This is a genomic window from Halobacillus hunanensis (assembly GCF_900166655.1).
GTDB classification, from domain to species: Bacteria; Bacillota; Bacilli; order Bacillales; family Halobacillaceae; genus Halobacillus_A; species Halobacillus_A hunanensis.
The window spans coordinates 171075-286417 of sequence record NZ_FVZB01000005.1; the positions used below are offsets into that span (position 1 = coordinate 171075).

Consider the following 115343-nt stretch of genomic DNA (forward strand, 5'->3'; position numbering starts at 1 on the left):
AACCCCTTTTAATAGATGGTGGTAAATTTATATTTCTATATGTGCCTGGTAAATTCCTGTCTTATTGTAAAAATATTCATTAAAAAGAGGCTGCCGATTGCTCGGTCAGCCTCGCTCTAATGGTATTAACCCATACCAGGATCACCAGGGTCTACATATGATGGTCCCTCCGTCGCGGTAAGTTCACTAGAACCCATTCCTGGGTCACCTGGATCTACTGCTAACTCGATCGATCCCATACCAGGATCACCGGGATCATATACGAAAGCACTGTAACCTGTACCGAAAGCACCCAATAAAACCAACGTTAAAAATGAAACAGAAAGTATCTTTTTCATAAAGTTATTCCTCCTGATTGGTGTGATGGATTCGCTCCAAATAGTAAAGAGGCAATTGGGCAAAAAAATGATCGCCGTATTCCTGAATGAACCTATTATGGGCTCGCTTTAGCATTATTCGATCTTCCCTTGCCAGGCCTAAATAGCTTTCTTGGAACGGTGTTAATACAGATAGCTTTGAAAGAATGGACTCTGCCGTGTTTCGATCATTATTAGCAATAGCTAAATGAGCTGTCTCAACTGGGTCAGGCGTTGTAATGTTTAGTGTTCTTTTGTGAAAAGCTGAGATAAAAGGGATCGTATAATTTTGAATCGATGTAATAACCTTATTTAGTTGATTTTCGCGGGCAATGCTAAGTCCTGCATAAGCATAGCCGATTGATAAATCGTAATCTTCGTAGAGATGGCATAGCGCCAAGTTGTGGTTCATTCCACTTTGTTTCCGTGGTGAAAGGTCTGTGTTAAGAACTTTATAAATATACTTTTTAGCTAAAAGAATGTTATTAGTCTTCCAATAATGCTGAAAAAGTAGTTCATCAAATCTCAATTTCATATAGTAGTAGAATAAAGGTTCATTAACGTGCAAGAGGGCGTCATAGCACTCATCTACATATTTATCTAATCCTGTGTACTGTTTACTATCATAGTAAGCATAGACTAAGGTGAATAAATGAAGACATCTCAAGGATGGGTGACTGAAGGAAAGTGTCTGCAACCATTCTAAATCTTCATTAGTCAAGGGCTTTGAGTAACGAGTTAATAGAATTTGATATAACAAAGGGACTTCAGAATTATCCTGAGTAGTAGAGAGAGCTTCATCCAATTCCTGGAAAAAGTCGTTCATATAGAGAAATTCATAACTTGCCAGCTTGTCTTCTGTCTTAACATGCGCGCTTGAAAGACAATAGTTCTTCGTAGCTTCAGCAGCTTCTTTACTCGAAGTGTGTCTAAGCTGATCATGATAGACTTGGTAAATTGTCGACACTTCGTTCATATGGGCTTGGCTTAATCTACTAGGTTCAATAACCTTATGACTTACCATGATAATCCCTCAACCTTTCTCTACTATAGGTTTAGTATAAAACTATTATTTACCATTACAAGTGATTTGACAATACAACAGAAAACTTCCTAATAAACGACAATATTCCCTGGGAAATAAGGATTGACTCTAACGTAACGTTAAAGATAACTGTAAATTGGAATAGATTTTTGTTGGAGAAAAAATCAGAATGAAGTCGAATGGCTGCTGCGTTCATATAGACTATAGTTTATAGCAAAAATATAATTCCCGCTATAAAGGGGTTTTTTGTTTAGTCATAAATGAATATTTGCGTGTTTTTAAGAACATGTCGAATGTTTATTCGACAAAAAATAAGCACCCATTTCCTCTAAATGGGCACCTGTGTATCTAAATTAATTTATAAGGTGGAAAACAGGGGATCAATGCTAACAGACTAACCCGTTACGCCTTTTAATGTACCCAAGTTTTATGATGTTAGAACCGCTCTCGTACATGTGTAATTCATCTGTGTTTCTGTCCTTAGTCCAACGTACGTCTAAAAGGGAAAGATTGTTCTTTCCTCCATCGATAAAGCGTCACCTCCTATCAACAGTTTTAATATATACTAATAATAACGCTTTCATAAACTGCGGTAAATGATTTAATTTCAGGCTGGACGGGAATAGAAATATAGATTAGAAGGAGGTCGAGTTAAGAATGGATGAATTAAAAGCAATCATATTAAACGCTTCACTTAAGAAGAGTGATGAACCATCTAATACAGCAGCGTTAATTGAGAAAGTCACTGACATTTTCCAAGAAGAAAAAGTGGGATATGAAATGGTGCGTCTTGCTGACTACAATTTAAGGTATGGTATTAGTGATGATTTAGGAGATGGAGATGAATGGCCGGCAATTTTTCAAAAGATTAAAGAGGCCGATATAGTTATAGTAGGAACTCCTATATGGCTGGGGGAGAAGAGTAGTTTAGCTGCATTAGCTATCGAACGAATTTATGGAGGGGCAGGACAGACAAATGATAAAGGGCAATCGATCTACTATAACAAGGTAGGAGGTGTGGTGATCACCGGCAATGAAGATGGAGCTAAAACAGCAGCCAGATCAATTCTTTATGCTCTTTCCCATGTAGGGTTTGTTATCCCGCCTAATGTTGACACGTATTGGCTTGGGGAGGCTGGACCAGGTCCGTCTTATATGGAAGCAGAAGGCGGCGTAAACGAATTCACAGATAAACATGCCACGATGGAAGCCTATAACTTAATCCACCTGGCAAGAATACTGAAGAACAACCCTATACCTGCAAAAGGCAATACAGCAGATAGCTAATGGAATAGGAAGAAGGAATGGTTAAACATAGTCTGCTGCTCACTTACTATCTGATTTATGGTGGGAGGGATGAACATGGAGGATTGGATCACATCCATACAAAAGGAGTTACCTGCCAATCAAGTGATGACAGAATTAGCGGATCGTTACAGCTATAGCTTTGATGCGTCATTTGGGGAGTATTTACCAGAAGTCGTCGTTCAAGCGAAAAATAAATCGCAAGTCGTGTCGGTGTTGAAAATTGCTAATACTTATAAAATACCTGTGTATCCTCGAGGGCAGGGTACGTGCCTGAGTGGAGGGCCGTTACCGGTACATGGAGGAATCGTTCTCGATTTATCCCAGTGGCCGGAATCTATTGATGTGTATGCTGATGATTTGACTGTTGTGGTCTCTCCAAGCACGCTGACTGCAAATATTAATAAAGCAGCGGAAAAGCATGGTCTAATGTACGCACCTGATCCCAGTAGCGCCCATGTGGCAACAATTGGAGGGAATCTGGCTGAAAACTCCGGCGGGCCGCGCGGTTTAAAATATGGAGTAACCAAAGACTTCGTACTTGGTCTCGAGGTTGTAACACCCGAGGGAGAAGTCATTCGTACAGGTGGTCAAACGATCAAAAACGTTACGGGTTTTGATTTAACTAAACTGTTGGTCGGATCTGAAGGGACACTTGGGGTAATTACAGAAGCTACGCTGAAACTTATTCCAAAACCACCTGCTGTTCAAACACTGATGGCGGTCTTCGATGACATGCGTTTGGCAGGTAAGGCAATTTCGAAAACATTAACTTCAGGGGTCCTGCCGTCTAAGATGGAATTCATGGACCAGGCCTGTATTCGTGCTGTTGAGAACTTTCAGCCTGCCGGTCTGCCTGTTAATGCCAGGGCAATTGTCATCATTGAGTTGGATGGACACCCTGAGGCTCTGAAAATCGAAAGAAGATTAGTAGAAGAAATTATGAAGGACCTTGGAGCCACAGACACAGTAATCCCAAAGTCGGATGAGGAAGCAGCAAAGATCTGGCACGCGAGAAAACAAGTTTCTCCAGCGATTGCGAGGATCAAACCAACGAAGGTGTCTGAAGATGCAACAGTGCCGCGAAGCAAGATCCCCGATATGATGGATCGATTGCGGGAGATAAAGGAGAAGTACGAGGTAGAAGTAGTCGTCTTTGGGCATGCAGGGGATGGCAACCTTCATCCAAATGTTTTGTGCGATAAGCGTGATCAAGAGGAAATGGCCAGAGTAGAGCGGGCGGTTGAAGAACTTTTTCAAGCAGCGATTGAACTTGGTGGAACGTTATCCGGGGAACACGGTATTGGAACAATGAAAGCTCCTTTTATGGAGAGCGAGGTTGGACGAGTTGGCCTTAGCATGATGAAGAGGATTAAAGATAGCTGGGATCCAAATGGCATTATGAATCCAGGGAAAATCTTTGCCGAAAAGGGGCAGAAGTTGGTTCTTACGAAATGAATAATGACCTTAAGCGTCTTCATAAAGGCAAAGGAAAAATCGCCGGCTGTACAATAAGCTGGCGATTTTTATTAGACGGTTTCTTCCAATGTTGCCTTATTTGTAGAAAAATATTGTTCAATCACTTCGAGTTCTGAATAGGGTACTTTTTCATCACCGATTATTTGATAGCCGCCAAAACCAATCCCTGTCAGCAGAACGAGATCACCAGGCTCTGCTAAATCAAAGGCATGATGGATGGCTTGTTCTCGGTATAGCCGTGAATGGATATCATTGTTATAAGGCTCAGTGAACCCTTTTAATACGTCATTTACAACTTCTTCCCGATCCGCAAAACCTGGCTGGTCGACACTAACAATAATTTCGTCAGCCAATCCCTCGACTTCCTTGGCCATGAGCGGCCGTTTTCCGGGGGCTCGCAACCCTACTCCTGTAATCATTACAACCAGCTTTTTGTAAGGAATCTCCTTTACAGCTCGCAGTACGTGAGAGAGAGCGTCAGGAGTGTGTGCATAATCGAGGACAATTTGGTAAGAAGCATCATGATCATCTACTATCTGAAAACGACCTTCTGGGCTTTTAACTTTAGGAATGACTGAGAGAATGTCCTTCAAGGTGAAACCTAACTGGTGGCATGAGGCTATAGCCGCTAACAGATTGGACACATTGTATTTCCCGAAAATGGGGGCTTCAATCTTGTACATATCCTCTAGCGCTTGCAAAGTAAATGATGTCCCCTTATCAGAAAAATTTATATCTGTTGCTTTGAAGTCAGCCATTTCAGTAACACTGTAAGTTACAAAGGATCCCTCAAATGAATTGATAACCTCTTGGGCCATCCCCTTATCATCCACATTTATAACCGCTTTTTCAGCTTGTTTGAAGAGTTTCATTTTTGCTAGTCTGTATTTCTCCATGGTTTTGTGAAACTCCAGATGTTCAGGTGTCAAATTCGTGTGGACAGCCACATTGAATTCGATACCTTCAAGCCTTTTTTGATCCAAGGCGATCGAAGTTGATTCCAGAACGGCTGCTTGAATACCAGTTTGATGAAAGTGATGAAGGACATGATGGATGTCCGGCGCTTCAGGAGTGGTGGGGACAGTTTGCTTGAAATCTGTTTTTTTCTGATCGGTCCAAATCCCAGCTGTGCCAATAGAACCCGTACGAAAAGATAAGGCATTCAGCATGGAATAAATATAGGATGTGACAGTCGTTTTACCATTTGTCCCAGTGACCCCTACTGTAGACAAGTGGTCTGCAGGTGAATTGAAAAAAGCTGTGGATAACCTGGCTAAGGCTTTCTTACTGTCATGGACCTTAATGAAACTGACATCGTTATCATAATATGAGTATCTGTTTAAGTGCGAAGAATCTGTCCCTACAATTGCTCTTGCCCCATTGTTTAAGGCTTCCTCTATATACAGGTGTCCGTCGTGATGGTCACCCCTTATACAGACAAATACAGACCCGTTTGTCGCCTCTCTTGAATCATATACTATTGAGCTGACTGCCTGAAGCGAAGGACCATTTATCGTGCACGTTTCCAGGCATTCAGGAAAATATATAGATGGAATGGTCATTGGGTTATCCCCTTTCTATGGTAAGGAAATTTTTACATGAAAAATAGCCGTAGGGGTATATTCCCGGACATTCAAATTGTGAAACATGCTACCCAACGTAAGTCATAATTTAAAGGAAAGCAGAAAAAATCCCTTATGCATTAGGGGCATAAGGGGATTAATAGGAGTATTAGTTATGATTTAACCAGTTGGGCTTCTGTAAACAAAATAAATTGCTCGATGACTCCATCAATAAATTCAATTGTATCCTGGTCAGTAAGTTGACCTTGGTCATTTATCTTATTTTGCACGGAACCTATAAGGATTTCGTTTCCGGGCAAGACATTTGCTCCCATGCCCGGGGCGTTCAGGATTTGACGGAGCTGCATTTGTGCCCTTACTGTACCAAGTGCGCCCATAGAAGCACCAGCAATAAATGTAGGTTTCCCGGCCATTTCACGACTTCCGCGAGATAACCAGTCCAGGGCATTTTTTAATACGCCTGGTATCGAGTGATTAAATTCCGGTGTCACGACTAGATATGCATCAACATCACTTAATTCACTTTTAAAGCGTTGTACAGAGGCGGGGGCCTCATGCTCAATATCCTGATCATAATGAGCTATATCACGAATCGGAACAACGTTTATGTTTAAACGATCTTTATATCTTTCTTGAATGAAGTTTGTCAGTTTCATGTTATACGAATCTTTTCGAATGCTCCCGACAAGTGCTGCAACTTTAATCATTGTAAAAAAATCCTCCTCAATAGTAACTAGTAGTAATTATAAAAAGTATGGGGAGAAAATTCTAGATATATGCTCACAGACAGGGTCTGTCCAAGCCCTGAGTCGAAAGCCCCTTTTTATAAGGCTTGGAGGCGTCAAATTCGAATTTGTAGAATATGGTCGAAAAATGGGTAAAAAAGGTTATAAAAAAGTGTTGCGTAACCCCCTCTATAAGGAGTAAAATTTCTTTAATTCCTAAGTTTTACTCATAAATACTTCGGGAATTGATGTATATCCTACCAGAAAGGAGGTCACCACGATGACTATGCTATATTCCAAGGCTCGTGAGCTATTTGATGAAGATTACAAAAATAGCCCTGAAGCTAAGGAATCTAATGTGGCCGCTCCAAAAGTGAAGCGGACCATGAGCGGGAAACTTCTAATCCCATTCCGTAAAAATAAACGGAAGTAGTGACTAAGAAGTGGTGACGTTTAGCTATGAGAGAACAAATTAACAAATTAAAAGTGAATGAGCCATTGGCCGTTCCTTGGATCAGCGTCGTAGAGACAGTACTGTCTTTAGGCGCTGATTTTTAATTTTTATATAGATACGAAATATTGAAGGCAGAGAGTTGGACCGATTTTTGCTACACTTATACATAAAGGCACGAGATAAAGGGGGAGAAGTTATGAGTTCAGATCGATATTCACGACAAAAGTTGTTCGCACCTATTGGACAAGCCGGCCAGCAATTGATTAGTAAAAAACATGTAGTCATTATCGGAGCTGGGGCTTTAGGGACCAGTAGTGCAGAACAATTGGTTCGGGCCGGAATTGGCAGTGTAACTATAGTTGATCGTGATTACGTTGAAATGAGTAATCTTCAAAGGCAGCAGCTTTATTCAGAGCAGGATGCGGAATTAAGGACCCCGAAGGCGATTGCTGCAAAGGAACGCCTGCAGCAAATTAACTCAGATGTATCGATAACGTCCCAGATTGCGGACGTGCAGCGTGAGGAGTTGGAGGAGCTTTTTCAAGAAGCAGATCTTGTTCTTGACGCAACTGATAATTTTGATACAAGGATGATGATCAATGATGTATCGCAGCTATACCAAGTACCGTGGATTTATGGGGGGTGTGTTGGGAGTTATGGGCTCAGCTATACAATTATACCTGGTCAAACTCCTTGTTTACACTGCTTATTAGAGACTGTCCCGCTTGGTGGGGCAACTTGTGACACTGTCGGGGTCATAAGTCCTGCTGTCCAAATGGTTACAGCCCATCAGGTCACTGAAGCTTTGAAAATTCTCGTTGAAGATTTCGATTCTCTTCATCAGAAGTTAGTCTCCTTTGATCTATGGAACAATCAATATACATCAATCAAAATGAATAATGTCAAAAAGGCGGATTGCCCAAGTTGCGGCGAGGATCCCAGCTTTCCTTTTTTATCACATGAGAACCAGACGAAGACAGTTGTGCTTTGTGGGAGAAATACTGTACAAATTCGTCCGGCTGTCAAACAAGACCTTAACTTGGAGTCTTTACGTGCACGACTGCATGAAGGAGATACAACATTAAACCCCTTTTTATTGTCTTACCAAACAGGGGATCAGCAAATGGTCTTTTTTAAAGATGGTCGTGTACTAATTCACGGGACAAAAGATACTACAGAAGCACGTCGGCTTTACCATAAAATTTTAGGATGAACGCTTAGTAGAAATAATCTGTGTTAATTTGAAGCTGCTGGGGGAACTATAAAGACAAAGGCATAATAATAGGAGGAGTATGATGGGTAAATTGATCAAGCGTTTAATTAAATACGGTCCAATGATCTATCCAATTATAAAGAAAATAATGAACAAACGCAGGTCAAAAAGATATTAACATAATCGTGCCTTTTTAAAGGCATGATTTTTTATTCATATGCTAGAATAATAGATATAGTAAATTATGGTTGAGGGTAATAAAGGGGCTGTAAAAATGAATCGATGGGATGCAACACCGTTAATCCGCTTCTTTGGCGGGCGCAATTTGTTGTACATACTTGGGGTTATCCTTTTTATAGGAGTAAATATATTAGTCTATACAAAAGTTTCTTTTATTTTCCACCCGCTCGTTGTATTTTTAGAAACCATTGCTTTACCTGTTATTCTAACCGTAGTGGCTTACTATTTATTAAGGCCGCTCATCGGACTATTGGAGCGATTTCATATTAAAAGGATATGGGGGATCCTCATTACCCTTGTCCTGGTTGCGGGAATGATTACTTTTCTAGTTATCCTTATCATTCCTTTTCTGGAGAAACAGTTTATGAGTCTTGCCGAAGAACTTCCCCAATACTTGATGGAGATGGCGAACTCTATTGATGAATGGTTAAGAAATTCAATGTTCGCTGGTTACTATAATAACTTATTTACGGATGTTGGCAGTTTGGTTGACCGTTTGCCAGAGGATCTTTCCACTTTTGCAGGGTCGACGATCGAAGGGATTACGAACTTTATCTCTACATTAACCACGGTCATTATTGCGATCATCACTTTACCATTTATTTTATTCTATCTTCTTAAGGACGGGGAGAGGCTGCCAAGGATGATTCTCAGAGTGCTTCCTCCTAAAGTCAGACCTGAGATTTCCAGCGTTTTTAAAGGAATTGACCATCAGCTTAGTGCTTACATCCAGGGGCAGATCATTGTAAGTTTCTGTATTGGTATTATGATGTATATTGGATTTATCATTATCGGGCTGGATTATGCGCTGCTATTAGCGGCAATTGCCAGTGTTACCAGTGTTGTTCCGTATCTAGGGCCAACGATTGCGATATTGCCTGCGTTGATCATTGCTATTGTAACATCGCCCTTTATGGTGTTAAAGCTGGCGTTTGTCTGGACCGCTGTCCAGCTTCTGGAGGGAAAATTTATTTCTCCGCAGATTATGGGGAAAAGTTTACACATTCACCCTGTTACAATAATTTTTGTCCTGCTGACAGCTGGCCATTTGTTTGGGGTGTTAGGAATTATTGTGGCGATACCGGGATACGCTATTTTCAAAGTGCTTGCTGTCCATTTATTCTACTGGTTCCAGCTCAGGTATAATAAATATGTGAGAGAAGAAAAAGACCAATATGAGATACACAAATAAAGCCCGGGACTCCCGGGCTTTATTTGTGTAAAGTTAAATTGTAAAAAAGTACCACCTCAGGTCATCCAAATAATGGATAGTATCATTCAGGAAGTCGTTTATAGTGATTGATCCATAAATTCGGTGCGGCTTGGGTGACTCCTGTCTGAATGAAACCTTCGTTCTCATAAAGTGTTTGAGCAGGGGAGTTGCCTTTCCCGGTAGTAACTATGAAAGTCGAGTTTGGAAACCTTTTGAATAACGATGACAATAACGATTTTGCAACTCCTTGCCTGAAATAGGCTGGGTCAACCACAAGGCGATGGATATCCACCAGGTTACCCCTCTTTTTCTTAAAAGAGATGAAGCCGATAAGCCTATCTTTTTGGAAACAGCCGAGAAATACTTCATCACAAGTCAGAACATCGATAACAGAATCATAAAGTCTCGGAATTTGGTCCGTTTGCAGAAGTTCTGCTTCCACTCGATAAGAAGGAATTTGAACAGTTAGGATTTGCCGAGCTATTTGTAGATGTTTATGATCTAATTTCGTGATCATTGTGTACCTCCAAAGAGTCATGTCATACGATAGCGTACGAAACAATAGATAATAGAATCGAAGTAATGACAACAGCAATTATAGGCTTGACCGCTTTATCTCGTAAATCATGCAGACTGATATTAACACCAAGGCCCACCATAGCCATTGTTAAGATAAACGAGGTCACGACAGAGACTGCATTGGTAAATGAATCAGGTACAGGAATAAAAGTACCTAACACGTAACTTCCTAGCAAGCTCATCACAATAAAACCGACTAAAAACCAGGGGAAGGCTGCTTGATTGTTGGATTCTTTGTTTCCCTTTCGCCCCATGATCCAAATGATGATCAGACTTACAGGTATAAGTAGAAATACACGTCCAAGTTTAGCAAGTAAAGCCATAGCCAGCCCATTTTCTCCAGCAGGTGCTCCGGCCAATACTACGTTTGCCACTTCATGAAGGCTGAGCCCGGCCCACATGCCGTAAGCTTCTGCTCCAAGTGGAAGGAAGGGTCTCAATATCGTATATATTAATGCGAAAACGGTGCCAACAAATGAAATGATTCCTACGCTAATAGCTGTATCCTCTTCTTTTGCCTTCAGAATCGGGGAAACGGCAGCGATCGCAGACGCCCCGCAAATACCAGTTCCGATCCCAATCAGCAAGGAAATGGAGCGGTCAGCTTTGAAGAGGCGGGCAAGCATCATCATCACCCCAATTGCGAATAGAATGACGAACAGATCTCGTAAAAATAAAGCTGCTCCTTCATTTAAAATGACGTTGATATTAAGTTTGAGACCGAATAAAACGATTGCGATCCGCAGCAACTTTTTAGTGGAAAACTGAATCCCTGTATGAATTTTGTCAGGGTACCCCAAAAAGTGCCGATACAACACAGCAATGAGAATAGATGTGGCCAAAGGGCCAATCTGATTCAAACCTGGCAATAAAGCGAGGCCGTAACCGAACAATGCTAGTAAAAAAGTGAAGCCAATCCCTGATAACCAGGGACCCATTTTATTTCCTTGATTAGCGAACATAATTTAACCTTCTTTAATAATTGAGTATAAACATACTATACGATTCGGACTAGTTATTAGTAAAATAAAACTTTATAATAATAAGTATTAATAATTTTAATCATTAGGGTGAACTACATGGATTTTGAAGCGCTAAAAACGTATATCACGGTCGTCGAATTACAGAGTTTCACAAAAGCATCGAAAACGTTAAATCTTTCTCAACCCACAGTAAGTTTTCATATTAAAAATTTGGAGAGTTTTTATCAATCGACGTTAATTGACCGTTCTCCGAAAAGATTCCAACTAACACAAACAGGGGAATTAGTCTATCAGCGAGCGCGCCAAGTATTAGGAGTAATTGATAAATCACGGACGGAAGTTAATGATTACCATAATCAATTGCGAGGCTCTTTGCATATAGGCGCGAGTTATACGGTAGGGGAATATATTCTGCCTGGGCTGCTGAAGGTTTTTGACGAGAGATATCCAGAAGTTGACTTGGAGATTGAAATTGAAAATACAGAACGGATTAATCGGGGTGTTCAGCTGCATGATTTGGATATTGGCCTTGTAGAAGGGCAAGTCAGTGAAAGGGAGCTGGGCTCCGTTCCGTTTTTAGAAGACGAAATCGTTGTGGTCGTTCCTCTCGAACATTCCATACGCAAACAGGAAGAAGTGGGGTTTCATCAGCTTCAAGACCATACTTGGATTGGGCGTGAAGCAGGATCGGGAACACGGGCAGTGATGGATTCTATCCTTGAATCTTATAATATCCGTCCTCGCAAAATGATTACGATTGGCAGTAATCATGGAGTCATCCAAGGAGTGAAACAAGGGCTCGGTTTATCTTTAATTTCAAAAACTGTTGTAGACCATTCCCATGCTCATCATCATATTTATGAACTGCCCTTTATCAAACCGCCTACACGTTTCTTTTCATATGTGTTTCCGGCTTCAGAACAGGAACTGTCCAAAAATGCGGAAGTATTTATTGAATTGATGGAGGAATTCTTTAATCTGCAAGGAAATCTATAATACCTGCATAATTTAGCTTGTTGAAGGGTATGTTAAAATTGGAGAAAAAGTTGAAACATTTGAATGAGTCTTAACGTACACGATAGATGGGAACGATTAGGGGTGGCTCCGAGCCAAATTTTGCAATTTATACTGAGGTGAAAACATGAAGAGCCTGGACCAGTTCGTCGATTATTTGAAGACTCTGGGAGTTGAGGTAGAGAAAGTTTATAAAACACCGAAGGAAGAAACGAGATAATCGCAAAGCTTGCTTACAACGTACTTAATTAGAACATATGTAAAAATGAGGTGTGCCTTAATGACATACCTCATTTCTATGCACTTTTTTCTGATGTAATTTTTATGAATAGAGGATTGCGAGACTGATAGATGGACCAAAGCATTCCTAACCCAACTGGGACAAGCAGCGTCATAAATACGATATTTGCGTTAAACTTGGACGCAAGGATACCGAACAATGGACCAGTGATGACAACAGATGTTTGGTTACATAACATACGAAAGCTTGACATTCTTCCATGATATTCTTTTTCCGTAGCTATTTGTTGAACAGACTGCAACAGCGCTCTTACAAAAGAGGTGCCGACTCCTACGAAGAGAACAGCAATAAAGGCTATCCATATGTTTCTTGTAATGGCTAACAGGAGTAAACCTAAGGCTACGCTTGCAAGTGCATAAAACGCCAAATGGTTTTTCAACTTTCTCCACCACCAGGCACCTAATAACCCGGCTGTAATCCCTCCAATTGAAAAAGTAACATCGAGGAATCCGTAAATAAGCGCTGAACGATTTAAATACGCACTCGTGTACACAGACAGAAAACCAAGTGTTGTATGAAAGGTGAGCTGACCAAGCATCATCATCACAAATAGACTATGAAGTATGGAATGACTCTTTAAGTAGGAAAATCCATCTTTTAACTCGGTGAAAAACCGCTGTTTTTTTATATGGTTCCGCTCAGGTGATGGTGTATAGGTCATTAGGAGAATGGAGAAGAAGGCCCCCAGGTAAAAGACGAGCACCATGGCCAAAGATAAAGGAATTTCAACCCAACTGGAAAAGAGTCCTCCTAAAGCAGCTCCTGCTAAACTTCCAGAAATGGTAGCTGTTCCTGATAATGAAAAAATCCTCGGTAACTCTCGTTGGTCAAAAACTTCAGCAACTAATGCTTGAAGTGATGGACGGAACAAGGAACCCGTAGTCTGAAGAACCATATGGGTGACGATAATCCACCATGGGGTGACCCAATCGTAAACAAATGAGACAAGAAGCACGCTTAGAATGAACAGGTTCATTCCTCCTGCAAGGTTCGCAAGCATCTTACGATTATGTCGATCCACAATCACCCCGAAGATTAAATTTGAAAATAACCCCGGAACGAAGCCTAAGCTGACAAATACCCCAGTAAATATGGCATTCTCAGTCCATTGAAAAAGAAACCAGGTAACAAGAACGAAGTACATTGCCCTTCCGCATTCATATAAAAAGTAGCCTGATAAAAGCTTGTTTCTATTTACGCGATTCATCCGAACACCCCACATTTTTAACCTAACTTCATCCTACCCCAGCTTATGAAATAAGTATAATATTGGATTATAATTAAAATTGATAAGAATAAGTTATAGGGGGATCTTATGAGAATAGATGACTATCAATTGCTTTTATATTTAAGAGAACATAAAACGATAAGAGCAACAGCGAAGAAAATACTTTTATCACAGCCCGCTATTACGCAACGACTAAAATATATAGAAGAATACTTCGGAGTGAAGATTTTCCTGCGTACACCAAAGCAGTTAGTTGTAACGGCTGCAGGTGAACAAATTATCAAACATGCTGAACAATTGCTTATCCAGGAAACTCAATTACATCATCAGCTGATCAAGTCAGTAGATGAGGTGGCGGGGACCCTGTCACTTGGTGTTTCTTCTTTAGTAAGTCAGCATTATCTTCCAATGATTCTAGACGCTTATACGAAAGTTTATCCTAAGGTAACCATTGATTTAATTACAGGGGTAAGTGAAGAAATACGGCAGTCAGCTGCTGATTTTCATGTATCCATTGTTCGTGGAGAACCGCTCTTGGATTACAAATCTTATCACTTATTCAGTGACCAGCTTTATCTTTTTGACACGAAAGAAATCGGAAAGGAGCAACGCCCATTTATTGAATTTAAAACGGATGCTGACTATCAAAAGCTGATAGAAGACTGGATGCTGGAACAAAAGAGTTTGAATATACGGCGCTCGATGAAGGTGGATCAGTTTGAAACAGCAAAGGAGTTAATGAAAATAGGGTTGGGGATGACGGTTCTTCCTAAGAGTATGGTGACAGAGGAGTTAATGAATTTACCTCATCTATCATTAGAGGTAAATGGAAAACCGTTAGTCAGGGAAACGTGGTTGTGTGTAAAAGAGGGGATTTGTGCTCTTCCTCAAGTAGATGCATTTGTGGATATGCTGGAGAATAAGTCGTGGATATAGAAGATAGGATCGTGCAAGTATAGAAAATTGCTGGATGATCTTCGGATCTTACTATAAAGCCAACTTGGAAACTCCAATCAGCATGGATTGGAGTTTGAATGAGCGTGATCTCTCAAGTCTATTTCAGCTTTACGTTAGTCATTATGAATTTGCTCTTAGGCAGTGTAGGCATCCTAACCATGCTATAGTTCAGGTTTTGCTTGGGCACTTCATAGTTAAGTTGACGTAAAAAGTTTAAGCTGGCCATCATGGCTTCAATCGTGGCCCATTCTCCAGGACACCGGTGATTCTTGTAATAGTCGCCGCCGCCTTGCGGAATCAAATCAAATAGGCCGCCATTCCAGTTTTTAAATCGTTTGGGAGAGAAAGCGTAGGGTTCCTTCCATAAGCGCGAATCGTGATTGGTTCCATAAATATCGAGCAACACTAACTGGCCTTCGTTAAAATGGCATTGATTCCAGATGAAACTGCGTCGTACACGAGCTCCTAAAAATGGCCCAAAAGGATAGTACCGTCGGACCTCCTGTATAAACATTCTTGTCCGGTCTTCACTACAATCCCTCAACTCATCGTACAGTTCAGGGTGTTTATGCAATGCTAAGGCACCGAATGTAATATAAGTGGCAATGGCTACAATGGGACGCAGCACATTAATTAACTCGATAGCTGCCATGCTTATGTTCAATGGTTTGCCTTCCAGGTCTTTATGAAAGGCCATAGCATATGCGGCGCTTTCTTCATCTGCCTTTAATTTACCAGAACGGATTTTTTTAATAACTTGCCGAATCCATTTCTCTGCCCTGGCCCTTGCCTTTCTTCCCCGCCAATGTCTTGGCCCAACGGCTCCAAAAGCATCCACCATATTGGAAAAATCAGCCTTTTGGGGGATTTCTGCTTCTTTAATTGGCACACCGGCCCATTCGCAAGCGGCCTGGCATAGCACTTCCTGTGCTTCATCGAACAGTACTATTTTATCTTTTTTCTTCCATTTGGCAGCTCGCTGCTCCCAATATTGTTTGGTTAGTTCACTGAGCTGTTGCAGTCTCGAATCTGTCATGAGTGACATAAAAAGCTGCTTGCGGTGTTCGTGAGGTGATCCATCCATTGTTTGAATTCCGATTTCACCAAATAATGTTTTTTGGATTCTTTTTGGGGCGGCACCATCCCGTTGAAATCGCTCTTTATCATAGAACATCTTTGCTGCTTCTTGACCTGCCATACAAATTACATTTTGCCCGAGCAGCCTCGTTTGAAAGAGGTCTGTTCCGTAGCGAGCAGTCCTCTTTGGGATGAATTGGTAACCTTCAGACAATAAAGTAATACTATGATCTAATCCTTTTTCGCGAGTGATATTATTGGATTTTTTCATGAGCAGCATTCCTTTCAACCGTATTTTGATCATTGTATTAATCTTCCCAAGAGTGGAAGCATTAAACTCCTTCAGTGTTTTTGAAAGTTTGTAAAAAACAAAAAAACCGCTTCACCGTAAAATACGAGGAAGCGGTTTTTGGCGTCTTTGCTTCTATAGGGTAGAACGGAATCGTTCCAGGAAGGATTGTAGACGGTCACTTTCTGGGTCCTCTAAGATTTGCTGAGGCGGTCCTTGTTCGGCAATTTTTCCTCCTTCAAGAAAAACTATTCGGTCCGCTACATCTCGTGCAAAATCCATTTCATGAGTAACAAGGATCATAGCCATTTCGCCCTCCTTGGCAATGTCCTTAATGACTTCAAGCACTTCTCCAACAGTCTCCGGATCGAGCGCAGAGGTAACTTCGTCAAAGAGCATGACTTTCGGACGCATAACCACAGCGCGGGCGATGGCTACACGCTGCTGTTGCCCTCCTGACAATTGGGCTGGGTAAGAGTCAAGTTTATCTCCAAGCCCAACTTTAGTGAGCATTTCTTTAGCCCGTTGTTCGGCTTCTTCCTTAGAAACACCCAAGACGTTAATAGGGGCCGACGTGCAATTCTTCAAAATGGTCATATGGGGAAACAAATTAAAGTGTTGAAAAACCATCCCAATGTTTCCCCTTACCTGGCGCAAGTGTTTCTCATCAGCTGGAACGAGTTCCCCGTTTACTTCTTTATGCCAAAGTGGAGTGCCGTCGACATTGATGATGCCGGATGTTGGTTTCTCAAGTGTCATTAACATGCGGATGATCGTCGTTTTCCCGGAGCCACTTGGTCCGATCAGGGCAAGCTTTTCTCCGGGGGTCACTGTCAGGTTAATTCCATTTAGTACTTCAACATCGTCAAACGATTTGTGTACATCTTTATATTCTACGAGTGGTTGGCTCATGAGGCTGTCACTCCTTTTTTATTAGGTTTTTTATTGTCAGATTTGTAGCGTTTATTTAATTTTTTCTCAAGCCATTGGACAAATAGAGCTGATGGATAACTCATCGCCAGGAAGAAGAAAGCAACGAGTGTGTAGGGTTCTAAATATTCGAAGTTATTGACTCCGTACACCTCAGCAGCAGTCAGCATTCCGGCTACACCCACAACGATGGTTAAAGGTATCTCTTTAAACATTATGATCAAGTAGTTACCAAGCATCGGGATGACAGGCGGGATCGCCTGGGGTAAAATGATTTTTGTCCATTTTTGTGCTGTTGTATAATTCAGTGCTGTTGCCGCTTCTAATTGTCCTTTCGGCACGCCTTCGATCCCAGAACGGTAAATCTCGGAAATATATGTGCTGAAATGGACACCTAAACCAAGAATGGCCACAGTAAACGGCTCAAGTGTTACCCCGATATAAGGGATTAACGGCCATGCGAAGAACAAAAAATAAAGCTGGACAAGCGGCGGAGTAGAACGAATAAATTCAATTATGAAACTAATAAGCCAATAGACCGGTTTGAATTTAATTCTTCTAAGAGCTGTCCATATTCCGCCTACGATAAGCGATACAGTAAAACAGATAATGGTCAGGCTGAGAGTGGTCCACATGGCTTCGAAAATGTAAGGGAAGACGTCAATAACTGTACTCCAATTCCATTTCATTCAGTAGCCACTCCCTTCGAAGCCCAGCGTTCAAGCCATCGTGTTAAGCCGATAAGCGGGAGGGCAATAATGAAATACAGGACAAGGAGCATTGTAAACACAGCTACCCCTTCAGAGATATTGGCATCACGATACAGTAAGCCTACATAAGTAATATCGGCCAGCGATATGATAGAAACGAGTGAGGTCGCTTTTAACATTTGAATGAGGTAATTTCCAAACTCCGGAAGCATCATACGAATGGCCTGGGGCAGGATTACGAATCTCATTCGCTGAAAACGAGACATATTTAATGCAGTCGCTGCTTCTGACTGGCCTGAGGAAACAGCTAAAATCGATCCGCGGACGACTTCAGACATATAGGCGCCATAGTTCATGCCTATCGTGATAACTCCTATGAGATATGCGGACAGTTCGACACCTAATAAACCCGGGAGAACATAGAAAAACCAGAATAACTGGACAACTAATGACGTCCCTCTAAACACCTCAATATAAACTTTGGTGAAGTTTCGAATTAAAAAGTTCTTAGAAAGGCGTCCGAACCCAGCTAAAAACGCAATAAGATAGCCGAAAATAGCTGATCCTATTAGAACAGTAATCGTTATATTTAAGCCTTCTAATAGTACGGGAATTATCTCAATATAATTGCTGATTTGAGTTCACCCTTTCTTTTTTCTGAAAAAAAGGCACCCGGGTATCGGGTGCCTTTCACATTCGTTATTTACCCTTTACAAAGTTGTTTTACCGTTATGTCTTCTGTGATGAGATTATTATCGCCGAAGAATTCTACGGAGTTTACAATCTCCGCCAGCTCACCGCTTTCTCTCATTTTTTCAAGCTCTGCGTTGTAGGCTTCACGGAGTTCATCAGCATCTTGAGCGAAGCCGGCCGCACCGTAACTTGGAACTCCTTCTACATCTGGCTGTTCGAAATTATCAACATATTCAAGTGATTCGCCGCCTGTTGATTTCATAGCTTTCTTTACGGTAAGTTCAGTAGCAGTAGTTGCCTGAGCACGTCCAGTTTTAACAGCATCAAGAGTAGCTGCAATATCAGGGTATGTTTCAATTTGATCTTCACTTACTCCTGCGCTTTTCAGAAAGTCAACCTCAGTTGCTCCTGACATAACCGCAACTTTCACATCCGGGTTTTCTGCAATATCTTTGTAACTGGTTAAAGAAAGAGGATTTCCTTTTTCGACAACCATTCCTTCGCCATATTTGATTCCTGGCATACCGAAGTCAATTTGTTCACAACGATTTGGTTTAATGGCCATCGCAGCGGTAATAACGTCAAATTTGCCGGTTTTAACACCTGGAATAAGCTGTTTCCATTCTGCGATTTCACCTCGTACTTCTTCAATTCCCATGTTCTTAAATGCTGCTTTTGCAATTTTAACAGCTACACCTTTTAGCTCATCACCTTCTTTATAGGCATAAGGTGCTTCGTTCGCAAATCCAACTGTCACATAACCTTGTTCTTTAATTTTAGCGAGAGCAGAATCTCCACCATCGCCGCCACTGGATTCTTCAGATCCACAGGCTGCTAAAAGCATGATGGAAAGCGCAATCATAAGAATCGAGAGTACCCTCTTTTTCATAATTGACCTCCTTAGATTGATTTATATTGTAAGTATTAAGAAATGTGGTGCATCAGTCTTAGGGCGGGATATCTAGGCAAGTAATATTTATACTATCAACCCTATAAAAAAACAGCAAACTCTAAATTTTCCGATTATGGTGAATATACGCTTTTTAGATAGGGTATATTACGGACAACTTCCATATCCTTTAAATACATAGGGAATTTGTAATAAGTTTGTAAAATAAGCGCTTTTGTACATGCTATGAAAGTATTATGAGAAATAGACGTAGAATCGAATGATTGTTCTAAACCCGACTCATTTAGTATGATTTAAGAGTGGAAAGTAATGGGGAGTGAGTAGTGATGAATACAATATTAGATTCTTTCATTAAAAATGAAAGACAACAGCGTTTAATTGAAAGAGCCGCGAATATAGCAAAAGAAGCTCGGTTACATGTGGCGGATTCAGACCGGGAGGCTGTTTTTCCCAATGAAACTCTGAAAGTCATCAAACAAGAGGGATACCCGTCTTTTACCTTGCCAGCCAAATATGGAGGCGAAGATCTTTCTCTATATGAATTTCTACTATTACAGGAAACGATAGCCGTCGGTGATGGCTCCACAGCCCTGTCCATGGGTTGGCACCTTGGAATTGTGATGGAACTAAGTGAAGATAAACCTTGGAAACATAAAACATTTGAGCGGTTAGCCTCCGAAATCGCAAGTGAACAAAAGGTTGTGAACCGTTTAGCGACTGAAGCGGGGACCGGGAGTCCAACCAGAGGTGGTATTCCGGAAACAAAGGCTGTAAAAAGAGAGGGGCTATATGTGCTCACCGGCCGTAAAACATTTGCATCAATGGCCGACCACCTGGATTATTATATTGTCTCCGCCTACGTTGAAGATCTAGATAAAGTAGGATGGTTCTTAATTGATAGGCATCAGCCTGGCCTAACTATTGATAAAACCTGGGATACACTAGGAATGCGTGGTACGGAGAGTGACGATTTAATTCTTGATGAAGTGGAAGTGAATGAACAGGATTTAGTTGAGATCAAGGGGCAAAGTAAACCTTCTCCAAAGGGGTGGCTGCTTCATATTCCTGCATGTTATTTAGGGATCGCTGTAGCAGCTAGAGACGCGGCTATTGAGTTTGCCACATCCTTTCAGCCGAACAGCCTTGATACGACAATTTCAGAGGTAGGGCATATCAGAGATAAAATTGGCGAGATGGAATGGAAGCTCATGCAGGCACACAGCTTTATGTATGCAACGGCTAGGAAATGGGATGAAGAGCCGGAGAAGCGTATGAAGATGGGTGCCGAACTTGCAGCTGTAAAGCTTGCGGTGACGAATACAGCGAATGAAGTTGTTGATCTGGCTATGCGGATCGCTGGCGGGCGAGGATTATCGAAACAACAGCCATTTGAAAAGTTGTATCGAGACGTTCGTGCAGGTCTTCATAATCCACCGATGGATGATGCAGTGGTGAGGATGTTAGCAGGTAGAGCTCTTGACTCATAGAAAGAAAGCATGTTCCTTTGTCGAGGAACATGCTTTTTAATTAGGAAGAGAAAAATAGGGTATCCATAATAGTATAATTAAACAATCAGGGGAGGTTTAGCATGAAATTTCTTGTTATTAACGGGCACGAATATTATCCCCATTCTAAAGGTGAACTCAATCAAACCCTTTTTCAATACCTGATCGAAAAAATAAGGAAAACATGTGAAGTTCAAACAACGACCATACAAGAAGGCTATGAGGTGAGAGAAGAACAAGAAAAGGTGAAGTGGGCAGATATTGTAATATATCAAACTCCGGTCTATTGTTACAGTGTTCCTGCCTTGTTGAAAAAATATTTTGATACCGTTCATGAGTATGGAGTGTTTTTCAAAGGGAATCAAAGTGATTATGGGACGGGGGGATTGCTTCATAGTAAGCGGTACATGTTTTCAACAACATGGAATGCCCCGCGTTCTGCATTTAACAATCCAGACAAATTTTTTGAGGGAAGAGGTGTGGAGGAAGTTCTCTTTCATCTGCATCTCATTCATAAATATACTGGGATGAAGCCAATTGATACATTTGCTTGTTTTAACGTAAAGAAACAGCCTGATTTGGAACAGTTTAAGAGTGAGTTGGATTCTCATCTTAATCGTTTTATTCCCGAACTTACTTTCTAATATGAGTCATTAGTCCATTCTCTTAATCAAACAGCTTGTTTCAATAAAACAGAATCGATATGTGATGAAAAATTGCGAAAGGCTAAATTATTTTCAACTCAATTGTACAGAATAAATGTGTGTTTTTCTTATTAAGAATTGAGGAGGAAGATAATATGCAGTTAGCATCACATGAACTTCATGATTTAACTGAGCTAACAATGGGCTGCTATAACACAATTGGCTGTATGGCAAGTTTCATTCAGCAGGCGCAAGATCCTGAACCCTCCTGTACCAATGCAATAATGTGGATGAAGTCCGTCTTCTACATACGAAGGCGGACTTTTTAATATGGGAAATTTTATGATGGATAGGTGCACCTTTTTTACAAAAAATAATAGGAGTAAATGATTAATTGAAAAGGAGAAATAAGATGTTCTCACATGTAAAAGAACTTCAATATAACGCTAAACCCACTCAGCCTGACCCGGTTTATGCGAAAAAGCTTCAAGAAATATTAGGCGGTCAGTATGGGGAAATGTCAGTAATGATGCAATACCTTTTCCAGGGGTGGAACTGTAGAGCTGAAAACAAGTATAAGGACATGATCTTAGATATTGGTACAGAGGAAATTGCTCACGTAGAGATGATTGCTACAATGATTGCTCAATTACTCGATGGAGCACCAGCACATGATCAGGAGCAAGGTGCCAAAGATCCTGCAGTAGAAGCTGTACTAGGTGGGATGAATCCTCAGCATGCCATTGTAAACGGCCTTGGAGCCCAGCCGAATGATGCAGCCGGATACCCATGGAACGCACGCTATACAATTGCCAGCGGCAACTTGCTGGCAGACTTCAGAGCAAATTTAAATGCGGAATCACAGGGTCGTCTTCAAGTTGTTCGTCTATATGAAATGACAACTGATCCCGGGGTAAGGGATATGCTTTCTTTCTTAATCGCCAGAGATAAAATGCACCAAAATCAATGGATGGCTGCTATTGAAGAATTAGAACAAACCCAGGGTGCTGTGGTCCCTAGCACATTTAGTCCTGATCACGAGAAATTAGATGTAGCTTATTCGTTTATGAACTTTTCTGAAGGAGAGGAAAGCAGTGAGGGGCGTTGGGCCAGTGGTCCTGCATTGGACGGTAATGGTACATTTGAATATGTTCAGAGCCCGGGGGCCAATGGTCAGAATCCGACTCTCATACCAGCCCCAGCTTATATTCATGGTACACCACCTGAAGGAATGAGCGTTATGCAAAATAGCGGAGGAATTCAGCCCCATCTACAGTAAGGAATAGAGGGAATGTATATGAAAATGTACTCAAATTCGAACAGGGAAGGAAAACATGAAGAAATCAGGCAGCAGCAATTCTTGGAATGCCCTGTGATGATTCATTATTTCTTCTGATTTCAGCACCAATGCCTGAATAGTTACACGCGGTAGGCTAACAATAATAATGGTGCAAAGTCACCAAATAACTTTGACTGCGAGAGGACAATGACTACTATGCGCGAAGGTGTAATTCCAACTGCATTAGGTTCAGCTGTAACGACCACTGGTTATGTCTTGAAGCAGAAACACGGTTCAAATAAAATGGTTGCTAACACTATTTTTGGCTTCGGATTAGCTCATGTAGTATTAGGGACCATCGATCTTGTTCAGCATCGCCGATAGGAGAAGGGGAGCACAAATCAAGTGCTCCCTTTTTTATATTCTACAATCAGGTATAATAACGAGAAAAGTGATATACATAAGGGAGATCTATAATGGAGATTAAACAAGTGATGCCTGAAGATGCGGGGAAGTTAGTGGGATTAATTAAAGAAGTTGAAACAGAATCACGTTATATGCTGTATGAAGCAGGTGAAAGAAAGACTACGAAGGAACAAATGCATTCTCGAATAGTGGAGATGGAGAAGGCAGGAAATTCAATTATTTTTGCTGCCCATGAAAATGATCGGTTTATAGGGTATATCATGGCCATAAATAGCTCTGCCAGACGACAGCAGCATTCTGTTCACTTGGTCATTGGAATTTTGAGTACAAATAGAGGCAAAGGTGTAGGAAATGAACTTTTCAAAACAATGGAGCAATGGGCGCTTGGACAAAGGCTTCAACGGCTGGAATTGACAGTTGTGGTCAATAATGAGGCGGGGGTGGGCTTATATACAAAGAGGGGATTTGTAGTAGAAGGGAGGAAACGAAACTCTCTGTTCATTGACGGGAAATTTGTGGATGAGTATTACATGGCTAAACTTTTATAACTCCTCGTAGTAAGAACCTTTTGGAAAAGCATTACATAGTTAGAACTCACTGCTTGAAAGTCCAGTCATTTTTAAACTGTGACTTTCAAGCAAATGACCTAGGATTCAGCTAATAAATCAGCGAAAGCTTTTGCGTATGGCGGAAGATCCGGAGGACGGCGGGCAGAGATTATATGGCCATCTTTGACAACAGCCTCATCGTGCCATATTGCTCCGGCATTGACCATATCATCTTTAATTCCAGGCGTGCTGGTAACTTTGCGTCCTTCTAAAATACCAGCTGAAATCAGTACCCAGCCGGCATGGCATATTTCACCGATCGGTTTATGATGTTCATTCATATGACGTACCATGTTAAGCACACTGTCATAACGGCGCAGTTTATCAGGTGACCAACCGCCTGGAACAAGAATGCCATCGTAATTTGCCGGATCAATCTCGTCAAAAGCATAGTCAGAAGATGCGGGCACCCCATATTTTCCTGAGTACACTTCACCTGCTTTCTCGCCAACAAGATGTACCGTTGCTCCTTCTTCTTGCAAGCGCAGCAGTGGATACCATAGTTCTAAATCTTCGAAGTCTTTACTTACGAGTTGAATAACTTTTTTTCCTTGTAAGCGCATGTGGTGGCCTCCTTATCATGTCATACTATAAGTGTATCAAACAGAATAAGCGGTTTCGACTATTTTGATACAGCCAGCACCCACCAAATCAATAACGGCTGCAGAAATGGCCGAATCCAAAGAAGAACCAGACTTGTATCCTCGCTCCAGGGCGCGGGGATTCCATTTATGGCAGCATAAATATTAGCCGGAAGAACAGCGACGAGGAAAAGAGCTGTTGCGATTCCGGCTGCACGTCTGGATTGCGGAAAGATAAGCAGCAATGCAAGCAGCCATTCCGTATTACCTGTCATATAGACAATCTCAAGCTCGAGCGGTATAAAATCAGGAATCATTTGTGCATAGCCTTTATCATAAATAAAGTGAGTTACCCCTGCGATGAAAAGCCCTAAGGTAAAGAGGTATAAACCGAATTGCTTTAAAATCTTCATACCTTACCTTCCTTTCTAAAATAACCAGAAGTGAAACGTTTTCCCATTGAAGAACGTATAAATAAATGAAAAAAATATTAAAATAAGCAGAAGAGTTGATGTTATCTAATTAAAAATAGGTATAATAAAGTCTAAGTTTAGCATAATCTTATTTGAGTTGTGAATCTAGCAAAAAGGGAGTCGTGGTTATGAAGAAACAAAGTCTGTTGTTCTTAGCATTCATGATGATCGTTAGTTTTATCATCCCAAAAGGAGTGTTCGCTTCTACAGGGAGTGAAGGAATAAATGAAAAGCTGGGATTGCCGATCGTGGTTTATGGTGAAGCCCTGACGCAGTCGCAAAAGAGCAAAGTATCTGAGCTGCTTGAGGTAAATCAACATGAAAAAGTGGACGAGTTTACCGTTACAGGCCAGGATATTGCAAACTATATTGGGGGAAACCCTAATTCAAATATGTATTCCTCTGTTAAAATTATACACCAGGATAATGGCACAGGGCTAAATATTGAAATCGTAACACCAGATCATATCACGGAAGTAACGAAGGAAATGTACGCAAATGCTCTATTGACAGCAGGTGTGGAGAATGCAGATGTATTTGTTGCTTCTTCTGTTAAAGTTAGCGGACATTCTGCCTTAACGGGTATTTACAAAGCTTACGATGCTAAGGGAGTCCAACTTGATAAGGAACGCATGGAAGTGGCCAGCGAAGAACTGGATGTAGCAACTTCTATAAGCAAAGAATCAGGTATTGACCAGGCACAAGTCAGTAAATTATTGACGGAAATTAAAAAATCGATTGCCGAACAAAATCCTGCTACTAAAGAAGAGGTCGAGCAAATTGTGCAGGAACAGCTGCAGAATTTAAATATTGAACTAAGTCCTGAGGACCGCCAGCGACTTGTTGATCTCTTTGAACAAATGCGTAATTTGAATATTAACTTTGATCAAGTGAAGGACCAGCTTGATGAACTAGCAGGCGGCATTCAAGACTTAGTGAATGATGAGGGGTTCTGGAACAGCCTTACATCAGCTGTACGGAGTTTTTTCCAATCATTAGCTGATTTCATTCGCTCAGTTGTAAGTTAATTAGCATTTATTCCAGTTTGCACCACCTCAGGTCATCCAATATTTGGAATGTCCGAGGTGGCTTTTATGTGGGCGATGTAGCAGTCGGCGGCGCGCTTGTATTTTCCTAACTGATAGAAGTGATCGCCAAGCTTTTGATAGAGTGTTTCTAACGGTTCTTTATCTGTTCCTTGTTCAAAGTAAGCAATACAGCTTTCTAGTCCTTGCTCGTAGCGGATTTGATCTCCTGTTTGTCGATAGTAATCAAGAAAGGACTCGAGCAGATAGTAGTGGTCGATATCATTTCTAATCTCATCTTTAGCTGTATTAAAAACCCTTTGAGCTTGCGTCAAATCTCCTTCCTGTAAATAAGACTTACACAAGGAATGATAAGAAATTTGTTTATTTGCAGTCTCTCCTTCTAGTTCCTTCAGTTTAAGGGCGCGTTCTAAGAAGGAACAGGCTTTTTTGTTTTGCCCCAAATTCCTCATCACCACCCCCTTATTATGGAGAATCTGTGCGAGCAGATATCGGTTCTCGTCTTTCTCAGACTGCTCCTGGGCTTGTCCCAAAAAGTTCATAGCCTCTTCAAATTGTTTTTGATTAAGATAGATGATCCCGAGTAAGTTCAAGATCATGCTCACATCTTCTGTTTGATTTAGACTTTCATAGTATGTTTGTACCTCTTTACAATAATCTATCGCCATCTGGTAGTCCTCGAGCGCATTTGATAAAACGGCCCGATTATAAGTAAGAGCTGCCTTGATAGGAAGAGGACTTTTGGCAAGGGAAAAGTCCTGATAGTGACGCAAACTGGTTTGGAAATCAGCTTGTTGATAGGTTCTGATACCCTGACAGTAATGATAGGCATTTCTCACATAAGGAGGTAAATCTTTAAGAGCATATTTGTGAAGATAGGCTTGAATATACCGGTCGTACACCATTTTTGCTTTCTTAGCCATACGTGATTTGCAATAGTAGCTGCATTTTAACAAAAGAAAGTACATTTCCTGATAAACATGGGATAAATATTCATAATAATTCTCATCTATGGCTTCAATAAGGGGGCCAGCCCTATCTAAATCGGTAATAATAAACAGTTGTAACTGGTTGAGAACGTGACGTACTTCATGGTCTTCTGCTTCATATTTAGTGAAAAAGGATTCCGGCAGGCCTAATGCTTTAGAAATGACTTGCAAAGTGTTCACACCTGGCCTCCGATGTCCATTTTCTATTTTACTAAGATGGGCCGTAGATAGATATTCTCCGCCAAGCTGCTGTAAGGTCATATTATGTAACTTACGATAGATGGAAATTCTCCTGCCAATATCCATAGTCCTACACCTCCTTGAAAAAAATCCCTATCTCTATCATACAGGAATCGACAAGTTGAGAATAGGTCTAAAGTTACACAAAAATGGAACAGCTGTAAAATCATAAGTGTTTCTTAATTTTCAGCTGTATTTTTTAATATTCATTTGCTTTTTTGTCCTTTGATAATAGTTCAATAAAAAGATTTGAAAATATATGAAGTATAGTACGATTAGATTATATAAAAACAACGAATGAGTGCAGGGTACACAATGGAGTGGGGCAAAATGATAAATGATAAAGAGATAGTGCTGACAGAAGTCATGAACCATGAATATTCAACGTTACTGCGTACGGCGCAGTCCTATGTGAAAGATGTGATGATAGCTGAGGATATGGTTCAGGAGGCATTCTTGAAAGCATATGAAAAATTCGATTCTTTTCAGCAGGGAAATAGTCTTCGGGCCTGGGTATTTAGAATAATGATCAATCAATGCAAAGATTATCTTCGCAGCTACACCTATCGAAAAGTTTCCCCGTGGGAGGACCAATGGCTGCATGTTGTACAGGCAGACCAGCAGAATCCGCTGGCCATCATGGTTGAAAAGGAAGATAATGAGATGATTCATGAAGCAATCGGATTATTGCAGCCAAATTATCATGAAGCAGTACAACTTTACTATTTTAAAGAATTATCTGTTAAACAAATGTCCTCAGCCCTTCATATGAATGAGAACACGTTAAAGACACGGATGAAACGGGCTCGTGATCACCTAGGGCAGTGTCTGAGTACTCATAAAGAAAAAGTTTATTCTGCCTGAAGGGCTGTGTATAAGAAAAAAGCTGAGTACCTGTAGATTCAGGTACTCAGCTTTTTTATAGGCTGGAACAGAACAAACTTTTTAAGTGAAAAGACGAACGATTTGCTTTGGCAGCGGGTTATATGCACAAATTGTAGTTTCATTTGGTAAAGTCCCAGCCTCGTTCTATTGAACATCCTCTATCATCGGTTTTAACCGAACTTTTTCTGGCATGTCGTGCGCCGACGCTGCTGTTCTAATTAGCGACAATCTTGACGTCTTCAACAATTTGTTCAAAAGGAACTTCACTTGCACCTCGATAATACTTTACAACTTTCCCCTCTTGATTAACTAAGAAAAACTGAGATCCGTGGGCCACTTGATCAGCACCTTCCGGCTTATCAGCAATTGTATGGAAGCTTTCTTTAGCAAATGATTCAATTTTATCTTGCGTGTAACCCGTCACAAATGTCCAATTGTTAAAATCAGCTCCTTGAGCAGAAGCAAATTTTTTCAGCTTTTCCGGTGTGTCTACTTTAGGATCGACACTGAATGATACGATTTCGGCTTCGATCCCTTCTTCTTTAAGCATATCTTGAATTTTAGCCATATTTCGGGTCATAGGCGGACAAACCGTCGTACAGGAGGTGAAGATAAAATCAGCGAGCTACACTTTTCCTTCCATCTCATCAATCGAAAATTGCTCATTATTCTGGGTGGTGGCCTGGAGACTGCCAGTTTCCCAATTTAACGGCTCTTCTAGTTCTTTGGTACCGCAGCTGGCTAGTATAAGGGCAACAGTAACAAGTAATATAGGGATAATTAAACGTTTATGATTCATGAAGGCACCCTTTCTTCCTTGGTTTCTATACATCAGTTTACGACTCTGTAATAGTCAGGTCAATTTTATGAGAGATATATTTAGGCATGTCCTTATCAAACGTCAAAAAATATTCACAAAGTTGTGGATGGAACTCTACATAATTCAGAACGTTTCAGGGGAGAATAAAGATCTAAGAAATGTCAGTGAGGGATGCTTATGCCTTATTTTACAAACCAATTTGGGCAAAGATTGTTTTATGAAGATACAGGGGAGGGAGAAGTGCTTCTGTTCCTCCATCCACCGGGGATGGGAAGAAAAGTGTTCATACAGCAGCATGACCTCGCCAATCATTATCGGTTGATTCTGCCTGATTTGAGCGGCCATGGAGATTCAGATACGACTGATCTTTCCCCCAGCCTTGAAGATTTTGCGGAGGAAATTAAACAATTAATCGATGTTTTACAAATTAATCAGGTCATTCTTGTTGGTTATTCAGCTGGAGGAGCCGTAGCTCAATATTTTGCCCTTCAATATCCAACTAATGTTAAAGCGCTTATCTTGTCAGGTGCTTTTCCTTACGTCGATACGTTCTTTTTGCGCTTTGAATTCAGCATGGGGATGAGGTGGGTGAAAAGAAGTCCTCAGACCCTTGCCATGCTATTAGGAAAATCCCATTTTAGAAGACCAGAATACAAACAAGAACTTCGTGATCACATGAATAAATCAGATCCGAAGGTTTGGTATGAGTTTTATAAGCAGGCCTTTAATCATGACTGCCGCCATAATCTAGAGCAATTAAAGATGCCAATATTATTAATGTACGGGGAGAGGGCAGTCTGGATTAATCACCACGCAAAGTTTTACCGTGCGTGTCCGGATGCTACTTTAGTTGTTGTTGATCGTGCTTTGCACCAGCTTCCAGCCACTCACTGGCCAACCTTTAATCAGTCCATTATCGATTTCATCGAACGTAAAATAGAAAAAGGAACAGCCAAGTGATCTCTGTCACTTGGCTGTCTTCAGTTCAAAAGTGAACTCATGGTTGATGCTCTTACTGATGCCGGCATGTTCTACAGTAAAGGTTAATTCCTCGGCACCCATAATGGAGTAGGCAGAAACCCAGATATGCAGTGATTCCTGATCAGGAGAAAAAACATGGACCTCGTCTGTGCTGCCTTGATCGTTTTCTACTGTAACTGGTTTTTGGGTATGGTCGTTTCCCATAATGAGGCTGTTGTGTGGAGCAAGAGAAATGGCCTGGTCCTTTAGCTTCGGTTTAAATGTTAGAATGAATTTTGATTGGTCAGGAAGTTGATAAATTTTCTTTTTTAAATAGACATCCGTGTTATACAAGGCTGCTACTTTTTGATGAACATCGACTACTTTGCCTCTACTGTTTTTCCCTATGTTTTCTTTGAAATCAGTGACATCTACTTTGAACGAATAACCCTGGTCTGATTGTAGGCCAACTTGTTCAAGCTGGAAAGTTAAGGAGTCGGGGATTTTCTCAAATGGAGAGAATTCAGCCACGTACAGTTCCTGATTCTTCCCGTAAGGTGCTAGATACCTTACCTCTTTTTCTTCCCCGTAGTTTGACTTGATGGACGCTTGAAAATAGTTGGTAATCGGCAAGGACTGGTGGCTCATGTCTAAGATGATTCGACTATCCGTCAACCCCACTTTTGCTTTTTTTAGCTCGACAGTAAGCCCGTCCTTCTGATAGGTTTGATGCAACTTTGCTGTCTTTAAAATGCTATCTCCAGGTTCATAGGTGAAATGGATGGGCGCTGCCTCTGTCTTATAGCGGTCCCCGTTTACTTCTACATGGAGCGCGGTAAGCACTGTTTGATCAAAGGGTACCCCTCTCCTGTTTCGGAAAGAAGTGTTATTTTTCAGCCGAATGGTCGGGATCGTTGCAAAGGTGTACAGTTTTCCGTTATAGGCGATCGAGTCTCCAGGATCAGCGAAAGCTACTTGCAGAGATTGTGTAGGAATGTTCCCGTCTAAAGCCTCCAATTCAATATCGGAAATAGTCACTGGAGATTTTTCTTCGTCCTTTTTATGATCATAATCCTCAACTAAACTAAGGTCGTAACTGTAATAGATAAAAATACGATTTCTTGTGTACCATACATCATTTAAAAACAAACTTCCTTTATGTTCAGGGATTGAATATTCCTGATTCGGCGAGGAGACGATTTCAAGCGTTGCAGCTTTCGTTATCCCCGGTGTGAGTGTTTCATAAAATTGACTAACTTCAGCTTTGCTCTTGGCGGTCTTTATGTCATCGGGAAGATTCTTGTGGGTCATGGAAGATAACGTTTCCTGGGTAAGACTTGGTTTTGTCCCTTCATCCATAGATAACTGGACAGCAACAGCGAAGGTAATGAGGAGAATGGCAATTCCACCCCATTTTAATAGTTGTTTGTTTTTCATAAAAGCAGACCCTTTCTTTACCCCACACGAACTAAGTCAAATTTCTTTTGTCGTGTCTACCGGGGTCGCTTGCGCTATTGTTCTTATAAAATAGTTAGTGTCTATATAGTAACAAAATAGTTTGAAAATTGAATAGGTTGTCTGCCCATAAAAATAAGCTTTGTCTCAAGGTTGGAGACAAAGCTTACTTCGTATCATCATCTGAATAATGTTCAAACATGGCATCTGATTCTTGTTCGTTTTCAATATCCTTTTCTTCATGCTTATGGTCGAAGGCATCTTTAAGTTTTGACCGCTTTCTAAAAGAATTGGCTAGTTCATTTGTGACATGCTCTTTTTCTTCACGTTTTTTATCATCCATTGGTAAAATCTCCTTTCCTTATTCTTCTTATTCCCTTCATCCGGATTGCTGTAAACCTTTGCTTAACGTTTATGAAAAGATTCCGATAGTAAAAGTAGAGTGAGTGATGAAGTGATCCTAAGTAAAGTAGGTGTAGGAAAGTGACTCAGAAAATTGGACACCCATGGAACGTACTTAAACAGCTATCCATCCCGATATGGTTTTATTATAGAGAGGAAGATAGAATTCATCTCAACACCCCTTTAAAGCAAAAGGTTTCAGTACAACAGTCTTCTTTTAGTTTAGACGACTTTGCTTGGATCATACATCCAAATGATGTGGCACATGTAATGGAAGCTCTCCAAAGTCAACAGAGGGAGCCGTTTTATTTAAATTATCGGCTGAAGGTCGAAGGTCAGTACATATGGGTTGAGGACATGGTTGCCCCTTACCATGAATCAGGAGGTACATGTATAGGCTATACAGGTCAATCGTTATCTTTAACAAGTTATAAAGAGGAACTAGAAGGGCTGAAAAGATCGGTCATTGAAATAGGGCAGTCTTTCTCTGCTAACGTGGGACAACCTTTCTTTGATTATCTTGTCAAATATTTAGCAAAGATACTTCAAGTGGAGACTGTACTAATTGGTGAACTGATGAGTGGGAATGTTGAACAGATTACGGCTGTTTCCATGTTCCATAAAAGTACTGTTTCTAAAGGGTTCACTTACTTAGTAAAAAACACTCCGTGTGCAGAAGTGGTTCGAGGGCAGGAGTACTACATTCCTCAAAGAGCCTACGAATTGTATCCTGAGGATGAGCTGCTTGTGGAAAATAATTTTGAAAGCTACTTCGGGGCACCGTTGCTTAATTCTAAACGAGAGGTAATCGGAGTTCTTGCCATAATGGATACAAGCCTTAGGAAAAATGGCCCCATGAGCAAGGCACTCTTCCGGATTTTTGCAGATCGGATGGCAAATGAGTTGTCAAAGAGACGAACGGAACGAGAATTAAAGCACATATCCCAGTTTGATTCTTTAACAGGGTTGGTAAGCAGGAACTATTTCAAAGACTTACTCGCACAACAATTGGATGATTCAAGACAAAAGGATCAGCAGCTTGCTATGATCTTTATTGATTTGGATAATTTCAAAATGATCAATGATACGTGGGGTCATGAACGTGGGGATGAATTATTGAAGCAATTCGCGAGTCATTTGAACCGTATTTTTGCCAGGATGGACTGTATGATCTCAAGGATCAGCAGCGATGAATTTGCTGTCTTGCTGCGGGGAGAAAGTGATGTGGTTCGGGCTCGCGAAAAAGCCGAGGACATTATTCATTCAATGAGACGGCCATTTTTTATAAATAAAAAAGAGTACTATAGCACAGCGAGTGTTGGAGTGGCACTTTATCCTCAGGATGCCGAGGAAGAAGAGGCATTATTGAGGTATTCAGATGCCGCGATGCACAAGGCGAAAAGAAAAGGTAAAAACCGATACGAATTGTATAACCCATATATGAGCGAAGAAATGATCGATGAAATGCAGCGTAAACAAGCATTGCATCATGCTTTGGAACGGCGGGAATTCACTCTGCATTATCAGCCGCAAGTTTGTGGAATCACTTCCAAAATTAATGGATATGAGGCGCTTATTCGTTGGAATCAGCCATTGATGGGGCTGCTGACTCCTGACCATTTTATTAGTCTTGCAGAGGAAAGCGGGGCAATTATTCCGATTGGTGAATGGGTGCTGATAGAAGCTTGTCAGCAAGTGAAGCAGTGGCAGGAAAAGTTTAATCGGCCAGATTTACATGTCTCTGTTAATCTATCAGCCGAACAGTTTGCCGACCGTTATTTAAAGGATAAAATATTTAAGGCGTTAAGACTGGCAAAGCTTAACGCGAGCTGCCTCATTATCGAAATTACGGAGACCATGGTGCTTAGGGATTTTGATCATAGTTCTGTGATTTTAGGAGAATTACGTGATCACGGTATTCAAGTCCACTTAGATGATTTTGGTGTAGGCTTTTCATCACTGAATTACTTGAGCCGTCTTCCCGTTGATGCCATCAAAATTGATCGTTCTTTTGTTCGGCAAATCGGCTCTGATACAAGTGATGTTGCGATCGTTAGTGCCATTATCGCTATGGCTAAGAGTTTAAATTTGCAAATCATTGCTGAAGGTGTAGAAACAGAGGAACACATCGATTATTTAAGTGATAAAGGATGTCATGAATATCAAGGGTATTACTATAGTAAACCTCTCCCTGTAAAAAGCGTGCAGCCATGCTAATGGTTTCACGTTCTTTTTTTGAAATATGATACACTGATTGAAAGAATATATCGATGTTTTAATGGGTTAACACTTGTAGAGAAATGGGTGGGGCTATGAAAGAAAGGCTTAAAATATATAGTAAATGGTTAACTCCGATTGGGGAAAAGGATAGAGATGAAGTCCATCGTGATGGGGATTGGCATGAAAGTTTTCATTGCTGGTTTTACCAGCATGAAGAGAATCGAAGTTTGATGTACTTTCAGAAACGTTCTGATAGTAAGAAAGATTACCCATCTCTGTACGATATTACAGCTGCTGGTCACATCACAGCAGGGGAAAGCAGGATCGGTGGCGGATTACGTGAAATTGAAGAGGAGCTTGGTTTAAAAGTAACGCAGGACCAATTGAATTATACTGGATTTTATAAAGAAGAGCTGTTGTTTAAAGCGATTAAGGACCGGGAGATCTGCCATATCTATTTATGTCCCTACGAGGATCATATCAAACTGACAATCAATGAAGAGGTTACAGATGTCGTGCAGGTTGACCTTGAGGACTTTCTGAGCATGCTTTCTAAAAAACGTCCCGATCTCATAGCCAAATCCATGCTGACCGGGGAGTATCTTCCGCTATTTCGTTCAAACTTTTGTCCGCATCACTTTAATTATTATCAACATGTTGTGCAGGCCATATTGCATACTCGCTAACCCTTGATAATTGACAGAATATTATGTTCATCTTTATACTTTAATGCATTCATCGAAAAAAGGAGCGAGCTTATGAGTCATTCATCTTTTGAGACACGTGTGGTGCACAATAAAGTAGAGCAGGAAACAGCTGTACATAGCAAGTCAACACCGATCTATCAAACCTCTTCGTTTACTTTTAAAGACTTGGACCATTTAGAAAGTTACTATGAGGGAGAGACTGCTTTTTCCTATTCAAGAGAAAACAATCCGAATACAGAGGAGCTAGGACAGTCAATAGCTAACCTTGAAGAAGCGGAGGCAGGTGTTGCAGCATCCTCAGGTACATCCGCGATTTTGGCTGGAATTCTTGCTGTAGTCCAAGCGGGTGATCATATTGTGGCAGCTGAAGATCTTTATGGCGGGACATATAACCTGATTACGAAAGAACTGACTAACTTTGGTATTGAGGTTACAGTGGTATCTTTTGCTGATCAAGAGGAAGTGGAGCAAGCCATTCAGGAAAATACAAAATTGCTTTACACGGAATCAGTATCTAATCCGTTCTTAAGAGTGGAAAATTTAGAGAAATTAGTTGAGCTTGCTAGACAATACGGATTATTCACCATGGTTGATAACACATTTGCAACACCCTATTTACTGCAGCCTTGCAAGCAGGGCGTCGACATTGTCGTTCACAGTGCCACGAAGTATATTGGTGGTCATAGTGATGTCACATCAGGTGTTGTGGTTGGCAGCAGGGAAATTATGGCACAAGCTAAGCGGAAAGTGATCTCACTGGGGGCAAATTTAAGTCCTTATGAAGCCTGGTTAACCCAAAGAGGGGCAAAGACATTGGCCCTGAGAATGAAACAGCAGTCAGCCAATGCAAAGGAAGTAGCTGATTCGTTAAAGCAGGAGGAACTGGTGGAACGTGTCTATTATCCCGACCATGTTTCTGAAAATGGACATGGGGCGATTGTTACGATCGAACTGAGCAAAAAAACAGACATTGAAAGATTCTTTCGTTCTTTAAGTTGGATCAAATTAACCCCAACACTCGGCGGGATAGAAACAACGGTATCTTATCCAATTAAAACCTCGCATCGTTCCCTGACAGATGAGGAGAGGGACAAGATTGGTGTCAATGATTATGTAGTGAGGTTGTCGATCGGGATAGAGGAATCAGCCGATATGGTTTCTCAGTTTAAAGAAGCGATTACCCGTTCTGTAAAATAATATTCAAAAATGATTGACTTTTCTAATTGTTGTACTTTATAATTCATAACCATAGCCAAATTAAATAGTAAGTACTCTTATCAAGAGCGGCTGAGGGAATAGGCCCTGCGAAGCCCGGCAACCTTCAAACATCGGTTTGAAAAGGTGCCAAATCCTACAGATTTTCGAATCTGAGAGATAAGAGGAGGATCCGTTTATTCAAACCCCTCTTCTTATCGGAAGAGGGGTTTTTCGTGTTGAAGTCCCTTCTCCGAGCCACCCCGAAGCCCTCTTGCCAGTAAAAATTCAACCTATTTCCTAAGGAGGATGTAAACATGACAAACTCATTTGAAAGTTACGATTTAAGCACGATTTCACTGCACGGTGGTCAATCCCCGGATCCTACCACTGGATCAAGGGCAGTACCTATTTATCAAACAACGTCTTATGTATTCCATGATACCGATCATGCACAGAGCTTATTTGCTCTCGATGAACCAGGAAATATTTATTCTAGAATTGGAAATCCAACGGTCGATGTTTTTGAAAAACGGATGGCGCTTCTTGAAAATGGCGTAGCTTCTGTAGCCACAGCCTCAGGCATGTCAGCAATCTCCCTGTCTATTTTAAATTTAGCTGGTTCTGGAGATGAAATTGTAGCTGCATCCAATTTATATGGAGGCACCTATAATTTATTCGCCAATACTTTGCCGCGATATGGCATTAAAGTTATTTTTGTTGACCCGGAGGACCCAGAGAACTTTCGCAAGGCATTAACTGACAAGACGAAGGCTGTATTTGCCGAGACCATTGGGAATCCAAGTTTGCATGTGTTGGATTTCGAAAAAGTTTCTGAGATTGCCCATGACCATGGCGTGCCGCTTATCGTTGATAACACATTCGCTACACCTTATTCCTGTAAGCCAATTGAATTTGGAGCCGATATTGTTGTTCATTCAGCTACAAAATGGATTGGAGGGCATGGAACAGCCATAGGTGGAGTGGTAGTTGATGGGGGAAGATTTGATTGGACGAATGGCAAATTCCCTGTATTCACCGAGCCAGATGATAGTTATAACGGTATCCGTTATGCTTCGGATTTTGGCACATTAGCTTTTGTAACGAAGCTGCGCGTTCAGTTATTGAGAGATTTAGGTGCTTGCTTAAGTCCGCAAAATGCTTTCCTATTACTGCAAGGACTTGAAACATTGCCGCTACGTATTGAGCGTCACAACGATAACGCACTGGAGATTGCTGAATATCTAAAAGGTCACCCTGATGTAGAGTGGGTCTCCTATCCAGGGTTAAAAGAGCACCCTGCTCATTCATTAGCTGATGAATATTTGGAAGGCGGTTATGGATCGATTGTCAATTTTGGTATCAAAGGCGGCCGTGAAGCAGGTCGACAAGTCATTAACAATATTGCCTTATGGTCACACGTAGCCAATGTAGGGGATGCGAAGTCGTTGATCATTCACCCTGCCTCAACGACTCACCAGCAGCTATCTGTCGAAGATCTCGCTAAGAGCGGGGTTTCAGAAGAATTGATTCGTTTATCTGTCGGTTTAGAATCAGTGAAGGATCTTGTAAATGACCTGGATCGTGCCATTGCCTCAGCAACTGGTAAAGAAACTGATTCGGCAATTACTGAAAATGATGAAGGTGTAATCAAGTGGGCCCTACAGTCTGCCCAAGTCACCGAAGAACAGGACGGAGAACAAGTGACTCGTCCGAAGCGTCTGGCGGTTGTTGGCCTAAGCGGTAAACCTTCTCGTCCCAGCCATCGTTTAGCCCGCAAAATGCAGCGTCTTGGTTATCAAATTGTACCGGTTAATCCGAGAGAGGATGAGGTTTTGGGAGAGAAAGCATACCCTGACATTAGTTCCATTCCTTTCAAAATAGACGTGGTTCAAATCTTTCGCAGTCCGGAAGCGGCAATTGAAATTGCTAAGGAAGCCGCAACTGTTCAGCCTGGAGTGTTCTGGCTGCAAGAAGGCGTTATTTCACCGGAAGCAGCACGAATTGCTAGTGAAGCAGGATTGCAAGTGGTGCATAATCGTTGTACCTACAAAGAAGCACAGCGCCTGAGAGGGACCATTGATACGTACGCATGTGAAATTTAATGTAACGGGGGCAAACAGATGAAAACAAAATATTTACTCCTCACTCTCACAATTCTACTGACGGTTACCTTAATGGGCTGTTCCAATAATGCTGAAGGGGAGAGCGGCAAACCTGATAAAGTTACACTTGATTATGCTTACTATTCGCCGACCAGCCTTGTTTTAAAAGAGAAAGGCTGGGCCGAAGAGGCCTTTAAAGAACAAGGAATCAAAGTAGAATTCGTATTGAGTCAAGGCAGTAACAAAGCGCTTGAGTTCTTAAATTCAAGCAGTGTGGATTTCAGTTCTTCAGCAGGGGCGGCAGCGCTTATGGCAAAGGCGAATGGTTCACCGGTTGAGTCGGTGTACTTGTATTCCAAACCTGAGTGGACAGCACTTGTTACAAACGCAAACTCCGGTATTTCTTCCGTCAAGGATTTAAAAGGGAAAAAAGTTGCCGCTACATTAGGTACAGATCCTTATATTTTCTTAGTTCGAGCTTTAAAGGAGCATGGGATGTCGCCAGATGATATTGAACTGGTAAATTTACAGCATGCCGATGGGGCGGCGGCCTTAACTGCAGGCAATGTGGATGCATGGGCTGGTCTTGATCCTCACATGGCAAGACTTGAACTTGAATCTGATGCGAAACTGTTTTACCGTGAACCAACTTTTAATACGTATGGTTCATTAAATGTCCGATCTGAATACGCTGAAAAGCATCCTCAAATCGTAAAAACAGTGATTGAAGTATATGAACGAGCGCGGGAATGGACGATTGAGCATCCTGAAGAAGCAGCGCAAATAGTAGCTGAAGAAGCCAATATTGATTTAGCTGTAGCTAAAAAGGAAATGGAGCGGAACGACTTTTCCAACCCTATTCCAGGGAAAGCCTTAAAAGAAACGGTTAAGGGCGCTGGTGAAGTGTTAAAAGATGTAGAAATCATTGATCAAAGTGTAAATATAGAAGAACTGACAAATGAGCTTGTTAATCCGAGCTTTGCTAAGGAAGTTATCGAGTAATGGATAGTAGGGAGGAGTGAAAAGGTGTCAAGTCAATCTGAAACAGCCGTCAGACCTTCAGTGGAGAGACGCGGGAAACCAAATTTAAATCCGTTTACATCCAATTTGTTTATAGGAAGTCTCCTCCCTATTGTTCTTATTATCATTTGGGAAGTTGCTTCAAGAAATGGATGGGTAGCTCCTTACTTGCTTCCTGCCCCCTCAGTGGTTTTGGAGGAAATAGTAGGGATGGCGCAGGAAGGTGAACTATGGGGACACATTTCGATTACTTTATACCGTGTATTTGCAGGGTTTCTATTAGGGATGATAGCAGCTGCAATTTTAGGTGCTGCTACTGGTTATAGTAGGATTGTTGAAAAAATTCTTGATCCAATGCTGCAGGCGCTAAGGGCGATTCCGTCATTAGCATGGGTGCCGTTGTTTGTTTTATGGATCGGTATTGGGGAAGCTTCTAAGATTACGCTTGTAGCTGTGGGAGTATTCTTTCCAATTTACCTAAATTTGACCTCTGGTATTCAAGGAGTCGACCGAAAGCTGATTGAAGTGGGGCGTATGTATCATTTCACAAGCCTGCAGCAAATCCGAAAAATCATTTTTCCTGCCGCGCTGCCTTCTTTCTTAGTAGGGGTGCGAAGCGGGCTCAGTCTTGGGTGGATGTTTGTAGTTGCGGCTGAACTCCTGGGTGCAAGTCAAGGACTGGGGTACTTGATGGTATTTGGGCAAAATACTTCTTCCCCCGAGCTGGTAATCGGAAGTATCGTGCTGTTTGCGATCTTTGGGAAAATAACCGACGAGATCTTGAAGCGGATTCAGACGCGGACTCTGCGCTGGCAAGATAGTATAGAAAATTCGGTTTAGAGGGGAGGAGAAATTATGCTGGCAGTAAATCAGGTTACACGTGTTTTTCAAAATGGTAAGGCAGGCTTCAAGAATGTTTCGATTCGATTAACTAAAGGAGAGGTTGTCGGTGTTCTTGGCACAAGCGGGTGTGGGAAAAGTACCTTGCTAAGAGTGCTTTCTGGGTTAGATGCTCATTATCAAGGGCAGATCGATACTACCGTTAGTGACTCCGAACATGACTTTGGAATGATGTTTCAAGAGCCAAGGCTGATGCCATGGCTCTCGGTTTGGGAAAACATCACCTTTGGGGTAGCCAAAAAACAAAATAGAGACCTGGCTATCGATTTACTCCAAACCGTTGGGCTTGAAGGATTTGAAAACCACTATCCTAAAGACCTGTCTGGCGGAATGGCTCAGCGTGTCGCAATTGCCCGCTCTTTACTCAATCGCCCTGAAATTCTATTACTTGATGAACCATTAAGTGCACTAGATGCATTTACGAAGATGCAACTGCAGGATTTACTGCTCTCCATCTTTGAAAAACATCAAACGACGACCCTGCTTGTTACCCACGACATTGATGAGGCTCTTTATCTATGCGATCGTGTGGTCATTATGAGAGGACAACCGGGCAGAATTCAAACTGAAATAGCGATAGATAAACCGAAGCCACGCAGCCGGGGAGATGCCTATTTAGCACATCTAAAAGAAGAAATTTTGCGAGAATTAGATTTTACTAGAGTATAAAGGAGGATTTGAGACATGTCTGATACAATTCTACCTCCAAGGCGCGGGAGTTATAATATACAAGAAGAATGGATGGAAGGAGAGCCTTTCTCCTGGGAGCGAGTTCATCCAACCTTTACCTGGTATCGTACAGGACACGTGAACATGGCTTATGAATGTGTAGATCGTCATGTTCTTAATGGAAAGGGGGAGAAGACAGCTCTGCGGTACTTTTCAGATACCGAGAATTGCACATGGACTTACAGAGAATTACAGCAAGAAGTGAATCGCTGGAGCCATGTACTTACGGCATATGGTGTGAAGAAAGGCGATTTTGTATTTGTTTTCTTACCGAAGCACCCCAATTGTTATATTGCCATGCTGGCAGCAATAAAGGTCGGAGCTGTTGTAGGGCCGTTATTTGAAGCCTTTATGGAAGAGGCAGTTCGTGATCGGATCAATGATTGTGAAGGTGAATTTCTGATTACCGATTCTAGCTTTCTATCTCGTGTTCATCGTGAGGAAATCCCGAGTTTAAAGAAAATCTTTACAACAGACAAGGAAGCAGGAGAGGCAGATTTATCGATTACAGCTGAGGCTGAAAAAGCTGATGACGTGTTTAATACCGTCTGGGTGGACCTTGATGATGGTTTAAATATTCATTATACATCAGGTTCCACAGGGAAGCCGAAAGGGATTATACATGCTCACCGAAACATGATTCAGCAATACCAGACAGGTCGCTGGGTGCTCGATCTAAAGGACGATGATATTTATTGGTGTACGGCTCATCCAGGCTGGGTCACAGGAACGGTGTACGGTGTGTTTGCTCCTCTGCTAAGCGGGGTAACGACAGTGATTCATGGCGGCCGCTTTTCAGCAGAAGCCTGGTATCAAGTACTCGAGCAAGCTGGAGTGACGGTATGGTATAGCGCACCGACTGCTTTCCGCATGTTGAAGGCAGCTGGTGATAAAACGCTAAGGAAATATGATCTTTCCTCATTAAGACATATTCTGAGTGTGGGGGAACCACTCAACCCGGAAGTCATCCATTGGGGTGTAGAAGCTTTAAACTTAAGAATTCATGACACATGGTGGATGACAGAAACGGGTGCACAGTTAGTGGCTAACCTGCCTACACGTCCCATTAAACCGGGGTCGATGGGCCGTCCGATTCCAGGCATAGAAGTTGCCGTGTTAAATGATGAAGGAGATGAGCTGCCTCCTGGCGAAACCGGGCACTTAGCCATCCGAGCTTCCTGGCCGGCTATTATGAAAGAAGTTTGGAAAAATGAACAAAAATATCAATCTTACTTTCCTTATGGAAAAGAGTGGTACATTGCAGGAGACCTTGCCTATTTAGATGAAGATGGCTATGTGTTTTTCCAGGGTAGAAGCGATGACATGATCAATTCAGCTGGAGAACAGATTGGTCCTTTTGAAGTCGAAAGCAAGCTGCTTGAGCACCCGGCTGTGAGAGAGGCAGGAGTCATTGGCAAGCCTGATCCAGTCCGGGGCGAGATTGTTAAAGCCTTTATTGCTTTGAATGATAGTTATCAGGAAAGTAAAGAGTTGATTGAGGAAGTTCGCTTATTTGTCAGAGGGCGGCTGGCTGCTCACTCTGCTCCCCGTGAAATAGAGGTGATTCAGGAGTTGCCGAAAACACAGATAAGCGGAAAGGTGTTAAGGAGAGAATTGAAAAAAGGAGAGATTAACCAGGCAGGGTAGTTCGCTACCTTGCCTTTTATTTATGTAGAATTCATTTAAATAACACCTATTCCCTTCTGATATGTTATGAAACCTTTATTTACAGGGGTGAACCTTTGGGAAATGGGCTTACCCCCTGCATGATAGGGCTTTCATGAAAATGATTTTAGGTAAAAGTGATCCATTGTACGTTATTTTTCGATAGCTATGTAAGCATACTTCCAATAGAAGAAATATGCCTTGATAATATGCTATGATAGCTTTATCCACCACAAAGGAGTGTGCTATGAGCAATCAAGATTTAGAGCTCTATCACCAGATGACAGGTGGCAATAAGCAAGCACTCGAAGCTATTTACGATAAATACGAACGGCTGCTTTATTCATTTGTCATAAAGTTATCTGGAGATCAGACATTAGCCGAGGAAGTTATGCAAGAGGTTTTTATAAAGCTATGGACGAACAAAGCAACATATGATGAGACCAAGGGGAAATTCTCATCATGGATCGTCACGATCACAAGATACACAGCAATTGATATCATTCGTAAAAATAAAAATCAAGCTATTGCCTTAGAAGAAGAGACAGATCTTCCTGAGCAAGTCGGGGACTCCACAGAAGATTTAGTGGAGTGGAAAGAACAGGGAGAGAAGGTTAGGCGAGCAGTAAAGGAATTATCGGAAGAACAAAAACAAATGGTGGATCTATTTTATTTCAAGGGATTAAGTCAACGGGAAATTTCTGAAACTTGTAACCTCCCGCTAGGTACAATTAAAGGCAGGCTGCGACTGGCATTAAAGCATCTAAAATCACACTTATCAAAAGGGAAAGGGGGCGTTCATGATGCGTAACGAATGCGAGAAAGTGATTGATTATTATAATAATCAGTTGACCGAAAGTGAACAGAATGAATTCGAAAATCATCTGGAATCGTGTGACGAGTGCCGAGAAGAGTTGGCAGAGCTTCGTGCACTTACAGAAGATTTAGCGTTCGCTTCAGAGCCCGTCAACCCTCCAGAAGGTATGAAAGATCGTGTGTTAGGTGCTGTTTTCGCAGAAGAATCTAATGATACGAGCGAGGAAGAATCTGACCACTCAGATGATCATCACGATTCGTCAGTTGTAGCATTTGAGCCGAAGAAAGATAAAGATGTTTCAGAACCTGAACAGTCGTCTCAAAAAAATAAAAAGCCGTGGCTCTTGCGCGGGTTAGCCGCTGCATTGATTTTATCTATAGCAGGTAATTTATATGCAGTGATGAACGAACAAGAGTCAGCAACACAAGAGCCGGTTGAACAGCCAGAACCTGATAAAGAGCCGACCATAAGTACAGACGAAATTACAACGAAGGTTCAGCTGCAAGGTGAGACAGACGCGCAGGCGACAGCCTCACTCATTCAACAGGAAGACGGAAATCTCCTCACATTACAGGCTGAAGCCCTGGAGCAATTAGAAGGAGAAGAAGTGTATCAAGTCTGGTTAATGGAAGGTAAAAAACCGTATCGAGCTGGAACATTTGTGGCCAATGAAGACGGGGAAGGTGCAGTCGCCTATGCGATGGAACAACTTCCTGAAGGTACCAATTGGGATGCGGTAGCGATTTCGAGAGAACCTGATGCTACCAGTCAGACACCACAAGGTAAAGTGATCTTACAAGCAGAATTATAAAAAGAAGAATGACACGTGCAGACAGGTTTTCACAACTGTCTGCAATTTTTTTGAAATTTTTCAGGGAAATAGTGATCCATTTATAATTTTCCTTCGATAGCTAAGTGAATAAACAAAACAAGAAGGAGAGATTGTTAAAATGGATATGAAAAAAGCACTGTTTGCCGTACCGTTAAGTGTTTCACTGTTACTTCCGACGTCGTTGGATGTAGTAAATGCTGAAGAGCACAATATGCCTACCGTTGAAACAGAAGCTGTTGAGCTTCGATCAACGTTAGACAAATTGTTTAGTGAACACGCATACCTAGCTGTTGAAACTATGAGAAAAGGAGCGGAAGGAGCTGCTGATTTTAAAGCTTCAGCAAATGCTTTAGCTGCAAATACGGAAGATCTTTCTGCAGCAATCGCCTCTGTTTACGGTGAAAAGGCAGGAGAGAAATTCCAGCAAATGTGGAGTGAGCACATTGGTTATTTCGTTGATTATGTAAAAGCAACTGGCAGTGGAGATGAAGAAGCGAAGCAAGCTGCTCTTGATGAACTTGAGCAATATCGTCAGGACTTCTCTCAATTCATTTCAACAGCAACTGAGGGTGCTGTAAAAGCAGATGGATTAGCCGAGGGATTACAAATGCACGTTAACCAGCTGATTGGTGCGTTTGATGCTTATGTAGCTGGTAACTATTCGGAAGCATATGCAAAAGAACGTAAAGCCATTGACCATATGTATGGTGTAAGTAAAGGGTTGTCTAAAGCTATTGTCAACCAGTTTCCGGATAAATTTAATCATACAAAAGCTGTAACACCTGCTGCTGATCTTCGTTCTAATTTGAACCACTTACTAGGTGAACATGCAGGACTAGCTATGATGGCTATGCAAAATGGCTTAGATGGCTCTGAAGATTATCAGGCATCTGCGGAAGCATTAGCAGCTAACACTGAAGACCTATCCGCAGCCATTGCTTCAGTTTATGGCGAAGAAGCTGGTCAGAAATTTAAAGAAATGTGGTCAGGGCACATCGCTGATTTCGTAACATACGTGAAAGGAACAGCTGCAGGTGATGAAGCTCAAAAAGAGAAAGCATTACAAGCATTGGAAGACTATCGGGCAGACTTCTCTGAATTTATTTCAACAGCAACGGAAGGTGAAGTTCCAGCTGATGTTCTTTCAAGTGGATTACAGAAACACGTTGGCTATTTAATTGGCACGTTTGATCAATATGCTGCTGAAGATTATAAGCAAGCCTATGACACATTAAGAGACTCTTATGCACACATGTTTATGAGTTCTAAAGCCCTGTCAGGTGGAATTGTAAGCCAGTTCCCAGATAAATTTGCAATGGAGAGTATGCCGTCAGATATGCCAAAAACCGGCATGGGTGGAACAGCTGCAAACAATGATCTATGGATCTTTGCTTCTATCCTTGCGCTAGTTGGGGCCGCTGGAGTTTATCTTCGTAAGCAGTCTAAACAATAATTCGATTGATCTCTTATTAAGCTAGAAAACTGTCTCCTGACCAGGAGGCAGTTTTTTATTATCGCAGGATTCTGGGTAGTATAGCTAAACCGATGTGTTGTCTGCTGATTAATTGGGTATAAATGTAGTAGAGGACACTTGCGGAAGAGGTGAGTTAGATGTATTCGGTGACATTACAAAAAATATTAATTTGCATTGGCTGGGGCATCATTATTGGAGCCATTATAGGATTTAGTGCAGTACTCGGTTTTGATCTTGATGGATCAGTATTTGTGCTATCGATTTTTCTAAGTATTTTTGGAGTATTTCTGGCAGCTATGTATGCAGAGCTTTATCATATACGTGAAGCCGTAAATAAACAGCGGCGAGAACATAAATAACTGAAAGGGAGGCATGTTTCATTAGAGATACTGCCTCTTTTTATTTGGATAGAAAAGAAAAGACGAGCATTACGATATACAACACGCCAATAACTGCCATAAGAAGGTAGCTTTGACGGGTTAGTTTTTTGAAAATGATATAAAAGGTGGCGGCGACTACAGAGAGGATGAAGATCCAGTAAAGCAAAGTCATGGGGCGTACCTTTTTCTGTCTGCGTCATCTGAAAACTGCGTGAAATAAGCTCCCAGCATGAGCAAAGCAATTGTAATAAGCCAGCTTACTGCGCCAAGTAAGTCAAGTGACAAAATAATAAAGTTAAAGATACCAATTGTGAAAAAGCACAAGGAAGTCATGTACATTTTGAACGAGCCATACGTGCCGTTACGTCTTTTGAAACGTTTTGCTCTTCTTATGCAACAGTAAAGGCTTATTGTGAGAGCAATTAGAAATAAAACTTGGAACAGTAACATCACAGACCCTCCTATCTATATTATCATACCTCGTGAAATACATATTTTTCAAATTAATTCTTGCTAATTAAAAAAGCAAAGGAGCACTGAACATTCATACAGTGCTCCTCGTTTCTGTAGTTAGGCTATGTTCGAGCTTGAGATTTCTTTTTTTTCTTGCGAAAAGGGAGCCACCAGTTCCAGTCACCGAGCATCTTCATTAAGCTAGGAACGAGAAGAAGCCTGATGATGGTGGCATCGATAAAGATAGCGATCGCGATACCCACACCAATTTGTTTGACAGGAACTACACCTGTGAAAGCAAACGCGCCAGTGATAACAATCATAATCAGTGCAGCTGACGTGATAATTTTACTAGTAGTCGCAAGTCCTTCAATGGTGGCCTTGGTATTGTCGCCTGTTTTTTGATAAAATTCCTGAATTCGTGAAATCAGAAACACTTCATAGTCCATGCTCAATCCAAAGACGAGGCTGAATACGATAACAGGCAGAATTAAGGAAATGTCTGTTTCATTCATTCCCAAATGCCCCCCTTGAAACAGCCATACGAGTATTCCGAAAGTGGAACTTAATCCAATGACGTTCATCAGAATTGCTTTTAACGGAATCACGACTGATTTAAAAGCAATCGTTAAAATGATAAAAGTAGAAATCAGGATAATCGCAAGTGTAATGCCGATTTTGTCAAAGATTTCAGTGTAGATTTCCTGATTGAATTTAGGCTGACCACCGAACATCGTGGAAACTTCCCAATCAGAATTGCTCCATTCATATAGCAAATCCTGAGCCTCATTTGAGTTCGCTGTAACAGACAGTTGAACTGGAATCATGAGCTGATCCCCTTCAATAAACTGCTCAACGGCCGGATCGAGCTGTTCTCTAGTTTGCGGGCGGTCGAGGGCAGCAGCAAGTTTATCTGCTGATTCAATATCACTTTCTGAGTACAGTGTCTGGACAGAGTTAACGATATCAGGTTCCTGCAGTTTCTCCTGGAGTTGCTCCATTTGTTTTAATCCATCTTTTTCAAGCCAACCACCTTCACGCTGAGCGACTACATAGGCTGTACTTTGGCTTTCTTCCATGAACTCCGCATCAATTTGTTCATAGGCAGCGCGGGAGTCATAGCTTTCAGGCAAGGCGGTGATAGTTGGAATGGTTAGGTTCATATTGGTAACAGGGATTACCCCAATGAGCAAGATTATAAAACTGACCATGGCAATGATCACGGGGTGTTTCATAACAACACGGCCAAACTTGCGCCATCGCGGTGTTGTATCTTTTTCAGAAGGAATAATTCGCCATTTATGAATCCGAGTTCCTAACACATAAAGCAGGGAAGGAAGCAGTGTGATTGAGCTGAGAACAGCGGCCGTGATCACGACTGTTCCACCGATTGCAATATTAGTGAAAATGTCTACTCTAATTACACTCATCGCAGCTAACCCGATAAATACACAAAGAGCTGAGAATAAAATTGAGCGTCCTGCCGTCTCGATGGTAGTGACAAGTGCAGCAGCTTTATCCTGTTTCTGAAGTTCCTCCTTGTAGCGGTTAATGAAAAGCAGGGCAAAGTCAATGCTTAACGCAAGCCCGATCATCGGGGCGATGTTCAAGATAAAGATGGATAGTTCCATTTGTTGTCCCACGATGGCCAGCACCCCAAAACCGATAACAATCGTTATACCGCCAATGATTAGCGGGAGAAGTGAAGCTACGACTGTTCCAAAGGCAATCAGTAAAATGAGCAGAGCAAAAGGTAATCCAATGAGCTCGGCACGTTTCAGGTCCTTTTGGCTTGCTTTATTGATATCTTCTGAAATAACTGGCGCCCCGGTTACCGTAATGCCTTCCTGTGTGCCAATGGTGTTTTTAACATCTTTAATCACCTGAGACATGTTTAAAGACTCATCGTCAAAATGCAGGGCTGCATAAGCCAGGTCGTCTTTTTGCATCGACTCATCTTCAAGGGGTGATTGAACAGAGGATACGTTAGGTAAATCATCTAGTTCGGTTAGTTTATTAGAAATGGTGGAGCGGAAACTTTCATCAGATTCATCTGCTCCTTGTTCAAAGAGAACGAGGAGAGTGGAAGCTGGGAAGTCGAACTCTTCCTGTAGTATGTTTTCAACTTTTTCATACTCGCCGTCGGTTCTGAATCCATCACCTTCAAGCAGCGAAGGCAGTTGAATGGCGAAATAGCCCATACCGATAGCAGCAATAATCCAAAAAGTGATTAATAGTTTGTAAGAACGAACTATGAGGGAAGCGAACTTTCTCATGAAACCATCGAACTCCTTTACTTGAAACTACCCTACAAATGATACTCCTTTTCTTCAAATTAAGAAACCAATAACCTAACTATCTCGTTATGACTCATAATGTGTAGATGAACAAATAAGCGGGAAAACCTACTGACAATTGATGAATAAATCCCACTATATCCCACCTCAGGTCATCCAGAATCTGGATGACCTGAGGTGGATAAAATTGGGTGGGGAAGGAGTGATGGCTATGGATTTGCCTGAGTGGTTAGTGGAGGATGCTGAAAAGCGTATTAAACCTTATGATGTAGAAGGCTTTGTTCTTGGGCAAGGGAATGAGAATGCTGAGGTTGTTATCGTGGGAGAGGCGCCTGGGGAGAATGAAGCAGTGAAGGAAGAACCGTTTATTGGGAGAGCGGGAGATGAACTTGACAAGCAGCTTACTTATATAGGACTTCAAAGGGAAGATATTTATATTACCAGCACGGTTCGCAGCCGTCCTTATAAGTGGGTGAAAACAAATAAAAAAGGTACGAATGGAAAACGAAAGGCCAACCGCAAACCTAATAAGAAAGAAATTCTGGCACACGCTCCGATATTGGACTATCAACTTGAGCAAATATCTCCTTCATTAATTATTGTGTTAGGAGGGGTAGCCTATGAACGGTTGACTGGAAGGAAAGAAAAACTGTCCGAAGTGCTTGGAGAAGTCATCGAAACACCGATCATGAAACTTAAGGATGATGAGTATCAGCCATCCCATCAAAACTTTATTATTTTCCCGCTGTATCACCCGGCAGCTGTATTTTATAATCCTAAAATTAAGGAAGATCTATACGCTTCATTAGATAATTTAAAAGCTTATTTAGATAAGCACAATTTCGTAACAAAAACATGAAATCTTTTATTAAGTGATAATACCCAAAAAATCCAAAATCCCCCACCTCAGGTCATCCATAATTTGGATGACCTGAGGTGGGGGAGTAGGAATTATGTGATTTATTGGGCTGCAGGCAGGGGTTGTTGTTTTTCGAAGACGAAGAATCCTTTTTGGCTAATGGAACTTGTGCCAATGCCTGTGCTTCGTCTGCTGTGAATAGCAATTTTCTCTGAAGAATCCATTCCTTCTATACTGTATATATCTGTTTTAGGGAAAAAAGCCTGTTGAGGTTGTTGTTCTGAAGCATTCCCAGGCTTGACTGTTCCAATGACCTCATGAAGTTCAGACTTTTCAACCCGGTTACCTGTTTGTACATACATTTCATTTTGAAACATGACATAAGTTTGACGGATCATGGTCGGGCTTTGCTTATGATCTGTCCACGTCGTCCCGCTTAAGGTTTGTACAGACTGACCAGGGGATGAAGTGGATGTAACGGATTGCTGGGCTTTTAATTCAGTAACTAAAGAACGTTCCGAAAGTGGAGAGGCTTTATGAACTTCTGATTGGGATGGCTGACTGGTTACCTGGAAACAAAGTAAAGCGATCACAGCAACAGCAGGCATAGGTAAGGTAATTTTCATCCAATTTTTCGTCGGCTTCTTTGATTGATGATTGGTGACTTGTTGAACCATTTTGTCAATATCCCGCTCTTCCATCGGAACTTTACGATATTTCACATTGTGATCCATCTTTTTTAATTTATGGTCTATTAAATCATTCATCTAGAAAACTCCCTCCTGATGTCAGCTGTTCTTGTAAAAGCTGACGAGCCCGCCTAAGCCTGGTTTTAATTGTGTTCGTACTAACTTGTAAAAGCTGGGCTATATCCTTTACTTCAAATTCCTCAAAGTAATATAAAATAACAATTTCTCTGTATTTGTTATCTAATTGCAAGACATGTTCCAGAAGTTCCTCATCTTCACTTTTATGTACGGTGTACTCTTCAGGTGTAGCCTGTGGGGAGGGGATACTCCGGAAAACCTCTGTACTTTTCCTTATCACTCTTTTAATATAGGCACTCTTAAGATGATCCTTACATAAGTTGATTGTTATTTTGTAAAGCCATGTTTTGACGCTGGATTGTTGTTTGAAGGTTGAATATTTCTCGTAGGCCTTAATAAATGCCTCCTGAGTTAAATCTTCAGCTAAGGAGTAGTCCTTCACATAAGAGTAGGCAAGCCATTTAAGGTCGTGACTATACTTGTGAATCCATTCCTCGACTAACTCATCAGCTGTTGGTTCTGGTTGCGTATGATTTGGTTTTTGAGAAGGTTCCTCTGTGCGTTCTTTGCTAATCAACTTGTCCCACCTCATAGAATAGACGACACCCCTCTCGTTAAGGTTTTTAGTAAGTTGAAAAAGACTTCGATTACAATTTCTATCTTACCACAGGTTTTGTGATAGTAATGGTATGGTTTGAAAAATGCCTTCGTGTGGAATGGTTATGGATTTTTAGGGAAGTATTTAAAAATGAAACGTCTTGACTGGAGGAGTAACTATGTACCCTAAGTATTCATATTACAAAGAAACCACGAAAGCTAAGCAGCAGCCATTAACGTTTCCGCCCCAGCATCAGATTACACAGCCAGGGACAGAATCTGCAATGAACCCAAAGCCAATCATTGAGAACCAGGAGTATAAAGGTAGTGAAAAGCTAGCTGGCAAAGTAGCCATTATTACAGGTGGGGACAGTGGAATTGGAGCCTCTGTTGCTATCGCCTATGCAAAGGAAGGGGCAGACCTTGTAATCCCATATTATTCAAGTGATGAAGACGAAGATGCCTTCCGCACGAAGAAACGCATCGAAGAACTTGGTCGCAAATGTTTGTTATTAACAGGAGACCTTAGTGAACCCAACCATTGTGAAAACATTGTTCAGCAAACACTTGAAACCTTTGGAAATCTGCATATTCTCGTCAACAATCACGGTGTTCAATTTCCTCAGCAGAATTTAACAGACATTACTAATGAGCAGTTTGATAAGACGTTTAAAACGAATATTTATTCCTTTTTCTATTTATCAAAAGCTGCCCTGCCTCATTTAAGTGAAGGTGATGCTATCATCAATACGGCATCTGTTGTAGCTTATGAAGGGAACAAACAGCTTATTGATTACACAGCTACTAAAGGAGCGATTGTAAGTTTTACCAGAGCCTTGTCCCAAAACCTTGCGGACAAAGGGATTCGAGTGAATGCTGTGGCTCCTGGCCCTATTTGGACACCACTAATCCCGGCAAGCTTTTCGGCACAGGATGTGGAAATATTTGGAGCTGATACGCCTATGAAAAATGCCGGACAGCCATTTGAACTCGCTCCAACCTATGTGTACTTATCATCAGACGATTCCCGGTATATCACAGGCCAAGTACTCCACGTAAACGGCGGTATAATGGTAAGCTCATAGGGAAAACCTAAATTCCAAAAATGTCCCACCTCAGGTCATCCATTTTTTGGATGACCTGAGGTGGGTACATATTCCAATTATAATTCGTCGAAGCCGTTGTCTTCGGATACTTTGGTGTATTGTCTTGATTTTTGTTCGAAGAAGTCTGATTTTCCTTCGTCGACTTCCTGATAAGCTCTAATCCATTTCAAAGGATTCTGATTGTACGCAGGGAAGGGCTGCTCGGCGCCCATCTGGATGCACCGATTGTTCGCCATAAACCTAATGTAATCTTCAAGGTCGCCAATCGGAATGCCAGGAAACCGCTCACCGATAATATGATGAGCCCACTTTATTTCAAGCTCGGCCGCTTTCGCAAATGTCACCGTCACAAACCGCTCATATTCCGTTCGATTAAGTTCCGGATTTTCAGCCAGCGTTTCTTTGAAAATTCTTGTGAATAAATTAACATGGAGCTGCTCATCACGATTAATATAATTGATCATTGTACTCGTTGAAACCATTTTCTGATTACGTGCCAGATTGTAAAAGAAGGCAAATCCTGCGTAAAAGAACAATCCTTCCAGCACTACATCATACACGAGTGATTTTAAGAAGTTTTCTAGGTTAGCCTCCTCAGCAAAAGCCTCGTAGCCATCTGTAATAAACTGATTTCGCTCCATCAACACTTCATCGTGTTTCCAGTATTCAAAAATCCGTTCCTGTTCACTCTGATCCACAAGGGTGGAGAGGACATAAGAGTAGGATTGGTTATGAACCACTTCCTGAAAAGCAAGCACCTGCATGAGCGCTGATAAACTGGAGTCTGTCAGATAGTCTGTAATCTTACCGGCATAATCAGTTTGAATGGAGTCAAGGAAGGCCAGTAACCCTATGATTTTTTTAAAAGAAGCCTGCTCTTGCTCTGATAACTGCGGCCATTGCTTCAAATCGTTGCTCATATTAATTTCGTTTGGGATCCAGAAATTTGAAAGCATTCGTTTATACAACGGGTAGGCCCACGAATAGCGGGTATCATCCCAGTTTAGTACGTTCGAGCTCTGTCCGTTAACAATTCCTGTTGAAGCGTTTGGTGCCTCATAATCGACTAGTTTTCGTTTGTGTATAGTCGTATTCAATTCCGTCAGCCTCCTTTATGATGAGCAGCTTTCACATTCGTCATATTCCCCCTGGCTGGAGGTAGAACGTGTATAGTAAGTCGTTTTCAGTCCCTGCTTCCAAGCATCTACATGTAAAGCGAGCAATTCCTTTGCTTTAATCGTATTGTGAACATACATATTAAACGAGATCGATTGATCGACATATCGTTGACGAACCGCATTTTGCTTAATACTCGTATGCTGATCAATATCATAAGCCGACTTATAATACCAATAGGTTTCCGTATTTAAATCCGGTGCCGTTACAGGGATTTTATAGTCTTTTTTTTCCTCGGAATAAAACTTTTTAAAAATCGGATCTATGCTGGCAGTGCTTCCCGCAATAATCGAGGTGCTGGAGTTTGGTGCAACGGCCATCAAGTAGCCGTTACGCATGCCGTTTTCCGCAACGTCTTGCTGTAACTTCATCCAGTTCCAGCTTGCATCTTGATCAAACGACCGTTTAATAAAAAATTCACCCGTTTCCCAGTCCGATCCTTGAAAATAAGGGTAGCTCCCTTTTTCACGAGCAAGCTCACTGCTGGCCTGAATGGTGTAGAAGGCAACAGCCTCATACACTTCTTTCGTATAATCGACAGCCTCCTCCGATTCCCAGGCGATTTTTTTACGGGCAAGCAGGTGGGCCCAGCCAAATGTTCCAAGGCCAATGCCGCGATAAGACTGGTTTGTCAGTTGAGCCTGCTTCACAGGAATCGTATTCTGATCGATCACATTATCCAGCATCCGTACCTGAATTGGAATCAGCCGTGGAAGAACTCCAGCTGGAACAGCACGGCCTAGGTTCACACTGGATAAATTACAAACCACAAAATCACCCGGGTTTTGGACAGTGATGATTTTCCCGTCCTCTATATACTGCTCCTCCTGTACAGTAGGGCTCTGATTCTGCAAAATTTCAGTACACAAATTGCTGCAGTACACCATTCCTTGATGACTATTTGGATTCATGCGATTGACCTCATCACGATAAAACATGTAGGGAGTCCCTGTTTCAAGCTGGCCAATCATCATTCGTTTCATAACCTCAATTGCAGGTACAGGTTCTTTTGATAAACGAGGGTGTTCAACGCAAGCCCAATATCGATCACGGAACGATCCGCTGCCACGACTTTCATCGTAATAATCCTCAAGCGAAAACCCCATCACGGAACGAATTTCATGCGGATCAAACAAGTACCAATCCTCACGCTTTTCAACAGCTTCCATAAACACATCAGGAATGGATATCCCCGTAAACAAATCATGCGTTCGCTGTCTTTCATCACCATTGTTCAAACGGCTATCGAGAAACGGAAAAATATCCTTATGCCAAACGTCAAGGTACACCGCCACAGCCCCTTGACGCTGTCCAAGTTGATCCACACTGACCGCTGTATTATTGAGCTGCTTCATCCAGGGAAGCACTCCTGAGGAAACTCCTGTAAAACCACGAATATCACTACCGCGGCTGCGTATTTTACCTAAATAAACACCGATTCCTCCGCCGTGTTTACTCAAATTCGCCACATCTGTGTTAGTGTCGTAGATCGACTGTAAACTATCATCGACTGTATCAATGAAACAAGAGCTCAATTGGCCATAACGTTTGCCGGCATTCGCCAGTGTTGGTGTGGCTACGGTCATATAGAGGTTACTCAACGCCCAATACGATTCCTTCACCCGTTCTATACGCTTTGAATGATTCTCCTCTGCCATCAACGTCATGGCGATAATCATGAAGCGCTCCTGAGGAAGCTCAAACACTTCACCAGCCTTTGACTTCGCCAAATAGCGATCCCCGAGAGTTTTTAATCCAATATAAGTGAACAAACGATCACGTTCAGGGACAATGGCCGTCTCGAGCTCATCAATTTCCTGCTTAGAATAATAGCTAAGTAAATCCGCACTATAAATACCTTCGTCTTTCAACATCTCCATTAAGTGACCTAACCCTGCATACGGCTTACTCTGAGTACGATTGCGAGCCGAGTCTTCATACATCATCTCTAACTGAATTCGTGCAGCCAAATACGTCCATTCCGGCTCCTTCTCATTAATTTCAGCCAAACACTCCAGGACTAATGCTTTGCCCTGCTCCCCACGCTCCATTTGACCAAGGTTCATATACGGAAGCTTGTCCAACAATCGCTGGATATCCAGTGATGAGAAACTTTTCACCTGCTCTGCTAACCATGCTTGCCAGTCCAATGTATACACTGCTGCCATCTAACCACTCCTTTTAACAACTTTTGAAAAAGGTGATGTGAGAAACTCTGATTTAGAAGGAGGAGCTCCCATCACATGTAGTCTCATTGAATAAATAATCATAAAAAAATCCGCTCATTCAATTGAGCGGATGAAACCATGAAACGAAGACGGATGTCCAAAAGTTGAAGGTGGAGACACCTCTTCATTCCATCGCTTCATCTTCTCAATCCCCGAAGAAGTTGAAACTTCCGTGCGTAAGAAGACAGGTCTCCTGACTCACGCTCATTTCTACTCCGGTCCTTCCCGTGCATAGCACACAGTGGATTGTTCCGTTTCGAGAGCGATGACAGTTGCGGGGGCAGTTCCGGATTCGCACCGGATTCCCTATTAAGCCTTGTGGCATCTTCTCTACGCAAATACTATATGTAGTGTTAATTGATTTAATTTTTAGCTTATATTGTGTTTTTATCATAACGAAGATTGTAAAACTCTGCAACAGTTTTTCAAGGATTAGGAATATATCCCTGCTGGAAAGGAATCGAAAAAACGATGTAGAATTAATAGTGTAGAGGCAGGAAGCCAAAAGGAGGCAAACACGATGACTTCATTTAACTGGCATCAAGAAGCTGAAAGGCAGTGGAATGATCGAGTAGAGTTTTGGAATGCAAACAGCAAGAATATGTGGGACGAGGGGAGCAGAAAAACGATTATCCCTTTTTTACAAGAGCATGTTGAAGCAGGGAGTAAAGTAGCAGACCTTGGGTGTGGAGACGGATATGGTTCCTATAAACTTGAGCAAGAAGGTTATAATGTTACAGGACTGGATATCTCACAAGATATGATTGCACGTGCGAAGGCACGTCTTGAACATGAGAGACTGCAGTTCGTACAAGGAGATCTCACTCATCTTCCTTTTGAAAAGGAAAGCTTTGATGCGATTATGGCTGTAAATAGTCTGGAATGGACAGAAGTTCCTTACAAGGGTCTTGAGGAAATGAAGCGGGTGCTTAAAAAAGGCGGTCAACTGTGCATAGGCATTTTAGGGCCGACCGCGAAGCCAAGAATGAATAGTTACCGGCGGGTTTACGGAGAAGAAGTGATTTGTAACACGATGATGCCATGGGAACTCAGGCAAATGGCTGAGGAAACAGGATGGAATCTTATTGATGGACATGGGGTCTACAAACGGGAAGTAGAGGGAGAGGACGTTTCCCATTTCCCAGTAGAACTAAAGCAGGCACTCACGTTCATGTGGGTCTTTTTATTTGAGAAAAAGTAAATAAAATGTGCTCTATATAGCTAGAACAATTACGCGTCTCTATTAACCTTTTATAGAGACGCGTTTCTTCTTATGTTTACTTTTTAGGGAGCTGAATGGTCACAGAAGATAGAATTAAAGATTCTTTTCAAATAAGTGGGTGTATTCATTGACATGTGACACAGTGTCATATATAGTAGTTCTTGTTCTTAAGTGACACAGTGTCATTTTTAATTAGATTGGGGGAAAAATGATGCCCAAACAGACATTTTTCAACTTGAACGAAGAAAAAAGGCAAGCCTTGATAGATGCAGCAAAAAAAGAGTTTTCAAGAGTCTCGATTTACGATGCATCTATTTCAAATATCGTGAAGACGGCGAAAATATCAAGAGGGAGTTTTTATCAGTATTTCGAAGATAAAGAAGATATCTTCTTTTATTTGCTAAACGAGGATGCAAAGAGGAGGCATGAGCATTTTATAACCTTTCTTAAAAAATATGACGGAGATATATTTGAAACGATGATTGCGATCTTTCAAGTTTCTCTGGAATATTCCCAAGATCAAGGTAAAAATGATTTTATTAGAAATGCCTTCTTAAATATGAATTATAAAATAGAAAATACATTCGCTAAACTTCTGACAAAAGATACATTTAACAAGCGTTATGCGGAAATCTTTAAGCTAATAAATACGGAAAAATTAAATGTTTCGAGTGAAGAGGAGTTATATCACTTTCTCGAAATTACCGTAGCGGTTACCTTTCATAACCTTGTACAAAGTTATGCAAAGGAGTTGCCGATAGAGGAAGCTATGGAAAACTACACAGCAGAATTAAGTTTACTAAAGAGGGGCCTTATAAAGTCACCTTAATTTATAAACAATAATAAAGGTTCTTTTACTCTTTTAATCATATGGAAAGAAGGAATAACATGGGTAACAATACCAATCAGGCACAAGGGGAGACTGTAAACAAGGTACCTCTAATGCTTGTCTTAATTTCAGGGGCGTTTGCTGCTATATTAAATCAGACGCTTCTAGCTACGGCCCTGCCGCACATCATGGCAGATTTGCATCTTGAAGCGAACACAGCCCAGTGGTTAACATCTATATTTATGCTGGTAAATGGTATCATGATTCCAATCACAGCTTTTTTAATTGGCCGTTTCACAACGCGAGCTTTGTTTTTATCTGCAATGGGGATGTTCGCGATGGGTACATTAATTTGTGCGATAGCCCCGAACTTTTCACTATTGATGGTAGGAAGAATTGTACAGGCAGCTGGTGCCGGGATTATCATGCCGTTGATGCAAACTATACTCTTTCTCATTTTCCCTATTGAAAAGCGTGGAACAGCGATGGGGATGTTTGGTCTGGTGATTGCATTTGCTCCGGCCATTGGCCCGACTTTGTCAGGCTGGCTTGTAGAGCAGTTTCCATGGAGAAGTCTGTTTTACGTCATTTTACCTATCGTTATCGTTGACTTCATACTAGCTTATATTCTTCTTAAAAATGTTACAGAACGCACATTTCCTAAGCTTGATATTTTGTCTATCATTTTATCTTCGCTAGGATTTGGCGGGTTATTATATGGATTTAGTTCTGCCGGCAGCAGTGGGTGGGACAGTCAGCAAGTAGTTATCTCTATGGTAGTAGGTGCTCTTTCGCTGACATGGTTTATCCTTCGACAAATGAAATTAAAACAACCGATACTTGAATTCAGGGTATTTCAGTATAAAATGTTTACGTTAACTACGGTCCTGGGTATGGTGGTATTCATTGCAATGATCGGGGCTGCCACCGTGCTGCCGTTATTCATGCAAAATATGCTTGGTTTTACAGCCTTTGAGTCAGGGTTGGCACTCTTGCCAGGTGCCTTATTGATGGGTATTATGAACCCGGTCACTGGCCGCCTGTTTGATAAGTTTGGTGCCAAGTGGCTTGCGATTATTGGTTTATCCATTTTAACCATTACAACCTTCATGTTTACAAATATGAGTGCTGAGACAACATTTGCCTATATAGCTACTATTAATGCGGTAAGAATGCTCGGTGTAGCAATGGTTATGATGCCTGTAACGACAGCTGGATTAAACCAGCTGCCACAGCACTTAATCCCTCATGGGACAGCTATGAACAATACGATGCGCCAAGTCTCAGGTGCAGTTGGGACGGCGTTGCTCGTCACAGTGATGGTAAATAATACGCTTCCGGAGCAAGGTGTAAACGGTCTGGTACACGGAGTGAATGTTTCCTTTATCGTTGCTGGCATTACAGCTATTGTTGGATTAGTATTGTCGTTCTTTATTAAACGGTCGCGTCCAGATCAAGATGATCCTGACCAGATCAGGTCTCAGGCCAATAATCGGACCGTTACGGATAGTTAAATAAGTATAAACGAAACGACCACTTCTCCTTGTTGAAGTGGTCGTTTTTATTGTAATCCTCATAATCTACCCCAATATAATAGGACAAGCATTCCCCACATATAATGAAGTATTTATTGCAAGTGGGGAGAGATAATATGCAGATTCATGTCGTTGCGTTTGGAGATGCGTTGTGGCGTATTGCACAGGTTTATGGTTCTAATATTAATCAAATTATACTAGCTAACCAACTGGAGAATCCTAATGTACTTGTGGTAGGTCAGGCTCTGGTTATTCCGAACCCTGAACGTGAATATGTTGTTCAGGCTGGTGATAATTTGTGGTCCATCGCTCAAATGTATGGGGTTACTGTTAATGAACTTGCTGACGTTAATAATATCACGAACCCCTCGCTAATTTATGTGGGTGAACTGATTGAACTTCCTTTTTTCCCGCATATCGTGCAGCCCGGAGAATCATTATGGTCCATTGCACAAAGTTATGGAGTAACGGTTAACCAAATCTCTCAAACAAATAATCTTCAAGACCCCTCGCTAATTTATCCGGGAGCTACTTTAAGAATTCCTGCAGCCAGGGGGCCAGTTACAGAAGTAAATGCATACACTACACGGCTGAATCAGCAAGGGGCGCAGGAAGTGCTGGCTCTAGGAACAAATCTTACTTACCTGTCCCCCTTTATGTACGCAATCCAGGATGATGGAAGTATCACAGAAATGGATGATCAACTTATTTTAGAAGCGGCTCATACAGTCAATGCTGCTCCGCTTCTCGTCTTAACGAACTTCTCAGAAGGGAGCTTTAGTTCGGACTTAGCTGCTGCTATTTTGCGAAATCCCGACCTGCAAGAGACATTAATCACTAATCTCCTGGAGCAAATCAATGCGAAAGGATATGCGGGTATCAATATTGATTTTGAATATGTCTATCCGGAAGACAGAGAAAACTACAACAATTTTCTACGACGGGTTGTCGAACGTTTCCATCCTGAAGGATTGCTTGTTTCCACAGCTCTTGCCCCAAAGGATAGTGCAGACCAACAGGGGCTGCTTTATGAGGCGCACGATTATCGGGCACACGGAGAAATCGTCGACTTTGTTGTCCTTATGACCTATGAATGGGGATGGGCAGGTGGAAGACCATGGGCGATTGCTCCGATAAACGAAGTCCGGGAAGTTCTTGATTTTGCTGTGACGGTCATCCCTCGCGATAAAATCTTGATGGGGATGCCTCTCTATGGTCGTGATTGGGAGATCCCATGGGTAGAGGGGACTACGGCACGAACAATCAGTCCTAAGGAAGCCGTACAGTTGGCCGCAAGATATGGAGTAGAGATTCAGTATAATGAATTGTACCAATCCCCATTTTTCCGCTATGTAGATGAAGCGGGACAACAACATGAGGTTTGGTTTGAAGATGCCCGAAGCGTGCAGGCTAAATATGACACGATAAAGAACTATCGTCTCAGAGGAGCTAGTTTCTGGGTGCTTGGCAATCCATTTCCTCAAAATTGGGCTGTGCTGCAGAATAATTTTCAAATAAAGAAGTTATAAAAGGGAGCAGAAAACTGGACTTCCATGAATGAGCTCTTAATCTAACCATCTTTGTTGAGCCATTCGAATTACCTGCGGTTTAGTTCTTATTTTATAAGATAATGACAGTAATAATGAGAATTAGACCGATGAGACCGGTGAACAATAAAGAGTTTTTACGTGATGTGCTGGCTTCTTGAATCTCGGACCAGTTGGCCGGTTTAATGCCGCTAAGCCAAAAAACTATAATAGCTGACAGCAGGATTGCATTGATATTGATAACGAGGAGTAAAAAAGGCATGATGGCTCCGTTCCAATGGCCAGCACCAAGCATCATACCAAGAACAACAGCGGGAGGTAACACAGCTAATGAAACCATAACTCCTACAAGCTGGCCCTGGGATCTCTTTACAAAGGATAAAGAACCGGCTGCTCCAGCTGATACAGCAACAATAAGGTCTATTAGGTGCACATTTGTCTGGGATATAAATTCACTGCTGTTTAACGGCAAAGGGAAAAGATATCCGAATGAAGCAGCGATTGCGATAGGGATACACAGTCCGAATACTGCTGTCACCATGGATTGACGGACGAGTTTTCCTTCACCAAGCACGGAGGCAAATGAGATCCCTAATATGGGTCTAATCGACGGATCGATAATATTGGCCCCGATCACTAAGGCCGGTCTGTTCTGGAACACACCAACTGCAGCTACGAGAGCAGCAAATACGGTAAACCAGGAAAAGCTAAGGTCAATTTTACTTGAGGAATCGACGATAGAGTATAATTCGTGTTTACTGGCTCTTTCAAATTGCTCCTTATCGTCGTCAGGAGTATTTTTTTCGTTGTATTTACTGGGGATATACGCTTTTATCGAGTAGAGCATGGCATCGAATTCGTTATGCTCATCATAAGCTGCTTTTTCTAAATAGTTTAGAATTTTTTCGGAATCTTCTTTCTCCACGAGGATTTGAATATGGAGTTTTTGGTCTTCTTGTTGAGAAATCCAGTGAGAGACGAATGAAAATTTCTCTAACAATTCATCCTTGTAGTTGAACTGTTCAGGTGCATATATTTCAATTAATTGCAGCTCCATGTCATAATCCCTCAGTATCTTAGTTTGTAAATATTATTGTTACCAGATTTCGGCATTATCATTCTCTTATGGCGGGCCGAAAAGGAAACCATTGAAGAGATCATTCAATCTTACAGGATAGATCCTTCTTTTTTGATCAAAACTAGATCTAGGTGATCAAGGGAGGACTGTCTGTATGGATGAAGCAATTCTGGATGTGGTGATAATAGGAGGAGGACCGGGAGGATTAAGCGCAGCCCTAGTATTAGGGCGTTCTTGTAGAAATGTCGTCATTGTCGATAAAGGAACTCCGCGTAATCGTGTTACTCTCGAAGCACATGGACTGCTGACAAGGGACGGAGTAAAGCCTCAGGAACTTCGTCAGATCGCCCGGCAGCAGTTGAAGAACTATCCCAACGTTACGTGTTTTGATGAAGAAGTGATACAAATAGAAAAACATTCTAAACAATATATCGTTACAACTCACCTGGGGAGAACCTTTATAACAAGAAGGGTAATTGTGGCAACAGGAATGATCGATGAATTACCAGCTATACCTGGTTTTCGAGAAGTATATGGCCTGTCCGTTTTCCCATGTCCATATTGTGATGGCTGGGAGCGGCGTGGGGAACCCCTTGCCGTGTTTGGAAATGAAGAGAATGTCGTACCTTTTACAAAATTACTCTATAACTGGAGCAACGACCTTATTTTGTTTACGAATGGATCAGCCCAGTTTGACCCTAAATTCAAGCAAGAACTGGCAGCGCATGCGATTGCCACAGTAGAGACACCCATTGCAAAGTTACAATCTGCTGATGGTAAATTAGAGAAGGTGATAACGGAAACAGGAGAAGCTTTTTCTAGAACAGGTGGATTCATTTTAAATACCAGAGAGAAGCAAGCTTTCGATCTTCCCAATCAGTTGGGGATCCAGATGAATGAACGGGGAGGCTATGAATCAGACGATCATGGCCTGACAAGCGTAGAAGGACTGTATGTGATTGGTGATGCCAAAAATTCATTTGTTGGACTGGCTGGTGCTGTAGGAGAGGGGTATGAAGCAGGAGTGGTAATTAATCATGAACTGGCCATGGAAGATTGGGTTCAAGAAGAACTCTAACCCGGGCGAGTACCCGGATTAGAGAATAGGCAGAGTGCTTACTTTTCTTTCTCCTCATTGTTTTCCTTCTTACTCAAACGGCTTTTGGCACCACGATATAATTTGCCGGGGGCGTCTGAAGTTTTTCCAATTACATCATTCGCTTTGTCAGCGGTCCCTTTTAAAATCCTCCCTGAGGAATCGACAGTTTTTCCAATAAGTCCTCCTTCACCGGAGATTGACTTAACAATTTTGCCAGATGTATCAACAGTGTGGCCGAATAAGTCTTTAGCTTCTTTGGAAGTCTTTTTAACGAGGTTATCATCCGTTTTATTTCTGTTATTATATTCCTTGCTCACGGTAACTTCCTCTCCTTTCTTAGTTGTTGAATGAGCTACCTTTGATGAATATGAGCAGACTTCTGAAAGTATGAATATTTTTAGAGATTGTGCTTGTCCCCGTCGGAAAATGACAGCTCAACCTGTTGTGGTAAGCAGCTGAATATGGAATTTTCGTATATTGGTATAGACAACTATATATTTAAATGATAAAGTGTGTCTATGAAGCGTTTTCATATTATTTATGCGATAAAGGGGTGGAGATACATGTTGAACTTTTTACAGAGAATTGGTAAATCATTAATGTTCCCAATTGCTACTTTGCCAGCGGCGGCATTACTTGTGCGTCTTGGTATGGAAGATATGCTGGATGTTCCCTTTGTGACAGCAGCGGGAAATGGGATCCTTACAAACCTGTCATTAATATTTGCGATTGGTATTGCTATGGGATTTGCGAAGGACGGAAGTGGAGCGGCTGCCCTTGCTGGTGCCGTCGGCGTTTTAGTCCTCGAAGGTGGAATTGGAGCGATTAACGAAGATATTAATATGGGAGTATTTTCAGGAATTGTTTCCGGGGTTATTGCCGGGCTGCTCTACAATCGCTTCCATGACGTTAAATTTCCAGAATTTCTATCATTTTTTGGAGGGAAAAGGTTCGTTCCGATCATCACTTCACTAGTAATGGTCGCGCTCTCCTTTGTGTTTGGTTATTTGTGGGTTTACCCGCAAAATGTGCTCGATGCTACAGCGAACTGGATCTTAAATGCGGGAGAAATGGGTGTAGGTGTATATGGCGTTCTGAACCGTTTGTTAATTCCGGTTGGCCTTCACCATGTGATGAATACATTAATTTGGTTTGACTTTGGTACCTTTACAACTGAATCAGGGGAAGTTGTACGGGGTGAAATAAACCGTTTCCTAAATGGCGACCCTGAAGCGGGGCATTTCCTGGCAGGCTTTTTCCCAGTTATGATGTTTGGTCTTCCAGCTGCTTGTTTGGCTATGTATGCAGCGGCTAAGAAGCATCGTAAAGCAGCTGTGGGAGGCATGTTATTAAGTATTGCACTAACGTCTTTCCTAACAGGTGTGACAGAACCGATTGAATTCACATTTATGTTCTTGTCTCCGCTGCTTTTTGTTGTGCATGCTCTATTGACTGGTGTTTCCATGGTAGCTGCTTTTATGCTGGATGTTCGCCATGGTTTCGGTTTCTCGGCAGGGCTTATAGACTATCTTCTAAATTACAGTATTGCAGAGAATCCACTTATGTTGATTCTGATCGGACTCGTACTGGGTGTCGTGTACTTCGTTGTTTTCTATTTCTTGATTGTTAAACTCGACTTGAAAACTCCCGGTAGAGAAGATGAGGATGAAGATCTTGTAGAAGAAACACAGGAAGTTGGACAGCCTAATACACCGGCTAATGATTATGATGCAAAAGCTTATCAGTACCTTGAAGCACTCGGAGGATCTGAGAATATTAAAACACTGGATTATTGCACGACTCGTCTTCGTCTGCAAATGGATGACCGGGACAAAGTGAATGAAGCAGCATTAAAACGTTACGGAGCACGTGGTGTCATGAAAGTTGGAAAGCAGAATCTGCAAGTAATCGTAGGAACAACCGTTGAATTTTTGGCAGAGTCCATGAGAAAGCGAATAGAGCAGGGGAACGAGACTCCGCCGGATACTGATCCGAAGGGAGAAGAACAGGGAGGCAGCTCGTCTGGCAGCCGCAAACTATCTGCAGAAAATTTTGTTATGCCTAATGAAGGAACGGTTATGCCACTCGAAGATGTACCTGATGAAGTATTTGCTGCTCGTATGATGGGACCAGGTTTCGCTATCGATCCCGAGAATGATATGTTTACTTCACCTGTGAACGGAAAAGTTGTACAAGTATTTCCTACTAAACATGCAATTGGGCTTGAAACGGAAGATGGAATGGAAATCCTTATTCACATTGGCTTGGATACTGTTCAGCTAAAAGGGGAAGGGTTTGAAACACTCGTTGAAGCTAATCAGACAGTTAAACAAGGTGACCCGCTGATACGTGTGGATCTCGACTTTGTGAAAAGTAAAGCGCCATCTGTTGTCACGCCAATTATTTTTACAAATTTAGAAAATGAAACTGTAACACTTCATAAAAAGGGGAGGCATTCCCAAGGCGAGGAAGGGATTGTTACTGTTCAATAATAGCAGGGAGAAGTTGACCAACTTCTCCTTCCTCTAGTTAGAAAAGGAGTGGAATCATGGCTGAAACCATTGAATTTAGAAACATAAAGATTGTAACAGAAACGAAAACAATGAGCTCCGCACGTATACAGGTGAAAGATGGGAAAATCACTGCTGTATCTGAGGACTTTATAGGTGAGGCTGATACAGTTATTGATGGGCAGGGTAAACAGTGGACACTTATTCCTGGCTTCATCGATGTTCACATTCATGGTGCGGATGGACATGATGTTATGGATGCATCCTATGACGCGCTTGAAGGTATGGCTTCTCGTTTGCCTGAGGAAGGGACGACAAGCTTCCTGGCAACGACAATGACGCAATCGAAAGAGAATATTTCCCGTGCTGTGCAAACAGTCGGAACTTATATAAACCAACAGAAAGCAAACAGTCAAGCCGAAGTACTCGGAATCCACTTAGAAGGTCCATTTATTTCGCAGGAAAAGGCAGGCGCCCAGCCCTTGGAGCATATTTGCATGCCTTCTATTAAGCAATTTGATCAATGGCAAGCGGAGAGTGACCATTACATTCGGCTTGTTACATTGGCTCCTGAGGTGTCAAATGGTATGGAGTTCATAAAGCATGTCAGTCAGAGTGGGGTCGTAGCTTCGATTGGCCATAGTCAGGCTACTTATGATCAAGTTACAGAAGCCGTACGATCCGGTGCACGCCATATTACACATTTATATAATCAAATGAGCGGTCTGCATCACCGTGAACCGGGAATAGTTGGTGGAGCATTTTTGAATAAAGAGCTTATGGTGGAAATGATTGTGGATCACGTCCATTCCCGTCCAGAGATGATCCAGCTCGCTTATCAGCATACCCAGGCTGACCGCACCATCTTAATCACGGATGCAATGAGGGCTAAGTGTCTTCCAGAGGGCACCTATGATCTTGGCGGCCAGAACGTAAATGTCGTGGGAAATGAAGCTCGCTTAGCCGACGGAACATTAGCAGGGAGCATCTTAACGCTAGAACAGGCCGTGTCTAACATGAGCCAAGATAAAATGATAACGATAGAGGATCTTGTCCGCATCACGTCTACAAACGCAGCGACCCAGCTAGGGATTGAAGATCGAAAGGGAAGTATTGCAGAAGGTAAAGATGCCGATTTAGTAATCTTAGATGAAGAATACGGCGTCGTAATGACGGTATGCCGAGGCGTGGTCGCTCACGATCGTAGGGAGGAAACACCATGAATATCATCGTCACAAAGGATTATAAAGAGCTAAGTAAGAAAGCTTGTCAGTATATTGAAGAACAAGTGAAAACAAAACCTGACTCTGTACTTGGTTTAGCTACAGGCAGTACGCCGCTTGGCACATATCAAGAATTAGTGAACGGGTACAGAAGCGGATCTGTTGACTATCAGGACGTTTATTCACTTAATCTGGATGAATATGTCGGATTGGACAAAAACCATCCTCAAAGCTATCATTTCTTTATGAACAGACATCTATTTCATTCGATTAATATTGATCCTGCCCACACTTATATTCCTAATGGGAAAGCAAGCGACCTTGCTTACGAATGTGAGCAGTATGAACAGTTAATCGAAGAAATAGGACCCCCGGATCTTCAATTGCTTGGTATAGGTCAAAATGGACATATAGGCTTTAATGAACCTGCAACTTCTTTTGACAGTGAAACACATATTATTGATTTATCTGATTCAACAAGAGAAGCGAATGCGAGATTTTTCAACTCAATTGAGGAGGTACCTCACCAGGCAATTACAATGGGGATCAAGTCCATCTTAAAAAGTAAAAAGATCGTGCTGCTTGCTTCAGGGGAAGAAAAGGCTGAGGCTATCCAGCATCTTCTTAAAGGAGAACAGAATGAATCTTTTCCTGCCTCTGCCTTGAATAAACACGATCATGTCACTTTAATTGTTGATGAACCAGCTTATAAACAAGCAAAGCTTTGAGAGGAGTCCGAATTCTATGATAGATAAGCAGTCACCCCTCCCGATGTATTATCAAATTGAGGAAGATATAAAACAGCGAATTGCTGACGATGATTATCGGGCGGGTGATATGATCCCGTCTGAACGGGAGCTTTCTGAAACTTATGATGTGAGCCGGATGACAGTGAGACAAGCGATTACAAATATGGTGAATGAAGGAGTGCTGTATAGAGAGAAAGGCCGAGGGACGTTTGTTGCTGATAAAAAAATTGAGCAGCCTCTTCAAGGAATGACCAGTTTTACAGAGGATATGAGTTCAAGAGGGATGGAAGCAAGCAGCAGGCTGTTGCAGTTTGAGAGGATACCTTCCCCATTTGATGTGTCTCGAAAGTTACAGCTCCATGAAGAGGCGGAAGTTTATAAAATCCAGCGAATTCGCTATGCTGATGAGAAGCCAATGGCGATAGAGACGACGTTCATTCCCGTTTCTATGTTTCCTGGTCTTGACGAACGAATTGTGCAAGGATCACTGTATGATTATATTGAAAAATCAAAGCAATTGAAGATTGGCAAAGCAAGTCAAATGATTGAAGCAACCATAGCTGATGAGCAGCAATCATCCTTGTTAGATGTACCGGCAGCATCAGCTATCTTGCATATCGAAAGAAATAGTTCCTTAACGGATGGAACTCCATTTGAAGTTGTGAAGTCATCCTATCGTGCAGATCGCTATAAATTCATTAGTGATATTTACCGAGCTTAAGGAGAGGGTATGAATGAACTATTTGTTAAAGGCAGCTGAACAACTCAGGAATCTTGAGCTTTCAACTACTGGTCAGCTGACCACTGTCAGTCAGGCGATGGCAGAGCAACTTAAACAGGAAGGGATAATCCACTTGTTTGGATGCGGTCATTCCAGCCTGATTGCCCAAGAACCTTATTACAGGGCAGGAGGCCTTGTACCCGTTCGTCCTATTATGATCGAATCCTTGATGTTGCACGAGGGTGCGCTTCAATCCAGTGTGAATGAAAAAACAGTGAATTACGTCAATGATGTCCTGGCCGGTGAGGATATTCGCGAGAGGGATGTATTGATTGTGATCTCAACTTCAGGCCGTAACCCCGCTCCCATTGATGCCGCAATGTTCGGACGGGAACGGGGTGCTTATGTCATCGGTTTGATGTCAAGAGAATACACACAATCACAGCCGTCTCGACACCCTTCAGGGAAAAGACTTGAAGACGTCGTTAATGCCGTAATTGATACACAGGTTCCTGTCGGGGATGCAATTTTAAAAGAAGAAGGAATTGCCCACGCCTTTGCTCCATCTTCTTCTGTCATTGGCACCGCACTTTTACAGGACCTTTTTGCAAAAACGATTGTAAGCCTAAAAGAATTAGGAGAAGATCCTCCAATTTTTCTAAGCGGCAATGTCGATGGTTCCGAACAACATAACCAATCCCTCGTAGAAAAATACAAAGACAGAATACAGTTTTAATTCCCGTTTTTTTAAGACCTGAGGTGGAATTAATTAACAGGAGGAGGGGGAGCATGTATTCAACGGAAGTGATGGAGCGAACCCGTTCCGCTCTATGGGAAGAGGGCTCTTCAACGACAGACAAATACATAGAATCGTTATCGAAAGTCGAAGCGATGGACTTTGGAGCAATAGCCGAAACCGTCAGACAAAAATACAAAGAACTATAAATGACAAAAAATGGATGACCTGAGGTGGATGTTTCTTCCACCTCAGGTCATCCATACTATTCCATGTCAATCGTTTTGGATGCTCCATAGGAATTGTGCGAGCGCTTGGTCTACTTCGATAAATTCGTGTAAACCTGAGTGTGTGGCGGTCTCATTGAAAAATATCCGTTCTTGGTAATTTACTGGCGGGATAATGCGACTGAGCCCTAGGGCACTCTGTTTACTGACCAGACCATCCCACTGTTTGGCAGGTGGAGCTTCCGGGTTAATGACACCCGCAATCGCTAAAACACTAACCTTTGAGTTAATATTTTCTTTATTTTTGATCATATTTGTTAAAGCATGTGACTCTGCTTTTAGATCAACTGTAGCTGCCCCCGTGTTGGCAGCAAAATAACTCTCTTGCTTAATACCTAAAAAAGGACTGCCAACAGCAACCAGTTTATTCACTGAAGGGAAATTCCCTTGTTGATTATTTAATAGGAAGCTTGTGGCAGCAAGTCCGCCCATAGAATGTCCGACTAGGTTAACTTGTTCAACACCATGATCCACTTTTAAGGTATGCATCACTTTTTTTAACCAATGTGTTTGATCCTTTAAACTGGCACGGTCATTTTCAAACAGGATTTGAATAAACGGATTCAACGAGTGAGGAATATTCCCACGCACCCGCAAATCTCCTGAGGATGAGACATGAATAACCATCTGCTTAGATCCCCAATTGTTGCTTTCAAAACGCTGAAGCATTGTATTGAATGTCCCGGGCCCACCTTTAAACCCGTGAACAAATAGGGTTGGAATGGTCGAGTTGGTTTTTTCAGAACGTGTAGGTGAGGAGTTCATAAAGAAGATAGAACTGCCTAGTAGAAAGAACAAGATGGGGACAAGGATATATTTTTTTCTTTCTTTGTATATATGACTGCGCATGATCTTCCTCCTGATTGCATTTCTTGCTCTAGTGTAACATATTTAAGGTGTTTATATTACATTTACATTACAAATGTTACAGATGTGACAAAAGAAAAAGACCAGTCCCGATTAGGGGGACTGATCTTTATTATCTCCTCAATTTTTGTAATAAACGAAGGATTTCTATATAGAGCCATACAAGTGTAATCATCAGTCCAAAGGCGCCGTACCATTCCATATGTTTAGGTGCTCCTTTGCCCACTCCTCGTTCAATGAAATCAAAATCAAGCACGAGGTTTAAGGCAGCCACCGCGACAATCACCAAACTAATCCCAATCCCAATAGGTCCACTTGAATGCAAGTAAGGAACACTTGCCTGAAAAAAGATATTCAAAATGAAATTAACGAGATAGACAATAAAGATCGCTAGCGTAGCCGAAATAACCATTAATCTAAAATTTTTCGTTACTTTAATGACCCCTGTTGCATAGAGAAACAGGAGCGCGCCCATAACAGCAAAGGTCAAAGAAGCTGCTTGAATGACAACCCCCGGGTAGTTTGATTCCGCGAACGAAGAAATTCCTCCAATAAAAAAACCTTCGAGTGCTGCGTAAATAGGTGCTGTAACAGGTGCTGCTTTTGGAATGAAGATCGTAATCAGGGCGAAAGTCAACCCGCCAATTGCACCGATGATCATCATGAGGCTGACGTTTACTCCCTGCGAATATTGATACCATGTGTAAAGTGCTGATCCGAGCAAAAAGAGAAATAAAAAGAAGGTTTTGGCTACGGTTCCACCGAGAGACATTGTCGCACCTGGGCTGCTGGATCTTTGAAAGGTTTTATCTTTTAAAACGGGATTTCCACTTCGCATTTCCGTCACTCCTTTGTTTAAGTATAAATGCAAAATAGGGGTAGAATAAAGTAAGAGCCATCAACAGGGATCTAATCCGTTTCAGTCATGAATGTTTACTTTTCTGCCCCTGAAGGAAAGTAATTTATACACACCTAATAGGAAAGGAGAATACCAATGAATCAGCAAACGCTTAAAGAAAAGATTATTGATATTATGGAAAAGCACCAAGTTGGTACATTAGCAACAGTTAAAGACGGGAAGCCTTATTCAAGGTTTATGACTTTTTCAAATGATGATGAATTTACTTTCTATACCCCTACGAATAAAAAAACTCATAAAGCAGAGGAAATTGAGGAAAATCCCAATGTCTACATTTTAATTGGGTACGAGGGTGAAGGAATTGGCGACGCCTACCTGGAAGTGGAAGGGCAGGCTAAGATCCGTGACGATCAGAAAATTAAAGATCAACTGTGGAATGAGAAAATGAAACAATGGTTTTCTGGAAAAGATGATCCTGAATATATCGTATTGGAAATTTATCCTGAGAGCATTCGATTAATGAATGCAGGAGCTCAGACACCTGAAGAATTAGAATTATAATCAAATAGAGGTTGTGACATAAGTAAAGCAATGAAGTCAAAAATCCGAACTGATTTCAATTGAAATCAGTTCGGATTATTTTATGCTTTACTTAGTTTTGTCCAGCCTCTAATTTAATGATGCAGAGCATGTTTAATCATTTGCTGAAGCACATTAATAACATGTTCATCATCATGAGAATAGTAAATCGTCGTTCCTTCTCTGCGGTATTTAACGAGTCGCAAATTCTTAAGAAATCGGAGCTGATGAGAGACTGTTGATTGCCGAAGCCCGAGGGTTTCAGAGATTTCATTAACCGCATACTCCCTTTCAAAAAGGAGATTTAAAATCCGAATTCTGGTTGGATCAGACAAGGCTTTGAACGTTTGACTGACAATAAATAGCGTTTCTTCATCCAAGTCTTTCAAATAAAAAGAATCATCCATGCTGAACCCCTCCTTCATCTTGCTCATACATAGAACAGTACTCATCTTCATACTCAATTTCAATCGTAATATGGTCAAGGTGAATCGTATTAATGATCGATTTTACTTGTTCCTTTATTGTGCATATCTCTTCCTTGGAAGCGGAAGAAGGCACCACAATATGTGTAGAGAAGGCGTGGTGTTCCCCATCCAGTGACCATAAGTGAGTATGGTGAGTAGATTCAACGTGGTGAAGTGCATTGATTCGGTCAACCACATCTTCCAGGTTAACATCTTCGGGAACTCCTTCAAGAAATAATCGCATCGTTTTGATTAAATTTAAGACAACGTTATATAAAATGTAGAGAGTGATGGCAATGGAAGCAATCGGGTCGAGAATCGGTAAATCAGCGAAGGCCATGACGATGCTGACAACTAGTACAGCGACCCAGCCTAGAACATCTTCAAGCAGGTGGAGTGACATGACTTTTTGGTTCATTGATTCCCCGCCGCGCAGCCGAAAAGCTGCTGCTCCATTAACAATAATTCCTAATATAGCGAACGCGATCATTCCGCCCGCATGTGGTTGCTCGGGATCCATAAGTCTCGGGATTGCCTCTGTTAAAATAAACACGGATCCTACGATTAACACAATACTGTTAATAAGTGCAGCTAGAAGTGAGAAGCGTTTATAACCAAAAGAGAAATTATGGTTTTTTCCCTTTTTCGAAAACTTTTGCAGAAACCAGGCTAACCCCAGGGATAGCGAATCGCCTAAATCGTGTAACGCATCTGAAAGGATGGCCATACTGTTGGTTAAAATTCCTCCGACAATCTCCAGGAGCGTAAATCCCAAGTTTAGAAAGAAAGCTAACTTAATATTTCCGGTCGTATGGTCATGATGATGGTGATGGTGCCCCATGCTAAACCCCCCTTAGTTCAATATATGTTTATATGTTCATATATATAATACTACTGAACAGTTAAAAAGGTGTCAACTTGTTGCTGACTGTATTTAACTATGCTCACTTTTAGTTATTTTCATTAATTAAAGGGTTGTAATGGAGGATCGAGATTTTGGTCCAATGAATTCATTCGATAAAGGTTTGAGTTATATTCTTTATTCAAGTAAAGAGTTTTTGTATAGTGAAAGTATTACGGATGGAGGAGAATGATTATGAAGTGGATTCAAAAAACATTTCACGAACTCACTACTCAAGAACTATATAACATTTTAGAGTTGAGAGTAGAAGTATTTGTCGTTGAACAAAATTGTCCGTACAAAGAGGTGGACGGCCTTGATGAAGAATGTGTACATATTTGGCTTGAAGAGGAGGGAGAAATGATTGCCTATTGTAGAATCGTTCCATCGCAGGCAAGTGGAGAGTATGATTCAATTGGCCGCGTGCTTGTCGTGAAGCAGCAGCGCGGTAAAGGTTATGCAAAAGATCTCATGAATAAAGCAATTGAGACGTTAAAGCAAAGAGGCGATGTTGAGGGGATATCTCTGCATGGGCAAGAGTACTTAAGACATTTTTATGGGTCGTTTGGCTTTCAAGAAGTTACAGAAGTTTATTTGGAAGACAACATCCCGCATGTGGATATGGTGATGAAAGTGTAGACATTTCAAGATGTTTGAGGACAAGTATGAGGTGGAAAATATACTTTGTGACTTACAAAATTGGAGGGAACTCACATGAGTCCGCAAACATTTACTAAACAATATATTAATGGGGAATGGAAGACGGGAGCAAGCGAACAAACCGTTGAGAATATAAATCCCTATACTCACCATACTATCGCAAGTATTCCATCAGCTGATGAGGAAGACTTGGACCATGCATATAAAGCTGCTCAGGCAGCACAGAAGGTCTGGAAAAAGGTTACACCAGGGAAAAAACAAGCTTACTTTGATTCACTACAAAAAGTTGTGGCGGATCGCAAGGATGAAATTATAGATTGGCTTGTGAAGGAATCGGGAAGTACGCTGACTAAAGCCGAGGCAGAGTTCCAGACAGCTAATGGTATTCTTCGAGAAGCTGCTTCATTTCCAACCCGGATGGAAGGGCAAATCCTGCCATCGAACATACCGGAGAAAGAAAACCGTATTTATCGTTCTCCTAAAGGAGTCATTGGCGTTATTGGCCCTTGGAATTTCCCGTTTCATTTAGCGATGAGATCGGTGGCGCCGGCCATTGCAACTGGTAATACAGTAGTGGTTAAACCAGCGTCCAGCACTCCCGCTACAGCAGGGCTGCTTCTTGCTGAACTATTTGAAGAGGCAGGATTTCCGGCTGGAGTATTGAATGTTGTCGTAGGCCGTGGCTCTGAAATTGGAGATGCTTTTGTAACGCATCCTATACCTGAACTTATTTCATTTACGGGTTCTACAGAGGTGGGCAGCCGTATCGGAGAGCTCGCTGGAAAGCATCTAAAAGATACGGCTCTTGAATTAGGTGGTAATAACGCAATGATCGTTCTTGATGACGCTGATATTGACAGAGCTGTCGAAGCTGCATCCTTCGGTAAGTTTTTACACCAAGGACAAATTTGCATTGCGCTCAACCGAATCATTGTTCATGAGTCAGTTCACGATCAATTTGTGTCAGCTCTGCAGCAAAAAGTCCAAAAGCTTCAGTTTGGTGACCCTGCTGAAAAAGAAACGATCGTCGGTCCGCTCATTAATCAAGAAGCCGCTGAACGTATTCAAAAGGATATGAACGACAGCCTTGAGCAGGGAGCTGAAAAACTTGCTGGCGGAGAGGTAACAGGCAACTTGATACAACCGACTTTATTGACGAATGTGACGAATGACATGCCAATTGCGAAAAACGAGATCTTCGGACCGGTAGCCGCTGTTATTCAAGCGGTCAATGAAGAGGAAGCTATCCAGCTGGCTAATGATTCCCCATATGGCTTAAGCGGTTCGGTGTTCACGACTGATGTTCATCGTGGTGTTGAAGTCGCTAAACAAATCGACACGGGTATGATTCATGTGAACGACCAATCTGTCAACGATGAAGGGCACGTTGCCTTCGGTGGTGAAAAACAATCTGGACTAGGTCGTTTTGGCGGTTCCTGGGCAATTGATAAATTTACAACGGTCAAAACGATTGGGGTAATGAACGGGTATCGTGAATTTCCATTTTAATAAAGAAACGGAGTCAGAGTTTTAGCGCTCTGACTCCGTTTTTTGAAATTTTTTAAAGCGTCGGATTGATTCTTCAAGGTCTTCTTTCGAGTTGTTCAAGCCAATTCTAACATATCCTTCTCCATAGGTTCCGAAGCCAACACCTGGAGCTACAAACAATCCAACTTGATCCAGCAGTGCATCGGCAAAGGATTGTGACGAATAGCCTTCAGGCACTTTCAGCCATACGAAAAATGACCCTTTACATGGCATTAGTTCCCAGCCTAACTCCTCAAACCCTCGTGCTAAAATATTTCTTCTTTCCTCATACGTTTTACGTAATTCTTTAACAGAATCCTGAGGCTCAAGTAAAGCTGTAGCTGTAGCTTCCTGAAGGGCACCGAACAGACTCACATGATAGTGATCCTGAATCAGTTCGATCGCTTCGACCACACTAGGATTTCCAACGGCAAAGGCCACGCGCCACCCAGCCATGTTATACGTTTTAGACATCGTATAGATTTCAATCCCCACTTCTTTCGACCCAGGCATTTGCAGAAAACTCAGCGGTTTTTTATGTTCATCAAATCCGATAGCTCCATACGCGAAATCATGAACTACACAAACATCATGTTTATCAGCAAAGTCAATGGTTTCCTGGAAAAATTCCTCTGAAGCGACCGCTCCTGAAGGATTATTTGGATAGTTGAGGAACATTAATTTAGCTTTTTCCAAAATGTCGTGGTCTAATTGTGCATAGTCTGGTAAAAAGTCATTCTCGCGCAGAAGAGGCATCGACTTCATGACAGCATCAGCTATGGAGACACCAGACCAGTAATCTGGATAACCAGGGTCAGGCACGAGTGCGATATCTCCCGGATTAAGCAGGCATTGACTTAGCTCTACAAGCCCGGCTTTACTGCCGGACATAATTGCGACTTCGGAGGAAGGGTCTACATCAACGTCATATTCACGTTTATAGAACTCAGCGACTGCTTCCTTTAGAAAATCAAATCCTTTAAAGGGCGGGTATTTATGATAAACCGGGTTTTCAGAGGCCTTTTGTAAGGATTGAACAATATGGGGAGGGGTAGGCTGATCGGGATTACCCTGTCCCAAGTTCAGAATATCGTGGCCTTGGTTCTGGTATGTATTTAACTTTTTAACGAGTGTCGCAAAAAATTGATCGGGCAGCCTTTTAAGCGTTTCCGATTGGGGGAATGTTTTCATAGTATCGCACCTTTTCATGATATTTTTGAAAAGTCTAATAAGTCATCTTAACGTGTGAACGGTAATTTGTAAAGCAGCTCTGTTTTTGCTTAACAGCAAATTGGGGTATAAATAAGATAGATGATGAGAAGGAGTGAGTCGGAATGAAGTTTGTGATTATTGGTGGAGATGCAGCCGGTATGAGTGCGGCGATGCAAATTGTTCGTAATAGTGAAGGAAATGAAATTGTTACGTTGGAACGTGGTGAAATCTATTCGTACGGTCAGTGCGGCCTGCCATATGTATTTGGAGGGGAGGTGGATTCATTTGATGATTTAATTGCCCGGACGCCGGAGCAGTTTCGCAATAAGTATGGAATTGATGCGAGGCAGCGTCATGAAGTTACCAAAGTGGCCTGTGACCACAAATTCGTTTACGGAATAGATCATAACAGCGGGGAAAAGTTTAAAGAGTCGTATGACCGTTTACTTATCGCTACGGGTGCAGATCCCGTCATGCCGCCATGGGAAGGGAAGGATCTGTCCGGTATTTACTCATTAAAAACGATCCCTGATGCAAAGGATATTATGGCTGGATTAGAAGATAAAGCAGATCAAGTGACGATAATCGGTGGAGGTTATATTGGTCTAGAGATGGCTGAGAATTTGGCTGCCATTGGGAAGAAAATCCGAATCATTGATCGAGGGGATCGTTTAGGCAAAATCTTTGATGAGGATATGAGTTCATTCATTCATAAAGAGGCTGAGAGGCAAGGTGTTGAGTTGTTACTTGGTGAATCTGTAGAAGGGTTCAACGGGACGAAAAAGGTAAAGAGTGTCATCACAGATCATGGAGAATATGAGACTGATCTTGTCCTGGCAGCAGTCGGTGTAGCCCCTAACACATCTTTTTTAAACGGAACAGGCATTTATACAAGTTATCATCAAGCCATTGAAGTCAATGCCTTTATGGAAACTAGCATCATGGATATTTATGCAGCAGGAGACTGTGCTACACAGTTTAATCGTGTCAAGCAGCGGCCGGATTATGTGCCGCTTGGTACCCATGCAAATAAACAAGGTAGAATTGCAGGATTAAATATGGTGGATCATTCTCGAACCTTTCAGGGAATTGTCGGTACTTCCATTCTGAAATTTTTTGATTTGACGCTTGGTCGGACAGGGATTTCCTCCCAGGAGGCAAAGGAAGCACATATCCCTTACGAAACAGTTAAAATTGAATCTACACATGCAGCTGGCTATTATTCAAAAGAAGATTCGATGACACTGAAACTGATTTACGATGAACAATCAAGACAGTTACTCGGAGGCCAGGTTATCGGAGGTCAGGGCGTTGATAAACGAATCGATGTGCTGGCCACAGCGATTTACCATGGTATGAAGATTGATGAACTTGTAGATTTGGATCTCTCTTACTCCCCGCCTTATAACAGTGTGTGGGATCCAATTCAGCAAGCGGCCCGTCGTGCAAAGTGAAACATTTTCCCATTTGGATCGTATACGGGTTGTGTCGTTAAATAAAGGAGGCCTATCAGTGAAAGAACAAGGATGTGTAAAATGTGGCAGTACGGAAGCGGGATCAAAAGATGTGTCGATGACGGGTTCTGGTCTGTCTAAAATGTTTGATGTGCAAAACAATAGATTTACCGTAGTCTTTTGTAAAAGTTGCGGGTACTCTGAATTTTATAATGCACAAGCGTCGAAAAGCAGTAATATTTTTGATTTATTTTTCGGGTAGAGGTAAAGCATCCACAAGGCTGGGTGCTTTTTGGAATTTATATCCTTAAAAGACGGTGGTTTTGATAAAATAAATATAGGCAAAGATACAGAGATTAACAAGCATCTAAACGAAAGGAGGAAGCACATGGAGTATAAGGGTCCATCCGCCTATGATGAGGATGATTTTTTCCAACGTTTCTTATCAAGAAGAAATCGGAAAGATAGTCCAAATAATACGATGGAATATCCAGCTATTATAAAGTTGCTCGGAGAAGTGGATCAGAAAAAGATTCTTGATCTTGGGTGCGGAGATGCCCGATTTGGGGTGGAATTGCTTAATCAGGGGTGCTCATCATACGAAGGAGTGGAAGGATCGCGTAACATGGCAGCGCAAGCAGCGGAGAATCTTAACGGATTGCAAGGACACGTGTCTCATTCTTATTTGGAGGAATGGAACTATCCTCTGAACCATTATGATGTGATCATTTCCAGGATGTCTCTTCATTACATTAAAAAACTTGACCACATTTTTGAGCAGATTAATCACGCGCTTCATGAACATGGTAAGTTTATTTTTAGTGTCCAGCATCCAGTGTTAACGGCTTCGCAGGGGAGTGCTGAGCAATCATCGAGAAAGACAAATTGGATGGTAGATGATTATTTTCACGGGGGAAAACGAGTGGAACCATGGATTGATGAGCAAGTCATTAAGTATCATCGCACGATTGAAGACTATGTTAAGCTTATCAAAACATCCGGTTTTAAAATGGACGATATTAGTGAATGTGCGCCTAAGAGGAAAATGTTTACTAGTGAGGAAGAGTATCAGCGAAGATTACGGATCCCGCTTTTCCTAATATTTGCTTGCCATAAATAAAGTAGAGGCTGGGACAAAAGTATTTTTATCAATTGAAAATCCGAACGTAAGTAAAACTGTAATTGGTGCACATAACCGCTGCGAAAATAAACTTCGCTTTCCGCGGGCGGCTGTTGAGCCTTCTTGTGCTGACGCACTGCGAGGTCTCACCTAGGCCTTTCCTCCCGCGGGAGTCTCCGTATATTTTCTCCGCTTAAACAGCATTTCGTTCGTCTTTTTACTTTAGATATTCAATTATGTCCCAGCCTCTAATCATGGAATAGGATAGATTACACGATATTACTTATAAAGGTCGGGTCTGCGGTCCTGGAATATCGGAATCTGTTCGCGAATAGCCTCTACCCTGGAAAAATCAACTTCAACGATCAATATTTCTTCCTCTTCACCGGCTTCACCAACAACTGTTCCCCACGGATCAATCACTAGTGAGTGGCCGCCAAATTCATTATTAGGATCCGCCCCTACTCGGTTACAAGCAATGACAAAACATTGGTTTTCAATAGCACGGCTGATTAATATATTCCGCCAATGCTCAGTCCTTGGCTTTGGCCATTCAGCCGTAACGAACAACCCACGGGCCCCTTCAAGCATGTGCGTTCGAATCCATTCAGGGAAGCGGATATCATAACAGATCACACCAGCTACAGGTGTGTTTCCTAATTGAAAAACCCCCTGTTGATCCCCTGAATTTAAAAACTTCTCTTCATCCATCAAGCGAAACAAATGGGCTTTTCGATACTTCAGACGACGCTGACCAGACTCATCATAGACAACAAACGTATTGTAAAAATCCTCTCCATCACGTTCGGCAACAGAACCTGCGACCGTAACCTTATGGTGTTGTGCCAACTCCATCATTAATTGGTGGGTAGGACCGTCTATCTCTTCTGCGATTTCATCAAAACGTCCTAAATCGTAACCTGTCGTCCACATTTCAGGGAGAAGAATAACTTCCCCGCCATGATCAACGGCTTCTTTGATGTGTGCCCGTGCATGATTTCGATTCAATTCAGGATTGCCAAAAGCTATATCCATTTGAATAATTGCCAAATTTGTTGTCATTGTCTCACCTCTTTTCATTCAGTGTACCAGAAATTGCTGCCCGTTTGTGGCAGTACAGGAATTTATAAGAGCAGTTTCCAGCCCATAAACATACATAAAGTTAGCCAGATCCAGCTCTGGCACGCAAGACTAGATCGGTGGTAAGGAAGTTCGGTTAAGGTCGGGGAAAAGGAAGTTCGACTAAGGTCGGCACGTCCTGTGCCAACGCCGAACTACCCCACTACGCGCGAGGGTCTGTGCCAATGTCGAACGCCCCCGCTTCCTGAGAGGCCCTTTGTATGAAAAGCTTAAAACCATGCTACAATATTAGCATAATCATAAAAGGAGAGGGCGTAGGGTCTATGTTTGAGCTGCTTCTGCCGATGCTTGAGCGGTTGGGCATTATTGTAACTGTTGCTTTTATTATTACTCGTTTTAAGTTTTTTCGTGAACTGATTGATCAGAAGACACTTGATCGGCCTCAGCAATATATGGCGATTGTGTTTTTTGGGTTGTTTGGAATTATAGGTACTTACACAGGTATTACATATGATGTGCATTCATTTGAATATAGCAGTTGGGCTATTAATCTTGGTGAGTCAGAGGCACTTGCCAATTCCCGTGTGATCGGGATAGTTGCTGCGGGATTGTTTGGCGGCTACCGGATTGGTGTGGGGGCAGGACTGATAGCCGGAATCCATCGGTTTTCCCTCGGCGGATTCACAGGATTTGCGTGTGGAATCTCAGCGGTAATAGCGGGTCTGATAGCCGGTTTTTTTCACAAAAAAGATCAACCTCTAAAGTTAAAGACGGCATTAATAGTTGGGGCGCTTGCAGAGACAGTACAGATGGGTGTCATTCTTACCATCTCAACGCCATTTGCCCGTGCGTGGGAGCTGGTACAGGAGATTGGCCTGCCTATGATCGTAGCCAACGGGGTTGGGTCGGCTTTGTTTTTACTTATTATTCGTAATGTATTAAATGAAGAAGAGAAAGCGGGAGCGATTCAGGCTCAAAGAGCGCTTAAACTGGCGGAATCTACGATTTCATATCTCCGTAGAGGTTTGACGATGGACTCCGCGCAAAAGGCATGCCAGATTATTTATCATGAAGTAGGGGTTCAGGCGATTTCAATGACGGACAATCAAAAAATACTAGCTCATGTTGGACAGGCAGACGACCACCATAAGCCTGGGGAGATAATCCTGACACGAGCGACAAGAGAGGTCATTCAAACAGGTGAGCTCGTTGTCGCTCGTCATGAAGATATTAACTGCAGTGAGCCGACCTGTCCTCTCGGGGCTGCTGTTATCGCTCCACTCAACAGGAAACAGGAGGTCGTCGGGACGTTGAAGTTTTATGTTCAATCTGAAAAAGAAGTGTCGAACGTACTGCTTGAATTGATTCAGGGGTTGAGTGCCTTGCTTGGTCAGCAGCTTGAAATCGCAGAAGCTGAGAAGGCTCAGGAATTGGCGAGGGCAGCTGAAGTGAAGGCACTGCAAGCACAGGTAAACCCTCATTTTCTTTTTAACTCACTGAATGTGATTGTTTCCCTTACACGCTCAGAGCCTGATCGGGCCAGAGCATTATTGATTGCTCTCTCTAAGTTTTTTAGACAAAATCTCGAATCAACGACTAGAACATGGACCTCATTGAAGGAAGAACTTCAGCATGTGAAATCCTATTTAACTATCGAAGAGACACGGTTCGTGGATAAATTACATGTGCACTATGAGGTGGAGGATCGGGCGCTGGGAGTGAAAATAGCCCCTTTAACTCTTCAGCCTTTAGTAGAAAATTGTATCAAACACGGAATTAAGGATCAGGAAGAAGATTGTGAAATTACGATACGGATTAAACACGTGACCAAAGGCGTACATATATCTGTCATAGACAATGGAAGCGGTATTCTTCCAGAGCGATTGAAGGCGCTTGGAGATGAGGAGGTAGAGTCTGAAGAAGGAACTGGTTTAGGGTTATACAATGTAAATAAACGTCTTAAGCATATGCACGGAGATCAATCGGCACTACATATTAGCAGTGAACCGGGCGAGGGAACGGAGATATCCTTTTTCATTGGAAAAAGAGAGGAGGAGTCTGTATGAGAATGACAGTGGTGGTGGTTGATGATGAACGATTTAGCCGGGAAGAGCTCATTTTTTTGTTGGAGAAGTATCCTTCTATAGAAGTGATCGGTGAAGCTGATTCAGGTGAAGCCGCGTTAATGAAAACGATCCAGTTGCAGCCCGATGTTCTGTTTCTCGATGTGGAGATGCCAAAAATGGATGGAATGGAAGTAGCTCAATCTGTCCAAGAATTAAAAAAAGCACCTGTAATAGTTTTTGCAACAGCTTATTCCAATTTTGCCGCTGAAGCGTTTCGTCATGAAGCTGTGGACTACTTGCTTAAACCATTCGATGAAGGTCAGTTATCCGAGACTATCGAACGGTTGAAGAAAAAACTGGCTTGGAGCAGTGGGCCAGCTGCTCAAGCTCAGGTGCCTGCGAAACTAGCTGTAGAAGAAGAAGGTGAAATCAGTTACCTTGACCCTGCAGATATTTTATATGTGTACCGGGAAGGGCGGGTAACGAAGATTGTAGGAAAAAACAAAACACATGATACAAAATGGCCGTTAAAGGATATAGAAGAACGACTGGAACCTTTTTCGTTTTTCAGAATTCATAAGAGCTATCTCGTTAATCTTGATTACGTTGACCGGCTTACACCCTGGTTTAACGGTGCTTATCAACTGGAAATAAAAGGCCATAAAGATAGACTTTCGGTTAGCCGTAACTATATTAAGGGCTTGAGAAAACAATTAGAGTTATGAATTTTGAGTGTATGACAGACATGCTTTTCAACATGTTATGCAACATATGTAACATGTTAAACACAAATGACACTGGTGAAAGCGGTTCCTTGCTATGATAGTGAAAACGATTACACAACATAGTGAGGGAGGAAACTCGACGTGATTACATTTATTGTAAGTATTGCACTTTTAATTATTGGATATTTTACGTATGGAAAATATGTTGAGAAGGTTTTTGGCTTGAATACAGAGCGGGAAACGCCTGCATACACGCACAGTGATGGTGTAGATTATTTGCCGATGTCTGATAAAAAGAACTCGTTAATCCAACTGTTGAACATAGCAGGAGTTGGTCCGATCTTTGGTCCGATTTTGGGAGCCCTATACGGACCTGTGGCTTTTATTTGGATCGTCTTTGGGGCAATATTTGCCGGGGCCGTTCACGATTATTTGACCGGAATGATTTCCATTCGGAACCGAGGGGCTCATTTGCCAGAGCTTGCTGGGAAGTTTCTCGGCAAAGTGATGAAGCATGTTGTGAATGCTTTCTCGATTCTTTTACTCGTGTTGGTAGGTACTGTATTTGTAACAGCACCAGCTGACCTTCTTCATAGTATGACGAGCAGCTGGTTGACGATGCCTGTTATTTTGTTTGTTATTTTTGCTTATTATCTGCTGGCAACCTTGCTGCCAATTGATAAAATTATTGGGAAACTCTATCCGATTTTTGGGGCTCTATTATTGATCAGTGCCATTGGGGTAGGAGTAGCGTTAATTTTTACTGGAGCACCGATTCCTGAACTGAATTTTACGAATATGCATCCAGATAACGCACCGATCTTCCCACTGTTATTCCTAACTATTTCGTGTGGGGCGCTGTCCGGATTCCATGCTACGCAAACACCAATTATTTCCCGTACCACTCAGAAGGAAAAACAAGGACGCAGAATTTTTTACGGAATGATGATTACAGAGGGGATTATTGCCATGATTTGGGCTGCAGCAGCAATGAGTCTGTTTAATGGTCCAACTGGATTGAGTGAAGTACTTGCAAATGGCGGCCCAGCTGCAGTGGTTAGTGAAGTATCTGTTGCAATGCTCGGGGCTATTGGTGGTACACTTGCTATTCTTGGAGTCATCGTACTGCCAATTACCTCTGGTGATACAGCGTTCCGTAGTGCTCGTATGATTATTGCCGATTACATTAAGGTTTCGCAAAAGAAAGTGTTGAGTCGTGTATGGATCGCCGTGCCGATGTTTGTGATTTCTTTTGCGCTGACAAAAATTGATTTTACGCTGCTATGGAGATATTTCTCGTGGGCTAACCAGTCCACAGCTATGATTGCCTTATGGGTTGGAGCAATGTATTTATTCTTGGCACGAAAAAATTACTGGATTGCAGCTATTCCGGCAACTTTCATAACGATGGCGACGTTTACGTATATCCTAAATGCACCAATAGGGTTTGGTTTGTCGCTGAATATCTCCTATGTGGTTGCGGCAGTGATTACCGTTATCATTGTTACAGCTTTCTTTGTAGCTGCAAAACGTAATCTGACGCAAGATATACCACTTGAGGAAGAATTAAAATCGGCTTAAATGATCACTTTCTCCACCACCAGGCTGACATGCCTGGTGGTTTTTATTATAACTGTGAGAATATAATCGGATGCAATGGGGTATGAAGTGAATAGATAAAGAATGGGGAAGGCGGAGATCGAGATGAAAGCTATGTTAATTGTTAATCCTTCTTCAGGCAAAGAAGAGGCGCTGGATTATGTGAATCAAATCGAGGAACTTTTGATCAAGAAAGGGTATGAAGTAAAGACAGCTCAAACCGAGAAAGAACTTGATGCTATGAAATTTTGCCAAAATGCATGCAGAGAGGAATTTGAGATAGTCGTCTCACTTGGAGGGGACGGGACACTTAATGAAACGATTAACGGGATGGTCGACCAGCATCATCGTCCGAAACTAGGTGTTGTCCCGCTAGGTACTGTAAATGATTTTGCCCGCGCGTTAAACATTCCGTTGGATGCTGAGGAAGCCATTCAAGTCTTAAGTTCTGACCGCACAAAAAAGGTAGATATAGGACGTATGAATGAGCACTATTTCGTTAATATTGTGGCAATTGGTGCTATAGCTGAAGCAAGTTATGAAGTTACACCAGAACAAAAAACGAAATTCGGATCCCTGGCTTATATCATGGAGGGACTAAAAACTCTTGCTTCAACCCCTGATTACCCGCTTTATATTGAACACGATGAACAGGTGTGGGAAGGAAATGCCTTTCTGTTCCTTGCTGCCTTAACAAATTCGACCGCTGGATTTGAACAGCTCGCACCGCAAGCTAAAGTCAATGACGGGCTCATGCATTGTTATATTGTAAAGAAACCGAATGTGCTCCAATTAGCCTCGCTGACTACATCGATGTTAAAAGGTGAATTAAGGCATCAGAAAGGGGTAGAGTATTTTACTGCCCGCAGTTTGAACGTTTCCTCCTCGAAGGATCTAGTAACGAATGTTGATGGAGAAGAAGGAGATTTATTGCCTGCAGCCTTTTCTGTTAAACCTCAGCATATAGAAGTTATTGTTGAATAGGGATTTGACAGGGCATTTAAAGATAAGATTGTCAGATCATCTCGATTCTTGTAAAATTAAGTTAATCAAATCTATGAGGTGAATCATGGAGCTTAACCAAATTCGGTATATGATGCAAATCCAGGCAATGTCAACTTTGAGTGGAAGCACCACTCCATCAATCAGTCGTTCAGTTCGTGATATGGCTTTTCAAAGTATCCTACAGTCTATGATGTCTGAGCATCAGCCATATGGTAATAGCAGTGCAGCTCAGCATAACCAAGCAGCCACGTTAACCAATTTCAACGCATTTAGACCCCAGCCTATACATATCCAGTACCAAACGCCTCCTGTTTCTCAGGCTCCGGTTCAAGGTACTGCTTTGGAGGGAGAGAACCAAAATATTGAAGCACTCATTAAAGAGGCTTCTGAGAAGTACAGGGTCGAGGAAAGCTTAATTCGTTCTGTTGTTAAGGCGGAGTCAAATTTTGATCCTGATGTCGTGAGTCATGCGGGAGCGCAGGGATTGATGCAATTAATGCCGGCTACAGCAAGAGGCCTTGGGGTAACAGACCCATTTGACCCAAGGCAGAACCTTATGGGCGGAACGAAGTATTTAAAGCAAATGCTCGATCGTTATAAGGGGGATACTACTCTGGCTCTTGCAGCGTATAATGCGGGTCCCGGAAACGTTGATAAGTATGGCGGTGTTCCACCTTTTGAAGAGACTCAGAATTATGTAGATAAAGTATTAGGATATGCCTGAGTAAAAAACCGCCCCTTCGCTGAAAAAGCGTAAGGGGCGGTTTTGTCTGAAAGATCGATTTTTGAGTAAAGACTGTTTTCTTTAGATTTCTTTACTCGTTTGAATGTATTGGTCGAATACCTTTGTCATTTCTTCTAGTCGGTGATGCACATCTTCGTCAATAAGTTCTCCTTCAGCAGAGAAATGGTTGGTATGGGTATAGACATAATTAGGTGTAACAAGACAACGGAAGTAGTCAAGAATCGGTTTTAGTTGACTTTCGACAACTAAGTGGTGCTGTAGTGTCCCGCCGTTTGCTACTATGGAAACAGGTTTATATCGCATCGCCAGTGGTGAAATGGCATCCAAAAGGTTTTTTAAAGTTCCAGGAATGGATCCCTGGAAAATAGGTGTAGCAATGACGTAAGCATCAGCACCTTCCATTTTGTGTATCAGCTTCTGCATATCATCATTATATTGATCTACTGGCCGGCCATCGATGAACTGCATATCGAAATCTTTAAGATCAATGAGAGTTGTGTCATACTCTTTATCAAGCTTGCTTATATAGGTTTGAATTTCGTCCAGTAAAGACTTCGTTTTAGTTCCAACAATGGTTCCGTTAAGTAAAAGAATCTTCATGACCTGCTTCTCCCCTTTAATCTTCCATGTATGGGCACGATTTCAGTAATGTTTCAACCATTATGTTAAATCATACGCTTTAAATAAGCAATTGTGAATGAGTGTAAGGGTTCCGGGGAGAAGGGTATAGAACCATAAACCATCAATAAGAGGTGCAGGCAAATGAGAAAGATATGGAGAAGGATACGATTTTTATTTAATATAAAAAGGTCGATCCCATTTTTAATAGGATTTTTCAGGTCCCCAGAAATTGCTAATGGGAATAAAGTGATCGCCATTTTGCTTATGCTTGGTTATCTCCTATTTCCATGGGATGTGATTCCTGATTTCTTAGTAGTCTTCGGTTTGGTCGATGACTTAGCCATTCTAACATTTATTTTACAACAAATTGTTAAAATGGCTCCCGATTCCTTGAAAAAAGAATATCGAATAGAAGAATAACAGAGGTTTAAAAGATAAGTTTTTGAGGAATATATAGATTGTGTGAGCATTAATTATCGAGGAGTGATTGATAGTGAGTAACGTAATGTTTACGGCACATGCAACAGCCAAAGGCGGACGTGAAGGTCACGTTAAGTCCGATGATGGTTTAATTGATCTAAATCTTGTACAGCCAGGCAGTGGAGATGCGAAAGGCTCCAATCCTGAGCAGCTATTTGCGGCAGGATATTCAGCTTGCTTCGATGGTGCTCTTAACCTGGTTGCAAGTAAGAAAAAGAAAGATATTGATTCTGAAATCACCGCTGATGTCAGCTTGTTAAAAGATGAATCAGATGGTGGCTTTAAGGTAGGAGTTGTATTGAACGTAAGCCTTAAGGGAGTTTCTCAGGAAGAAGCTGAAGAACTTGTGGAAGAAGCCCACCAGGTTTGCCCTTATTCTAAAGCAACCCGAGGTAATATTGATGTAGAACTTAACGCTAAAGCTGTTTAAATTTGAAAGATCTAAGGCTTCAGGATGATCATCCTGGAGCCTATTTTTATTGTAATAAAAGCTGATTTCTGAGAGGTTTAGAGTAATATAATTTCCTAAAGTGCAGGTATTTGTGGTAGGTTATATGTGAAAGTGAGGGCGATTTTATGAAGATAACTGATCAGGCGCGTAATCTTCTTGACCAGTTGCTTGAAGACGAAGAAGCCAATTGTTTGCGTTTATTCTTCGCTGGATTCGGATGTGGAGAACCAGATATAGGCATGACATTAGCTGAACCTGAAGCGGACGATGAACTTCATCATATTAATTCGATCCCGATTGCCATAGATCAACGGATCATTCACCTAACAAAAGAGCTTACCATTGACGGGAAACAAACTATGGAGGGCCCTAAGTTTCAAATGCTCGGGCTGCCTGAAAAGGATTGTTAAAGAAGCTGCTGTGCGCACACAGTAGCTTTTGTTAATTTGACGTGCTTGTTGAGGGTTCGTCCCTGGTGGAGAGTAATTTGGCCGTAGATCATGAGGACTCGGCCCGAACTGGAGGTAGTTCGACCGTAACTCAGGAAAACTCGACCCTTACAGACTCAGATTCTACCCTAAATCAGAGTTGTTCTACCCTACGAAAATTCTTCCTAAATGAAAGGGAAGTTTGTCTGGATTTAGCGGTTTTCTTGTTTAAATTAGGTCGAGCACATATTTGCGATCATTCGTAACTCCGGTGTGGTGGTCACAAATTTTCAATAGGAGTAATCGAGCCGCTTTTTTAGAGGGTAGCATAGCGAAATGTCGAAAATTCTTATTAGAAATGGAGGTATCAATCAGAAGCTGATAGTCTCTTAATGTTTTAATGTGGGCATTCCTGGAACGCGCCGCACATTTTGAGCAATACCAATATCCACGCTTTCGTTGCATCGGGAAAGAATTACACTGCTCACACTGGACTCCTTTAATGAGGTCATTTAATGAAAGAGAATAACGATCCATAATAGAGGTCTGGTAGGGGAGATTTTCCGTGTTAAGTAATTGGGTCAGAGAATGAACTTGCTCTGGGGAGCAGGAACTTAAACTGAACTGCTCTCCGAGTGCTTCAATTCTTGGCAGCAGGCTTTTGGCTCGTACTATTTTTCTCCTTAAATGATCGTCGTCTGAGCCCTTTACAGAAATGATTGTATGAGGATTTGAAATGACAATAAAGGAGTGTATAGGTATCGGAGGAAAATGAACACGTTCAAGCCAGCGATGAAGTTGGCGTTTCTGATGTTCTACTTGTAGAAAAGGATCAGGGAAAATATCCTTTTGTTCATTATGAGTTCGAAAAAGCTGATTCCATTCTAAATCGAAACACAATTCCCCTTTGAAATTTTTCACTTCAAGTATCAGGATGAATTCTGGACATAGAACTATGGCATCCAATTGGCAGTAATGAATCCCGTCAAATAATCGAATATCTCGGATGACTTGATAATGGTCGGGAAGATATTGAAGGTAGAAATCTAGTGTGGTTTCACCGAAGTAACCTGCTGATTGCTTTAAGAATGTTTCATGGATTTCGGTGTAACGGGGGTGGTCGGAAGGTAGGCGGTTTAACCCTGCTTCAAGCTGAAGGTGTTGTAAAGTTTTTTCTCTTTTATTCATCTAATAAATCACTCTCCTTGTCAATACAACTGCAACAATAACTATTCGCTGCAAATGGCTTATTTCCTCTTTTTTTGCAAAATCTTTAAAGTGATTCGTCCCTGCCAGAGCGCTGCTTGGCCATAAATCATGAGAGTTCGTCCCTAACGGAGCGCTGCTTGGCCATAGATCATAAGAGTTCGTCCCTAACGGAGTACTATTCGGCCGTAAACCATAAAAATTCTTCCCTAACACATTATAAAAGCTATTCCGCTTTCACTAGTTTACGGTAGACCGTTTTTAGGATAATATAAAAAGCGTCTTGATTCTAACTGAATCAGGCTTATTTTTTGAAAGTTAGAGGGTTATAACAACATGATGGCATCAGGGCACCAAGTCGTTGGCTTTACTTGTGGAGTAGCAGCACTAACATATTTACCCGAACTAGATCATACGTCCTACGAGACCGCATTATACTTTTTATGCGTTTTGTTCGGGTCTCTACTTCCCGATATAGATACACCGAGATCAACTCTTGGAAAATGGTTTTGGAGAATCCTTCTCACGTTCCTTCTGGCAACGGTTATTCTGTATTTGTGTGCTCCGTCAATTCTGGAAATGTACAGAGATGAATTAAGTATTTTTGCAATGCTTATTTTACCTATACTCGTTATGGTTCGCAGTCATAGAAAAATGACACATTCCGTTTTATTCATTTTTCTGATAGGTGGATACTGTTATTTGATTGCCTCCTTTCTTGCTGTTCCGTTGAATTATTTTATCGGACTGCTGGTTGGTGTCTGCTCACATATAATTGGAGATTTTATTACGAAAAAAGGAATTCCATTGATGTATCCTTTTTCTAAAAAACATTTTCGGTTTATTGCAACGTTCACAACAGGTTCAACTGCTGAAAAAATTATCGTAATAGCTTTAGTTGTAGTGAACATTTGTTTTCTTGTGGATTTTGTTATTTAGTAGGTAGTACATAAGTGATGACGAAAAGTTTTTTACAGATAAAGGAGCGCACATTATTTCGGGACATAATAAAACAAAGAAGAGGGCCTGAAATGGAGGCCTTCTTCTTTTTTATTAGTTGTTTAATATTCCTTTGTGGGATCGACTCGTGCCGTTTTCAAGAAAGCATACATGAAAATAAAGAGAAAACCTTCCAGTTCTAAGTACTGATGAGATCATAATATGTTAGCTATCCACTTAAGCTATGTTCCAAACTTCCTTTTACTAATTGTTTCATAAGAGTCATGTATCGAGTAGTCTTATTAAGGGTATAGAAATTGAGTGGGTACCTATAGCAGTTCCTTTCTTCAGATTTTTTTATAAAGAATATTCTTAGTCTCTTCAACTAGCGAGAGGGCACATTGAACGTTGGACTGCTTAACTATTCATCTGCATGGCAGAGAAGGTTCAGCGTGAAATGGAGCGGTGCGGGTTATGGGGAATTATGTTGATATGTGATAGGTCTATCTTTTTAGGGAATCATATATTGGATAGGTTAAAAGGAGTGTTTCTAAATGTTTGAACGTTGTTTACAAGTAAAGGAGTTCATGGCTTCCTATGAAGGGAAGTGGATGATTGCAGGAGGATGGGCTATCGATTTACATATTGGAGAAGAAACACGAGATCACGAGGATATTGAGGTAGCTGTATTTCGTGATGAACAAAATAGTTTAGCTTCATTGCTTGCGGATTGGGATATTTACATTGCAAACGAAGGGAAAAAGGAAAAATGGCATTTTGATGCTCCCGTTGAACTTCCAATTCATGAGATTCATGCCTCTCACCAGGATGGCAATCAATTAGAGATTTTACTTAATGAAAGAAGTAAAGGGAGGTGGAGATTTAGAAGAGATCCAGAGCTGTCTTTTCCTTTATCCATGATGAATCTTCAATCAGAGCAAGGAGTGCCCTATTTAAATCCTGAGATCGTCCTTCTGTATAAAGCAGCCAACACGAAGGAAAAGGATCACGATGACTTCAATTACGTTTTCCCCCATTTAAATGAGCACCAAAAAGAATGGCTGAAGCAAGCCTTGATCCAGCATGCACCTAATCACTCCTGGCTTGAGGCACTATTATATTAGATCAGGAGGATAACGATGTATAAGGAAAAAGCCTGGGTCCACATTCGGGATAGTTTTTGGTTTCTGCCTACGATATATAGTATGTTATCCATTATATGTGTAAGTTTAGTCACGATGGTTGATTTATGGATCATCCCTAAGGTGAAAGAAAGCGTGCCTAGTATTCTGCTCATGAATACAAGTACAGCTCAGACTTTGTATGGCTCGCTGATTACATCAATTTTGACTATGACAACGATTAGTTTTTCTACGATCATGGTTGTCCTTACAACCTATTCAACCCAGTTCTCCCCGCGTACCTTGCAGGACTTTATGAAAAGCAGAGTGACCCAGCATGTACTTGGTGTCTTCTCGTTCGGATTTATATTTGTGATCATCAATTTACTTCTCATGGGAGGAGAACAGAGCAAAGCACTGATAAGCCCTTTTCTAACCGTGATCGTATCGATTGTCTGTCTTGGTTTTTTTATAGTATTTATTCACCATTCTTCAAGATTTGTTCAAGTTAATAACCTAATAGGAAAGATTCGGTTAAGTACCTCTAAAGTAATTAAAAAAACTTTCCAGGATAAAGACTTTCAAGAGGCCAGTGAATGGAACGAACAAAATATTGCAGAGGGAAAGGAAGCTGAGAAAAAAGCGATATATGCCAGAGAATCAGGCTATGCACAAGCTGTACAAATCTCGTCTTTAGTTGAATGGGCTAGTAGAAGAGATGCCCTCCTTGAAGCAAATTTTTATATAGGGAGTTATATTCAGAAGGGGATGCCTGTGTATTCATGCTGGAGTAATATAGAAGATCAAGAAGAATTAGATAGCTGTAACGAGTTTTTGCTTATTGGAAATGAGAGAACAGACCTTCAGGATATAGAGTTCTCCATACAAAAACTGGTTGAAATTGCGGTCAAGGCCATATCACCTGCTGTCAATGACCCACATACCGCTGTGGATTGTATCAATCGTATAGGTTCGTTGTTAGCTGAACTAGGTACCGTGTACAAGCCAATTCGTTATTATGGAGACGAAGAACAAGTGTTACGGTTAATAATGGAGCCCCTTTCGTTTGAACAATATCTTTATAAAAGTTTTTATCAACTACGTATTTATGGCAGCAAAGATATTTCCGTCATGAACGGGGTGTTGGAAGCATTATTTAAAGTGGCGTCAGTTAATGGTGAAGCTGTCAAAAGAGATGTCTGGAAGTTTGGATTATACATTATAAGAGCGGTTGATGTAAAAGAACTTGATGAGCTGGATTATGAGCAATTCGCCTATTTTGCAGAAAGGCTAGCGGCCTCCTGTAATATGTCTTCACCCCTCGAAAGGTAAGGGGAAATATAGCTTGTTATAGTATTCAGGGAGAACAAATATCAGGGCTGTCCACAGCTTCTAATCGAGTTGAGCAGGTGTGAGCGAATAACAGGACATGCGCTGTTAAATCACGTATGATGTAGTTAGATTTTTAAATAAAGGGGAAATATCACATGGAGTCTATTCAAACTAAGGAAAATTTTCAAAACGTAATTGAAGGTGAACAGCCTGTTATTGTTAAGTTTCAGGCTGATTGGTGTCCAGATTGCCGTCGAATGGACCTTTTTATTAATGATATTGTAAACGAATTTAATGGCTATAAGTGGTATGATGTGAATAGAGACGAACTACCGGAAATTGCTGAAGAATATGAAGTCATGGGCATTCCTAGTCTTCTGATTTTTCAGGGTGGTAGGAAAACAGCCCATTTACACAGTGCAGATGCAAAGACTCCTGAAGAAGTTGAGGAGTTCTTACAGCGCAGCTTGTAGGGAGAGTCTCCACATGGTAATTCCATGTGGGGTTTCTTTTATATGAGATTAGGATTCCTGGATTCTTGTAGACAGGGCACTGTTCTGCCGTGAGCTTGTTTGTTGAATGAAGGGGGAATTGATTTGACAAGACGATTATTACTGGTGGGGGCGGGCCACGCTCATATAGAGGTGCTTCGTTCTATGAAAGAGCAGCCGATCCATCATGTAGACGTATGTCTGATTTCGCCTTCTGAGTACTTTTATTATTCAGGTATGATCTCGGGTTATATTGAAGGGATCTACTCCCTTGAAGAAGTCCGGGTTGATGTGAGGAGATTAGCTGATGAAGCAGGGGTTCACTTTATTAGAAAAAGAGCTTCGCGTGTCTATCCAAATTTTAAAAAGCTCCTTTGTCAAGGAGAAGCGGTTTATCCGTTTGATATGATCAGTTTTGACATTGGGGCAAAAAGCCAGTCAGATCAATGTGTCTCTCCTCCAGAGCTTAGTCATATGAACGATCCGAATAAACAAATGGTCGAGCAAATAGAAGAACTTAGGCAAACGAGTCAACCGCTTATAGTAGGCGGAGGCGCTGCAGGGTGCGAAGTTGCTCTTGCCTTGCAGGCGTATAAGGCAAGAAACAAAATTCCTGGCCAAGTTCGTTTAGTCAGCTCATCCTCCGTTCTTAATTCGATATCAAAGCGAACTGCAAAGAAATTAAGGTCTATTATGGAATCAAAAGGAATACAGGTGTGGGAGCAGGAAAGAGCTGAGGTCATGTATGATGATTATATTATAACTAGTGCAAACAATAAAATCAGGCATACTGGAGTTCTTTGGCTTGGCGGCCCGCTTGCTGATCCGCTATTTGAAGCTTCGGGAATCAAAGTTGATGAAAGGGGATTCCCGTTCGTCACTGATACCCTGCAATTTACAGACTATGAATTTATATTTGGGGCTGGTGACTGTGTAACGTTAGAGACCTATCCCAATGTAGACAAAAGTGGAGTACACGCAGTCAAACAAGCTCCAATTCTTTATGAGAACTTACGTCGCTTTTCTGATGCAAAGGAATTGACCGTATATGAACCTCAGAAAGTTGCCCTGTATATTTTATCTACGGGCATGAAGAAAGCTTTGCTAATGTACGGTCCTGTTACGGCGCATAATAAGCGGGCATGGAAACTAAAAAATAAAATTGATCGTGAATACATGGATAAGTATAAATAAGACGTTCATTCCAACTTGACGGAGTGAACGCCTTTTTTATTTATCGATCAAGCCATTGCCTAACTTTTTTTCTAAACATAAATGTCAGGAGAATCAGACCGATAAACATGCTGACTGCCCCAATAATAAAACTGCTGTCCCCACTGGCGAAGCTAGTACCAAGCAGGCTGTAGGCAAAAGTCCCCGGAATCATTCCTATGACTGTAGCGGGGAGATACAATCGAAATCGCACCCTCGTCATTCCGGCTAAATAACTTAAGATATCAAATCCTACCAGAGGAATTAATCGGAGAACAAGAACGTAAAGAAATCCGTTTTCCTCCATTCGTTTGTAGATAGGCCTTGCCCATTTGAAGTCTTGAAATTTAACAACAGAATTGCCAAAGAACTTACCGATTACATAACCGGTGACGGCAGCTCCTGTGGCACCGATAATAATAAAGAACATGCCTGGCCAAACTCCGTACGCGAAAGCAGCAGCGAGCGAAAGAATCGATGTAGGGAAAGCAATGATTGGACCGATGGCATACACTCCCATAAATAAAAGCGGCCCCCATAAACCGAACGATAAAATATAATGGCGAATTTCTTCCGGGTTCATATTTAATTCTCGCCTGGCGACCCAGGCTAGAATGACGAAAAGTACAATAAAAAGAAATCCTCTAATAAGCTTGGTTTTACTCATTTTCTATTTCCAGCCTCTTGGAAAAATTGAATCTTTTCTAGTGGAAGATAAATAGAAAATTTTTCTTTCAGGCCTATGGTACCTATTGGCATTGTGATTGTTTCATGCAGCTCTTCTATGTAAAAGTGACCAGTCTTTTGACCCAGGGTGTATGTCCAATGTAAAAGTTTCGCTGTATAGGAACGATGCTCTCCTTCAGGCTTTCTACTCCTTATAGATTGAATAGGGATGTATTGGTGATCATCTATAACGAGATGGCTTTTTAAAAAACGTGCTACAAAGGGATTAACAGGGTGTTTGTGAATTTCATCTGCATCATCAAGCTGTTGGAAAATGCCTTCATGGAATATAGCAATGTGATCGCCCATCAACATCGCTTCCTCAAGATCGTGTGTAACAAAAATCGTCGTAGTCTGTTGCTGAGAAAGAAAATCCTTGACCCAATAACGCAGTTCTTCCCGAAGTTGAACATCAAGGCTGCTGAAGGGTTCGTCCAACAACAATACTTCAGGTTCTGAGGCGATTGCTCGGGCTAATGCGACTCGTTGCTGTTGACCGCCTGATATCTCTGCAGGGAAACGATCTGCATAATCATTCAGGCTTATGGCGCGTAACAAATCGGCTGTCTTTGATTTAGAAGACTGACCAGCCATTTTGGCTCCGTAATCAATATTTTCTTTAACCGTCATATGTGGAAACAAGAGAGGCTGTTGAAACACAAGACCGATGTTTCTTTTGTTTGGCTTATGATGCGTTACGTTCTTACCGTTAAGCATGATCGTACCATGTGTTGGAGATTCTAAGCCTGCCAAAATCCGGAGTAAAGTTGTTTTTCCACTTCCAGACGGCCCGACGATACTCAATGATTTTCCTTGTCCAAGTTGAAATTGAAGATTTTGTAAGATTTTTTTCTCTCCAAATTTTTTATAGAGATTGATGACATCCAATGAGTAATTCATCGTAAATTCCTCCAAGGTTTTCTCGTATAAGGAAGCAAAAGCAATAACAGTTCTACGACCAGGTACATGAAAAAAGGAAGTAGAGCGAACCAGACTGAGAATGCTGCCATTAGTGAAGTATTTGCCGTCTGCAAAAATGGAAAAAATACTAGCGGCAGTGTAATGATTCGTCCTCCGCCTATGATCGCTGTAATTGCATATTGACTCAAGCTGATAACAATGGTTAAAAAAGTGACACTTCGAATAGCAGGCTTCAAGAGTGGCAGCTCTATAGTATGCAGTTGACGAAAGCCTGTTGCTCCTAGAATCTCCGCTTGCTCCAACAAATGATTTCCGAATTGATGATAGGCATTGTGGAAAATTTTTATGCTGTAGGGGAGCGTTGGAACAAGGTGGATTAAGACAACGCCTGTCCATGTATCAGCCAGACCGATGCGAATCATGAATAAGTGAAGCCCCATCGCAATTGCCAGTACAGGAATCAAGATCGGAGCAAGGAACAGGGCTTCTAACAATGATTTTCCTTTAAAAGAAGACGAAGATAATGCTTTGCCGCTAAGAAGTCCGATCACTAGATTAATAACTAGCACACATGCGCCTATTACCAGGGACCAGAAGGTAGCTTCCATTATATTGGGGTCAGAAACTAAGGTGCTATAACTATCCAACTGAAATGTTAAAGATTGTCCTGCTGAGAATTGCCATACCTCGGTGAAACTTTGTAAAACCAGCAGGAAAACAGGCCCGATAAACAGAAGGATAGCCAGTGAATAAAATATGATTTTCATAGGTTTTATCATAGACGCCCCCTCATAGCTCTCATACGGCGCCGGTTCAAATACAAGTAGCTGGTCAGGGCAATCATAAAGATGACAATACTGACACAGACCATTACCACGAATGCAAGGGGACGTTCATCCCAGCTTCCCCCGTAAAACCATTGGTAGCTGAGCACGGAAACCATTTCAGGGTAGGTAGTCCCAATCAAGGCCGGCACTTCATAAGCTGTTAAGGTAAAAGAAAAAATAATTAAGCAGGTTTCAATAAGTGTTGGCTGAATATGTGGCCATTCAACCGTTTTAAATTGATCCCATCTATTTCCGCCTAGCGTTTTTACTACATCGTAGGAAGTAGTCGGTATCGCAGCATAAACAGGCAATAGCATAAGAATAACAAATGGAACCTCTTTCCAAACATACGTAATGATAATGCCGAAACCATAAGGGTCACGGGTGAGGATAGGAAAGTGATTTGTCCCATCAATCCAGCCGATAGCTGAGAGAACCTGTGCGAACAGCCCCGATTCTGCCAGCAGGAGAATAACAAGGTAGCCCCAGACAAAATGGGGGAATAACATAGGAAGCCAAACCGATATTCGGGGTGAAAGTTTAGCTAAATAAGGATGGAACAGCCTTACTAGTATTAGTCCGATCATAATGGCCAGCGCCGTGGCAATAATTGAAGTGCGAATACTAAAAGCCAGGGACGAGAAAAATCGATCAGATTGAAATAACTCCTGATAGAAATTTAACGTAAAGCCCTCATCAGCGAAAATACTATGGCGGACAGCTGTAATGATCCCGAAAAAGGGCAGAATTAAAAAAAGAAGGGCAGGGGTTAGATGTATCCACAATTTACTGCTGTACGACTTCATTAAACCACTGCTCTTCCAGCCACTCTACATAAGCAGCTTCTGACTCAGGAAGGAAGTTTTCTTCTAGTTTCTCCTGGCTTAATACGCTGTCCCCACGGTCAACTGCTTTAAACTTCTTTCTCATTTCTTTAGACAGTTTATCTAAGCTGATCGGCGTGTTTTCTCCCCAGTAGTTTGGTTTGTATTTGGCCAGCTGTGCTTCTGGAGAAAGCATGAAATTGATAGTCGTGAGTGCACCCTCTATGTTTGAACTGTTAAATGGAATAGAAAGGAAATGAGTATTGCCAATTGACCCCGGCTCCATAATAAAAGATTTTGTGGTCTCTGGAAAAACACCTTGAGCGATCAGTGATTCAGCCCGCGCCTCATTGTACCCCATTGTCATCCATACTTGTCCTTGACTGTATAGTTTGTCTAATTCGGTTAACGAATTAGGATAATGCTCCCCGGATCGCCATAAATAGGGTTCGATATTATTTAGGTATTTCCACATTTTTGCAGCCGTATCTGAAATAGCCTCTTCATCCAGTGGACTGTTATAGATATCAGATGGTTCATCAGCCTTCGCATAAAGAACATGTCTTAAGAAGGCGTTACCCGTAAAGTCAGCAGCCGCAGGGTAAGTAAACTTTCCTGGGTGTTTTTTTATCCATCCCTTTAATTCACTAAAAGAAGAGGGGGGATCTTCGATTTTTGCCGAATTATAATGAAAGACAAACTGTACCTTCCCCCAGGGAGCCTCCATCCCTTCAACGGGTGTCCCGAAATCTATTGTAAAAGCAGGGTCATCCGTGTCATAAAACTTTTTAAAATTAGGCAGTTGATCGGTGAAGGACCCGGCCAGTAAACCATTCTCTTTTGCATTTTTAAAGTTTTCGCCGTTGATCCAGATGAGATCAATTGTCCCGTCCTGTTTGTTCGCTTTCTTCTCGGTTTGAAGCTTTTGTAAAATTTGTGCCGTATCCATCGGCACGCGTTCAAGGGTGATATTGTATTTTTCTTTTAAATGTGGAATCGCCCATTTATCAATGTATTGATTAATCCCTTCATCACCGCCCCACATATACAAACGAACAGTAGTACCGGTGGCTGATTTTTCTATATCTGACCAAGATTGTTTTGTGACTTCTTTCAAACTGCTCAATGGTTGTTCTTCATTATTTCCGCATCCAGTTAACAAGAAGAGGAGAACCAACAGCAAATAGATAAAATATTTCATAAGATACCCCCGTGTCTATGTATGAACCTTAATTACTATACCCTTAAGTGATTCTCTCTAATCTATCATACATACATAGAAGCTATTGGGAAATGTTTAAGCCACCCTTTTCACAAACGGGGGTTGAGTAAAATAATTAGGCTGTTTGAAGCTGAACTTTGACAGAGAATGCCAGCCTAATTTAGCACTGACTAGTGGGGCTGCTGCGATCAATAAAGGCGTGCTCGATAGCTCTCCTTCAAAGATGCTTGAACTTTTTCTTGACCATGGCCGTCTAATTTAGCATGAGCTGCCATCATCTTTGCCGGTGAAGGAAGTGCAGTCAAGTCAGGCCACTGTTCTGGATCCCATAGTTTGGAGCGCTTAAAAGCTTTCGCGCAATGGATGAAGCATTCATTGACTTCAACTACAATTCCGACTTTTGGTATGTGTTCCTTCACTTTATGATTTCGAAGAAGTTCCTCATCTTTAATGATGGTTGCTTTCCCGTTGATTCGTAAGGTTTCTTCTAAGCCTGGAATCATAAAAAGAAGACCAATATGTGGATTTTCTAATATGTTTCTCATAGAATCAGCACGTTTATTGCCCATACGCTCTGGGATCAAGAGGTGCTGTTCATCAAGTACCTCCGTAAATCCAGGAGTATCGCCTCGTGGTGAACTATCACATTCCCCTAAAGCATTAGATGTACTCACTATGACAAAAGGGGAAAAGTTTAAGAATTGGCTGCTTAATTCATCGATAAAGTGAATAACCTTATGTTCCGCAATCTTACCAGGTTTTCCTTGTAGAGAGTATAATTCATCTTTCGAATGAACAGGTTTCTGATAGGGTTTCATTGAACATACCTCCAAGTGGGATAATGTATGTGCTACGATATTAAGTAAACGAATAAAAGGGAGTGTCGTTTCATGATTACATCATTAAATCAAGAACAAAAAGAGTATGTGATTGAACGAATCAAAGAGTATTTTGAACTTGAGCGCGGGGAGGAGCTGGGAGATTTAGCTGCTGACCAATTCCTGCATTTTATGATACAAGAAATAGGACCATTTTTATATAATCAAGGGGTGAAAGATTCAAGGCAGATGGTAGATCAGAAAGTGATGAATCTGGATGAGGATATACGTTCACTGGAGCGTCCAGCTGGTAGAAATACTCGTAATTAAAAGAGGGAGGCCCATGATTTAAATATGGGCTTACCTTCTTTTTAGGATACATCACTTACTGGACACTGTTCGATTGTGTGGACTTTTGCGCTGATACGTAGAGAGCAGTACTCCCCCAACAATAAATAGCGAACCTATGAGTTCTGACCCCGTTATCGATTTAGATAACAGGATTAATCCCATAACCATCGCCACAAAGGGTTCTAAATTAGATAAAATCGATGCTTTTGATGCATCAACATAACGAATGTTGGTATTCCAAATTAGTGTAGCCATTCCATGTACTACAATAGCTGTCCCGGCCAGGAACGCCCAATCTGGGAACTCAAAACTTACTCGGATAGGGTGATCCAATGTAAATGCAAACGGAATCGAAACAATGAAAATACGAAATTGCTTCCCCATACTACTACGCAGAAAGTCAGCGAACTATATGCTTTCAACATATTAACACCTTCAATAAATAATAAATCTAATTGCTTCATTCTATACTTGTCCGTCTGGTTAGTCGAACCATTTTGCTTCAAATCATTTCAATATCTTGCTTTCATATTCGGAACACCTTTCTTATCAACTTGTTTGGGGTACAATTCTCTTAGGGGTGATTTTATGGAAACATCACACGTGCCAAACGAGTATTGGAAGGCAATTGTTACTGATAATCTTGCATATGATGACGTGTTTTTATATGGTGTTCAAACAACCGGGATTTTCTGTCGGCCGTCCTGCAAATCTAAACCTCCCAACAGGGAGAATATCCGTATTTTTGAGAACGCCAAGAAAGCTCAAGGAGAAGGATTTCGCCCTTGTAAACGATGCAAACCTGAGGGGCTGCGTCTGCCTGATCAAGAGTGGGTAGAGCAGATCGTAGAATGGATGGGTCATCACTACTTTGAAACGATAACGTTAAAGAAGCTGGCGGAAGTCAGCCATGGCAGTCCCAGTCATTTGCAGCGTACATTTAAACGTGTCAAAGGGATAAGTCCGCTCGTTTATATTCAAGAAACCCGCATAAAACAAGCAATTCAACTGCTTGAATTGACGGATAAATCGATAAGAGATATAGGGATAGCTGTGGGGCTTCCTAACATCGCCTATTTTGTTACGCTGTTTAAGAAAAAGACAGGTGTGCCCCCTGCTAAATACAGGGAAAATCATCAACCCAATGACAGTGTTGTAAAAAGTGAAATGTTATACTGGTCTATCTTTAAATATAATCAATGGGAATTTTACTTGGCAGCCACAGCAAAGGGACTCTGTTTTGTTGGGGAACCGAATTGTTCCATTCAAAAGATGGAGGACTGGGTTAATCACCGTTTCCAGAAAGCGCAGTTTATCAAGGACGATCACAAATTACAACCCGTGAAAGAAGAGTTGCTGGAATATTTTCAAGGCAAACGTGGGCGATTCACATTTTCGACAGATATCAAAGGGACTGCATTCCAACATAGAGTGTGGGAAGTATTAAAACAGATCCCTTATGGTGAAACGTTTACGTATTCGCAAATTGCCCACATGATTGGAAAGCCGTCAGCTGTGCGGGCAGTGGGAACCGCTATTGGGGCCAATCCCGTGCTTGTCTTCATTCCGTGCCACCGTGTAGTAGGTAAGAATGGGTCGTTAACAGGTTACCGTGGAGGATTGGAAATGAAGAAAAATTTGTTACAAATCGAGAAACAAGTAAAGGTGAGTCATATTGAGAAGTAATGTACTATATAAAATTCCAAAGACGATCCTTAATAAGGGCTCAGGATATTTAGCCGGGTATAGTCATTCGTTGAATCCCTATACAGGCTGTGCCTTTGGCTGTTCCTTTTGTTATGTAAGAAAGATGCCTGTCTCAACCTTCAGAAAGGAAGAGTGGGGATCATGGGTGGATATCAAACAAGGAGCGGCTGAATTATTGGAAAAAGAACTAACTCGTGCCAAAGCAAAAGGAAACGTGACGATTTTTATGTCGTCAAGCACTGATCCCTATCAACCTGTCGAGTATAAAGAGGAAATTACCAGGTCGCTCCTGGAAGTCATGGCAGAGAACCAGCCTGACTTTTTATTCGTTCAGACAAGAAGCCCATTAGTGCGAAGGGATATCGATTTATTTCTACAGCTTAAAGATAAAGTGCGGGTGAGCATGACGATAGAAACTGACCGTGAAGATATTCGGAAACATTTTACGCCGCATGCTCCACCTATTCGAGGACGATTGAAAACTCTTCAGCTGCTGAAAGAAGCAGATATTCCAACCCAGGCAACCATTGCTCCCTTATTACCAAGCAGTCATGAGTTTTCGAATACATTATCAGACATTGTTAATCGAGTCTGTCTTGATGATTATTTCATGGGTGATGGCAGTGGAGGAAGGAGAACAAAGAACTTGGGTATTTCTTCGTTATATGAAGAGTTGGGGTTAGAGGAGTGGTATAGTCCATCAGCTTACCAAATGATGTATGATCGATTAAAAAAATCATTCTCCAAAGACCAAATTCATGTAAGTCAAGAAGGATTTCTTCCTTAATAGTATTGGAAAGGAGACAAAGGCTCAATATCTTTGTCTCTTCATTATTTCTAGAATCTTCCTTTATTGATACATGTAATCCCTCGTCCAAGGAATCGAATTGTTCGTCCCCTTCGTAAATATAAATTGGCTCAAGTCGATGTTACCCGTCTCGAAGGACGCAGAACAGGAGTTGAGATAAAGTCTCCACATTCTAATGAATCGCTCATCTTTTGATTTCCGTACTTCAGCTAGCACGTTCTCAAAGTTTTCAGCCCATTTTTCCAGTGTTTTCGCGTAATGTCTGCGCAGGCTTTCCATATCCGTTAAAAGGAAGTCGTGCTCTGTTATATGTTGGACAAGTTCACTTACAGCCGGGATGTATCCGCCGGGAAAAATATATTTATCGATCCAGGAGTTCGTCCCTCCATCCTTAGGTGAAGTAATGCAGTGGAGCACAGATACCCCGCCATCGATTAGCAATTGATTTACTTTTTGAAAGTATTCCTCTAAGTGATCTTGACCTACATGCTCAATCATACCCACACTGACGACACGATCAAATTGCTGATGCTTTATATCCCGATAATCCATTAAATGAACGTTTACGAAATCTTCTTGCTGCTCCTTGGTGATACGCTCTTTCACACGCTCATATTGTTCTTCTGATAATGTTACGCCAGTAGCTTTAACCCCATACTGTTTGGCCGCCGTAAGAATTAATTCGCCCCAGCCGCATCCGATGTCCAATAATGTATCACCTTCCCTAAGGTTCAACTTCTTCAGAATATGGGCCACTTTGTTTTGTTGGGCAGTCGTAAGGGAATCGTCGGCAGTTCTGAAATAACCGCATGAATAGGTCATCGTCTTATCAAGCCATAATTTATAAAAATCATTACCGATATCATAGTGAAACGTAGCATTTTCTTTGCTGCGTTTTTTGGTATTAGAAAGCTTTTCTATAAGTTTTGCATAGACCTGATTATTACCAAGGAAGCTTTCCTGGCTGCGGTACATAGAGGCTACGAGTTCTTTAAGGTCTCCTTCTACTTCTATTTTTCCATCCATAAAAGCTTCACCAAAGGCAATGGATGGGTCGTGAAGCAGATCCCCCTTTGGAATACTATCATGAAAAGTGAGCTTAAAATCCGGCGCACCTTCTCCATACTGCACTGTTTCTCCATCCCAAAATGTTATGTGGATTGGATTTGAGAACGTCTTTTTAAGTAAAGTCTTGTAAAACATTTTATCAATCATTATAACACCTCGAAAAATAGTATAGATTTTGAAGATAAATAGCTTATGAATAGGCCTTGCAAATAATATATATAAGTGCTCTATGATATCAACCTTATTCTTTATTAGGATTCCCATAATCGTAGATAATAGAACAAGATGATCAAAAACTGCTCTATAACAATTTACTCATATGAAAGAATAGACGTAAATTTATCTGCATTTTTATTCTTTAGGTATATAGTGTTTTGAAAATAATTTTACTTTTAAGAGTAATTATATATTGCCTTTAAGCGTAATTTATATTACTCTTAAGATGTGAGGAGGGGTATTGTGGAAAATCTGAGATTGAATGTAGCGTTGTTACGCAGACGTGTTCCTAATCTGACCAAAGCTGCACGTTCCGTCGGGTTACGACCTGCAACAGTTTCAAATTTATGTACAGGCAAGATCCCTGTAGGACGTTCTGAAGTTCGCACCTTGGCAGCTCTTGCATCACTGGCTGAATGTAGTTTGGATGAGTTGATCATAAGAGGGGAGAATGTGGAAATGATTGAAACCAAAATTAAAACGTTAGATTTGTTTGCACCATTGGCAAAGGGCGGTACTGTAGGATTGGTTGCTCGACCAGGAATGGGGCAGCTTGTAGTACTCGCTGAAACGTTCTATCGATTAAGAAAAGAAGGCTATGTGACAGTGTTACTTAAACCTGAGGGCGACACACCAGAAATAAGCGATATCCTCGATTTTATGGAAGTTGTGACCTCTTCCATGGAAGAAGCTTATGAAGAGATGGCCATAGTTGGAAAAGACAAAGCCATAGCTTTTATAGCGGACCGCAGCCATGTATTATCTGGTAAAGTATATGAAATCCAGGAACGTCTAACGGATATTGGAATGGACAATGTTACAACATTCCTAGTGGATTTGAAGGGCGAAGCGGTGGATGAAGACCTTCCCTATGGACCACTTGAAACATTGTGGCAGTTTGATGACGAATTGTCGGCACGTCATAAATACCCGGCTGTAAATCCGTTGTATTCAACCTCGTCCGTACTTGAGGGTGCCCATATTGATCAGAACCACTTTTCTATTCAACAACGGGCTCAAAAATTATTACGCCGCTATCGCGAACTGAGTTCCTTAGTTAAAGTCCAAGGTATCGATAAAATCCCTGCAGCTGAATTAACAACTTATAAGCGTGGGGAACGATTAGAAGCCTACCTTACGCAGCCCTTCTATGTAGCGGAAGAATTTACAGGCCAAAAAGGAGAATCAGTAAGCCTTCAAGATACATTAACAGACGTACGAAGAATTTTGGATGGAAGCACAGACTCAATAAAGACAGAAGAGTTGGTGAATATCGGGAAGCTTTAATCATCATGTTCTAAAAGGAGACAAAGATGAAAGCATCTTTGTCTCTTTGTTCTGCGATGAGAGGATAATTTCTTAAAGGAAATTATAAGTGATTCGTTGAAGTTATAATTAGGTAATGAAATATCATGATTGTTACCTTTGAAAGGGGAGGGGCAGGAATGAACGTCATTATTTTATTAGTTACGTTTTGTTTAATATTGTTGGGTTTTAACTGGATAATGGGTTATAAGAAGGACCATATCGTCATTGATTTCGATGAAAGGTATAGAGACTATAAAAAACATGTAAAAGCCATTCATAATGAACTCGTTCACCAAGGAAAAGTAGTCAGTTATAAGGGAAATCGTAAATTTATCATAGACGGGAGGCCTTATATTTTTGTTGAAAAAAATGTATCAATGGGGGGAGCCCCGTTGCAAAGGACGATTCTCAAGCCTGATAAGGGACGGTGAAGCAGTATAGATAGTAAATAAGAGAAGCCAGAAACCTCATTTTGGAGGGATTAGCTGAACGGTTAAGATTAACGAGGAGGTGTTGTTATGAAGACGACAGATTTTTCAAAAGTGGCGGAGGTCTACGACAACAATTCATTTAGATTTGATGAATTAGCGTTTGACATACATCTGGAAAGTTATATTCATGGTCATCCTCAGCAGCATTATAATGTTATGGATTTAGCCTGCGGGACAGGTATTTATTTAGATCACCAAATGGGGCACTTTGATGCTCATTCAATGGAATGGCACGGAGTGGATGCTTCAGAAGCTATGCTTGGCAAAGCCAGAGAGAAGCTTAAGAGGGGTAATTTAGTACAAGGATTAGCAGAAGATCTCCCTTATGTATCCAATTCGTTTGATTTCATTATAAATAATTATGCGTTTCATCATTTTACTAGGAAGTCACAGGTGCTGGACGAGGTTTATCGAGTTTTAAAAGTTGGTGGAATCTTTAAAATCCATAATATAAATGTCCATGACATGGAGAATTGGTGGATGTATCAATACTTTCCTTCTGCATATAAAGAAGATTTAGAGAGATTCTGGCAAAAGCAAAGGATTTTTCGAGAACTCGAAGACAGAGGGTTTAAGGTACGATTGGAAACTAATTATCAAATGGAAAAGTTGAAGGTAACGGACTACCTGCAACTCGCAGAAAACAGAGATATTTCTGTGCTTACGATTATTAGTGATGATGACTACTATGCAGGATTAAGCAAAATGAAAAATGATATAGAACATAATCCTGCCAAAACAATGATGAATGATTTTTCAGAGCTTGTGTGTATTGCCGAAAAGTAGAATTACATAAAAAAGTTTTCTTCATTACGTATTAACCTGCCTATAAAAAGCAGGAACGAACAGGTTTTCCTTCTGCCAACTTGATAAAATTTGGGTAAGGGAGTGAGCGATATTGGGCTGGGTTGAATCACTGCAACGGACTATTGATTATATAGAGGAGCATTTACTCGATCATTTAACCGTGGATAACATAGCTAAGCAGGCTAATGCATCACCTTTTCATTTTCAAAGGATATTTAGCCTTTTAACAGATATGTCGATGGGGGAGTATATTAGACGCCGACGGTTAACGTTAGCCGCCCAAGACCTCATTCACACGGATATGAAAATCATTAATCTCGCCTTCAAATATGGTTTCGACACTCCTGAGGCTTTCACTAAAGCTTTTCGCAGGCAGCATGGAGTCTCTCCAAGTCAAGCACGAAAGTACATGGGAAAGCTGCAATCTTATAACCGCCTGGTCATCCAGGTGAGTCTGAAAGGAGCTGTACCGATGAAATATCAAGTAGTAGAAAAGGAAGACTTTCAAGTTGTTGGAATAAAGAAGGAATTTTCTATTGAGAATGGAGAGAATTTATTAAAGATTCCAGATATGTGGGATCAAGTGAATAGTGATGGAACGACGAATTTATTAGTTGATTTGAATAATGGTTCTATTGATGGAGTGCTCGGTGTATGTGACACAAGCAATAAGGGTTCTTCAGATAAAATGGAGTATTGGATTGCCGCTGCTTATGATGGAAAGCCACAAGAGGGACTGTTGAAACTTGATGTTCCTGCTGCAAAGTGGGCAGTATTTGAAGTACATGGAGCTATGCCTGATGCGATGCAGAAAGTGTGGAAGCAGATTTTCTCAGAATGGTTTCCATCTAATGGGTATGAGCACGCCGGCACACCTGAGTTAGAAGTGTACACGGATGATGACCCTTCTAGTCCAAACTGTTATTCCGAAATTTGGATTCCGGTAAAATAACAAAGGATGTAACAAAGGAGCACCCATTGGATGCTCCTTTGATTAGTTACCATTTAAAATGTTCCAGCTGTTTATTCATTTGATTGACCATGTTTCCTAGTTCATTTGCTTCTTCCATCATTTGCTGGAAGGCATGCTGTTGTTCACCAGCTGAAGCGGATATTTCTTCCGTTCCTGCAGCTGTTTCTTCCGTTACGGCACTTACATTTTCTACGGAAGTCGTAATTTGCAGGCTCTGTTCTTTGGATCGAACCATCCCCTCAACCACCTCATGTAATTGTTCATTGATTGTGTCTACTTGAGCTTTTATCAAAGAAAAAGCTTGTTCAGACAAGTCGACCGCTTCAGTTTGCTTCACAGTCAGCGAAACAGTTTCCGTCATCTCCTGTTCAATTACATTTACACCAGATTTAATCTGTTGAACCATAGTTGAGATTTTACTGGTAGCATCAGTGGACTGGTCAGCGAGCTTTCTGACTTCTTCTGCAACGACCGCAAACCCTTTACCATGTTCACCTGCACGAGCTGCTTCAATAGCTGCATTTAAAGCAAGCAGGTTCGTTTGCTCTGCTATTTCATTGACGAGCTTGACAGTAACTTCAATTTGGTCCGTATATCCGATGAAGTCTTGAACGGAAGCTTCCACTTTCGTAATAGAGCCTTTATTTTTCTCCATAACTTTGCGTTGTTCTTCAATAGCAGTCTGTCCTTCGTAAACCTTTGATAGGGCAATTGTACTTGATTCTGAGGCTTTTTGGCTTTCTTGCGTATTTGCTTCAAAAGCCTGGTGCATCTGTTCCATCAGGGAGGCTACATCTTGAATGTCGTTTGAAATGGATTGACTCCCTTGAGCTAACTCATCTGTTGAGCTTGTTACTTGCTGCGTGACTTCAGAGAGTCCTGACATTTCATGATTCAATTTGGAACTAAATCGTTCCACATTTCCTCCAATTTGATGTACCGATTTAACAGTAGACGTCAGGTTGTCTACCATCACTTGAAACGAGCGCTTAAGTTGACCAATCTCATCCTTTTCTTTTTCAGAGACATGAATGGTTGTTGTCAAGTCACCTTCCGCCACCTTGGAAGCCTGAGCAGCTAGATCCTTCATTGGTTTCGCTATATGTTTATTTAAACGGTAGGTAGCAAAAATGGACAACACAATCAGGGCTAACCCTGCGATGATAGCAAAAAGGATTAGTTGACTTAATGTTTTTGCTTGATCAGCTAAGTTGTTGTCATACCAGACGCGAGACTCTTGCTGTAACATGTACATGTCATTTAGTATTCCAGAGGTACGAGCAGATTGACGTTGGATCTCGTTAACATCTTCTGCCTCCAGAGCTTCTGTTACAATTTGATGCCAGTTCTCATACTTGGCAACAGCCTGAGTGTACCAGCGTTCCTGTTCGCTGGTAACCATCAATCGACCAAGCTCATTAAGTGCTGTTTCTGTTATTTTCATTTGACTTAAAGCTTCACTTTTAGTGGCTGCTGAAGGGTTATACCCGTATGTATTCAGCGTTTGCTCGAGCGTGACAAGTTGACCATTTACCTCTTTAGATTCTAACAGTACAGCTACATCCGAGTTGGAGGAGCTTTCGAGACTAGTCATTTGATAAACAATAAAAGAGATAAGTATCAAGCTAAGCAGCAGGGGGAGTAAGGTCAAGGTATATAACCGTCGTTTGATTGTCATTGTCCCATCTCCTTATCCAGTACGGCTTGTTGTTCGTCGGTTAGATTAATCAATCGAATGGGTGAAAGTCCTACACCTTGTTCCTTCACTCCGAGTGTAATCTGACCGCCTTCCAGCTGTTTTCCGTTAACAAGTTGCTCCATCACATCATAAAGGGCTACATCCAAGTTCTTCAACATCGATGTCACAACAGCTTTTTCTGCAACGAAAAATTGGTCACTATCGACACCAAAAGCATAAATTCCTTGATTTTGAGCTTCCTTTAACGCCCCAACCCCTGTAAATCCTGCAGCAGGGAATACAAAATCAGCGCCTTTTTCAACCATAGCTTTGGTAATATCAGACCCTTTAACATCATTATCAAAAGTTCCTGCATACTCAATAAGTATTTCTGCATCAGGATTTACCGTTTTAACACCTACTGTAAATCCAGTCTCAAATCGTTCTACTACAGGAATTCTTTCGCCTCCAATGAAGCCAACAACGCCGGATTTTGTCCTCATCCCGGCAATCAGTCCGATCAAATAACTGCCCTCATCCTCTTTGAAGGTAATGGATGTTACATTATCAAATTCAGAAACGGCATCAATTAACACAAACTGCTGCTTTGGATACTCTTGCGCCAATTCATCAATGGCAGCTTGCAAATTATAGCCGAGTCCAATAATTACGTCATGATCCTGCTCGATTAACTCCTTCATATGTTCCTTATATTTTTTATCAAAAGGTTCACGATAATCGAAGGTAATTCCTAGTTCGTCCCTGGCTTGTTCTAATCCTTTGAAGGCTGAATCGCTAAACGAATCATCGCCAAGTCCGCTCTCGGTTACAAGCAGACCGGCACTAATCTCATTTTTTGTACCATCGGATTTTGCTTCATGATCAGCACAGCCAGCCAGTAATAGTCCTGTTAGTAAAAATAGACTGAACCAATATTTCTTCATGTTTCCACTCCTATCATATGATGTCTGACAACATATGATATCGGCGCTTTTCAAAGAAAATGAAGTGGAAATTTATATAAAATGAAACTTTTACAGAAGAGGACATAAAAAACACTATGACCGAAGGCATAGTGTTTAGGAGGCGCTATCAAAATGTAGGTTCACGTTTACGGAGCTGAAAGGCCTCAGCTAATAGTTCATAGGATTTCATGCGCTCGTCAAACGGCGAAGCAATAGTGTTTACAATAACCTCATCCACTTGATAATAGTTCGCTAGACTTTCTATCTCCCCTTTAACTTTTTCCACTGAGCCAACGATCATACGGTTACGGTTTTCCTGGATACGCTGCTCATCAGCCATCGTATACGGATAGCTGAATGCCTCTTCGGGTGGAGGGAAATGATAGCGAATCCCGCCTTGTTCAATTTTTAACAGAGCGAGGTCTAAACTAGCAGCCAAGAATTCAGCTTGTTGGTCAGACTCAGCACAAACGACGAATATAGAGACGTTTCCTTGCGGGCTTTGCTGCTGCAGAGAAGGCTGGAAGGCATCTTTATAACGGTCCATGGCTCGTGCTCCGCCATACCCGCTAATAAAATGCGCAAATGAATAGGACACACCAAGGTCCGCTGCCACTCTTGCACTTGTTCCGCTTGAACCGAGCATCCAAACCGGCGGTGCTGTACTCCCTTGCGGAGAGGCAAACACACCCATACCGTGCGGATCTTCTCCGTGTAGATAGGCGATTAGTTCTTCGACTTGTGCAGGATAACCTTCTATATTTGGAATTTCTCCTCTATTTAAGGCTAAATTGACATTTGGAATACCGCCAGGGGCGCGTCCCACTCCTAAATCTATACGATTAGGGTGCAATGTTTCCAGGACACGGAAAGTCTCAGACACTTTATACGCACTATAGTGTGGAAGAAGTATTCCTCCTGTTCCTATCCGGATTTTCTCCGTTTGTGAAGCTAGATGGGCTGCTAGCACTTCAGGAGAAGAACCTGCTAAACTATGAGTACTATGATGTTCGGCTACCCAGAACCGGTGATAGCCAAGCTGGTCAGTCCATTTCGCTAACTCTGTTGTCTGTTGTAAAGCATCACGTGGATTCATCCCTGATAGCACAGGAGATTGATCCAATACACTTAATTTCATTTTCTTTTCCCCTTAGTAATCATCTCTTGTATTTATCATCCCATGTGAAGAAACAGAAGGCAAAAGAACGGATTATAGAATGGGAGCTCTTGCATCAGTTCAGAAGTGTGGAAAGTATTTATCTGTTCATCAGCCCTAAGAGTCCGTAATCAAGCATAAGGGAAGGGGCGACGTCAAAGAGGTTCTGTACCTCGAACTGGTCCAGCTTCAATGGTGTAAGAAACACAGCCCCATCACGAAATTCGTCCTCAGGGTGATCTGCTAAGAGTTCTCCTTTCGCTAACCCTTCCGTAACTTCTACCATTCTATCTTCTACAATCCCCGTTTCAATTTTCCTTTTTTCCAGCCGTCCACGATCATTCATGACCCATGCTGAGGAATTCCCCCCATTCTTTAACACGTCTTCATAAGCAGCGACGGCATCGATGGCCTCCGCTGTTATAATTTCAATGTTTGCATGATAGCCAGGTCTTACTTCTTTCTTTTTTTCTTCGATGACGATTTCAAATGGGTAATGACTGGGATGCTGAACATCAACCGATTCAGGGAAGGGTTTAATGCTTTCAACTAAACCCTTAACTTCTAACTCTAAGTTCGGTATTCGCACATAAGAATTCATTCCTTCTTTTACCTGTTTTCTATGTTCCTCAGACAGCTCTCCACTGACAATCAAATTACTGGAAGACAGGGTAAGCAAAGGGGGCTGGAGATTTTCAGACAGATTAGTTACGACTCCCGAAAATTCACTGGTTACAGTTATCGACTGGCCCGTCTGTTCAAGCTGGTTCAGCTGGTTCTCTACCATAGAAAGGTGAGCCTGTTTTTGGGAGAGCTGAAGTTCTTTCTCCGCGATGGCGTTCTGTTTCATAAATTCAGTTTCAATGGTTTGAAGTTCGCTGTCTTCCTGTTGTTGCGGTTCCGGGTCTTGTGAAAAGGAATCGCTAGGGGAAGATTCAGAGAAAAAGGAAGGCTGGGATGACGCTCCTGTTTCAGGAATTGTAAAGCTTTCCAGCTCATTGATGTTCTCTGTCAGGGAGGTGATCTCTGCCTGTAAGCGTGCAGCTTTTGTCTCCAATTGATTCAATTGGACTTGGTAATCCTCGACTTTATATGTATAGAGGTCATCACCTTCCGAAATCTCCTCCCCCTCTTCCACTAAGAATTCTTGGAAAATACCGGATTGCTTATCAAAATAAACAGGGGTGATTTCATTAGAAGTAAAAACACCACTTGTATGAATAGATTCAAAGAGGTCCTCCGTAAAGGCAGCCGACCATTCATTAATATAGGATTTCTGTTCTACTTGCTGATCTCTATCGAAGTAGATGAGGCCGGCATTAAGGGTTAAAAAAGCAATGACTACTAAACCGCAAATTCTTACTTTGTAGCGTGTTCTCATCGTCTTCCTCCCTGCGTTAGGATGTAAGTAGATGCACGAGATATGTATCATAATGAGTCAGAGCTGCTGTGCCTGCCCATAAGGTGAGGTGCCAAAGAATCACACCTATAATAATTCGGCCTTTTCCAGATGTGGAGAGATAGGAAAGACATTTGATCTGAAACCAAATGATAAAGATTTGAAAAAGGGATATCGCCCCAAAGAAATAGATTAACCATTCAATATTTGTTATGTAAGAAGCTATGACACCAAACGAAAAAGGTGATACATACCAATCTAGTCCGGTATACACCATAAGTGGAATCCATGTAATTCGCTCTAGCAGCATAATTAGTAAAACGCTCATTTGAATAACCATAGTTTTTTGATAAGAAAGGCCGAACATAATCCAAAATAATAAGGGTGCAAAAAGCAGGACTCCAAGAAACAGGAGCAGGCCATATGCGATACGTCCAATGATGAACCAAGCCTTGTACAACCCATATTCGGCCCCGCTAAGTTCAGTCATATTCATGGACAAAGGATCAGTGCCAAGGCCAATCCACGCTGTCCAGGTGTATGTAAGCATCGTTAACAACATGATGGAGAAAAAAACTTTCCAAAATCGGCTTATCGTTTCAGCTTCCCTTAGCTTAAATAACTGATCATCTCGTCGTGTAAACCACTTTATAATTCGGATCGAATAATTCATGTGCGTCATCCTTTGAAATCTGTCTACTCCCTTCTAAGTTTAACTTAATTTGTCAAAGCTTGCTATATCAATCTATCAATTAATGGAAAACGCCGTCTCTCCATGAGACGGCGCTGAATCGTTCTTAATTCGGATGGACGGGTGCATAGGCAGGAGGCTCCTCTGCTTTTTTAAAAAATAGCTTCCGGTCCTTATATAAAAACAAAATAGATAAGGTGAAAGCCATAATATCTGCCAACGGAAAGGCTAACCAAACCCCGGTTACACCAAAGAAGTTTGGAAGTAGTAAAACCAGGGGAATAAGGAATAATACTTGTCGCGCCATCGAAAGGATTAAGGCGGGTTTAGCCATGCCAAGTGCCTGATACAGCCCGCCGCTTACGACCTGTACTCCAATTAGAACCGACATTGCAAACATGATTCTCATAGCATGGGCACCCGAGTCAATGACGGCTGCATCACCCGTAAAGATATGCATGAGAATTTCAGGTAATGTCATCATCACGATAAAGATAAAAGCAGAGATGATCGTGACAACTTTCATGCCAAGCATGATGGTCTCTCTTAATCTCGAGAACTGTCTAGCTCCATAGTTATATCCGATAATAGGCTGCATGCCCTGCAGGACCCCGATCATCGGCATGATGGTAAACATAGTTAACTTATGGACAATCCCGAAAACACCTACTTCAAAGTCGCCGCCATACTTAATTAACATGAAGTTAATAGAAATGATCATGACACTTCCGGCAACTTGGCGGACGAACGCAGGCATCCCGATCGTTAGTGTTTCTTTAATAACTGGCAATCTTGGTTTTACCTCGGACAGTCTTAACTCAAGACTCGATTTGCCTGAGAGGAAATAATGTAAGACCACAACGCTGGTGGAAGCTTGAGAAATGACTGTCGCAATGGAAGCCCCTTGAACACCCAAATCTAAAACAAAAATAAAAATGGGGTCTAGGATGATATTTAAAACAGCAGGAATAATCATCGTGATCATAGCAAAGCGGGAGTTTCCTTCTGAGCGAATGATGCTGTTGGTCGTAAAAGAAAACGAAAAAAACACAGATCCAATCATAATGGGGAAAAGATAATCGACCGCGTAGGGAAGGATGTCTGGGGTAGCTCCGAACAGGACTAGCAGCGGTTCCATAAAAGTGAAGGCACCTACTATCCCGACTACGCTTACGAGTAAAATAATAAAGATAATATTGCCGAACACTTTATTTGCAGCTTCCGGCTTACTCTCGCCAAGCCGTCTCGATATGACTGATGCTCCCCCGATTCCGACAGCCGCTGAGATGGCCATCATAATCATCATGACTGGGAAACCAATGCTAACTCCAGCCACTCCAAGGATTCCAACCCCTCTAGCAATAAATAATGTATCAACAACATTGTAAAGCGCCATAACAAACATGCCGATCATGGCAGGAATAGATAAATTCCATAATAACTTCGGAATCGGCTGGGTTCCTAGACGCTGACTTTGATCTTTCATTGTCAGGACCTCTCTTTTAAATGTTTTAAGTTTTTTTGAATGACTTCAAGCCATGAGAGCATCATTTGCTGCTCCTCATCAGAAAGTCCGACGCCGATTTCTTTTTCTAAATTCTGAGCAATAGTCCAAATGGTTTCATCCAGTTGAACGCCTTTGTCGGTCAGCTTAATGAGCTTAGAACGTTTGTCATTGGGACAGTTATGTTTCGTTATACATTCGTTTTTCAAAAGGGATTCGATAATCCCGTTCATGGAAGAGGCTTTAATGTACAATCTTTTTTGCAAGTCGCTTTGGCTTTGTTCTCCATGATTCGCAAGAAAATATATGACTTTCGCTTGTGAATGAGTTAATCCATACTCACTTAATTTCTCGTTAAATAAATTTTGAATGAAATGGGAAATCACATTGATGTTGTAACCAAGCAAAGGGTGTATGTCACGATTCATAAGTTAGTTAGCCTCCTAAACAAATTTATTATAAGACAACGAGTGATAAAGGTAAATGATTTTGCACTCCGCCTTTCTATTGGAAATCTCTTTTGGTAAAGTTTCAGTAACTGATATAATAGATGCCTATAGGGTATAAGAGTCATGAGGGGGATACGTTATGCCTCGTTATCAACGTGGAGTTTTTATATATAATGGGACTGCCCAAAGTGAAAGTCTCAACCAAAGTTTAACCGTTACACTGCCGGTGCTGGCTCAGGCAATTAAAGAGTTAACAGTCGTGCAGACACATTCATTAGAAGAATTAAGGAAGGTTTGTTACGACTATGGATCTAATGTGGATGTATTTGTGATTTTAGGTGGAGATGGGACATTACATGAATGTATCAACCAGTTAGCTTCCTTACAATCCAGACCCGTTATCGCTCTTCTTCCAGGGGGAACTTGTAACGATTTCAGCCGTGTGTTAGGCACTCCTCAAAATTTACAGGTCGCGGCAACACAGCTTCTCCAAGGGGAAGAAGTGAAGGTGGACATAGGAAAGGCCGGTAACCGCTATTTTACAAACTTCTGGGGAATAGGGCTCGTGACAGAAGCTTCTTTTAACATTGACGCAGAACAAAAGAATCGTATTGGTGTATTGAGTTAT

117 protein-coding genes, 1 pseudogene and 2 riboswitches (1 of these 120 only partly in view) are annotated in these 115343 nt (G+C 41.6%); of the genes and pseudogenes, 68 read left to right on the plus strand and 50 right to left on the minus strand.

Annotation, left to right across the window (positions count from 1 at the left end):
- Positions 1-125 precede the first annotated feature (125 nt).
- Entirely contained in the window at positions 126-338 is a 213-nt protein-coding gene (locus B5354_RS01835) for a hypothetical protein (protein ID WP_079525397.1), read from the minus strand.
- Between the two features lie 4 nt (positions 339-342).
- Positions 343-1380 carry an AimR family lysis-lysogeny pheromone receptor gene (locus B5354_RS01840; protein ID WP_079525399.1) on the minus strand — a complete coding sequence of 346 codons (1038 nt, stop codon included), beginning with the start codon at positions 1378-1380 and terminating at the stop codon, positions 343-345.
- Between the two features lie 678 nt (positions 1381-2058).
- On the opposite strand from B5354_RS01840, the gene B5354_RS01845 reads away from it, so the two are divergent.
- Both B5354_RS01845 and B5354_RS01850 read left to right on the plus strand, forming a co-directional pair.
- Entirely contained in the window at positions 2059-2688 is a 630-nt protein-coding gene (locus B5354_RS01845; protein ID WP_079525401.1) for a flavodoxin family protein, read from the plus strand.
- Between the two features lie 75 nt (positions 2689-2763).
- On the plus strand, positions 2764-4164 hold the full coding sequence (locus tag B5354_RS01850; RefSeq protein ID WP_079525403.1) for an FAD-binding oxidoreductase: 1401 nt from the start codon (positions 2764-2766) through the stop codon (positions 4162-4164).
- Between the two features lie 71 nt (positions 4165-4235).
- Here B5354_RS01850 and B5354_RS01855 read toward each other — a convergent pair whose 3' ends face one another.
- Positions 4236-5747 carry a UDP-N-acetylmuramoyl-L-alanyl-D-glutamate--2,6-diaminopimelate ligase gene (locus B5354_RS01855; RefSeq protein WP_079525404.1) on the minus strand — a complete coding sequence of 504 codons (1512 nt, stop codon included), beginning with the start codon at positions 5745-5747 and terminating at the stop codon, positions 4236-4238.
- 173 nt (positions 5748-5920) lie between these two features.
- The gene (locus tag B5354_RS01860; RefSeq protein ID WP_079526725.1) at positions 5921-6472 is read right to left on the minus strand and encodes an NADPH-dependent FMN reductase; all 552 of its coding nucleotides are present in this window, start codon (positions 6470-6472) and stop codon (positions 5921-5923) included.
- A 301-nt stretch (positions 6473-6773) separates the two neighbouring features.
- Here B5354_RS01860 and B5354_RS20380 point away from each other — a divergent pair, with 301 nt between their 5' ends.
- The 3 genes from B5354_RS20380 to B5354_RS01870 all read left to right on the plus strand — a co-directional run bounded on the left by B5354_RS20380 (position 6774) and on the right by B5354_RS01870 (position 9592).
- Positions 6774-6926, plus strand: a complete 153-nt coding sequence (locus B5354_RS20380; protein WP_176142382.1) for a hypothetical protein — start codon at positions 6774-6776, stop codon at positions 6924-6926.
- Positions 6927-7143: 217 nt separating this feature from the next.
- Complete coding sequence (locus B5354_RS01865; protein ID WP_079525406.1) at positions 7144-8160, plus strand: thiazole biosynthesis adenylyltransferase ThiF; 1017 nt, start codon at positions 7144-7146, stop codon at positions 8158-8160.
- Positions 8161-8434: 274 nt separating this feature from the next.
- On the plus strand, positions 8435-9592 hold the full coding sequence (locus B5354_RS01870) for an AI-2E family transporter (RefSeq protein WP_079525408.1): 1158 nt from the start codon (positions 8435-8437) through the stop codon (positions 9590-9592).
- A gap of 82 nt (positions 9593-9674) precedes the next feature.
- Here the strand turns inward: B5354_RS01870 and B5354_RS01875 are convergent, their stop codons facing one another.
- Positions 9675-10130: a GNAT family N-acetyltransferase gene (locus B5354_RS01875; protein WP_079525410.1), complete on the minus strand. Its 456-nt coding sequence runs from the start codon at positions 10128-10130 to the stop codon at positions 9675-9677.
- Positions 10131-10152: 22 nt separating this feature from the next.
- Positions 10153-11154, minus strand: coding sequence for a YeiH family protein (locus B5354_RS01880; protein WP_079525411.1), 1002 nt, complete (start codon positions 11152-11154; stop codon positions 10153-10155).
- A gap of 117 nt (positions 11155-11271) precedes the next feature.
- Between B5354_RS01880 and B5354_RS01885 the strand changes: the two genes are divergently transcribed.
- Positions 11272-12171: a LysR family transcriptional regulator gene (locus B5354_RS01885; protein WP_079525413.1), complete on the plus strand. Its 900-nt coding sequence runs from the start codon at positions 11272-11274 to the stop codon at positions 12169-12171.
- Between the two features lie 314 nt (positions 12172-12485).
- Here B5354_RS01885 and B5354_RS01890 read toward each other — a convergent pair whose 3' ends face one another.
- A complete protein-coding gene (locus B5354_RS01890) occupies positions 12486-13697 on the minus strand; it encodes an MFS transporter (protein ID WP_079525415.1) in 1212 nt (403 codons plus the stop codon).
- Between the two features lie 108 nt (positions 13698-13805).
- Between B5354_RS01890 and B5354_RS01895 the strand changes: the two genes are divergently transcribed.
- Entirely contained in the window at positions 13806-14654 is an 849-nt protein-coding gene (locus B5354_RS01895; RefSeq protein WP_079525417.1) for a LysR family transcriptional regulator, read from the plus strand.
- Between the two features lie 118 nt (positions 14655-14772).
- Here the strand turns inward: B5354_RS01895 and cypC are convergent, their stop codons facing one another.
- The 5 genes from cypC to ehuB all read right to left on the minus strand — a co-directional run bounded on the left by cypC (position 14773) and on the right by ehuB (position 19263).
- Complete coding sequence (cypC, locus tag B5354_RS01900; protein WP_079526727.1) at positions 14773-16023, minus strand: CYP152 family fatty-acid peroxygenase CypC; 1251 nt, start codon at positions 16021-16023, stop codon at positions 14773-14775.
- Positions 16024-16176: 153 nt separating this feature from the next.
- Positions 16177-16953 carry an ectoine/hydroxyectoine ABC transporter ATP-binding protein EhuA gene (gene ehuA, locus B5354_RS01905; protein ID WP_079525419.1) on the minus strand — a complete coding sequence of 259 codons (777 nt, stop codon included), beginning with the start codon at positions 16951-16953 and terminating at the stop codon, positions 16177-16179.
- Complete coding sequence (gene ehuD, locus B5354_RS01910) at positions 16950-17660, minus strand: ectoine/hydroxyectoine ABC transporter permease subunit EhuD (protein ID WP_079525421.1); 711 nt, start codon at positions 17658-17660, stop codon at positions 16950-16952. The genes ehuA and ehuD overlap by 4 nt, the downstream gene beginning before the upstream one ends.
- Entirely contained in the window at positions 17657-18316 is a 660-nt protein-coding gene (ehuC, locus tag B5354_RS01915; RefSeq protein WP_079525423.1) for an ectoine/hydroxyectoine ABC transporter permease subunit EhuC, read from the minus strand. The genes ehuD and ehuC overlap by 4 nt, the downstream gene beginning before the upstream one ends.
- A 68-nt stretch (positions 18317-18384) precedes the next feature.
- On the minus strand, positions 18385-19263 hold the full coding sequence (ehuB, locus tag B5354_RS01920) for an ectoine/hydroxyectoine ABC transporter substrate-binding protein EhuB (protein ID WP_079525425.1): 879 nt from the start codon (positions 19261-19263) through the stop codon (positions 18385-18387).
- A 347-nt stretch (positions 19264-19610) separates the two neighbouring features.
- On the opposite strand from ehuB, the gene B5354_RS01925 reads away from it, so the two are divergent.
- The 6 genes and pseudogenes from B5354_RS01925 to B5354_RS01950 all read left to right on the plus strand — a co-directional run bounded on the left by B5354_RS01925 (position 19611) and on the right by B5354_RS01950 (position 23686).
- Positions 19611-20771, plus strand: a complete 1161-nt coding sequence (locus tag B5354_RS01925) for an acyl-CoA dehydrogenase family protein (protein ID WP_079525427.1) — start codon at positions 19611-19613, stop codon at positions 20769-20771.
- A gap of 101 nt (positions 20772-20872) precedes the next feature.
- Positions 20873-21433, plus strand: coding sequence for an NAD(P)H-dependent oxidoreductase (locus B5354_RS01930; protein WP_079525429.1), 561 nt, complete (start codon positions 20873-20875; stop codon positions 21431-21433).
- A gap of 155 nt (positions 21434-21588) precedes the next feature.
- A pseudogene (locus B5354_RS01935) lies at positions 21589-21696 on the plus strand (spore coat protein); the annotation flags it as partial.
- Between the two features lie 149 nt (positions 21697-21845).
- Complete coding sequence (locus B5354_RS01940; RefSeq protein WP_079525431.1) at positions 21846-22712, plus strand: manganese catalase; 867 nt, start codon at positions 21846-21848, stop codon at positions 22710-22712.
- A 207-nt stretch (positions 22713-22919) separates the two neighbouring features.
- Positions 22920-23096, plus strand: coding sequence for an asparagine synthase (locus tag B5354_RS01945; RefSeq protein WP_079525433.1), 177 nt, complete (start codon positions 22920-22922; stop codon positions 23094-23096).
- Positions 23097-23188: 92 nt separating this feature from the next.
- Positions 23189-23686 carry a GNAT family N-acetyltransferase gene (locus B5354_RS01950; RefSeq protein WP_079525434.1) on the plus strand — a complete coding sequence of 166 codons (498 nt, stop codon included), beginning with the start codon at positions 23189-23191 and terminating at the stop codon, positions 23684-23686.
- 98 nt (positions 23687-23784) lie between these two features.
- Here B5354_RS01950 and B5354_RS01955 read toward each other — a convergent pair whose 3' ends face one another.
- Positions 23785-24309, minus strand: a complete 525-nt coding sequence (locus tag B5354_RS01955; RefSeq protein ID WP_079525436.1) for a type 1 glutamine amidotransferase domain-containing protein — start codon at positions 24307-24309, stop codon at positions 23785-23787.
- A gap of 59 nt (positions 24310-24368) precedes the next feature.
- Positions 24369-24740, minus strand: a complete 372-nt coding sequence (locus B5354_RS01960; RefSeq protein ID WP_079525438.1) for a DoxX family protein — start codon at positions 24738-24740, stop codon at positions 24369-24371.
- A 188-nt stretch (positions 24741-24928) separates the two neighbouring features.
- On the opposite strand from B5354_RS01960, the gene B5354_RS01965 reads away from it, so the two are divergent.
- A complete protein-coding gene (locus B5354_RS01965; RefSeq protein WP_079525440.1) occupies positions 24929-25828 on the plus strand; it encodes a DUF1002 domain-containing protein in 900 nt (299 codons plus the stop codon).
- 32 nt (positions 25829-25860) lie between these two features.
- Here the strand turns inward: B5354_RS01965 and B5354_RS01970 are convergent, their stop codons facing one another.
- Positions 25861-27141 (minus strand): helix-turn-helix transcriptional regulator, encoded by a 1281-nt coding sequence (locus B5354_RS01970; protein ID WP_079525442.1) that lies wholly within the window; start codon positions 27139-27141, stop codon positions 25861-25863.
- A 264-nt stretch (positions 27142-27405) separates the two neighbouring features.
- On the opposite strand from B5354_RS01970, the gene B5354_RS01975 reads away from it, so the two are divergent.
- A complete protein-coding gene (locus B5354_RS01975; protein ID WP_176142383.1) occupies positions 27406-27939 on the plus strand; it encodes a sigma-70 family RNA polymerase sigma factor in 534 nt (177 codons plus the stop codon).
- A 235-nt stretch (positions 27940-28174) separates the two neighbouring features.
- Here B5354_RS01975 and B5354_RS01980 read toward each other — a convergent pair whose 3' ends face one another.
- Together B5354_RS01980 and B5354_RS20960 are read right to left on the minus strand one after the other, a co-directional pair.
- The gene (locus B5354_RS01980) at positions 28175-28573 is read right to left on the minus strand and encodes an SCO family protein (RefSeq protein WP_342742970.1); all 399 of its coding nucleotides are present in this window, start codon (positions 28571-28573) and stop codon (positions 28175-28177) included.
- 12 nt (positions 28574-28585) lie between these two features.
- On the minus strand, positions 28586-28759 hold the full coding sequence (locus B5354_RS20960) for a hypothetical protein (RefSeq protein WP_342742955.1): 174 nt from the start codon (positions 28757-28759) through the stop codon (positions 28586-28588).
- A 198-nt stretch (positions 28760-28957) separates the two neighbouring features.
- Between B5354_RS20960 and B5354_RS01985 the strand changes: the two genes are divergently transcribed.
- Positions 28958-29740, plus strand: coding sequence for an alpha/beta fold hydrolase (locus B5354_RS01985; protein WP_079525446.1), 783 nt, complete (start codon positions 28958-28960; stop codon positions 29738-29740).
- Between the two features lie 6 nt (positions 29741-29746).
- Here B5354_RS01985 and B5354_RS01990 read toward each other — a convergent pair whose 3' ends face one another.
- Together B5354_RS01990 and B5354_RS20385 are read right to left on the minus strand one after the other, a co-directional pair.
- Entirely contained in the window at positions 29747-31177 is a 1431-nt protein-coding gene (locus B5354_RS01990; protein WP_079525448.1) for a hypothetical protein, read from the minus strand.
- A gap of 184 nt (positions 31178-31361) precedes the next feature.
- Positions 31362-31538 (minus strand): hypothetical protein, encoded by a 177-nt coding sequence (locus B5354_RS20385; RefSeq protein WP_176142384.1) that lies wholly within the window; start codon positions 31536-31538, stop codon positions 31362-31364.
- 140 nt (positions 31539-31678) lie between these two features.
- On the opposite strand from B5354_RS20385, the gene B5354_RS01995 reads away from it, so the two are divergent.
- The 12 genes from B5354_RS01995 to B5354_RS02050 all read left to right on the plus strand — a co-directional run bounded on the left by B5354_RS01995 (position 31679) and on the right by B5354_RS02050 (position 45619).
- Positions 31679-33814 (plus strand): EAL domain-containing protein, encoded by a 2136-nt coding sequence (locus B5354_RS01995; RefSeq protein WP_079525450.1) that lies wholly within the window; start codon positions 31679-31681, stop codon positions 33812-33814.
- Positions 33815-33909: 95 nt separating this feature from the next.
- Positions 33910-34503 carry an NUDIX hydrolase gene (locus tag B5354_RS02000; RefSeq protein ID WP_176142385.1) on the plus strand — a complete coding sequence of 198 codons (594 nt, stop codon included), beginning with the start codon at positions 33910-33912 and terminating at the stop codon, positions 34501-34503.
- 72 nt (positions 34504-34575) lie between these two features.
- Complete coding sequence (locus tag B5354_RS02005; RefSeq protein WP_079525453.1) at positions 34576-35721, plus strand: trans-sulfuration enzyme family protein; 1146 nt, start codon at positions 34576-34578, stop codon at positions 35719-35721.
- A gap of 74 nt (positions 35722-35795) precedes the next feature.
- Positions 35796-35905: riboswitch (SAM riboswitch) on the plus strand.
- Between the two features lie 130 nt (positions 35906-36035).
- Positions 36036-37823: a PLP-dependent aspartate aminotransferase family protein gene (locus B5354_RS02010; protein ID WP_079525455.1), complete on the plus strand. Its 1788-nt coding sequence runs from the start codon at positions 36036-36038 to the stop codon at positions 37821-37823.
- A gap of 18 nt (positions 37824-37841) precedes the next feature.
- The gene (locus tag B5354_RS02015; RefSeq protein ID WP_079525457.1) at positions 37842-38825 is read left to right on the plus strand and encodes an aliphatic sulfonate ABC transporter substrate-binding protein; all 984 of its coding nucleotides are present in this window, start codon (positions 37842-37844) and stop codon (positions 38823-38825) included.
- A gap of 24 nt (positions 38826-38849) precedes the next feature.
- Positions 38850-39683, plus strand: a complete 834-nt coding sequence (locus B5354_RS02020) for an ABC transporter permease (protein ID WP_079525459.1) — start codon at positions 38850-38852, stop codon at positions 39681-39683.
- Between the two features lie 15 nt (positions 39684-39698).
- Complete coding sequence (locus B5354_RS02025) at positions 39699-40412, plus strand: ABC transporter ATP-binding protein (protein ID WP_079525461.1); 714 nt, start codon at positions 39699-39701, stop codon at positions 40410-40412.
- 15 nt (positions 40413-40427) lie between these two features.
- Positions 40428-42119 (plus strand): acetate--CoA ligase, encoded by a 1692-nt coding sequence (gene acsA, locus B5354_RS02030; protein ID WP_079525463.1) that lies wholly within the window; start codon positions 40428-40430, stop codon positions 42117-42119.
- A gap of 265 nt (positions 42120-42384) precedes the next feature.
- On the plus strand, positions 42385-42948 hold the full coding sequence (locus tag B5354_RS02035) for an RNA polymerase sigma factor (RefSeq protein WP_079525465.1): 564 nt from the start codon (positions 42385-42387) through the stop codon (positions 42946-42948).
- Positions 42938-43765, plus strand: coding sequence for an anti-sigma factor (locus B5354_RS02040; protein ID WP_079525467.1), 828 nt, complete (start codon positions 42938-42940; stop codon positions 43763-43765). The genes B5354_RS02035 and B5354_RS02040 overlap by 11 nt, the downstream gene beginning before the upstream one ends.
- Positions 43766-43904: 139 nt before the next feature.
- Positions 43905-45239, plus strand: coding sequence for a copper amine oxidase (locus B5354_RS02045; RefSeq protein ID WP_079525469.1), 1335 nt, complete (start codon positions 43905-43907; stop codon positions 45237-45239).
- Between the two features lie 158 nt (positions 45240-45397).
- Positions 45398-45619 (plus strand): hypothetical protein, encoded by a 222-nt coding sequence (locus B5354_RS02050; RefSeq protein ID WP_079525471.1) that lies wholly within the window; start codon positions 45398-45400, stop codon positions 45617-45619.
- Positions 45620-45808: 189 nt separating this feature from the next.
- On the opposite strand, the gene B5354_RS02055 is transcribed toward B5354_RS02050, so the two are convergent.
- Positions 45809-46090 (minus strand): hypothetical protein, encoded by a 282-nt coding sequence (locus B5354_RS02055; RefSeq protein WP_079525473.1) that lies wholly within the window; start codon positions 46088-46090, stop codon positions 45809-45811.
- A gap of 125 nt (positions 46091-46215) precedes the next feature.
- Positions 46216-48369, minus strand: a complete 2154-nt coding sequence (locus B5354_RS02060) for an MMPL family transporter (protein ID WP_079525475.1) — start codon at positions 48367-48369, stop codon at positions 46216-46218.
- Positions 48370-48601: 232 nt separating this feature from the next.
- Between B5354_RS02060 and B5354_RS02065 the strand changes: the two genes are divergently transcribed.
- Entirely contained in the window at positions 48602-49249 is a 648-nt protein-coding gene (locus B5354_RS02065; protein ID WP_079526729.1) for a uracil-DNA glycosylase, read from the plus strand.
- Positions 49250-49350: 101 nt separating this feature from the next.
- On the opposite strand, the gene B5354_RS02070 is transcribed toward B5354_RS02065, so the two are convergent.
- Both B5354_RS02070 and B5354_RS02075 read right to left on the minus strand, forming a co-directional pair.
- Complete coding sequence (locus tag B5354_RS02070; protein WP_079525477.1) at positions 49351-50016, minus strand: hypothetical protein; 666 nt, start codon at positions 50014-50016, stop codon at positions 49351-49353.
- A complete protein-coding gene (locus tag B5354_RS02075) occupies positions 50009-50593 on the minus strand; it encodes a sigma-70 family RNA polymerase sigma factor (RefSeq protein ID WP_217700243.1) in 585 nt (194 codons plus the stop codon). Before B5354_RS02075 ends, B5354_RS02070 begins: the two co-directional genes overlap by 8 nt.
- Positions 50594-50792: 199 nt before the next feature.
- On the opposite strand from B5354_RS02075, the gene B5354_RS02080 reads away from it, so the two are divergent.
- Complete coding sequence (locus B5354_RS02080; RefSeq protein WP_079525480.1) at positions 50793-51698, plus strand: SDR family oxidoreductase; 906 nt, start codon at positions 50793-50795, stop codon at positions 51696-51698.
- Between the two features lie 77 nt (positions 51699-51775).
- Here the strand turns inward: B5354_RS02080 and B5354_RS02085 are convergent, their stop codons facing one another.
- Both B5354_RS02085 and B5354_RS02090 read right to left on the minus strand, forming a co-directional pair.
- Complete coding sequence (locus B5354_RS02085) at positions 51776-52816, minus strand: ribonucleotide-diphosphate reductase subunit beta (RefSeq protein WP_079525482.1); 1041 nt, start codon at positions 52814-52816, stop codon at positions 51776-51778.
- Positions 52817-52831: 15 nt separating this feature from the next.
- The gene (locus B5354_RS02090) at positions 52832-55063 is read right to left on the minus strand and encodes a ribonucleoside-diphosphate reductase subunit alpha (RefSeq protein ID WP_079525483.1); all 2232 of its coding nucleotides are present in this window, start codon (positions 55061-55063) and stop codon (positions 52832-52834) included.
- 227 nt (positions 55064-55290) lie between these two features.
- Positions 55291-55467, minus strand: a riboswitch (cobalamin riboswitch).
- 176 nt (positions 55468-55643) lie between these two features.
- Here B5354_RS02090 and B5354_RS02095 point away from each other — a divergent pair.
- The 4 genes from B5354_RS02095 to B5354_RS02110 all read left to right on the plus strand — a co-directional run bounded on the left by B5354_RS02095 (position 55644) and on the right by B5354_RS02110 (position 60238).
- The gene (locus B5354_RS02095; protein ID WP_079525485.1) at positions 55644-56324 is read left to right on the plus strand and encodes a class I SAM-dependent methyltransferase; all 681 of its coding nucleotides are present in this window, start codon (positions 55644-55646) and stop codon (positions 56322-56324) included.
- Between the two features lie 232 nt (positions 56325-56556).
- Positions 56557-57174 (plus strand): TetR/AcrR family transcriptional regulator, encoded by a 618-nt coding sequence (locus tag B5354_RS02100; RefSeq protein WP_079525487.1) that lies wholly within the window; start codon positions 56557-56559, stop codon positions 57172-57174.
- Positions 57175-57233: 59 nt separating this feature from the next.
- Complete coding sequence (locus B5354_RS02105; protein ID WP_079525489.1) at positions 57234-58688, plus strand: DHA2 family efflux MFS transporter permease subunit; 1455 nt, start codon at positions 57234-57236, stop codon at positions 58686-58688.
- 137 nt (positions 58689-58825) lie between these two features.
- Positions 58826-60238, plus strand: a complete 1413-nt coding sequence (locus B5354_RS02110; protein ID WP_079525491.1) for a glycoside hydrolase family 18 protein — start codon at positions 58826-58828, stop codon at positions 60236-60238.
- Positions 60239-60329: 91 nt separating this feature from the next.
- On the opposite strand, the gene B5354_RS02115 is transcribed toward B5354_RS02110, so the two are convergent.
- Positions 60330-61313, minus strand: a complete 984-nt coding sequence (locus tag B5354_RS02115) for a TIGR00341 family protein (RefSeq protein WP_079525493.1) — start codon at positions 61311-61313, stop codon at positions 60330-60332.
- A 175-nt stretch (positions 61314-61488) separates the two neighbouring features.
- Between B5354_RS02115 and B5354_RS02120 the strand changes: the two genes are divergently transcribed.
- On the plus strand, positions 61489-62412 hold the full coding sequence (locus B5354_RS02120; protein WP_079525495.1) for an NAD(P)/FAD-dependent oxidoreductase: 924 nt from the start codon (positions 61489-61491) through the stop codon (positions 62410-62412).
- 38 nt (positions 62413-62450) lie between these two features.
- Here B5354_RS02120 and B5354_RS02125 read toward each other — a convergent pair whose 3' ends face one another.
- Complete coding sequence (locus tag B5354_RS02125) at positions 62451-62750, minus strand: hypothetical protein (protein WP_079525497.1); 300 nt, start codon at positions 62748-62750, stop codon at positions 62451-62453.
- Positions 62751-62996: 246 nt separating this feature from the next.
- Between B5354_RS02125 and nagE the strand changes: the two genes are divergently transcribed.
- The 6 genes from nagE to B5354_RS20390 are packed head-to-tail and all read left to right on the plus strand — an operon-like array spanning position 62997 to position 68581.
- Complete coding sequence (nagE, locus tag B5354_RS02130) at positions 62997-64925, plus strand: N-acetylglucosamine-specific PTS transporter subunit IIBC (protein ID WP_079525499.1); 1929 nt, start codon at positions 62997-62999, stop codon at positions 64923-64925.
- A gap of 56 nt (positions 64926-64981) precedes the next feature.
- A complete protein-coding gene (gene nagA / locus B5354_RS02135; protein WP_079525501.1) occupies positions 64982-66166 on the plus strand; it encodes an N-acetylglucosamine-6-phosphate deacetylase in 1185 nt (394 codons plus the stop codon).
- Complete coding sequence (gene nagB, locus B5354_RS02140) at positions 66163-66894, plus strand: glucosamine-6-phosphate deaminase (RefSeq protein ID WP_079525503.1); 732 nt, start codon at positions 66163-66165, stop codon at positions 66892-66894. Before nagA ends, nagB begins: the two co-directional genes overlap by 4 nt.
- Positions 66895-66910: 16 nt before the next feature.
- Complete coding sequence (phnF, locus tag B5354_RS02145; RefSeq protein ID WP_079525505.1) at positions 66911-67636, plus strand: phosphonate metabolism transcriptional regulator PhnF; 726 nt, start codon at positions 66911-66913, stop codon at positions 67634-67636.
- 13 nt (positions 67637-67649) lie between these two features.
- Complete coding sequence (locus B5354_RS02150) at positions 67650-68372, plus strand: sugar isomerase domain-containing protein (RefSeq protein ID WP_079525506.1); 723 nt, start codon at positions 67650-67652, stop codon at positions 68370-68372.
- A 53-nt stretch (positions 68373-68425) separates the two neighbouring features.
- Complete coding sequence (locus tag B5354_RS20390; RefSeq protein ID WP_176142386.1) at positions 68426-68581, plus strand: hypothetical protein; 156 nt, start codon at positions 68426-68428, stop codon at positions 68579-68581.
- 66 nt (positions 68582-68647) lie between these two features.
- Here B5354_RS20390 and B5354_RS02155 read toward each other — a convergent pair whose 3' ends face one another.
- Together B5354_RS02155 and B5354_RS02160 are read right to left on the minus strand one after the other, a co-directional pair.
- Complete coding sequence (locus B5354_RS02155) at positions 68648-69508, minus strand: alpha/beta fold hydrolase (protein ID WP_079525508.1); 861 nt, start codon at positions 69506-69508, stop codon at positions 68648-68650.
- Positions 69509-69638: 130 nt separating this feature from the next.
- Entirely contained in the window at positions 69639-70364 is a 726-nt protein-coding gene (locus B5354_RS02160) for a Bax inhibitor-1/YccA family protein (RefSeq protein ID WP_079525510.1), read from the minus strand.
- 156 nt (positions 70365-70520) lie between these two features.
- On the opposite strand from B5354_RS02160, the gene B5354_RS02165 reads away from it, so the two are divergent.
- Complete coding sequence (locus tag B5354_RS02165; protein WP_079525513.1) at positions 70521-70946, plus strand: pyridoxamine 5'-phosphate oxidase family protein; 426 nt, start codon at positions 70521-70523, stop codon at positions 70944-70946.
- A gap of 113 nt (positions 70947-71059) precedes the next feature.
- Here B5354_RS02165 and B5354_RS02170 read toward each other — a convergent pair whose 3' ends face one another.
- Positions 71060-71371, minus strand: a complete 312-nt coding sequence (locus B5354_RS02170; protein WP_163528360.1) for an ArsR/SmtB family transcription factor — start codon at positions 71369-71371, stop codon at positions 71060-71062.
- Complete coding sequence (locus B5354_RS02175; RefSeq protein ID WP_079525517.1) at positions 71364-72272, minus strand: cation diffusion facilitator family transporter; 909 nt, start codon at positions 72270-72272, stop codon at positions 71364-71366. The genes B5354_RS02170 and B5354_RS02175 overlap by 8 nt, the downstream gene beginning before the upstream one ends.
- Before the next feature lie 255 nt (positions 72273-72527).
- On the opposite strand from B5354_RS02175, the gene B5354_RS02180 reads away from it, so the two are divergent.
- Both B5354_RS02180 and B5354_RS02185 read left to right on the plus strand, forming a co-directional pair.
- Complete coding sequence (locus tag B5354_RS02180) at positions 72528-72971, plus strand: GNAT family N-acetyltransferase (RefSeq protein WP_079525519.1); 444 nt, start codon at positions 72528-72530, stop codon at positions 72969-72971.
- Positions 72972-73046: 75 nt separating this feature from the next.
- Positions 73047-74501: an aldehyde dehydrogenase family protein gene (locus B5354_RS02185; protein ID WP_079525521.1), complete on the plus strand. Its 1455-nt coding sequence runs from the start codon at positions 73047-73049 to the stop codon at positions 74499-74501.
- A 21-nt stretch (positions 74502-74522) separates the two neighbouring features.
- Here B5354_RS02185 and B5354_RS02190 read toward each other — a convergent pair whose 3' ends face one another.
- Complete coding sequence (locus B5354_RS02190; protein ID WP_079525523.1) at positions 74523-75710, minus strand: pyridoxal phosphate-dependent aminotransferase; 1188 nt, start codon at positions 75708-75710, stop codon at positions 74523-74525.
- A 143-nt stretch (positions 75711-75853) separates the two neighbouring features.
- Between B5354_RS02190 and B5354_RS02195 the strand changes: the two genes are divergently transcribed.
- From B5354_RS02195 to B5354_RS02205, 3 genes are all read left to right on the plus strand, one after another.
- Positions 75854-77185, plus strand: a complete 1332-nt coding sequence (locus tag B5354_RS02195) for an FAD-dependent oxidoreductase (RefSeq protein ID WP_079525525.1) — start codon at positions 75854-75856, stop codon at positions 77183-77185.
- 58 nt (positions 77186-77243) lie between these two features.
- Positions 77244-77447 carry a zinc ribbon domain-containing protein gene (locus B5354_RS02200; protein ID WP_079525527.1) on the plus strand — a complete coding sequence of 68 codons (204 nt, stop codon included), beginning with the start codon at positions 77244-77246 and terminating at the stop codon, positions 77445-77447.
- Positions 77448-77573: 126 nt separating this feature from the next.
- On the plus strand, positions 77574-78305 hold the full coding sequence (locus B5354_RS02205; RefSeq protein ID WP_079525529.1) for a class I SAM-dependent DNA methyltransferase: 732 nt from the start codon (positions 77574-77576) through the stop codon (positions 78303-78305).
- A gap of 279 nt (positions 78306-78584) precedes the next feature.
- Here B5354_RS02205 and B5354_RS02210 read toward each other — a convergent pair whose 3' ends face one another.
- Positions 78585-79367, minus strand: coding sequence for a carbon-nitrogen family hydrolase (locus B5354_RS02210; RefSeq protein ID WP_079525531.1), 783 nt, complete (start codon positions 79365-79367; stop codon positions 78585-78587).
- A 341-nt stretch (positions 79368-79708) separates the two neighbouring features.
- On the opposite strand from B5354_RS02210, the gene B5354_RS02215 reads away from it, so the two are divergent.
- The 5 genes from B5354_RS02215 (at position 79709) to B5354_RS20820 (ending at position 85504) form a co-directional block, all read left to right on the plus strand.
- Positions 79709-81451, plus strand: a complete 1743-nt coding sequence (locus B5354_RS02215; RefSeq protein WP_079525533.1) for a sensor histidine kinase — start codon at positions 79709-79711, stop codon at positions 81449-81451.
- The gene (locus B5354_RS02220; RefSeq protein ID WP_079525535.1) at positions 81448-82176 is read left to right on the plus strand and encodes a LytR/AlgR family response regulator transcription factor; all 729 of its coding nucleotides are present in this window, start codon (positions 81448-81450) and stop codon (positions 82174-82176) included. Before B5354_RS02215 ends, B5354_RS02220 begins: the two co-directional genes overlap by 4 nt.
- A 141-nt stretch (positions 82177-82317) precedes the next feature.
- The gene (locus tag B5354_RS02225; protein WP_079525537.1) at positions 82318-83757 is read left to right on the plus strand and encodes a carbon starvation CstA family protein; all 1440 of its coding nucleotides are present in this window, start codon (positions 82318-82320) and stop codon (positions 83755-83757) included.
- Positions 83758-83880: 123 nt separating this feature from the next.
- Positions 83881-84759, plus strand: coding sequence for a diacylglycerol/lipid kinase family protein (locus B5354_RS02230; protein WP_079525539.1), 879 nt, complete (start codon positions 83881-83883; stop codon positions 84757-84759).
- Positions 84760-84844: 85 nt separating this feature from the next.
- A complete protein-coding gene (locus tag B5354_RS20820; RefSeq protein ID WP_079525541.1) occupies positions 84845-85504 on the plus strand; it encodes a lytic transglycosylase domain-containing protein in 660 nt (219 codons plus the stop codon).
- 81 nt (positions 85505-85585) lie between these two features.
- Here B5354_RS20820 and B5354_RS02240 read toward each other — a convergent pair whose 3' ends face one another.
- The gene (locus B5354_RS02240; protein ID WP_079525543.1) at positions 85586-86125 is read right to left on the minus strand and encodes an NADPH-dependent FMN reductase; all 540 of its coding nucleotides are present in this window, start codon (positions 86123-86125) and stop codon (positions 85586-85588) included.
- A gap of 162 nt (positions 86126-86287) precedes the next feature.
- On the opposite strand from B5354_RS02240, the gene B5354_RS02245 reads away from it, so the two are divergent.
- The 3 genes from B5354_RS02245 to B5354_RS02255 all read left to right on the plus strand — a co-directional run bounded on the left by B5354_RS02245 (position 86288) and on the right by B5354_RS02255 (position 87487).
- The gene (locus B5354_RS02245) at positions 86288-86566 is read left to right on the plus strand and encodes a YkvA family protein (RefSeq protein ID WP_079525545.1); all 279 of its coding nucleotides are present in this window, start codon (positions 86288-86290) and stop codon (positions 86564-86566) included.
- A gap of 73 nt (positions 86567-86639) precedes the next feature.
- On the plus strand, positions 86640-87056 hold the full coding sequence (locus B5354_RS02250) for an organic hydroperoxide resistance protein (protein ID WP_079525547.1): 417 nt from the start codon (positions 86640-86642) through the stop codon (positions 87054-87056).
- 146 nt (positions 87057-87202) lie between these two features.
- Positions 87203-87487 (plus strand): iron-sulfur cluster assembly accessory protein, encoded by a 285-nt coding sequence (locus B5354_RS02255; protein ID WP_079525549.1) that lies wholly within the window; start codon positions 87203-87205, stop codon positions 87485-87487.
- Positions 87488-87733: 246 nt separating this feature from the next.
- On the opposite strand, the gene B5354_RS02260 is transcribed toward B5354_RS02255, so the two are convergent.
- Positions 87734-88693: a nuclease-related domain-containing protein gene (locus B5354_RS02260; RefSeq protein ID WP_079525551.1), complete on the minus strand. Its 960-nt coding sequence runs from the start codon at positions 88691-88693 to the stop codon at positions 87734-87736.
- Positions 88694-89047: 354 nt separating this feature from the next.
- Between B5354_RS02260 and B5354_RS02265 the strand changes: the two genes are divergently transcribed.
- From B5354_RS02265 to B5354_RS02285, 5 genes are all read left to right on the plus strand, one after another.
- Positions 89048-89650, plus strand: a complete 603-nt coding sequence (locus tag B5354_RS02265; protein ID WP_079525553.1) for a metal-dependent hydrolase — start codon at positions 89048-89050, stop codon at positions 89648-89650.
- 554 nt (positions 89651-90204) lie between these two features.
- Positions 90205-90774: a nucleotidyltransferase domain-containing protein gene (locus B5354_RS02270; protein ID WP_079525555.1), complete on the plus strand. Its 570-nt coding sequence runs from the start codon at positions 90205-90207 to the stop codon at positions 90772-90774.
- 15 nt (positions 90775-90789) lie between these two features.
- A complete protein-coding gene (locus B5354_RS02275) occupies positions 90790-92103 on the plus strand; it encodes a DUF2254 domain-containing protein (protein WP_079525557.1) in 1314 nt (437 codons plus the stop codon).
- A gap of 155 nt (positions 92104-92258) precedes the next feature.
- Positions 92259-92576: a thioredoxin family protein gene (locus tag B5354_RS02280; protein WP_079525559.1), complete on the plus strand. Its 318-nt coding sequence runs from the start codon at positions 92259-92261 to the stop codon at positions 92574-92576.
- A 123-nt stretch (positions 92577-92699) separates the two neighbouring features.
- Positions 92700-93788: an FAD-dependent oxidoreductase gene (locus B5354_RS02285; protein ID WP_079525561.1), complete on the plus strand. Its 1089-nt coding sequence runs from the start codon at positions 92700-92702 to the stop codon at positions 93786-93788.
- 40 nt (positions 93789-93828) lie between these two features.
- On the opposite strand, the gene B5354_RS02290 is transcribed toward B5354_RS02285, so the two are convergent.
- The 6 genes from B5354_RS02290 to B5354_RS02315 form a co-directional block, all read right to left on the minus strand.
- Positions 93829-94473, minus strand: a complete 645-nt coding sequence (locus B5354_RS02290) for a TVP38/TMEM64 family protein (protein WP_079525563.1) — start codon at positions 94471-94473, stop codon at positions 93829-93831.
- Entirely contained in the window at positions 94470-95432 is a 963-nt protein-coding gene (gene ccmA / locus B5354_RS02295; RefSeq protein ID WP_079525565.1) for a heme ABC exporter ATP-binding protein CcmA, read from the minus strand. The genes B5354_RS02290 and ccmA overlap by 4 nt, the downstream gene beginning before the upstream one ends.
- Entirely contained in the window at positions 95429-96232 is an 804-nt protein-coding gene (locus B5354_RS02300) for an ABC transporter permease (RefSeq protein WP_245804689.1), read from the minus strand. The genes ccmA and B5354_RS02300 overlap by 4 nt, the downstream gene beginning before the upstream one ends.
- Complete coding sequence (locus B5354_RS02305) at positions 96229-97086, minus strand: ABC transporter permease (RefSeq protein ID WP_079525567.1); 858 nt, start codon at positions 97084-97086, stop codon at positions 96229-96231. Before B5354_RS02305 ends, B5354_RS02300 begins: the two co-directional genes overlap by 4 nt.
- On the minus strand, positions 97067-98305 hold the full coding sequence (locus B5354_RS02310) for an ABC transporter substrate-binding protein (RefSeq protein ID WP_079525570.1): 1239 nt from the start codon (positions 98303-98305) through the stop codon (positions 97067-97069). The genes B5354_RS02305 and B5354_RS02310 overlap by 20 nt, the downstream gene beginning before the upstream one ends.
- Positions 98306-98514: 209 nt before the next feature.
- Positions 98515-99144, minus strand: a complete 630-nt coding sequence (locus B5354_RS02315) for a pyridoxamine 5'-phosphate oxidase family protein (protein ID WP_079525573.1) — start codon at positions 99142-99144, stop codon at positions 98515-98517.
- A 72-nt stretch (positions 99145-99216) separates the two neighbouring features.
- Here B5354_RS02315 and B5354_RS02320 point away from each other — a divergent pair, with 72 nt between their 5' ends.
- Positions 99217-99474: a DUF2164 domain-containing protein gene (locus tag B5354_RS02320; protein WP_079525575.1), complete on the plus strand. Its 258-nt coding sequence runs from the start codon at positions 99217-99219 to the stop codon at positions 99472-99474.
- A 51-nt stretch (positions 99475-99525) separates the two neighbouring features.
- Here the strand turns inward: B5354_RS02320 and B5354_RS02325 are convergent, their stop codons facing one another.
- Complete coding sequence (locus B5354_RS02325; protein WP_245804690.1) at positions 99526-99879, minus strand: DMT family transporter; 354 nt, start codon at positions 99877-99879, stop codon at positions 99526-99528.
- A gap of 204 nt (positions 99880-100083) precedes the next feature.
- Between B5354_RS02325 and B5354_RS20965 the strand changes: the two genes are divergently transcribed.
- Complete coding sequence (locus B5354_RS20965) at positions 100084-101181, plus strand: methylated-DNA--[protein]-cysteine S-methyltransferase (RefSeq protein WP_079525577.1); 1098 nt, start codon at positions 100084-100086, stop codon at positions 101179-101181.
- Complete coding sequence (locus B5354_RS02335) at positions 101171-101989, plus strand: SPL family radical SAM protein (protein ID WP_079525579.1); 819 nt, start codon at positions 101171-101173, stop codon at positions 101987-101989. The genes B5354_RS20965 and B5354_RS02335 overlap by 11 nt, the downstream gene beginning before the upstream one ends.
- A gap of 63 nt (positions 101990-102052) precedes the next feature.
- On the opposite strand, the gene B5354_RS02340 is transcribed toward B5354_RS02335, so the two are convergent.
- Positions 102053-103225 (minus strand): class I SAM-dependent methyltransferase, encoded by a 1173-nt coding sequence (locus B5354_RS02340; protein WP_079525581.1) that lies wholly within the window; start codon positions 103223-103225, stop codon positions 102053-102055.
- Between the two features lie 312 nt (positions 103226-103537).
- Between B5354_RS02340 and B5354_RS02345 the strand changes: the two genes are divergently transcribed.
- The 4 genes from B5354_RS02345 to B5354_RS02360 all read left to right on the plus strand — a co-directional run bounded on the left by B5354_RS02345 (position 103538) and on the right by B5354_RS02360 (position 106852).
- Positions 103538-104581, plus strand: coding sequence for an ATP synthase beta subunit C-terminal domain-containing protein (locus B5354_RS02345; RefSeq protein ID WP_079525583.1), 1044 nt, complete (start codon positions 103538-103540; stop codon positions 104579-104581).
- Between the two features lie 158 nt (positions 104582-104739).
- Entirely contained in the window at positions 104740-105033 is a 294-nt protein-coding gene (locus tag B5354_RS02350) for a hypothetical protein (protein ID WP_079525585.1), read from the plus strand.
- An 87-nt stretch (positions 105034-105120) separates the two neighbouring features.
- A complete protein-coding gene (locus B5354_RS02355) occupies positions 105121-105879 on the plus strand; it encodes a class I SAM-dependent methyltransferase (protein ID WP_079525587.1) in 759 nt (252 codons plus the stop codon).
- A gap of 112 nt (positions 105880-105991) precedes the next feature.
- Positions 105992-106852 carry an AraC family transcriptional regulator gene (locus tag B5354_RS02360; protein ID WP_079525589.1) on the plus strand — a complete coding sequence of 287 codons (861 nt, stop codon included), beginning with the start codon at positions 105992-105994 and terminating at the stop codon, positions 106850-106852.
- 46 nt (positions 106853-106898) lie between these two features.
- On the opposite strand, the gene B5354_RS02365 is transcribed toward B5354_RS02360, so the two are convergent.
- The 7 genes from B5354_RS02365 to B5354_RS02395 form a co-directional block, all read right to left on the minus strand.
- Positions 106899-108551: a methyl-accepting chemotaxis protein gene (locus tag B5354_RS02365; protein WP_079525591.1), complete on the minus strand. Its 1653-nt coding sequence runs from the start codon at positions 108549-108551 to the stop codon at positions 106899-106901.
- The gene (locus B5354_RS02370; RefSeq protein ID WP_079525593.1) at positions 108548-109495 is read right to left on the minus strand and encodes a BMP family lipoprotein; all 948 of its coding nucleotides are present in this window, start codon (positions 109493-109495) and stop codon (positions 108548-108550) included. Before B5354_RS02370 ends, B5354_RS02365 begins: the two co-directional genes overlap by 4 nt.
- A 148-nt stretch (positions 109496-109643) precedes the next feature.
- Positions 109644-110654: an LLM class flavin-dependent oxidoreductase gene (locus B5354_RS02375; RefSeq protein ID WP_079525595.1), complete on the minus strand. Its 1011-nt coding sequence runs from the start codon at positions 110652-110654 to the stop codon at positions 109644-109646.
- A 118-nt stretch (positions 110655-110772) separates the two neighbouring features.
- On the minus strand, positions 110773-112053 hold the full coding sequence (locus B5354_RS02380) for an efflux RND transporter periplasmic adaptor subunit (protein ID WP_176142387.1): 1281 nt from the start codon (positions 112051-112053) through the stop codon (positions 110773-110775).
- Between the two features lie 16 nt (positions 112054-112069).
- Positions 112070-112744, minus strand: coding sequence for a hypothetical protein (locus tag B5354_RS02385; RefSeq protein WP_079525599.1), 675 nt, complete (start codon positions 112742-112744; stop codon positions 112070-112072).
- Positions 112745-112868: 124 nt separating this feature from the next.
- Positions 112869-114248: an MATE family efflux transporter gene (locus tag B5354_RS02390; protein ID WP_079525601.1), complete on the minus strand. Its 1380-nt coding sequence runs from the start codon at positions 114246-114248 to the stop codon at positions 112869-112871.
- A gap of 2 nt (positions 114249-114250) precedes the next feature.
- Positions 114251-114694, minus strand: coding sequence for a MarR family winged helix-turn-helix transcriptional regulator (locus B5354_RS02395; RefSeq protein WP_079525602.1), 444 nt, complete (start codon positions 114692-114694; stop codon positions 114251-114253).
- Positions 114695-114854: 160 nt separating this feature from the next.
- Between B5354_RS02395 and B5354_RS02400 the strand changes: the two genes are divergently transcribed.
- Positions 114855-115343, plus strand: the 5' portion of a protein-coding gene (locus tag B5354_RS02400) for a YegS/Rv2252/BmrU family lipid kinase (RefSeq protein WP_079525604.1). The gene runs 432 nt beyond the window's last position; only the first 489 of its 921 coding nucleotides appear in the window; its start codon is at positions 114855-114857; its stop codon lies off the right edge, out of view.

Excerpts from the sequence above, each read along its gene's own strand:
- B5354_RS01835 (WP_079525397.1), bottom strand. The coding sequence starts at position 338 with ATGAAAAAGATACTTTCTGTTTCATTTTTAACGTTGGTTTTATTGGGT.
- B5354_RS01840 (WP_079525399.1), bottom strand. The coding sequence starts at position 1,380 with ATGGTAAGTCATAAGGTTATTGAACCTAGTAGATTAAGCCAAGCCCAT.
- B5354_RS01845 (WP_079525401.1), top strand. The coding sequence starts at position 2,059 with ATGGATGAATTAAAAGCAATCATATTAAACGCTTCACTTAAGAAGAGT.
- B5354_RS01850 (WP_079525403.1), top strand. The coding sequence starts at position 2,764 with ATGGAGGATTGGATCACATCCATACAAAAGGAGTTACCTGCCAATCAA.
- B5354_RS01855 (WP_079525404.1), bottom strand. The coding sequence starts at position 5,747 with ATGACCATTCCATCTATATATTTTCCTGAATGCCTGGAAACGTGCACG.
- B5354_RS20380 (WP_176142382.1), top strand. The coding sequence starts at position 6,774 with ATGACTATGCTATATTCCAAGGCTCGTGAGCTATTTGATGAAGATTAC.
- B5354_RS01865 (WP_079525406.1), top strand. The coding sequence starts at position 7,144 with ATGAGTTCAGATCGATATTCACGACAAAAGTTGTTCGCACCTATTGGA.
- B5354_RS01870 (WP_079525408.1), top strand. The coding sequence starts at position 8,435 with ATGAATCGATGGGATGCAACACCGTTAATCCGCTTCTTTGGCGGGCGC.
- B5354_RS01875 (WP_079525410.1), bottom strand. The coding sequence starts at position 10,130 with ATGATCACGAAATTAGATCATAAACATCTACAAATAGCTCGGCAAATC.
- B5354_RS01880 (WP_079525411.1), bottom strand. The coding sequence starts at position 11,154 with ATGTTCGCTAATCAAGGAAATAAAATGGGTCCCTGGTTATCAGGGATT.
- B5354_RS01885 (WP_079525413.1), top strand. The coding sequence starts at position 11,272 with ATGGATTTTGAAGCGCTAAAAACGTATATCACGGTCGTCGAATTACAG.
- B5354_RS01890 (WP_079525415.1), bottom strand. The coding sequence starts at position 13,697 with ATGAATCGCGTAAATAGAAACAAGCTTTTATCAGGCTACTTTTTATAT.
- B5354_RS01895 (WP_079525417.1), top strand. The coding sequence starts at position 13,806 with ATGAGAATAGATGACTATCAATTGCTTTTATATTTAAGAGAACATAAA.
- cypC (WP_079526727.1), bottom strand. The coding sequence starts at position 16,023 with ATGAAAAAATCCAATAATATCACTCGCGAAAAAGGATTAGATCATAGT.
- ehuA (WP_079525419.1), bottom strand. The coding sequence starts at position 16,953 with ATGAGCCAACCACTCGTAGAATATAAAGATGTACACAAATCGTTTGAC.
- ehuD (WP_079525421.1), bottom strand. The coding sequence starts at position 17,660 with ATGAAATGGAATTGGAGTACAGTTATTGACGTCTTCCCTTACATTTTC.
- ehuB (WP_079525425.1), bottom strand. The coding sequence starts at position 19,263 with ATGAAAAAGAGGGTACTCTCGATTCTTATGATTGCGCTTTCCATCATG.
- B5354_RS01925 (WP_079525427.1), top strand. The coding sequence starts at position 19,611 with ATGAATACAATATTAGATTCTTTCATTAAAAATGAAAGACAACAGCGT.
- B5354_RS01930 (WP_079525429.1), top strand. The coding sequence starts at position 20,873 with ATGAAATTTCTTGTTATTAACGGGCACGAATATTATCCCCATTCTAAA.
- B5354_RS01940 (WP_079525431.1), top strand. The coding sequence starts at position 21,846 with ATGTTCTCACATGTAAAAGAACTTCAATATAACGCTAAACCCACTCAG.
- B5354_RS01945 (WP_079525433.1), top strand. The coding sequence starts at position 22,920 with ATGACTACTATGCGCGAAGGTGTAATTCCAACTGCATTAGGTTCAGCT.
- B5354_RS01950 (WP_079525434.1), top strand. The coding sequence starts at position 23,189 with ATGGAGATTAAACAAGTGATGCCTGAAGATGCGGGGAAGTTAGTGGGA.
- B5354_RS01955 (WP_079525436.1), bottom strand. The coding sequence starts at position 24,309 with ATGCGCTTACAAGGAAAAAAAGTTATTCAACTCGTAAGTAAAGACTTC.
- B5354_RS01960 (WP_079525438.1), bottom strand. The coding sequence starts at position 24,740 with ATGAAGATTTTAAAGCAATTCGGTTTATACCTCTTTACCTTAGGGCTT.
- B5354_RS01965 (WP_079525440.1), top strand. The coding sequence starts at position 24,929 with ATGAAGAAACAAAGTCTGTTGTTCTTAGCATTCATGATGATCGTTAGT.
- B5354_RS01970 (WP_079525442.1), bottom strand. The coding sequence starts at position 27,141 with ATGGATATTGGCAGGAGAATTTCCATCTATCGTAAGTTACATAATATG.
- B5354_RS01975 (WP_176142383.1), top strand. The coding sequence starts at position 27,406 with ATGATAAATGATAAAGAGATAGTGCTGACAGAAGTCATGAACCATGAA.
- B5354_RS20960 (WP_342742955.1), bottom strand. The coding sequence starts at position 28,759 with ATGAATCATAAACGTTTAATTATCCCTATATTACTTGTTACTGTTGCC.
- B5354_RS01985 (WP_079525446.1), top strand. The coding sequence starts at position 28,958 with ATGCCTTATTTTACAAACCAATTTGGGCAAAGATTGTTTTATGAAGAT.
- B5354_RS01990 (WP_079525448.1), bottom strand. The coding sequence starts at position 31,177 with ATGAAAAACAAACAACTATTAAAATGGGGTGGAATTGCCATTCTCCTC.
- B5354_RS20385 (WP_176142384.1), bottom strand. The coding sequence starts at position 31,538 with ATGGATGATAAAAAACGTGAAGAAAAAGAGCATGTCACAAATGAACTA.
- B5354_RS02000 (WP_176142385.1), top strand. The coding sequence starts at position 33,910 with ATGAAAGAAAGGCTTAAAATATATAGTAAATGGTTAACTCCGATTGGG.
- B5354_RS02005 (WP_079525453.1), top strand. The coding sequence starts at position 34,576 with ATGAGTCATTCATCTTTTGAGACACGTGTGGTGCACAATAAAGTAGAG.
- B5354_RS02010 (WP_079525455.1), top strand. The coding sequence starts at position 36,036 with ATGACAAACTCATTTGAAAGTTACGATTTAAGCACGATTTCACTGCAC.
- B5354_RS02015 (WP_079525457.1), top strand. The coding sequence starts at position 37,842 with ATGAAAACAAAATATTTACTCCTCACTCTCACAATTCTACTGACGGTT.
- B5354_RS02025 (WP_079525461.1), top strand. The coding sequence starts at position 39,699 with ATGCTGGCAGTAAATCAGGTTACACGTGTTTTTCAAAATGGTAAGGCA.
- acsA (WP_079525463.1), top strand. The coding sequence starts at position 40,428 with ATGTCTGATACAATTCTACCTCCAAGGCGCGGGAGTTATAATATACAA.
- B5354_RS02035 (WP_079525465.1), top strand. The coding sequence starts at position 42,385 with ATGAGCAATCAAGATTTAGAGCTCTATCACCAGATGACAGGTGGCAAT.
- B5354_RS02040 (WP_079525467.1), top strand. The coding sequence starts at position 42,938 with ATGATGCGTAACGAATGCGAGAAAGTGATTGATTATTATAATAATCAG.
- B5354_RS02045 (WP_079525469.1), top strand. The coding sequence starts at position 43,905 with ATGGATATGAAAAAAGCACTGTTTGCCGTACCGTTAAGTGTTTCACTG.
- B5354_RS02050 (WP_079525471.1), top strand. The coding sequence starts at position 45,398 with ATGTATTCGGTGACATTACAAAAAATATTAATTTGCATTGGCTGGGGC.
- B5354_RS02055 (WP_079525473.1), bottom strand. The coding sequence starts at position 46,090 with ATGTTACTGTTCCAAGTTTTATTTCTAATTGCTCTCACAATAAGCCTT.
- B5354_RS02060 (WP_079525475.1), bottom strand. The coding sequence starts at position 48,369 with ATGAGAAAGTTCGCTTCCCTCATAGTTCGTTCTTACAAACTATTAATC.
- B5354_RS02065 (WP_079526729.1), top strand. The coding sequence starts at position 48,602 with ATGGATTTGCCTGAGTGGTTAGTGGAGGATGCTGAAAAGCGTATTAAA.
- B5354_RS02070 (WP_079525477.1), bottom strand. The coding sequence starts at position 50,016 with ATGAATGATTTAATAGACCATAAATTAAAAAAGATGGATCACAATGTG.
- B5354_RS02080 (WP_079525480.1), top strand. The coding sequence starts at position 50,793 with ATGTACCCTAAGTATTCATATTACAAAGAAACCACGAAAGCTAAGCAG.
- B5354_RS02090 (WP_079525483.1), bottom strand. The coding sequence starts at position 55,063 with ATGGCAGCAGTGTATACATTGGACTGGCAAGCATGGTTAGCAGAGCAG.
- B5354_RS02095 (WP_079525485.1), top strand. The coding sequence starts at position 55,644 with ATGACTTCATTTAACTGGCATCAAGAAGCTGAAAGGCAGTGGAATGAT.
- B5354_RS02100 (WP_079525487.1), top strand. The coding sequence starts at position 56,557 with ATGCCCAAACAGACATTTTTCAACTTGAACGAAGAAAAAAGGCAAGCC.
- B5354_RS02105 (WP_079525489.1), top strand. The coding sequence starts at position 57,234 with ATGGGTAACAATACCAATCAGGCACAAGGGGAGACTGTAAACAAGGTA.
- B5354_RS02110 (WP_079525491.1), top strand. The coding sequence starts at position 58,826 with ATGCAGATTCATGTCGTTGCGTTTGGAGATGCGTTGTGGCGTATTGCA.
- B5354_RS02115 (WP_079525493.1), bottom strand. The coding sequence starts at position 61,313 with ATGGAGCTGCAATTAATTGAAATATATGCACCTGAACAGTTCAACTAC.
- B5354_RS02120 (WP_079525495.1), top strand. The coding sequence starts at position 61,489 with ATGGATGAAGCAATTCTGGATGTGGTGATAATAGGAGGAGGACCGGGA.
- nagE (WP_079525499.1), top strand. The coding sequence starts at position 62,997 with ATGTTGAACTTTTTACAGAGAATTGGTAAATCATTAATGTTCCCAATT.
- nagA (WP_079525501.1), top strand. The coding sequence starts at position 64,982 with ATGGCTGAAACCATTGAATTTAGAAACATAAAGATTGTAACAGAAACG.
- nagB (WP_079525503.1), top strand. The coding sequence starts at position 66,163 with ATGAATATCATCGTCACAAAGGATTATAAAGAGCTAAGTAAGAAAGCT.
- phnF (WP_079525505.1), top strand. The coding sequence starts at position 66,911 with ATGATAGATAAGCAGTCACCCCTCCCGATGTATTATCAAATTGAGGAA.
- B5354_RS02150 (WP_079525506.1), top strand. The coding sequence starts at position 67,650 with ATGAACTATTTGTTAAAGGCAGCTGAACAACTCAGGAATCTTGAGCTT.
- B5354_RS20390 (WP_176142386.1), top strand. The coding sequence starts at position 68,426 with ATGTATTCAACGGAAGTGATGGAGCGAACCCGTTCCGCTCTATGGGAA.
- B5354_RS02155 (WP_079525508.1), bottom strand. The coding sequence starts at position 69,508 with ATGCGCAGTCATATATACAAAGAAAGAAAAAAATATATCCTTGTCCCC.
- B5354_RS02160 (WP_079525510.1), bottom strand. The coding sequence starts at position 70,364 with ATGCGAAGTGGAAATCCCGTTTTAAAAGATAAAACCTTTCAAAGATCC.
- B5354_RS02165 (WP_079525513.1), top strand. The coding sequence starts at position 70,521 with ATGAATCAGCAAACGCTTAAAGAAAAGATTATTGATATTATGGAAAAG.
- B5354_RS02170 (WP_163528360.1), bottom strand. The coding sequence starts at position 71,371 with ATGGATGATTCTTTTTATTTGAAAGACTTGGATGAAGAAACGCTATTT.
- B5354_RS02175 (WP_079525517.1), bottom strand. The coding sequence starts at position 72,272 with ATGGGGCACCATCACCATCATCATGACCATACGACCGGAAATATTAAG.
- B5354_RS02180 (WP_079525519.1), top strand. The coding sequence starts at position 72,528 with ATGAAGTGGATTCAAAAAACATTTCACGAACTCACTACTCAAGAACTA.
- B5354_RS02185 (WP_079525521.1), top strand. The coding sequence starts at position 73,047 with ATGAGTCCGCAAACATTTACTAAACAATATATTAATGGGGAATGGAAG.
- B5354_RS02190 (WP_079525523.1), bottom strand. The coding sequence starts at position 75,710 with ATGAAAACATTCCCCCAATCGGAAACGCTTAAAAGGCTGCCCGATCAA.
- B5354_RS02195 (WP_079525525.1), top strand. The coding sequence starts at position 75,854 with ATGAAGTTTGTGATTATTGGTGGAGATGCAGCCGGTATGAGTGCGGCG.
- B5354_RS02205 (WP_079525529.1), top strand. The coding sequence starts at position 77,574 with ATGGAGTATAAGGGTCCATCCGCCTATGATGAGGATGATTTTTTCCAA.
- B5354_RS02210 (WP_079525531.1), bottom strand. The coding sequence starts at position 79,367 with ATGACAACAAATTTGGCAATTATTCAAATGGATATAGCTTTTGGCAAT.
- B5354_RS02215 (WP_079525533.1), top strand. The coding sequence starts at position 79,709 with ATGTTTGAGCTGCTTCTGCCGATGCTTGAGCGGTTGGGCATTATTGTA.
- B5354_RS02220 (WP_079525535.1), top strand. The coding sequence starts at position 81,448 with ATGAGAATGACAGTGGTGGTGGTTGATGATGAACGATTTAGCCGGGAA.
- B5354_RS02230 (WP_079525539.1), top strand. The coding sequence starts at position 83,881 with ATGAAAGCTATGTTAATTGTTAATCCTTCTTCAGGCAAAGAAGAGGCG.
- B5354_RS20820 (WP_079525541.1), top strand. The coding sequence starts at position 84,845 with ATGGAGCTTAACCAAATTCGGTATATGATGCAAATCCAGGCAATGTCA.
- B5354_RS02240 (WP_079525543.1), bottom strand. The coding sequence starts at position 86,125 with ATGAAGATTCTTTTACTTAACGGAACCATTGTTGGAACTAAAACGAAG.
- B5354_RS02245 (WP_079525545.1), top strand. The coding sequence starts at position 86,288 with ATGAGAAAGATATGGAGAAGGATACGATTTTTATTTAATATAAAAAGG.
- B5354_RS02255 (WP_079525549.1), top strand. The coding sequence starts at position 87,203 with ATGAAGATAACTGATCAGGCGCGTAATCTTCTTGACCAGTTGCTTGAA.
- B5354_RS02260 (WP_079525551.1), bottom strand. The coding sequence starts at position 88,693 with ATGAATAAAAGAGAAAAAACTTTACAACACCTTCAGCTTGAAGCAGGG.
- B5354_RS02265 (WP_079525553.1), top strand. The coding sequence starts at position 89,048 with ATGATGGCATCAGGGCACCAAGTCGTTGGCTTTACTTGTGGAGTAGCA.
- B5354_RS02270 (WP_079525555.1), top strand. The coding sequence starts at position 90,205 with ATGTTTGAACGTTGTTTACAAGTAAAGGAGTTCATGGCTTCCTATGAA.
- B5354_RS02275 (WP_079525557.1), top strand. The coding sequence starts at position 90,790 with ATGTATAAGGAAAAAGCCTGGGTCCACATTCGGGATAGTTTTTGGTTT.
- B5354_RS02280 (WP_079525559.1), top strand. The coding sequence starts at position 92,259 with ATGGAGTCTATTCAAACTAAGGAAAATTTTCAAAACGTAATTGAAGGT.
- B5354_RS02290 (WP_079525563.1), bottom strand. The coding sequence starts at position 94,473 with ATGAGTAAAACCAAGCTTATTAGAGGATTTCTTTTTATTGTACTTTTC.
- ccmA (WP_079525565.1), bottom strand. The coding sequence starts at position 95,432 with ATGAATTACTCATTGGATGTCATCAATCTCTATAAAAAATTTGGAGAG.
- B5354_RS02300 (WP_245804689.1), bottom strand. The coding sequence starts at position 96,232 with ATGATAAAACCTATGAAAATCATATTTTATTCACTGGCTATCCTTCTG.
- B5354_RS02305 (WP_079525567.1), bottom strand. The coding sequence starts at position 97,086 with ATGAAGTCGTACAGCAGTAAATTGTGGATACATCTAACCCCTGCCCTT.
- B5354_RS02310 (WP_079525570.1), bottom strand. The coding sequence starts at position 98,305 with ATGAAATATTTTATCTATTTGCTGTTGGTTCTCCTCTTCTTGTTAACT.
- B5354_RS02315 (WP_079525573.1), bottom strand. The coding sequence starts at position 99,144 with ATGAAACCCTATCAGAAACCTGTTCATTCGAAAGATGAATTATACTCT.
- B5354_RS02320 (WP_079525575.1), top strand. The coding sequence starts at position 99,217 with ATGATTACATCATTAAATCAAGAACAAAAAGAGTATGTGATTGAACGA.
- B5354_RS02325 (WP_245804690.1), bottom strand. The coding sequence starts at position 99,879 with ATGGGGAAGCAATTTCGTATTTTCATTGTTTCGATTCCGTTTGCATTT.
- B5354_RS20965 (WP_079525577.1), top strand. The coding sequence starts at position 100,084 with ATGGAAACATCACACGTGCCAAACGAGTATTGGAAGGCAATTGTTACT.
- B5354_RS02340 (WP_079525581.1), bottom strand. The coding sequence starts at position 103,225 with ATGATTGATAAAATGTTTTACAAGACTTTACTTAAAAAGACGTTCTCA.
- B5354_RS02350 (WP_079525585.1), top strand. The coding sequence starts at position 104,740 with ATGAACGTCATTATTTTATTAGTTACGTTTTGTTTAATATTGTTGGGT.
- B5354_RS02355 (WP_079525587.1), top strand. The coding sequence starts at position 105,121 with ATGAAGACGACAGATTTTTCAAAAGTGGCGGAGGTCTACGACAACAAT.
- B5354_RS02365 (WP_079525591.1), bottom strand. The coding sequence starts at position 108,551 with ATGACAATCAAACGACGGTTATATACCTTGACCTTACTCCCCCTGCTG.
- B5354_RS02370 (WP_079525593.1), bottom strand. The coding sequence starts at position 109,495 with ATGAAGAAATATTGGTTCAGTCTATTTTTACTAACAGGACTATTACTG.
- B5354_RS02375 (WP_079525595.1), bottom strand. The coding sequence starts at position 110,654 with ATGAAATTAAGTGTATTGGATCAATCTCCTGTGCTATCAGGGATGAAT.
- B5354_RS02380 (WP_176142387.1), bottom strand. The coding sequence starts at position 112,053 with ATGAGAACACGCTACAAAGTAAGAATTTGCGGTTTAGTAGTCATTGCT.
- B5354_RS02385 (WP_079525599.1), bottom strand. The coding sequence starts at position 112,744 with ATGAATTATTCGATCCGAATTATAAAGTGGTTTACACGACGAGATGAT.
- B5354_RS02390 (WP_079525601.1), bottom strand. The coding sequence starts at position 114,248 with ATGAAAGATCAAAGTCAGCGTCTAGGAACCCAGCCGATTCCGAAGTTA.
- B5354_RS02395 (WP_079525602.1), bottom strand. The coding sequence starts at position 114,694 with ATGAATCGTGACATACACCCTTTGCTTGGTTACAACATCAATGTGATT.